An 88,242-nucleotide genomic window follows, 5' to 3' on the forward strand; every position below is an offset into this window, starting at 1 on the left:
GATCAACCTCTTCGGGATCATCGCCGTGGTCGGCGCGCTCGCCGTCAGTGCGGGCGTGTGGGCCTGGGGCCACCACTCCGGCGGCCATCAGGCCGAGGCCAACGGCAAGAAGGGCGTGCTGGTCAGCTCTGGCGCGGCCCTCCTGCTGGGTGCCGCGAACGGTGTGGTGGCGTTCTTCAGCACGCTGGGGACGCAGGTCCACTGATGTCTTCCCGCTCCACGAACCCCGGCGGCGCTTCTCGCGTGCGCCGCCGGGCGCTGCTCGGCACCGCTGTTCTGGTGGTGCTCGTCGCCCTCGCCGGCCTGGCCGCCTACCTCACCCGTGACGGCAGGACTTCCCCCAAGGCTCCTGGACCGCAGGTGAGTTCGGTTTCCCCCTCCTCCCCGACCGCTTCTGCCTCGTCACCACCGCACGGGAGCCGCAGCGCCCTGCCCGTTCCCCCATCCACGCACGATCCGATCAAGTTCGGTAAGGCGGCAGCCGCAGCGCTGTGGTCCTACGACACCCGCGCGTACTCCCAGCATGAGCTGCTGGCTGCCCTGCACGGGTGGCTGACCATCGAGAGGAAGTACGCCGACACCGCCTCGGTCGACGCGCTCGTCCCCTCGCGCGTGCTGTGGAAGGAGATGGCCGCCAACGGCCAGTTCGCCACCGCCACCGTGAACGAGGCGCACTTCCCTGACTCGTTCACCCAGGCCCTGCAGGCGGACCCCGGGGCGATCACCACCGCGTACGTCTACGCCGTGACGGTTTCCGGCAAGCAGTCGATCGCCTGGAACGGCTCGCCGCACGGGGGCGCGGAGAACCGCGTCACCACGCTCGCGGTCCAGTGCCGCCCCTCCCAGCCCTGCGCCCTGGCCGGTGTCCTGTCGGCCGTCGCGCCCTGACCCCCACCCCAGAAAGGAGATATCGCCATGGGAGTCTGCGACTTTCCGCTGATGGACAAGGTTTGCGGCGCCGTCGACTTCGTCACCAACCCGGGCGGGACCGTCACCGACGGCCTCGGGGCGTGGATCGCGAAGTCAGCGGGTGAGCTGGCCGCCAGCGCGGCTGACCTCGCCGCCAGGGCCGTCAACGCAACCACCGCCATCGATCTCAACGCCGGTTGGTTCCGGGACAACTACGAGCTGCTGTTGCCCATCGGTCTCGCCTTGACCGTCGGCACGTTCTGCATCCAGTTGATGTTCGCGGCCTGGCGACGGGACGAACGCGCCCTCGCTCAAGCCGCGATCGGCACGATGACCGGCGTTCTCTTCTCCTTCTGCGCCGTCGCCTTCACCTCCGTGGCCATCACGGTGGTCGACGCCCTGTCCGACGGCCTGTTCCAAGCAGCCAACAGCTCAGTCGACGACGCGATCCGCCGCGTCATCAAGGTCAACCAGTTGGGGCCGATGTACGGCCTCGGCTGGACAGTCCCAGCCCTGGTCGCCCTCGGCTGCGCGATCGGCGCGTTCATGTACTGGGGCGTGATGGTCGCCCGCAAGGTCGGCGTCCTGATCATGGTCGCTCTCGCGGTCTTCGCCGGAGCCGGTGGCGGCTGGGAGGTTGCCAAACGGTGGCGCCGCGGGTGGATCGAGGCCACCGCCACCCTGGTCGTCTCGAAACTGCTGATGACGGTGGTCTTCCTGATCGGCGTCTCGGCGATGGGCAAGTCCGACGCCACGGACGGCATGGCCGCCCTGTCCGACGCGATGGCCGGCATCGTCGTGATGGTCCTGGTCCTGCTCTGCCCGTACGCCACCTACAAGTTCGTCCACTGGGCGAGTGACGGCGGCGGACGCGACGACCTGCACCGTACCGGCGTCGCCGGCATGGCGGTCGCTGCTGGGGCCGCGAAGACCGCGGGCAGCCTCGCGATGCAGGCCAGCACGGGCATGCGTGCTCCGCAGGGGCCGAGCCGGGTCCCCGGCGCGGGCAGCGACGGTGTCGCCTCCGGCATCGACCCCGCCGGCGGCAACCTGAGCAAGGAGGGCATCGACGCCGGACCCCCGAAGCCGCAGACCCGCTTCCGGTACGGCGAGGACCCGAACGCCTCCGGCGACAAGGGCCGCGCCCTGATTCAGCGCCCCGGCATCCCTGCGCTGATCACACGCCCTGCTGACACCGAAGCAGGAGGCTCCGAGGGCGCTCCCTCCGCCGCCCAGCCCGCTGGCGCGTCGATTCCGGGCAGCAGCTTGACCCGCGCAGGTGCCGCGCCGCCCAGCGGTCCCGCCGCACCGCCGCCGCTCTCCACCGGTCCGTCGGCGACCGGCTCCCCGACTCCGACGAGCTGGGTCTACCCCAACCAGCCGCCGTCCGGGTCCTGACCCACCACCACCCAGGGGGCGGGCTGCGTCCCTCCAGCCCGCCCTCTTCCCCCGCCTACCCGAGGCGGAGTCCTGAGATGACCTCCAGAAGAGCGCCGCGACTTCCGCCCCTTCCTGTTCGCTCCCACTGTCTGGAACCGCCATGTCTGACAACCCCCAGGCCGAAGCCACCACGGCCACCGTGAAATTCCCGCACCGCAGCAGGCGCGGCATCCTGCTCGGCCTGACCGCCCCACAACTGATCGTCGTGAGCCTCACCGGCCTCCTCCTGCTCGCCGTGATCCTCGCCCGTGGCGTGGTCGGCGCTCTCGAACTCATCCCGCTGTGGGCCGCCATCGCCCTCCTCGTCTTCGTCCGCCACCGAGGCCGGGCCCTGGCCGACTGGGCTCCGATCGTTACCCGGTACGTGCTCCGCCGGATGCGGGGCCAGTTGATCTGGCTGTGCCGGCCCTCGCGCCGCCCGGTCCGCGAAGGACTCCTCCACCTGCCCGGTACCGCCGCCAGCCTGCGCGTGGTCACCGCACCCGACCGCCGGTACGGCGCGGTCCACAACCCCCACACCGGCACGTTGACCGCCGTCGTCAAGGTGTCCTCCCGCGCCTACGCGCTGCTCGACCCGGGCACCCAGAACGCCAACGTCAACGGCTGGGGACGCACGCTCGCCGCACTGGCTCGCACCGGTCAGGTCGCCCGGATCCAGGTGATCGAGCGCACCGTGCCGGACTCCGGCGACGCCCTTCGCCGGTACTGGGAGGAGCACGGCCAGCCCGACGCCCCGGTGGCCGGCGCGATCTACAGCGAGCTGATCCAGAGCGCGGGCCCGGCTGCGGCTCCGCACGAGGCGTACGTCGCGGTCTCGCTGGACGCCAAGGCCGCGCGACGCCTGATCAACCAGGCCGGTGGCGGTCTGACCGGGTCCTTCAGCGTCCTGGCGCAGTTGACCTCGACCTTCGACCAGGCCGCGCGCACCGCCGGGCTCAATCCCGCCAGCTGGCTCACCGCCCACGAGATCGCGGCCGTCGTGCGAACGGCATACGACCCCAAGGCCCTTGCTGCACTGGACCGTTGGTCCTCCTCCGGGCGTCCCGAGGCTGACCCCGCCGCTGCCGGACCGGTCGTGGTCGTCGAGAAGTCGGACCACATCGCGACCGACTCCGCCGTCCACTGCACGTACTGGGTGGAGAACTGGCCCCGCACCGAGACGTCGGCGGGCTTCCTGCACCAGCTGCTGTTCACCGCCGGGGTGCGGCGGACCCTGTCGCTGTCGTACGAGCCGAAGGGGCTGGACGCCGCACTGCGCGATGTCCAGCGCAAGAAGGCCACTGTGATCGCGGACGCCGCCGAGCGAGCGCGGCGCGGCCAGGTCGACTCCGAAGCGGACTCCATCGAGTACCAGGACATCAAGTCCCGTGAGCGCCAGCTCATCGCGGGCCACGCGGATGTCGCCCTGACCGGCCTGCTGACCGTCTCGGCCGACTCCGAGGAGGAGCTTCGTTCCGCCTGCGCGGTCGTGGAGACCGCGGCGGTCGGCGCCCAGCTCGACCTTAGGCCGCTCACCTGGCAGCAGGCCGAAGCATTCACCGCCGCCGCCATGCCGCTCGCCCTCGCCGCCTGATGCCGGCCCTCCTCCCTTCCGAAAGAGCACCCCCATGTCCCGCACCGCCAGCCCGACCGCGCAGGACTTCGTGCCCTTCGCCACCGCCGCGCTCGACTTCCACCGCGCGCTCAACGTGCCAGGCGGTCCTCTCGTCACCACCCGCGCCGAGCTGGACGCCCTGCACGCCCACCTCGTCTCGCTGTACGGCCTGCTCGACGCCCACGCCGCCCGCACAGGCCAGCTCGTGCCGATCGAGGGCGACCAGCTCAGCGCCGCCCGCACCCGGATCTGGCAGGCCGCCGACCACGTCCACGCCGCCTACCACGCGGCCCCTCGGCCGGACTCCGGCGAGGTCCCCGACCGCGAGGCGTGCCAGGCCGGCCTGCCAGAAGGCGCACCGGAGCTGACCATCTGCCAGCGCCACCAACTCACTGCGCACCTGGTCCGCCGCCGCACTACCCCGGCCGACCTCCACGCACCGTTCACCGGCCTCGTCCGCCACTGACACTGCCCCCGTCTGGAGAAACGTTCATGCCCCGCACCCGCGCCAGCGCCTCCCACCTGTTTGTCCCCCGCAAGGCATCGCGCACCGAGCAGCGCGCCGCCCGCGCCGGTTTCGCTGAGGCACGCCGCCAGGCCCGCCTCGCCGGAGCCCCGCCCAAGCGCCGCGACGAGGAGACCTTCGACCCGGAGCTGCGGCCGACCTATCCGCCGTCCGGACGCCCCGGCTCCTCCTCGGCACGCGGCGGCAAGCTCAGCCTGCCCGCCCACCGGATGACCACCGCCACCGTGTCCGGGGCCTACCCGTTCCTCGCCGAGGGCGGCCTGGGCGCGGAGGGCATCTTCATCGGCCGCGATGTCCACGCGGAGGCGGCGTTCTGCTACGACCCGTTCTCGCTGTACAGCAGCGGCCGGATCGAGGGCTTCACCAACCCCAACGCGGTCCTGGCCGGGATCATCGGCATGGGCAAGTCCGCGCTGGCCAAGTCCATCGCGACCCGGGCCATTGCCCACGGCTACCGGGTCTACGTGCCCTGCGACCCCAAGGGCGAGTGGACGGCCGTCGCGCAGGCTCTCGGCGGCTACAGCATCGCGCTGGGCCCGGGGCTTCCGGGCAGGTTGAACCCCCTGGATGCTCCGGCCCGGCCCGCCGCGGTGAGCGAGGACGACTGGTCGACCGAGGTCCGCAAGCGCCGTCTCCTGCTCCTGGCCGGCCTCGCGCGCACCGTGCTGAAGCGCGACCTCCAGCCGATGGAGCACACGGCCCTGGATCTCGCGCTGGACCTGGTCGTCACCGAGGCCGAGGCCGGGGGCACCGTGCCTCTGCTGGGCGAGATCGCGCACACCCTCGGCTCACCCGAGCGCCTCGACCGGGCCCTCGGCAACCAGGCCGGTCACATGGGGCCCGCCGCACAAGACCTCGCGCATGCCCTGCGCCGTCTGGTGCACGGCGACTTGAGCGGCATGTTCGACGCGCCCTCGACCGTGGCCTTCGACCCGACCACCCCGATGCTGTCCATCGACCTCTCCCGCCTGGGCGGCTCGGGCGACGACACCGCGCTGGTCCTCGCGATGACCTGCGCGAGCGCCTGGATGGAGTCCGCGCTCGCCGACCCGGACGGCGGCCGACGCTGGGTGATCTACGACGAGGCATGGCGCGTGATGAGGCACGTCGGCCTGCTGGAGCGCATGCAGAGCCAGTGGAAGCTCAGCCGAGGGCTCGGCATCGCCAACCTGATGGTCATCCACCGCCTCAGCGATCTACTGAGCGCGGGCGACGCCGGCTCGCGCGGCCGGGTGCTGGCCGAGGGCCTCCTCGCCGACTGCAGCACCCGCATCATCTACCGCCAGGAGCCCGACCAGCTCGCCGCCGCCGCGTCGCTGCTCGGCCTGACCGGTGTCGAAACCCAGGCCGTGTCCGCCCTGACCAAAGGCCGGGGCCTGTGGAAAGTCGCAGGTCGGAGCTTCATCACCCAGCACATCCTGCATCCGGCCGAGCGCGAGCTGTTCAACACAGACGCCCGGATGCATGCAAAAAGCGCCGAGTTCACCGCAACTGACGCTTCATCAGTTCCTACGCTGCGCAAGGAGGCGCGGCCGTGAGCACGCGTGGGGTCGTGGGTTCCCGGTCTGGGCTCGTTCCCGGTCTCCGGTTCGGCGTGGGTGAGAGCGCCTCCCCACCCCAGCGCCACCCAACGACCGGCCCGGCCGCGAGTCCGGACAGCGTCGCACCGGCCACTGACTGGAACGACCGCCTCGCCACAGCCCGAACCGAGGAGTTCACCGACCGGTTCCACGAGGCCGTTACGGAGGACTTCGGCGCGGTGGCCCGCCTGCATCAGATGCTCGAAACCGCCTCCGAGTGGTGTCGCACCCACGGTGCCCGAAACAGCGCGTCCGAGTTGGACGCCATCGCCTCCCGGCTGACCGACCTCGGCGAGGAGCTGCATCTCGTCGCGGAGAACGTCGACCACGAGATCCGCTCCCGGTCGCACCGAGCCGCAGCAGCGGCCCGCCTCTCGCCGGCGGCGTCGGCCCGGGGAACTTCCCCCGGCCAGCAGAGCGACGCTCCGGCTCCGGTCCCACCATCCGTCACACGCTCGCAGCCCCGTTCGCGGTGAGGCACCCCGTACAGAAACGAGTAACGACCATGCCTGCCTCTCCCGACTCCTCCGCCACCCCTGACTGCCAGCCGCAAGATGCCGACGAGCCGGCGGCATGGCGGGCGCGCGTCCAGGCCCTGGCCTCCGCCGCCGACGGCATCAGGCAGGCTTCGGCCCAGTGGGACGCGGTCTCCGACTCGTACTGCGACAAGGACGGCTGGCCCGTCGACGAAACCGGCTACGCCGACGGCAAGGTGACCCGGGACGCCGCCGCCTGGGAACACATCGAGACCTTCCTGACCCACGGCCCCGAAGTCCTCGCCAGTGTCCGGGCCGCCGCGCAACCGGCCGACTACCTTGACGGCCCGATCAGCGCCGACCTGCTGCGCCTGCGGGGAATCGACTCCGTACTGGCGCGAGCAGGCGAGATCCGCCGCGAGTGGGATCAGGTCATCGCGCTCATGGAGGGGTCCATGCCCGGGTCGCGTGAGCTCTACGAGGAACGAGCCCGCGAGATCCGCAACTCCGAAGGCTGGCACTACGCCGACGAACTCAGCTACAGCGGAGCGGCATTGGCCAGGGCTGCCGATCACCTGACCGACCGGATCGGCGTCGACCAGTCTGCGCACACCGGGCGTGTCCAGGTGGCCCTGGCCCGATCCGCCTCCGGCCAGCGCGGTGCCTCGCCCACTTCGCCGCCCGCCTCGGCGGCGTCCGACCCCCCTGCCGCGCGCCGTTCGCGCTGACGCCTCTAGCACCGACTTCCGGCGAGGCCAAACCGTCCGATCGCCGGATCCTCAACGAACGCCACTACCCCTACCGGCCCCGCCCGGCTGCGGCTTCCCGCCGCCGTCGACCGCTGGGGACGGCTGGCACGGAGAAGCCCACATGCGCCCCGATCAGACCCTGGTCACCCTCCAACGCGAGGGCACACGCATCACGGCGCGCACCAGCGAACCCTTCATCCAGGAAGCCGCCGCTGGCACGTCGGAGCATGACCACCCGTACAGCCACCTGACCAGGCCGCTTCGGCGGCGCGGCCTGGCCTGCACCGTCGAGTACGGCCTCAGTGACTACATCGTCCACGCCGAACTTCCCGACGGCAGCTCGCTGATCATCTCTCCGCCCCAGGAGCCGCCCACCGACCACCCGCCGGGGTATCCGGAGAGCTGGTTGGCGACCCGCGGGCATCCTGACGACTCCACACTCCACGAAGTGATCTACGACTCGGAGGCCGACGGTCCCCACGCCCGGTACGGCGGCAGCGTCCCGCGCCTGCTCGCCGCCATCGACACGCGCCTGGATCAGCTCGGCCTGCCGCCCCGACCGGAACCGCGGCGACCTGCCCAGGAGAGCGCTGCCGACGCGGTTCTCCACCGTGCGGGCTTCGTCCCCGTCGTGCTGTTCCGCGAGCGCTTCCACCGACTGCCCTCCGCCATGACCGAACTGGTCGAGCAGCGACAGATGGTGACCCGAGCCTTCGACATGCTGCAGGCCGATGGCTTCGGCGTCTCGTGCGATCCCGACCTGCTCGACCCCAGCCTGCCACCCCCTGGCGATCACAGGCTCAGCCTCGGCGACCGGCTCGGCCACCTGACCCAATCCATCCAGTCGGCGGCACATACGAGCGAGGCCGTCGCCGCGCTGAGCGAGCTGACCGCTCCTGGTGACGGCGTGCTCCAGCGCGTCGTCGAGTCCCTCAACACAACGGCCGACTGGTGGGAGGGCCTGGGCGCACCCACCGATCCCCACTACGCGAACCGGCTTCGCTACATCACCAAGAAGCTCGACTCCTACGCGGTGGAGATTCGGTCCATGCGCGGTGACTTGGCCGACCGGCACACCAACCACCCCGACAGGGTCCAGGCCCGAGCGGACCAAGTCGCCCCGGAGGAACCGGCGGCGCCCCGAGTCGCCGCCGCTCTCGCGGTCTCGCCGACCGCACGGCGCACGACCCCAGCCGCGCTGCCGTCAGCTTCAGCCGTACGTCCCTCCCTGCCTCCCGCCCGCCCTTCGTCCGCACCCGGTCGCTGACCGCTGCCCAGCTTGGAGCCGCCATGTCCCGCACCAGCAGATCCAGTCCCCGCCCTCTACCGCCCCTCTACCGCCCCTCTCCCCCTGCCCGCACCGGATGGATCCGCCATGCCCACCCCAGAGCACGACCCGCTTCCCGACGTCGCAGTCGGCCGCCACCCCGACTTCGGCATCGTCGCCTCCAACCCCAAGCAACTGGCCGCAAGCACCTGGATGTTGAAGGGATTCGACTTCCACCCCGTCCCCGACCACCCCAACCTGTACGCGCTGGCCAACCAGGAGCGTGATGGGCAGGGCCGCGCCACCCGGGCCGTCGCGCTGCTGCGCAGGGCCGGCTACCGGGTCGACGTGGACGCCGCGTTCGACCCCTCGCCGGCCTCCGGACCAGCGCCCACCCGCGACCGGCCCCCGCGCGTTGATCCGGACGTCGCGTTCGCCGAGCATCCGCAGCTCGGCGTGATCGCCGCCACCGCCGACGGTTCCTCCGCTCTCGGCGGCCCGCTCATCCTGGAAGAGCACGGTTGGCGGCACAACCCGAACCTGGACATCTACACGCTGCCCATCACCACCGACCGCAGCGAGGCACTCGGCAAGGTCGCCACCGCCACGCTGGCGATGCACCGGTCCGACCTCCAAGTGGCCGTGCAGCCCCTCCTCGCCCAGGACATAGCCGCACGCCGCTCACCCGCGCCCACGACGGCAGCGCGCCACCAGCTCAGCCAGGGCTTCACCACTCACAAGTTCCCCATCAGCGCCGCCGCGCTCGCCGCCAGTCCCGCCCGCACCGGCCTGCCGGGTAAGGCGCCGGTTGCCGCGCCCGCCGCCTCCGGCCCGGCGGCCCGCCCGGTGGACCCGCGCATCGCGTTCTCCCGCAACCGCTGACCCAACTCCCGTAAGGAGCAGTTCCCATGGCCGTTATTGGTAACTGCGGCTAACAGGACCTGCGGAATGCCCTTGGGTGAGCAGACTCATCGGCCTCTGTAGACGTCTTCGTCCACCGGCGGTTCGTCGCTGAGGTAGTCGTAGGGGTCCTCGTCCAAGAGGTGCATGTCGTAGTCCAGGTCACCGAAGTGTCTGAGCAGCTTGGTCCCGACTTCGAGGTCACATGCCGCGCAGTGGAACGCGTAAGGGACCAGGTAGACACTGGCGTGGTCGCCGATGCCCTGAACGTTCACTTCGCCAGCTACCCACCCCTGAGAACCGCAGGCGGGGCACTCCGTTGGCACTTCCTTACTCATGGTGATCATCGGCTGGCTGGTGATTGCGGCCAGAACCACCTCACGCTCTTTGCGTGACATGTGTCCGAAGCGCTGTTCGAACACTGAGCGGGCCTTGACCAGTAGGGCTTCCGCCGCGACGCGTTCCTGTCGGACCTGCTCATCGACCAGCTTGCCGTGCAGAACCAGATAGGGGCCCCAGTAGCTCTTCGGATCAACTTTCAGCTCTTCGAGCACCGGGTCGGCCAAGCGCAGACAGACCGTGAACACTGCTTCGGCTTGCGAGGAGTCGTGTATCGCGCTGTGGGCAACTCCATTGCGGGCGTCCGCCAGGGGTTCAAGAGCCTTCCTGTCGATCGGGATCTTCCTGGGAAGGAGTTTGACCACTCGCTCATGGGCCTCAACGAGGCCGATGGTCTTGATCTTGGCCAGCGGGCCTGCGTGGGAGCCCAGGCCCGTGGCATGGAGCAACGAGTCGAAGTGCCGACCGTCGACAATCAGAGCTGGATGAATCCCGGCGAGGTATGCCTTGAGTAGGTGCTCCGTAGCGACACCGGCATGGTGAACGGCGAAGTCGTAGCTCTCGGGGCCCTCGACAAAGGCTGCCAGTGCGGCGTTCATCCATCTTTGGGACGAGCTTTTCAACTGCGCTGAATCCATGGCGAAACGATAGGACCGTTGGACCGTCAAGCGCTCGGGGTTTAGCCAGCGCCCGTTGTGCAGCTCAGCGAATCTTGCGGGTGGGTCCGGTCGTGAAGTTCTGTATTCGCGCGCTCGGCCTGAGCGGACTCGCCTACTACCAGGGCCTCGACGAGCCGCGGTGACCTCAGGCATCTATCACCCATCTCCGGCCGGGCCAAATCGCGGATTCCGCGGATCCTCTCTCCCCGACGGCCCGGCCACCCGGGCTCCCGTTCACCACTCCCCTTCGAGGTAGACGCCGTGATCGCCCACCTGCAGCGCGCCAGCCACACCGCCAGCCTGCTTGAGTACCTGTACGGGCCAGGCGAGCGCGGCAACCACACCAACCCCCCCTGATCGCAGGGGACGGCCACGGCGCCCCGATCGAGATGCTCGCCCAGCCCGACGCGCTGGCGTACCTGGCCCACGCCCTCGACGCACCCGTCGAGCGCCTCGGGGCCCGAGCTCCCGAGCGGCCGGTGTGGGTCTGCTCGGTCCGCTCCGATCCCCGGCACCCCGACCTGACCGACTCGCAGTGGCCGAGGTGGCCGGCCGGGTGGTGGCGGCCACCGGCATCGCCCCGGAGGGCGATCCGGACGCCTGCCGGTGGATCGCCGTGCGTAACCAGGCCCTCCTGGTGCACGTCGTGGCCACCCTCGCCCGCGAGGACGGCGGCATCCACCACACCTACCGCGACGCCTTCCACCTCCAGACCGAGTGCCACCGCATCGCCACCGAACTCGGCCACCTGCCCCGGCCCCACGCCCAACACCCCGCACCCAGGAGTCCCACGTGCCTGCCCCCTACATCACCATCAATACCGAGCCCAGCGGCAGCGTCTCGGCGAAGGGCGCCAGCGACGACCTGTCCGCCACGCTCCTCAAGCACGCCGGTTTCCAGCAGATCGAGGACTGGTACGGCCGCCGCCACCGCCTGCCGACCACCACCCCGCAGGCCAACCGCGCCGCCACCGCCACCCACGCAGCCGAGATGCTCCGCGCCGCCCGCTACAGCGTCGACCTGGACCCCGACCTCGACACCAGCCGGTCGTCCACCCCGGCCAACCCTCTCGGGCTCTACACCGCCGGAGCCGAAGTCCTGCGGCTGACCGACCAGATCAGGGCCGCCGAGAACGGTGCCGGCCTTGCGCAGGCCGTCGATCACCTCCTTCATCCCGAGCACGGCGTCCTGGAACGCGTCCGGGAAGCGCTGGAGACGGCAAGCGAGCAGATAACCGACCTCGACGACGAAGCGTATGCGCTCGCCGACCGGTTCGGCTTCGCTGCGGAGTTCGTCAGCGCAGCGCAATCAGAACTCATCGGAGCCGGAAGCGAATTGCACCGTGCCGGCGACTCTCAGCAGGACCACGCCGAGGCGCAGACGCAGTCCCCCTCTCCGCCAGATGCCCGAAGCGCGGCTCTCGCCACGTCGCCCGCAGTGGACAGGGCCAAGGCGTCTTCGGCGCTCGGAACTCCGTCTCCGGGGGTCGGTACAGCCGTACGTCCGCCGCAGGTTTCCAGCCCACGGACCCGGTGATCCCGATGCCTTCCTCCCCTGCTCCCTCCGTCGGCCTGACCAGTCGTTGTCTCCATCCGCCATCAGATCGGCCAAGGTCCGAGGGTCATCCACCCGGGTGGGGAGCACGCACAGCACGCGCTCCCCACCTACCCGGCACCGATCCAACACCACGTCCGAGGAGGAACAGTGCCCGAGTTCTACCCGAGCATCGGCGAGGCCATCGGCGCCGCGATTCAGCACAACATCCGGCTTGCCCACGGCGGCGAGGCGTCCGGCTCCGACACTCCCCTGCAGGTCCGACACCTACCCCACCCGTCGGCCGACCCGTACTCCGTCCCCGGGATGATCGCCCGGCTCACCGAGACAGCAACTCCCCATGAGGTCGCCGGAATCATCGAGGAAGTCAACCGAGCCCTGGTCGGGGCCCTCCCGCAGCTGACCGAGCTTGTGGCCGCAGCAGCCGACTGGACCCGAGCCCGCCTGACCTTCGAGACCCGCACCACAACCCGACCTTCGAGACGTGGACACGGCTGGCCGCCGCCACCCGCATGCTGCGGGACGTCCAAGAGGAGCTGGCGGTCGCCGAGGACATGATCGCCGCGTGCCCTGCGGAACTCAGCGACCCCAAGTGCCGCGACGAGGTGCCTGCCTTGCGGACCAGGGAACTGCTCAGCGACGTCCTCGGCGACGACGCGGTCGCGGACACCGAACCGTCCGCCGCCCAAAACCCGGAAACGGACCGGCAGCGAGCCGCCCGCGCCTCCTCCCCGCACGCCGCCACCCAGCGGACCGCGCCCTCCGCCGTCGCGACGCCCGAACCACCTGCCAGCGCCCCACCGCCCCGGTCGCCGCGCACCCGATGACCTCGGCCTGACCTCAACCGCCGCCCCCTTCCCGGAACAGGAGCTGCCCCGATGACCAGCAGAAGAGCGTCGCGCGCCCCGCCTCGCCTTGTCCGCTCTCCCTCCTTGGATCCGCCATGCCCGCCCCGCGTACCAGCGCGCCCTCGACCACCACCGGCTCCGACGCGCTCCTCTACCTCCTGTTCGGCGTCCTCGGCGCCGCCATCACCTTCGGCTCCCTCGCCTGGCTGACCGGCAACCTCACCAACGCTCTCGTCGGCACCGGCCCCTGGGCGCCGTTCAAGGCCACCGACGCGCTGCTGCACCCCGACGTGCTGTGGCCGCACCTGAGCCCCACCGCCCTGCTGGTCGGCGCGCGACTCGTCCCCGGGCTGCTCTCCGTCTGCCTCACCGTCACCGGCCTGGTGTTGTGGCTGCGGCTGCGCGGCGGCGCGAAGAACGGCCTCGCCCGTAAGCAGGATCTCGCCCCGCTGCTGGACAAGGAGATCACCGCGAAGGCGAGGAGCCTGCGGCCGAGCCTGTCCGATCTCAAACAGAAAGAGGTCACTCCCGCCGACCGCGGGATCCTCCTCGGCACGCACGCCCCGGGCCGGGCCGAGGTCCGCGCCTCCTGGGAGGATGTGATCGTCGCGATCATGGCCCCGCGCTCCGGCAAGACGTCCGGGCTGGCGATCCCCGCGATCCTCGCTGCTCCCGGCCCGGTATTGCTGACCTCGAACAAGGCGGCGAACGACGCCTTCACCGCGACGGTGGACGCCCGCGCCAAGGTCGGCACGATCTGGACGCTCGACCCGCAGCAGATCGCCCACCACCCGCGCGAGATGTGGTGGGACATCCTGGCCGACGCCCGCGACCTGGCCGGGGCGAAACGTTTGGCGGGGCACTTCGTCGCCGCCAGCGTCGACGAATCCAACGGCGCCGACTTCTGGTCCACCGCCGCGAGCAACACGCTGGGCGCGCTCTTCCTGGCCGCCGCCAGCCACCGGCGCCCGATCACCGATGTCCTGGCCTGGCTCGCCTCCCCTGCTGACCGCACTCCGGTGGACCTGCTCACCGATGCCGGCCACGACGCGGTCGCCGCCCAGCTCCAGGGCACCGTCAGCGGGGCCACGGAGACGCGGGACGGCATCTATGAGACCGCGCGGCAGTACGCGAGCTGCCTGCTCGACCCGGACGTCGCCGCCTGGGTCACCCCTAACAAGCACCTTCCCGAGTTCAAGCCCTCCGCGTTCGCCACCAGCCGCGACACGTTGTACCTGCTCAGCAAGGACGGCGGCGGCTCGGCATCGGCGATCATCGCGGCAGCGGCCGATGCGGTGATGCGCGCGGCCGTGGTCGTCGCCGAGCGCTCCGGCGGGCGGCTCGACCCGCCTGCCCTGTGCGTCCTCGACGAGGCCGCCAACGTGTGCAAAATCTCCGATCTCCCTGACCTGTACAGCCACTTGGGCTCACGGGGCGTGATCCCGATGACGATCCTGCAGTCCTACCGGCAAGGCCAGCGGTGCTGGGGCGAGGCAGGCATGGACGCACTCTGGTCCGCCGCCACGATCAAGATCATCGGAAGTGGCATCGACGACGCCGACTTCGCCGACCGTCTGAGCCGTCAGGTCGGTGACCACGACGTGCAGACCACGTCGGTGTCGACCAGCGACAGCGGCAAGTCCACCTCGGTGAGCATGCGCACCGAGCGGATCCTGCCCCCCGACTCGATCCGCGCGCTCCCCAAGGGGAAGGCGCTGCTGCTCGCCACCGGCATCCGGGTGGCGATGCTCGACCTGCGGCCCTGGTACAAGGAGCCCGCCGCCAAGGTGGTCGGTCCGGCCTCGGCCCGCGCGACGAAGGCCATCACCGAGCGGGCCATCGCCAAGTCCCTGGGCCGCGACGACTTCGGGCTGTCGGCATGAGCACGTCCACACCGCGATCCGAGCGTCTCGTCCGCTCACCGGTCGTTCGGCGCGACGGTCAGTGGTGGCTGGTCAGTGGTGCCGGCTCGATTCTCGCCACCGACCCCACGTTCACCGGCAAACTGGACGGCTTCGCCGCCGCGATGGCCGCCGCCGACCGGGCGGTCGCCGACCTCCGCTCCCGGCAGGACGAGCCCCTGGCTCCCGGCTGCGGGGGCCAGCGATGAACCCGCTCCTGAGTGCCGAGCAGGCGGTGCTCGGCTCGGTGCTGCTCGACCCCGGCCAGCTCGCCCACCTCGACTGGCTCGCGCCGGATCACTTCTACCGGCCGATCCACCAAGCGCTGTTCGCCGCCCTGCGCAAGCTCCGGACCGAGGGGCACCCCGCCCTGGCGGCCAAGGAACCAGTGCCGCTGTCCTGGGTGACCGACGCGGTCGACGAGGCCAGCCACCACGTCCGGGGGCTGACCGCCGTATATCCCCACACCCTGATCTCGGCCTGCCCGCGCCCCGAGCACGCCCCGGTGTACGGCCGGATGGTGCTGGAGGGAGCGATCCACCGCACCGTGACCGAGCACGCGATCCGCCTCCACCAGGCAGCCCGCGCTGACGCCCTCCAGGGCGAAGTGGAGGGAGCGCTGCACCATGCGGACGTCTTTGCCGGGGTACTCGGCGACCTCGCACGCCGCTGGGGGTCCGAACCGAGCCCAGTCGCCCCGGCCACGCCGCCCTCCGCAGGACCCCCCGCGCCGCCGCCGGTACGGGCGGACCATGTCGCCGAGGACGAGCAGTTCCTGCTGGCGGTCCTGGTCGAGCGACCGAAGGCGATGGACGAGGTCGTCGGCTGGCTGCGACCAGGCGACTTCGCCGACCCCTCCCACGGCCAGCTCTACCGCTGCCTGGGCGCACTGCACCACCGCGGCGAGCCCATCGACCGGATCACCGTGCTGTGGGAAGCCCAGCGGCGCGGTCTGCTGGCCGACGGCACGCTGACCGCCGAACAGCTCACCGCCATCTGCGACGGCGTCGGCTCCGGCAGCGCCGAGTGGCTCGGCGAGCAGATCATGCGCTCCTCCGTCGCCCGTACGGCAGCCACCTCGGCCCGCGCTATCCGCGCCCTGGCTGAGAACGAGACCCTGGCCCCCGGGAGGCTCATCAGCCACGCCCTGCACGCGCTCGGGCCGCTCGACGAGGTGCGCGCCCGCTGGCAGACCGCGAACGGGCACCCCGTTCCGGCGCCGTCGCCTCCCGCGCCGCCGACCGAGGGGCCCCCGACGGCGCGGGTCCACGCCGCCCTCGCCCGCAGCACACCGCGACCGGCCGCACGGCCCTCGGAATGCCCAGGCACTGCCTCCACGCCATCAGCCTCGCGACCGCCCTCGCGCACCCACGGCTGAACCGTCCTCGCCCACCAACCCAGCCCATCCGACTGTCCCTACCTCTGGAACGCACCGTGGACAACACCCCCATGTCCGACGCCTTGGCCCTGCGCGCCATGGCCTCCGCCTTCGACGCCCAGCGCGGCAAACTGCCGGTGCCGGGAGACCCCCACCGCTCACCCGATGTCGTCGCCGTCGCACGTCAGATCTCCGAACTCGGAAAGCTGATCACCGACTTGGGCGATGAGGTCCTCTTCCGTGCCGCCGGCCAGGACCAGGCGCCCCACACCGCTCGGGTGATGACCAGCTTCGCCGCCGCCGTCGAGCCCGCAGGTGAAGCGGCTTCCGCCTTGGGAGCGGTGGCCCACCAGCTCGCCTTCCTGAAGCAGACCGAGAGTCTGCGCGACCAGCCCGACGCCAGGGATGCCCGGGAGGCAGCCGTACGGGTGATGGAGGACGCACTCGCCTCCGCCGACGCGGCCCTGCACGACGGGGCCAACTCCCTGCACTCTGCATCGGCAACGGTCTCTCCCTCGTCAGTTCGGCTCCAGGCTGCCCGCAGCCGGTCCACGACCGCCATGCCCGCTCCGGGGCAGCTGCCTTCCGGCGTCACCACGGCGGTGGCGGCCCCCTCGGGCCAACTCGCAAGGGGCCGGTGACATGGAGACCACCATCGCGCGAGGGCCGTTGATCGGCTCGCTCTGCTCGGGGTACGGCGGTCTGGACCTCGGGGTCCAGGCCGCCCTCGGCGGCACCCTGGCCTGGCACGCCGAGATCAACCCCGACGCCGCGCGCATCCTGGCCCGGCACTGGCCCGGCGTGCCCAATCTGCGGGACATCACCGCCGTCAACTGGGCCGATGTGCCTCGGGTGTGCGTCCTGACGGCCGGTTTCCCTTGTCAAAGACGTCTCCGTCGCCGGCCGGCGGGCCGGACTCAACCCCCACACCCGCTCGGGGCTGTGGCTGCACGTCGCCCGTGCGGTCGAAGCCCTCCGCCCCTGCTTGGTGGTGATCGAGAATGTACGCGGACTCCTCACCTCGCCCGCCGGTTCCCCTGGCGACGTGGAATTCTGCCCGTGGTGTCTGGGAGACGACCCAACCCAGCCTCCTGTGCGGGCACTTGGTGCCGTACTCGGCTCCCTGGCCGATCTCCGGTACGACGCGAGGTGGCTCGTGCTTCGTGCCTCCGACGTCGGAGCCCCCCATCGTCGCGAGCGGACCTTCCTCACCGCCTGGCCCGCCGAGCACCCTGCTCAAGACCCCGACGAGCAACATCGGCAAGAACGGCGGCTCCCAGCACCCGTCGAAGAGGAAGAGCGGCGGCCACGGCCCGAACCTGGCCGACGAGGTGGAGTGGCTGCTGCCCACGCCGAAGGCGTCGGACGGAATCAAGGGCTCGCCGAACCAGCGGCACGGCAACGGGGACATGACGCTGCCGAGCGCGGCAGCATCGCTGCTGCCCACCCCGAGGGCGAGCGACACCGGCACCCCGGGCCGCCGTCCGGGCAAGGGCTGGCGCCCACCCCTGCCGGCAGTGGTCCTGCCGCTGTGGGCGGAGGCGGCCGAGGAACCGACGGGCGATGGGGAGCGTACGCCTCCGCCATCGCCCGATGGGAGAACCTCACCCGCCCCGCCCCGTCGCCCACCGACGCTGCCGGACGCCTGCGCGCCGACTTCGTGGAGTGGATGCAGGGCCTGGCCCCTGGCTGGGTGACCGCCACTCCGGGACTCGGCCGACCGGCTCAGCTCACCGCGCTCGGCAACGGCGTGGTCCCCCAACAGGCCGCCCGCGCCGTGCAGTTGCTGGCACCGCCGTTCCCACGCCGCCCCCGCTGCACCGCGCCGTAGCGGCCCCACTATCCGGTTTCCCCGGCCGCACCAAATCGCGGAATCTCCGCATCCTCTTGCCCATGCCGACCTGCGAACGGAGCACCGCCGTGACCTCCAGAAGAGCGCGCCGCACTTCGCCCCCGCCCTGCTCGCTCACTCCCTTGGATCCGCCATGTCCGACCCCAGCAAGGCCACCCCCGAGCCCGAGCCGTTCCGCGTTCCCGACGGCGATCTCGACGATCTCGCCAGCACCCTCGCCAAGACCATGGCGGAGGTACGCCAGCACGGCGTCATCCTCGACCGCCTCGGCTCCGAGCTCGTCTCCACCCCTCAGCCCACCGACGACACCCCCACCGCAGACACGGCCGACGCCGACAAGGCCGATGCCCCGGCCTCGGTGTTCATCCTCGCCTTGGGCGGCGAGGCGTACGCCGTCGAACTGGCCGCACTCAGCGACTGGGTGAACTACCTGTTCCTGCCCGTCTACGGACGGGAGATCAGCACCACCCGGCCGTGGTGCGACCAGTGGCACGAGCACCCCGAGGCCGTTGCCCGGCTGCACGCGCTCTGGCTCGCATGGCAGCAGCTCACCGACGCCGAGGCCGGCCTCTCCGGTCCCTCAACGTGGCACCGCGACCACCTTGACCAGGCCCTGGTCCATCTCCGAGCCCCCGACGGCCCCTTCGCCGCATGCACGACGAGTCCGACCCGGCCCAACCACCGCGTACTGGCCACCCCGGCTCCCGAGCTGACGGGAGCCACCCGGTGACCACCGAACTCGACTTCCGCCTCGACGACTTCGAGCCTGCCGACGCCGCCTCCGAACTCGCCGAGAGCAGTCTCTGGGCCGGAGACCTGACCGTGCTGGCCGAGCACCACACCGCCCCGGAGGGGTCGCACAGCTACCTCCTCGCCCACGACAGGTCGATGACCTGGGGCGTCCCCGGTGAACCACAGCTCGTTGCCATCAAGATCACGCGGGACCTACGCGAGCGCACGTTCACCTTCGAGACCGCGAACCACGCCGGTCTGGCCTTCGCCCAGAACTGGCTGATCGAGCGTGGCTGCCCGCCCGAGCGGATCGCCCAGGCCGACGGGGACTCCATGAAGCCCGCCGACGATCTCACCCTCTGGATCGAGCAGCAGATCCGGGAGTCAGGCTCTCGCTACAAGGTCCTCGACAGCTGGACCTCGGACTTCGCCCCGTGCGAGACGTGGACGTTGACCCGTGACTCCAGCGCCGCTCAGGCACCGATTCGTGTCTTCCTCGAAGAGGGGAACCACGACGCCCACACGTACACGATGCGCGAGGGCGCCTTCGCCGACGAGACCGCCGCCCGGCACTGGCTGGAAGACCACAGCAGTCCGCTGCCGCAGCCGCCGGACTACCGCGGTGAGGCCGCCGCCCGACTGACCCGCGCCGCCCTCACCCGGTCATCGGGTGCCTCCGCGATCCCGAAAGCCGACCTCGACACGGGCAACGCGCCGTCGGCAGGAACGGCCAAGCGCCCGAGCCCTGGGAGGCCGATGTGAGCCGCGCCCGCTTCGCCTTCGCCGCCCACCCGGACGCCATCGCGGACCTGCGCGAACTCCCCGACGAAGTCCGCGACTTGGCGCTACTGGAGCTGCAGAACCTGGTCCACGGCAGCGACGACTGCCTGCCGCTGACCGGCCGCCTCGCGGGCTTCCACAAGGTCTACGTCGACCCGGCCGTCTCCTACCGGATGGTCATCCAGTTCCGCCCGGCCCCGCCCACCTCGACCCACAAGCGCGAGATCTACCTCGTCGCGGCCGGTGCCCGGGAGGACTACGCGGTCTACCGCACGGCCCAGCTCCGCACCAACCGCACCGCCCTCAACTGGCACGAGGGCACCGACCCGGCGGCCGAGGCCCGAGTCCAGGCGGCCCGGTCCCGATCCCCCCACGCGATCGACCCGACCGCGTCCCTCCCGGCCACCGCACCGGCGCCAGCCAGCCCTGCCGCCCCGGCCGCCTCCCGAAAGGCCTCCATGCGATGACCGCCGACCGTGCGTCCCTCGACCGCACCGAACTGGCCGGGCTGCTCACCGACGCCGCGCGGAGCGTCTCGGAGGTCCTCACGACCGAGTACCCCACCTCCGCCGGCCGCTCCTACCTGCATCCCGTCCTCGGCGCGCTCTCCGCCGGCCCCCGGGTGGTCCGCGAACTGAACGACCGGCTCGAAGAGTTCGTCGTCGAGGAGCCCCTGCCTTCCACCCCCGCCGGTCTGTTCACCCTGGCGTCCTACGCTTCCGCGCTCGGCTGGCTCACCGAGTCCCTCGCCGAGCTGACCGCCTCCGTGGACCAGATCTGCACGCGCGTCGGCCTCCCTGCCGAGCCGCCGGACCCGGCCTTCGTCGCTCCCTCGCCGACGGACCAGGACGACGCGTTCGACTTCGCCTTCAGCGCGCTGGAGTTGGCCGCCATCCGCACAGCCGCCGAGGCTGCCGACCTCAGCCCCGGCGACTACGTCGAGGTGCTCTCCCGGTCCCTGCTCGCCGCCTCCCGGATCACCGACGCCTGCATGGAGATCTCCAGCGGCCTGCTCGAAGACGCCGCGTACGTCCTCGGCGAGGCAACCGATCACGTCTTCATCGGCGAGGGCCCCGACAGCCTGCCCACCCTGGTGCGCTCCCTGCTTGCCCGGATGGAGGCCGCCGAATGAACCCCCATGACATGGAGAAACGGCCCGGCGTGCACCTGGTCGCCGAGGAGTTCGGCGTCGAGGACCCCTTGGCGCTGAGCGACGACTATCCACCCCGCGACCCGCGTTCCCCCGCCGGCACGACCACCAAGCCCTCCCGCTCCCGCTGAAAATCCCCGGAAGGAAGACCTCCATGTCCACCGTGATCTACACCCGCCACCTGGTCGAACACCGGTACGGCCGCCCGCTGGAGGACCTCCAGCGCCACAGCGCGCATGGCGGTTCGGGAGATCCCCTTCTGCCCATCGTGCTGCGGCGGCTCGACGGCCTGGCCTCGACGAACGCCCATGCCCGTGCCGCCCGCCGCAATCTCGACGCAGCCTGGCAGCGCTGCCGCTCCGGCGAACACGCCCTCGATGACCTCGTGCTGCGGTACGCGGCCGAGGTCGTGGACCTCGAACGCCGGGAGCAGTCGGAAGCCGAGGCAGTATGGGACCTGCTGGACGTCCGCCTCCTCCTGGACCAGCCTGCCGCCCGCCGACCTTCGGCCACCCGGCGAACCGGCCCCGCGCCGGGCGACGAGGACCTCATAGCCGTAGCCCGCCAGGTCGCCGCCCGTCTGCCCCGGCTCAACCGCGAAGCCCTGCGGCAGGGTCTGCGCGCCCGCGGCATCCACGTCAGCAACCACCGCCTCGGCACGGTGCTCCAGCGTCTCCGCGCCGAGCGCGACCTTCACTGATCCGCACCCCGCCGTTCGATTCACCTTCGTCATAACGGGAGTTACCGCCATGTCAGCCCCCGCACAACCCGCAACCTCCCAGATCGGCTTCGTCGACGCCCAGCGCGTCGAGGAGGCACTGTCCCTGATAGCGCCGAAGTGGACCACCTGGTCGGCACAGACCTTGGCTCAGCAGGACGGCCCCATGCGTGTGCGTGATGTCGCCGCCCGCCTCCCCTTCGTCAGCGAGCAGTTCGTCGGCAAGCGGCTGGCCCAGATGCACGATGACGGGCTGGTGATCCGAGCCGGTGATCGCCACGGTGCCCCGTACCAGCTCAGTGGGTTCGGCAGCGCACTGTCCTCGGTACACCGGGCGCTGTCCGACTGGCCCCACGCGCACCTGCCGCTCGGCAAGGTGGCCGGTGCCGAGCGCGTCGAGGACGCCGTGCGTCGGCTGCACCTTCGCCACTCGACCGCCGTGATCCAGGTCCTCGACGCGGGCGGGCCCATGCGGTTCGTCCACATCGCCCAACAGGCAGGACTGGACAACAGCTTCACCCGGCAGCGCCTGATCCGGCTTCAGCTCGACGGCCTGGTCACCCGCACCGGACCGCGCCACGGCGATCCGTACGTCCTGACCGCCGCCGGACGGGCGCTTGGCCCGGTCTACGCAGCCGTCGAGCACTGGAGCAACCCCGTCGCCGCACCGCGTCCCGCCCCTGTCCGGGTCGCGGCGGCCACGCGCACCCACACGGGTATCCCGCCAAGGTCGGACGGAATCCGGACCGCAGCCGCCCTGCGTCGCAGCACCGCCGCGCCGAACTCCCTGTTCAGCCATGCCCCGCAGCCACAACCGGCCGGAGTCACTCCGCCCGTTGCCTCGGCCGCCGCTGGCGTGCCCGCTCCTGGCTCCTCCCGCCGCCGCTGACCAGGCCCTTGGAGGAGCCGTGCCGCACAACCCGAAAGACGAGCAGTGGCGCGAATACCACGTCACCCCCCGATACCTGGCGGGATCGACCTTCACCGGCGATCCCGCCCTCCGGCCCCTCCTCGACGTGGGCTGGAACCTGACTCACGACGAGATGGGCAACGCGTACGTCAACGCACCTGACCAGACGGTCCGCCTGGGCTACCTGCCCGAAGGCGACGACGACGCGCTGTGGAAGATCACGGCGTACTCCGACCCCTTCGCGATGCCCCGCTGGCTGGTCACGTACCAGGACAGCACCCCCACTGAGATAGTCGAGGGCTTCACCACCGCGCTCGCCGCCGCCTTCGTTGAGGGCCCCGACTCCTACCTCTACTACGGCAACAGTGAGCTGGCGGCCTTGGACGTCGGCACACCTCTTGCGGCAGCAGGCTGGAGCCACCGCTACGGTGCGACCGACATCTCCTTCGAATCCCCAGACGGCCTGGCCAAGGTCCACCTACGCCGCAACCGCCTCGACCACACCGCCGAAATGACAGGCCATCAAGAGCGCTGGCTCATGCTGGCCGGACCGCCCGGCAACCAGTGGTACGCCACCGCCTCGTCCTTCACCCCGGAGGGCCTCGTGGCCGCGATGAACACCGCCCTCACTGATCCGGCACCGGTCATCCGTTACGGCGACGACCTGCGCCGCCTTCCCCCGCAGGCCACGGCAACCCCAGTGAGGCCGCCGGTGCCGACGCCGCTGGACGTACACCGCGCCCAGGCTGCCAACGCCCGCTCAACCGTGGCGCCCTCGCCTGCCGGCGCGCGGCCGTTCATCCCGGCACCGCGCCCGCCGTCGGCTCCGCAGGTCCCGCGCCCGGGGCAGGGCCGCTGACCACCGTTCCCTTTCTCACCCTCCGGAGCCACCCTTGTCCGACGCCACTGCCCTCGACCATGCCGACGCGATGATCGAGAAAGCCTGGGGCCGCCCCATCGACGTGCTGGAAACCCTCGCGGTCCGCCGCCCCGTCGAGGACCCGCTCCTCCGCTCAGCAATGCATATCCGATCGAGCCTCGTCGTCTCGAACAACGCGGTCGCCGTCCACCAGGACCGCTTGCACGCCCTCACCCGGCCCGGTCATGTGCCGGCCTTCTACGACCTGGAGCGGATCACCAGCTCGGCGGTGGACCTGCGCGTCGCGCAGGCCGAGAGCCGCATAGCCCTGCAGGCGATCAGTCACGTGATCGAGGCCCGCGAAGCCGCCGTGACCGCGGACCGGACACCGTCGCTCAGCCTGGCCCAGGCCGCTGTCGCCCGCTCCGCGCACGCGCCGCGTGCCCTGGGCCAACCGCCGGACCAGCCCGCCCCGTCGGCCGCTGTCCGCCCCACGGTGGCCACGACCGGGCCCGGACGGTAACCAGTCAGCGGGAGCCTTCGTCGCGATGGGCCGCGCCGAACCGGGAGTCCATCGCGCGGGCCAGCTCCACCAACGTCAGCTCGACGCGCCGCCCGTCCGCGATCCGACGCTCCACCACGGCTTCCCCGCCACGCTGCCTCCGGGCCTGGATGCCCACGGCCCACTGCCCGTCGGCCACCATCGCTATGTCGCCCACCGTCCACGGCCGCCCGGCGCCGCGGATCTTGCTCTCCAGCCCGGCACCGTCCCAGTGTCTGCTCGACTCCGCCACGGCCTGCCCCTTCTGCTCTGTACGGCCCTGTGCCGCAACCGGGTTACGACAACCGGTCGCGCCGATCCATTCCCCGGCCCGCTGGCCTCCGCCCTCCTCGACGGCCAGTTCGCCCACGGCAGACCTCACCTTCCCGGAAACGACTTCGTACTTCGGCACACCGCATGTCAACGTACAGACGTCGGGAAAACCCGCAGGTCAACGAAGGGACGCCCACTCGTGAACGCCTCCAGCACCCTCCTGCCAGCCGTCGTCCGCCCCGCCGTGGAGGAACACGCCTGGCTCTCTAGCGACCACTGCGCGAGCCCGGTCCTCGAACTGCTCGGCGGGCTCGGCTGGGCGATCGTCGACACCCCGGAGGCCAACGCGCACTGCACCAGCCCGGACGGCCGCGTCTACGTCGGCTGGCTCCCCGAGGACACCACCGCCTGAAAGCGCGGCATCGTCTGGCAGGTCCGGGTCCACCCCTCCGACTCCAAGCCCTGGATCCAGGAGTTCGGCGTCGACACCCCCTCCGAGGCCGTGGTCGGGTTCCTCGCCGCGCTCATCGCAAGCCGCTGAACCACCCAGCAGCCGGTCTTGCGCGACCAACTCTGCTTCGACACCCCTGACGCTCTATCACCACACCGATTCACCCTCGATCCCGGAGGCTCCCCGTTGCCCCAGCACCTGACCGTCGGCCACCTGCTCCGCCAACTTCAGAACCTCGACCCCGACCTGCCGATCCGCCTGGCCGTCAACCCCGACTGGCCCTTCGCCCACTACCTCGGCACCGACGTCGTCGTGGGCGACGGCATGGCGTTCATTGCCGAGAACGGCCAAGAGGGCTACCTCCCGGCATCGGTCCGCAACTCCCTCGCCTGGGCCTGACCCGCCGTACGGACCTGTCCAGGAGGCCCCGATCTCACCGCGACCCCACCCTTCCACCGCCTACCCGCTGCACACCCTCGCCGTGCGGCCCATGCCGCCGGGAGTGCGCGGCGCACTGGTCCAGCGCGTCTCCGCCCTCCCGGAGGGACCGCTCGACGTCTCCTGGCTCCCGGCGGGCACCCCTGAACTCCCGCTCGGCCGTATCCGCCTGCACTGGGAGCCCTCCTCCCGCGCGGGCTGGGACGTCACCGCCCACCTCGGCCTGGCCACCACCGAGGTTCTCCTCGCCTCCTGGCCCGCCGCCCCCGACGACTGGCCGCGCCTGGTCCGCCCCACCATCCACGAGGTGACCGGCCTGTGCGCCGCCCTCGCCGTCGCCGCCAGCGCCCTGGACCTCTCCAACCGCCTCGCCGAGGTCTGACCACAACCGCAGGAGGCCGCCCCCGCCGACCGGAGGGGGCGCCCTCCGCCGTACACACCCGTCCGGATGGTGCGTACGCTCATTCACCGGCGAGCGAGTAGACAGGACGACCAACGACCTGGGGGTATCCGGAGGTCGCCGCCCACCTGGGCATCCGCGTCCGGGCCGCCCGCAGCCGCATGGGCCGGTGCAGTCTGCCGAAGCCCGGGCACCAGCCTGCCGGACCAGCCGCGCTGGAGGCACGCCACCTTCCAGTTCCAGGGCTGGCAGCCGGTCAACCGGGGGTTCCGCAGCGACCTGCACGGCACCGCCCGACCCGACGGCACCGCATCCGGCTGACTGGCAGTCGGTCCCACCCATAGGCTGCGGCCATGACGACGACTCGCCGATGCCGTCCCCGCCGTTCCCCTCGCCCGACAGCACCGTGCTCCGGCTGATTGTCGGCAACGCCATCGCGTCGGTCCGCAGCGCCGAAGCCTCGGTGGAGGAGGCGATCCTCCACGCAGCCGTCCACGGCTGGTACGAGGGCCATGTCCAGGGCGAAGACGAGTGCCCTGGCTGCGACTTCCGAGGCCGGCTTCCCAAGCACAGCAACCGCAGCTGAGGGCAGCCAACTAGTGTGGGTGGAAGCTGGGATTGATGTGGCTGCATCCCCGTCCACCATTTCCACTTCGTGGAGCGAGAGGATTGACTGGTGACCGACTATCAATGCGGGTCTTGCTCCTACGGGAGCAACGACCTCGATCAGCTTCAACAGCACTCGCACCAGACGGGCCACGTCGGCATCCGCGAGAAGAACGGCATTCTCGGGGAGGACGGCATCGAAACTGCTGAGGTCGCTGACGCTGTAGAAGATGCCGAGCCAACCGAAGGCAAGTCCGGCAAAGGCAGGGTCGCTGCTGAGGTCTGCCTCGGCTTCCTAGCTGCCGCCGCTATTGGGGTACTCACCTGGAAGAACAAGGAACTGAAGTCTATGGCTGGCGGACTGCTGGTTGAGCTGGCGGAGTCGGTGGCGGAGAACGAGTACCTGAAGTCGGCCAGCGGCGCAGGGACTACGCTCAATAGCTTTCGCGGGCGCTGAGGGTGGACGCTGAATCAAGCTGCCTGATCCGGCACCGGATTCCGGGGCCCGCAGCTCGCCAAGCGTTCGCGCCACTCATCGCACCAGCATGGTCGGTTTCAGGTTCTGTTCCGCTCTGAGCGCGTAGCTGATTGGAGACCACCAAGCCGGAAATCGCGTGCCTCCGCCGTGGTTTGGCGCAGGGTTCGCGGCGGCGACCGCAAGGCTTCCTGCAGCGATCGACACGTTGCCCGCCGGACGGTGTGAGGTTGCGGTGAGCGCAGTCGCCGACTGACACGGCAACGGGCGGGGAAGCCTCTCGTCCGTCGGCCTCTCACCCCGTCAGCCCGCCGAGCGCTGCCGTCACGGCCGTGGCCAACATCAGCGTCGCGGCGAACGCGGCGGCTGCCCTGCCTACAGCCGCCGGATACGATGCCCCGTCCCGGCGGGCCAGATACCCGGCGCCTATTCCGGCCAGCGCTCCGAACAGCACCGCCAGCGCACAGCCGACCAGCACCATGAACACCTGCACAGACATAACCCGTCGCTCCTTCACAATTTGTGGTTGACGAGTCGAATCTGGTGCACCAGATGTCCGTCATGGGCCGCGCGAACAATGACGGACAACGACCGACACCCAGCACAGCGCATCGCGAGGGGGAGCGAATGACCGACGACCAGCCGGAGACGCAGGAGTTCGGTGGCCGGGAATCGGCGCTTGCCGAACTACGTGACCGTCTCGATGCGGCCCGGGCCAAGGCCCAATGCGACCAGACGCAACTGGCCAAGCGAGCACGGCTTGCGCGCTCGACTGTCAACCAGGCCCTCAGCCACACCGCGCCCGCCCCCAGCGTGAACACCATCACCGCTCTGGCACAGGCATTACGACTCGATCCAGACCCACTGCTCGCACTGTTGCGGACAGCCCGGAGCACGCCGTCTCCTGAGGTCCTCGGGGACTGTGAAGCTGACGGTGTCCCAGGACGCCCGATTACGGAATGCGACCCGCTGGAACTCGAAGTCCATCCGGCAGCCGCCCCAGCTACGCCACGGGCCTCACATCCGAAGCGCGCAGGTCTACCGACGTACGTGCCCAGGCCGCACGACGATCGCCTTGCTGAGATCGTCCGCGAGGCGAAGGCCGGCCAGAGCCGCATGGCCGTCCTTGTCGGCACCTCCTCCACGGGGAAGACGAGAGCGTGCTGGGAGGCCATTCAGCCCCTTGCAGAGGAAGGCTGGCTGCTCTGGCACCCCTTCGACCCCACCCGAGCCGAAGCCGCCCTCGCCGGACTGAAGCGCGTCGGTCCCCGAACCGTGATCTGGCTCAACGAGGCCCAGCATTACCTCGGAGCCCGTCAAGGCTCAGGGGAACGTCTCGCCGCTGCACTCACCACGCTCCTCCAAGACCCTACCCGCGGCCCCATCTTGATCCTGGGCACGCTGTGGCCTGACTACGCCGACGCCTACACCGCCCTCCCGAGGCCCGACGCGGAGGACTCACATCCTCAAGTTAGGGCGCTTTTGAACCACCGCCGGCTCGATGTCCCGGACCGGTTTGACGCTGCCACGCTGGACAAGGCCCGGACGGCCGCCGTGAACGACGACCTGCTGCTTCAGGCGCTGGAGCGCGCGCCCGAGGGGTGCGTGACGCAGGACCTCGCCGGGGGCCCCGAGCTTGTCCACCGGTACAACTCGCTGGACCCGGCGGCCCGCGCCGTCGTGACCGCCGCGATGGACGCGCGCCGCCTCGGCATCGGCCTGCACATCCCCCACGACTTCCTTGCCGACGCGGTGGAGGGCTACCTCACAGACGCCCAGTACGACCTGCTCCCCGACAACTGGTTCGAACAAGCCTTGGCCGACGCAAGCCAGCTGGTACGCGGCAACCTCGCCGCGCTGCGTCGAGTCCGCCCCCGACCATCACGTCGGCTCGGTCTCGCCGAGGCGCCCACCCCAGACAGCGCGTGCCCTGTGTATCGGCTCGCTGACTACTTGGAGCAGCACGGCCGCACCACACGACGCATGCAGTGCCCACCTGAGTCGTTCTGGCACGCGGCGTGGGTGCACATGGACAATCACGAAGACCTCGGCCGGTTGGCCGAGGCAGCTCTGGCTCGCTACCGGCTGCGCTGGGCCTTTCTTCTGCACCAACGCTCTGCCTGCTTCCGCGACCTGAGCGAGGACTGCGTGAGTAAGTTCGTCGTAGCTCAACTGACGGGCGCGGCTGCCGAGGCCGTCGTAACGTGGGCTGCTGACGAAGGGGAGACGTGGGCCATGCTCCATCTGGCGCAGGTGAGCTGGCGTGACAACGACCTGGAAACAGCCGAGGTCTATGCCCGACGCGTGGCCGATGCCGACGACCCCGAGGGCCTGTACTACCTGGGGCACATCCGGGAAGACGCAGGCGACCGTGAGGGGGCCAACGAGCTTATCTGCCAGGCAGCCGATCACGGACACGAACAGGCGCTCCTACTCCTTGCTGACGCCTTCCGCGCGGAGGGAGACACGGCCAACGAGATGGACGCTGTCCGTGAAGCGGCCGAGCAAGGCAGCCTCACGGGCCTCGGGCGATTCCTCACACTGCTGCAAGAGGAAAGCGATGAGGAACAGTTGGCGCAGGTCGGATGGCAGGTCGCTGTCGCGTGCGGCCTCCCCGGGATGCTCTGCTACGCGGGCGTACAGCGGGATGCCGACCACACCATTGCGCCTGAGGACCTGGTCCACCGCACCACCGGTGGACCCAGTGCCGTCACGCTCACCCGGATCGCTGAGGAGATGTACCACCGAGGGGACAAGACCGCAGCCGACCGCTTTGCTCTTGAGGCTGCTGCGGCGGGGGAGGCAGAGGCGTGGAGCGAACTCGTCGATCTCCGCCTCAAGGCAGGAGATTTGGCGGGAGCAGAGATATTCGCAAGGAAAGCGGCTGCAGCAGGCGACACGCTTGGCCTGCTCTTGGTGGCCGAGGCCCACGAGGAAGCCAGCAATCCCGCAGAAGCCGAGGCCGTGGCGCAGGAGGCAGCTGCCGCAGGAGACACCGAAGCTCTGCTGACCCTGGCAGACTTCCGGATGAACGCCGGAGACGCGGCAGGTGCCGAGGCACTGGCCCTGCAAGCAGGCCGTTTCGGCAATACCGGGGCGCTGCTGTGGATCGCCGAGCAACGCGAGAAATCGGGAGACATCAACGGCGCCGAGAAGTATGCGCGTCAAGCCGCTGACGGCGGAGTCTTCATCAACCCAAGTTACTCACACGTGACATATGGCGAATGGCTGCCTACCCAGGTAGCCGCACAATGGCCTTACGGCCTTGACCCGGACGGCACTCCCTCCACTGCCTGGCACCTGTACAGGTGACACCGACTCTCTCAATTCCAATCATCCTTTGCCGGGCTGCCTGCGCTTTACCCACTCCAGGGATCTTCGCGGGCGAGGGGCTGGTCTCTGTTGTATGGGAGGCAATTCCGCTCATTACCCCAGGTAGGTGCCGGCGAAGGCGCCGTCGAAGCCGAGTGCGATCAGGCCCTGTTCGACGCTGGGGTAGGTCGTCCCGTCCGGGATGGCGATCATGGCGTCGAAGTCGGGGCGGCTGATCTCGGGCTCGAGCCACTGATTGCCGCAGCGGCAGCGGACCCAGACGTTGCGGCCGTGGTTGATGAGCAGCCAGTCACGCCGGGCCCGGCAGGCCGAGCACAGCACGGGGATGCCGCGCAGGGACAGCTCCGGCGGGTGGCTGAGGCATCGCGTCGCTCCGGGTCCGCTGGGCGACTGTGTCTCGTACTGGAGTTGCAGCAGCGGATCACTTCCGGCGGGGGCAGCGGGCAGGACGGGGGTCGGCTCTACGTGGTTGTCGGTCGTTCTGAGCACGAGCGTCATCTCCCGGTCGAGGTCCTTCTCTTCATCCGTAACAGCCGGTGGAGCGGGTTGTCCAGGTGTTTCGCGCAGTCCGGCAGGACGGTGGCGGGCTTGCCGGACTGCTGGTCAGCGGCGCGGCGGGCGGCTGTGCGGGTCCGGTGCGGCGGGCCTCGGCGAGGCCGGGGGCGCGGTCCGGACGCTGGCCGGGTTGGCGGGAGGCGTGGCGCGGCCGGTGCCGGCCTGTGGGCGTCGAGTGGCTTCGCCCGGGTGGGCGGGGAGTTGGGCGAGGCGGCGCAGTCGCCAGACCAGGACATCGTTCACGTCCTCGGCCGTGTCGAGTTCGCGCATGGCGATGGCCTCCTGTATGAGGGCCTTCGGGTCGTGGCCTGCCTGCTCGGCCTGGGCCAGGGTGGCGGCCAGGGCGTCGTTCTTCGTGTTCGTGCCGGGTCGGGTGCGGTTCTCGGGCAGGGCTGCGCGGATGGTGGTCTCGTAGGTGCGGCGCTGTGCTTCGGGCAAGGCTCGGCCCTGGTCGCGCAGGGCCTGCATGGGCGCGGCGGCGGCCTGGCGGTAGGCGGCGCGAAGGTGCTCGGCGGTCTGACGGGAGGCTTCGGCCTGCTGGGCGTGACCGCGTGCGGAGTGCCAGCGTGCTGCGGCCAGCGCCACCAGGACCAGCGTGGAGACGAGCATGGCGGTGGTGCCGCCGTCCTCTCCTCGGCCGAGCGCGCTGCCGGCCTGGATGATGCCCCGGGCCGCCGAGCGGATCGCGCGGGTGTCGGCGCGTTCGGCCCTGACGTGGCTGCGGGTGGCGCGTTCGAAGGAGCGAGCGGCTGCGCCGAGTTCGGCGCGGGTGGCGGCCTGAGAGGTCTGGGCGACCGCGTCCAGGAGTTCGCCGACTCCGACGAGTTGGGCTGCGGCATCGTCGTCGTCGCTGTCCAGGAGGATCGCGGCGCGCTCGGCGATCCCGGTGGCGGTGCGTCGCCCCCGTGCGGGCGGCGACCAGTCCGACCCTTCGCTGTCTGCTTCCGGCAGCGAGGCCGCGTCGGCGGTTCCGTCGGCAAGGCGGCGCTGGATCTTCGGATAGGAAAGGTCGGGGGCCAGGGTCGAGCCCGCGAACGAGACCGGCTCGCGGTCGCGGTTGCGGTCGCCGGGCAATGCGACCGTGTAGCCGAGGATGTCCCCGGAGGGGGCGTGCCGGAGCTTGACGCGCAGGCCCGCTTCGCGAAGGCGGGTGAAGAACTCGGCTTCGCTGGCGGCTCCGGCGACGGCCTGGCGGACGGCTTCGCGCAGCGTCTCGCGCGGTGTCTCGGGTCGGCCGCTCCGCTCGGCTTTGAAGCGCTCGGCGCTGGTGGGCGTCTTGGCTCCGGTGCCGTCGCCAGGCTTAAGTCGGCGCAGGCCCATCTCCTGTTCGATGCGGCGGCATTCGGCCTGGGCCTTCTTGAAGTCGTAGTTCATCCTGGGGCGGCGCAGGTCGCCTCGGACCATGGTGGCCAGAATGTGGATGTGGTCGTCGGCGTGGCGCACCGCGACCCAGCGGCAGCCGTCAGGATCGCCTTCGGGGGCGAGGTTGACGGCGTGGACCAGGCGGCGGGCGACGGTGTTCCACTCGTCATCGGTCAAGGTCCGGTCGCCGGGGTCGGTACGGACTGAGCAGTGCCAGACGTGCTCGGCCGGGGCCTTCGGGCCTGCCTGCTTGACCCGCAGGTCCAGGGCGGCAGCGAGCCGGGCGAGGGTGACCTTGGGGTCGGGGTCGGGGCTGGTGTCACGGCCAGGGTCGGGGGCGAAGCCGTCCCAACTGCCGACGAGGTGGGGGTCGGTGTGCTCGTCGCGCTTGCCGGGTCCGTACAGGTAGACGAGCAGGCCATGGGTGCGCGAGCCGCATCGGATCTTGGGGACCATCAGAGGCGCTTCTTCACCAGGGTGTCGGCCGCGTCGTCTACGCGGGCCAGGACGTGAGTCAAGGTCGTGAGGGCGTGGTCGAGTTCGCCAGGGCGGGGCTGTCCTCCGGCGTTGTAGACGAAGGCGATCTGGTTGATGTTGTTGCCGACACGGGAGATGGCCGTGCGCAGGGCGGCCATCTCGTCGATGGCGGCGTCGAGCTGTTCGTTGGTGTGCACGGTGGTCGAACCGCGGGCGACGGCGAGGCCGGCAGCAGCGAGGAAACGGGCGACGGTGACGGCGCGCTGCTTGGCGGCGGCGGTGATCTCGGTCTTCTCGGTGTCGGACAGGCGGGTGGTCGTCTTGTGCGTGCGCTGACTCGGGTTGCGGGTGCGTCGGCGCGGCTTGCGGTCGGGGAACGCAGGTTGGCTCGGGCTCTGCTGCTCTCGCGGGGCGCGGTCGTCTGCTTCTCCTCCCACGACGGGCGCCCCCTGGTGCCGGGAGTCCGGTTGGTCACCGTGCGCCCTCGCTCGGGGCCCAGCCGGACTTCCCCCGCCCCCCTGGGCGGGGGCAAGTGCATACGACGGGCCATAGGACCGTCGTATGCGACAACTTGCTCCGCCAGGAGCCGAGTTGGGGTCACGCTGCGGTCCGGACGTGGTGGCCGCCGGGTCGTTGGCGGTCACCGGCCCGTCTCCGCGTCCTGCTGGTGGATGTCGCGGACGATGTCCTCGATCCAGTCCATGGCCAGGACCGGATGGTGCAGGGTCCAGGGGCGGCTGTGTCGGCGTCGTTGCACGGTCCAGGTGTTGTCAGGACGGGATTCGGCGCGGTGGAGGTGACCGCGCTGGTGCAGGACGGTCAGCCAGGTGTCCACCTCGGCGGGTGTGGCGGGGTTCGTGCGCATGGCGGTGCTCTCCGGTTCACGGGAGGAGGTCGTGGGGTGGGGTGACCGGCCGGGGTGTCCGGCTCGGTCACCCTCCTCATGGGGTGTGCGGTCAGTTCCGGGAGGTGGTGACCGACTGTCCGTGCTGCTGGCGGAGCTGGACCATCAGGGCGGTCAGCGTGTCGCTGGAGAGCGGGATCTGCTGACCGCGGATCGCCTGGGCGACCACCTTGCGGGTCAGTTTGTCCTCGGCCCTGACCGCTGACCGGGCGATCTCCAGCAGTTCCTCGGTGTCCGGGTCAGGTCGCCGGTCACCGGTTGTCCGGGTGTCCGAGTCAGTGACCGGTGGCGGAGTGACCGGCCAGCCAGTGACCTGCGGGAGGTTGTCCGGGAGACCAGTGACCGGCTCGGTGACGGCCTGTCGGTCACTAACCGCCGGGGCGGTGTCCGGCTGTCCGCCCAGGTCAGCGGCCTTGCGCTCCCGGCCATGGTGACTGGTGTCCGGGCTGCTGCTGTCCGCTGGGGCGCTGCCCCCGGTCAGCGTCCGGGCATCCGGGGTCTGCTTGCCCAGGGACAGGCGGGGCCGGTCGGTCAGGGCTGTGGCCGGCTGTCCGGCGCTGACCTGACCGGGCTGCGGTTGCTGCTGACCGGCCCGGTCAGTCCGAGTGACCGCGATGCGCTCGGGCTGACCGGGGTGACCGGCCTGACCGAGGTCATCACGGTCACTTCGGTCACTGTCCTTGACCGACCCTCGGGCGATGAGGATGTACAGGTGCACCGCTCCGGCCAGGGCCAGCGGGGCGATGGTGGACAGCACCGCGACCACCGTGTCTCCGAGCCGCAGCCCGGTGGCCGAGGTGTTCTCTTCGTTGAGCCTGACCGCGTGCAGCGCGTTGGCCCAGATGCTGGCAGCGGTGGCCGTGCCGAAGAGTGTCCAGACGTAGAGCCGGGCGCGCAGCGGTGCGTCGCGCAGGACCAGCAGGGCCCGGATGCCGTACGCGATGAACCCGTCGATCACCAAGGGGAAGAGGTAGGTCAGCAGCCCCCGGACGTGGATGGCGACGGCCATCTGCTGCAGCGCGTCGTAGCTGAGGGCGCATCCCGCACCGCCGAGGGCGATGACGACCGCGCGGTCCCACCCGGTGACGTGCGCCGTGCTCGGCGCGCTCGCGATGCTCACGCCGCCGTCCCGAAGTCGTCGCGGCCCAGGCGCTTGCCGTCGGTCTCGGGGGGCGGGGTGGTCTTCGTGGTCTGCCCCAGGTCTCGGTTGCGCAGGGCTCGGCGGGTCTCGCGGTACAGCTTCTGGGCGTGCTCCTCGGTGATCTTCAGGAGCCAGGCGAGGCGCTGTTCGGTGAGGCCGTGGCGGTAGGCGGCGTAGACGACCGCGCGGCGCTCGGCCTTGGTGAGGTGGACGTCGCGCCCGGCTACGGTGGCGTTGACCCTGCTGTAGTCGAGGCGGTTGGCGAGCTTCTCGTGCAGTGGCTCGCGCTCCTCCTCGGTCATCCCGCCCCGGATGCCGTGGGTGTCGCCGCCTTCCAGTGCGGCGTCCAGGCAGGTGCGGCGGACCGGGCACTGGCCGCACAGCGACTTGGCGGTGGTGATCTTGGCTGTCTCGTCGGGCTCGGGGAAGAAGATTTCGGGGTCCACCGGGTTGTACTCGGTGCTCTGGCAGACGGCCTGGTCCTGCCAGGTGTGGTCACCGAGCGAGCGGTGGCGGGCAGGGCTGATCGTCGTGTTGGTCATGCGGGTTGCTCCGATCGCTCTCCGCGCGCAGGGGTGTCGGCGGAGGGGGTGCGCTGGGTCGGGAGGTGCATGGGGCGGCGCGCTGGAGGCGCGGCCCGGCGGGGCGGCCGGCGGTGAGTCAGGCGGCGGGGCGGTGGCGTCTGCGGTCGACCGGCTCGAACTCGACCCGGGTGGTCATCTGCGCGAGCCGGGAGGTGACTCGGTCGCCGAGGTAGGCCCGGAGGTCCTTGATCGCCAGGTTGGTGGTGATCAGCGTCGGGAGCATGTGGTTGTAGCGGCGGTTGATCAGCCGGTACGTCACTTCCTCGACCCACTCGGACGCCTTGGCCGCGCCGAGGTCGTCGATGATCAGCAGCGGGCACCTGCTGACGTCCGCCAGCTCCCGCTCGCTGTCGGCTCCCGGCCGGGGGCGCAGGTCCGCGTACAGGTCGGCGGCGGTGGTCGCGCGCCAGCGCACGCCCACTCCGGTCTGCACCAGCTGTCGGACCGCGCCGTACGCCTGGTGGGTCTTGCCCGCGCCGACCACCCCGGCCATCAGCAGGCTCGGGCCGGTGGTGACCTGCCGCCGGGCTCCGATGCTCGGGGCGACGGCCTGCTGGGCGACGTCCCGGACCCAAGCCAGGACCTGCGGGTGGTCGGCGACCGCGCCCTGGTAGCGCGGGGGCATCGTGGCCAACAGGGCGTCCAGCGGGGAGAAGGGCTCGGGCTCGTCGGCCAGGGCGGCGACGGCAGCCGGGTCGATGTTGCGGGCGGCCAGGATCCGGGCCATCCGGTCCAGGGTGCCTGCGGCTCCGAGGGTCTGCGGGTCGCGGGTACGGGTGCGCATCACAGCTCCTCGGCGTAGGCGGCGGCAGCGTCGACCGGATTGGTCCACGCGGTGTGAGCGGGCACGGTAGGCCGGATTCCCGGCCGCGCCAAACCGGCCGATCGTGCGTTCATGGCGTCGTTGACCAGGCTCGGCAGGCGGCTGGGGTGGCCCTGGATCTCCGCGAAGCGCCGCAGTCCGGCGCGGACGTGCTCCGTGGCGATCCCCTCGCCGAGGAGCTTCTTGGCGATGCGACCGAGGTGTCCGATCACGTCGCTGGGCGGTCGCTCGTCGCACGCGGCGACGTACTCGCCGATCAGGTCGTTGGCCGAGACGGTGGCGGCGGGCGCTGTGCGCTCCGTAGGGAATGAAGATCCAGGATCCAAGATCCTAGATCCAGGCGCCGAGCCCTCTCCGAGGCTTCGGGGAGACTTCGGGGACCCCTCGGAGAATGCCGTCTGACCTGCTGCTTTCTTACGGGTGGGGTCAGGGGTGCCGACGGGGCCGACGAGAGCGTCTTGCTGGACGGTCGGGGCCTCGCTTCGGGAGGCGGGAGGCGTCGGAGCGGGCTGCGTGGGCAGATCGAGGGCTCGGGGAGTGTTCGGCGAAGTCTCGGCGAGACCTCGGGGAGGGATGGGCGACGCCTCGGGGCGCTTGGTGCAGGTCCCCTTGCAGGTGCCGCACCGGTCCGCCGCGTGGTGCTGCGGGCAGGAGGGCAGGCGGGACTGGCTGGGCTTGTCGATCTTCTGATGCTCGGACCAGGTCACGACGTGGAGGTAACGGCGGCCGTCGCAGCCGGTGTACCGGCAGATCAGGCCCGCGTTGGTGAGCTGCTGGAGGTCGTCCTCGACGTGGACGGAGGTGTGCTCGGCCCGCAGGGGCCAGAGCAGCCCCGCGATGATCGCGGCGTTGTCGCGGTGGCGGCCGTGGTCGTCGGCCTGGGTGAGGAGGCCGAAGAAGGTCCGCTCGGCCTCGACGCTCACCTCGGCGAGCGACTCGGAGAAGAATGCCTCCGGTTTGATGGTTCGGATCCGCGCCATGTCAGCGGCCCCGACGGGCAGCGGCGAGGTCGCTGCGGGTGAGGGCCGCGGCGAGGAGGTCGAAGGTGTGAGGCCGGGTCCAGTCCGCGTCCGGCCAGACCCGCAGGACCCACCGGGCTGCGACCCTGGCGGTCGTCCGGCTCAGCTCGATCGGCTCCCCGGCCGCGTCCTTGGCGATGGCGTGGGGGTGGGGCCACGCCTGCTTCGGGTCGGTGAGGCTGACGCGGATGGCGATCGCCCCGGGGATCATGTCGGCGAGCTGGGCCGCGAGGCGGTGCTGGCGGGCCGTGTCCGGGCATGCCGGGGTTCCGCTCGGCGTGGCGAGCATGCGATACTCCGTTGTTCGTAGGAGTGCGGTGCGGCGGTTCTCGTGCAAAAGCCCCGCCGCCCGCGAGATGTGAATCGGTGCCCTTCGGGGTGCCGGCCCGGCGTCTGGGAGTTGGTAGCTCCCGGGCGCCGGCTTCCTTCGCCCCCGGTGGGCTCTATGGCCCCAGTGCGCGCATCACCCCTCCCTTCCTGACCGCCTGGCGGCCGGTGATCCGCTTGTGCGGGACCAGAACCATATGGCGACCCCTGACACAAGTCCATCCTCTTCGCACCCACTCCCACCAGGAGCGGAACACTGAACTGGATGAGACTCGGTGACAACGTACATCGCAGTTGCGCCAATCCGTCAACTGCGATGTCGCCACCTGAGACGCGCAGGCACATGATCGCCACTGGAGTGGATAGGATCGTGGCCATGAGGAAGGGTTGGAGATGACCGAGAAGCACGAGCGCACCTTCGCGGAGTTGCTCGACTACCTGTTCAGGGAGGTGCACCCGAAGGGGCGCGGCTCCTACACGTACGCGGAGGTATCACAGGGCATCCGGGACACCTCCGGCGTAGCCATCTCGGCAAGCGCCATCCAGCAGCTCCGCACCGGGACCAACACGAACCCGAAGATGCAGACCATCCGGGCACTGGCCGGCTTCTTCGGCGTGCCTCCCGGCTACTTCTTCGACGAGGAGGTAGCTGAGCGGATCACCGCCGAGCTGTCGCTACTCACATCCATGCGGGACAACCAAGTGCGAGATGTCGCCCTCAGAGCCTCCGGCCTTTCGACAGAGACCCTTGAGACGATCAAGGGCTTCATCGAGCGGGCTCGCACACTGGAAGGGCTTGCCGACGACGAGGCATCCAGCCGGTAAACGGATAGCGACCGTCAGGTGTCGAGCCACCGCTTGGCGCAAGTGTGGCGCACACCACCCCGCGAGCCCTGCCTGCGTGGTCATGACACTGCCGACACGTGTTGCCGCTCTATTCAGCCTTGATCAAGTGATGCCGAATCAGGCAATTCCTTGATCAATACGCATTGACGCATGACGCTGGCATATTTCCTTGAACGCTGACGTATCGTTTTCCGTGCTGGAATGTTGGATTCCGGTGCCGCCTCTACCGCGGTCAACGTACAGCGCCACCTGCGGAGCCGAGTTGTCCTTGCGTAGTCGACGAGAGCAGCCGGGCGACGGACGTCAAGACCGCCCGGACTTCGAGGACGTGCTCGCCTCAATCGACATTCCGGACCCTTTCGACGTCCAGGTCCTCTGTGACCGGATCGCGGCGCAGCGCGGTCGCGCGCTCCACCTGCACAGCGTCCCGGGCATCTCCGGCACCGACGCCCCGTGCGGTGTCTGGATCGCTACAGAGAAGGCCGACCACATCTTCCACGAGGCAGCGACCAGCCCGCTTCACCAAAACCACATCATCCTGCATGAGATCGGACACATGCTCCTGGGGCACACGTCGATCCTCGACGGCGTCCAGTCGGCAGGCGGCGGCCTGTTCGCGGACATCGACCCCGCCACGGTGGTCAGTCTCCTCACCAGGGCCAGCTACGGAACCGAGGACGAACGGGACGCCGAGCGATTCGCAGGACTTATCGCCGGCAAGGCCGCCGCCTCCCGCACCGGCAGGACCGCACGCAGTAGCGTCCTCCGCCGTTTGGGCGACGCGCTCAGCGACTCGTAAGAGCGCCCCGGAATGATCGACACAATTCCTGCGGCCCTGCTGTGGCTGGTCACCGCGTGGCGCACCCCGGCCGCATGGCGCGATCCGAGCAAGCGAGCCCTATGGAGCGCCTTCCTCGCGCTGGCGGTTGCCATGACCCTCAGGCCGTCCTTCGTCGCCGCGCCCCTGGACGCCAGTCTGCGTGTCCACAACCTGAGCTCCTTGGGCAAGCACCTCAGCGGTATCGTCGCGGCGCACTCGGTGCTGACCTTCGTGCACAACATGGCCGAGGAGAAGGCATCCGGGCTCAAGTCCTCCCGCCTCCACCTCCTGGTCCCGGTCGCTGCGGCAGCCATCATCACGGTGCTGTTCTTCGCCGCTCCTCAGCCGTACGAGGCGGTGGACCTGCTCACCGAGTACGCCGCCGACTGGCGCATCGCCGCCTACGGAGTGGTGTGGACGGGGTACCTCGCGGCTGCGTTGTTCAGCGCCTCCCGGCTGTGCTGGCGCTGGGGCCGGCAGCCTGATATCGGCCTCCTCGGCCGTGGCCTGCGTCTCACCGGCATGGGAACCACCATCGGCATCGTCTACGCCGTACACCGCGCGGCCTTCGTGATCCTGGGATTTCTGGGACACAGCCCCGTTCCGGCCAGCACGAGGGAGGCGATCAGCGGTCTTCTGCTCTTCAGTGCGTTGATCTTCATCATGACCGGCAGCACGCTGCCCGCCGCCGGGCGACTGCACCGCTGGAGTCGCGAGTACCGCGAGTTGCTGCAGCTGTACCCGCTCTGGCTCAGCCTCACCGAGGTCGTGCCCGACGTCCGTCTCGACCCGCCCCGGCGCAAAATGTTCGAAATCGTCCAGCTCCGCCGCGCACACGACCGGCTGTATCGCCGCACCATCGAGATCCGAGACGCCGTCCTGGTCCTCAGCGACCACGCCCCCAGCAGCCTGCGCGACCAGGCTCGCGCCCACGTCGCGGCTTTTGGCCTCATCGGTGCCCAGGCGGACATCGCGGCGGAAGCCTGCTGGATCATCGGCGCCAAACAAGCCCGGCAGGCCAGCGAACCCTCGTCCGGCGAGCCCCTCCCGCCCGCCAGCGGCGGCCGGGATCTGCCCAGCGAGATCGATGCGCTGAAACAACTCGCCAGGGCCTACAACTCCGACCTCACCCGCACCTTCGCCGCCAAGCTCGACCACGCCCGAACGCAGGAGACGACACAGTGACCGAGTCCCGCACGGCCCGCCTCATCACCGACACCCTCGCGCCGGCCAACCTCGTCATCGCGATACTTCTGATCATCGGCTGGCACAGCACGAGCAGCATCACGGGGCTCGGATGGGGTGTGTTGGCCGCCCTGTTCTGCGGCGGCATCCCGTTCGCCGTCATCATGCTCGGCGTGAAGCGCGGCCACTGGACCGACAAGCACGTACGCGTCCGTGAGCAGCGCGCCGTCCCTCTCCTCGCCACGATGGCGTCGGTACTGATCGGCATCTCACTGCTCGTCGTTTTTCAGGCGCCCCGCGAGGTGTTCGCCCTGGTTGTCGCCATGCTTGTCGGGCTCATCACCACCATGATCGTGACCATCTGGTGGAAAGTCTCGGTCCACACCGCCGTCGCCGGCGGAGTGGTCGTGATCCTGCTCCTCGCCTACGGCGTGCACATGGCACCGCTGGTGCTCGGTATCGCGGCCATCGGTTGGTCCCGCGTCTCGCTCCGCGACCACACCCCGGCTCAGACGGTCGCCGGCGCCCTGCTCGGAGGGCTAGCGGGCGCTGTTGTATTCAGCGCATTGCGCTGAGGCAGCGTTCCTGGGAAGTTACGTGGCATTCCGTTCGACACCTACGCCGCTCACTCATCGGTCCGGCTCAACAGCTCGCTTCGCGTCGCGCAACGGCGCAGGTCCGCTCGGTGCTCCTACTGGACCGGCTGGAACGCGATCACCCTGGACACCGATTGTTGGCGTATCGGGTGGGACCCAGAGTGAAGTTCCACCCTCATCGCGGACAGACGCTTCCCGTGCCTCCAGCAACTCCAGCATCGACGCCATCGCGCACCCCTCGACGAACAAGCGGAAGCAGAACGCCGGATGCCTCCCTCACCCCGACCGAGACCATGCCTGACCAGCAGGAATCAAGCGATCACGTTCGGTTGAGATACGGCTGGTGGGATCTTGCTGGGTGGTTCCGGACGATTGTTGGGTGTCCGGAACCACCTGGTCAAGGCACGTGCGGCGTGATACGTGGTCTCGTCTGTCGCAGACGGTGCCGCACTGTCCGCTCACGCATCGCTCACGCAGGAAGGCCGGTTGAACAGCTCTTTCAACGTCGTCGAAGCCCCTACCTCTGTCTGCGCCAGATACGTCCGTGTCTGCCGGACAACGCTCGATGGGTCGTCCGGAACCGGGCCATCCGCGGCAGTGTGGACCCCGTAATGGTGAGCAGTGGTACGGCGCTGGCGGCGGACGCCGTAGTCCCTAGGCTTCAGCCGCGCCTCGCTCATCCGTCGTTTGGTACTCGCTTTCCTTCCACCGCAGTGGCATGGCGGATCACACAGCGAGCGGGACCAGTGGGGACCACCAGGACCGGCGCCCCGAATCATCGAGCACAAGGGGGCGATCAGGAACCGCTCGGCGCCCAGCCACCGGTAGCGGCGGACCCGTACAGCGCCCTGAACATGTCGGCCTCCTGGGGCGGGCCGAACACCTCGCGCAACTGGCCGTCCTCGAACACACCGATGCGGGGCAACGGGAAGGCCCACAGCTCGGCGTAAACGCTCGTATAGGCACCGCAGTTTAGGACGGCCAGCCCGTCCAGAGCTGCGGTGGACGGCAGTTCAGCCGACCGGCAGAGGTGGGAGGGCGCGCAGGTGGCGTCGCCGACGTGCACCCGCTCCCAATCCGTGTCAGGGGCCAGCCGCAGCGGTACAGGGTGGTAGGCGAGGTCGGGCAACGGTATGAGGACGTTGGAGGACAGGTCGGAGATCAGCCATGTCTCGCTCGAGTTGACCTTCCGGCCAACGACGTTGGTGAGGCCGACGGCGGCGTCCCCGACGACGTAGCGGCCCGGCTCCAGGATCACCGACGGCGTGACCGGCAGCATACCGAGCGCGTCGCGCGCAGCCTCGGCAAAGTCATCCGCCTTAGCCCCGGAGCGTTCCAGCAGAAAACGGGACTCCAGGCCGCCACCAAGGTTGACGGTGGGGAAAGGGCGGTCCGCCGGGGCGGTCTGGACGGCCAGTTCCGCCAGGCCACGAACCATGCGGTGGAAGAGATGGGCGTCGGTGCAGTGGCGCAGCTGATGCGCATGCAGGGCGGCTACATCGCACCAGCGGGACGCCAGCGCCCGCTCGACCAGGTCGGCGGCACCATCGAGGTCGGCGCCGAGCTTCGAACCAGCGGTGAAGAACGCACCCGTTTCGTTCAGCGGGTTGACTCGTACGGCGATGCGGGCAATCCGGCTCTGGGATCGGGCCTCGTCCTCAATGCGCTCCAGCTCGGCCACGCTGTCTACGCCGATTAGCCCGGTCTCTGCGGCGATCAACTCCCGGCGGTGCTTTGAGGTGCGGGCCGGGCTGTTGGCCACTACCTGCTCGGGCGTGAACCCGAACCGACGGGCGAGCTGCCACTCAAGGTCGCTCATTACCTCGACGCCATGTCCGTCCGCGCGCAAGGCCGTGGCAATGGCCGGGAGGTAGCAGCTCTTGAGCGGAAAGTGCAGGGAGACATCGAAGTACTGGGCGAAGGCAGCCTTCAGTGAGCGCGCGTTGTCGCGGGCCCGGTCGGGCAGGTAGATCAGCGACGGTTCCGCTGAGCCCCAGAGGCCGTCATATGGAGTCCTGTACAGGGTCAGGAGCCCGTCCTCGCGGTCGAGGTACGGCAGGATCGCGGCAATATCGTCATGTTCGTCGCGCCGCAGTCCGTGCAGCTTGTCGTTGGTCGGGGTCGGAGCTGTGGCCACGGGTGGTCTTTCTCGTCGGGAGGGGCGCGCGGGATCAGCCGAGGGCGCGCGGGTCGAGGTGGGTGCCGGCCCAGGCGCCGGGAAGACCAGCGAGGACGGTGCCGGGTTCCGCCTTTGCGACCAGTTCCGGCGCGGGGCCGGCTGGGGCCCCGTCGGTACGGGCGCAGGCAAGATGGACGGTCATCAGATCGTTCTGGGCGGCGCGCAGGCGGCGGTCGGCGAGGGCTACCACATCCGTCAGCGGCCGGTCCCGGGGGTGCTCGATCCGATAGTCCTCCAGCAGCAGCCGGTACCGGTCGCGGGTTGGGTTGTACAGGACGGGCGCCAGCCCGGCGATGGTCGAGGGCCGGGTGGCGTCGGCACCTGAGATGAGCCGGTGAGTGCGCAGCCCGGCTGTGCGCTCTCGCAGTAGCGCCTCGTCCGCTCCGGGTGTACGGAGGTCGACAGTCACTTGGGTGGGCGTGACGGCACTGCCGAAGACGGCCGCTCGTGTGCCCTGCAGATGCGCGGCGAACGCCAGCACCCGACTGCTGATGCCGATCTCGAAGACGCCCATGCCTGGGCAGCCCAGGTAGCTCTCGAAGGCGGGGCCTAGTTCGTACGCCAGCATCCATGGCTCCATGCCGCCTTGCGGGGACGGCAGTACGGCAGCCACGGAGCGGCGCGCGTAGTGGGCGGGCGCCTCACGCTCGACCAGGAGGCCGGGCACGCCTACCGCGTGCGCTACCTCGCACACGAGATCCAGCACACCGCGCCAGATCTCATGGCGTCCAGTGGCCGGCGCGGCGATGTGGATGCCGGGGGACGGGGCAATGAACTCGTCTCGGACCAGGGCACATACGTCGGCCACCGGCCGGTAAAGGCCGTCGTTCGTGGCGACGGCACGCGGGAGAGTTGGGTCGGTGATGCGCTCCCGCAGCCAATCGAGGTGGGCCAGGTTGTAGTCGAAACAGAGGTATTCATCCGCCGCCAGCTCGTAGCAGTCGAAGTGAGGCGACATCTCCTTGGCAAACCGCCAGGTCGCGCCGGACCGGGACACCGGAGGATGGGCCACCAGCTCCAGATTCCAGCGGCGTTCCGCGCCAGACAGCATGGTGTAGCTGACCCGGTCGGCCAGGTCGAGGCCCGCGCCGGTGAGGTTGGCGACCCCGCGCGCCAGCCGGAACCGGCTCATGAGCCCGGCCGTAACCAGGCGGCGCTGGTATGGCTGGAATTTCTTCCCTACGTCAATCAGCATGGTGGGGCTCCCAGGCGGCGAGCCGAAACCGGACGAGCGCGGGGTCGACCTGCTCGACGCGGTAGTCGACGTAGCGGAAGCACTCCTTGAGTACGTCCGTGACGGGGTCCGGGGCGAAGTCGCGGGCGCGCTCCCATGCCTCGCCCAGGAATACGTTGGGCACCAGGTCGTCGCCGCTCAGGGCATGGGTCAGGGAGTACAGACGTTGGTTCACTCCGGCCCGGCGCAACCGGGTGCGGCCCACGAGCTCGAAGTCCAGGTCCAGGGTGCGCAGCGTGAACGTCCGCGATCCCATGGCCGACGTCGCCCGCCGTTCGGTGCTGAAGGCCACACCCGGTGTCACGGGGACGCCCCGGTAGTCGGCACTGGCCCCACTCACTGGGAATGCGAATGCCTCCGCCATCCGCTCCCAACCGCACGCGGCAAGACGATCGAACAGGGCCCTACGCCATGCCAGTTCTCTCGGCGTGACGAGCTGGGGCGAGGTGCCCGGAGTCACGGAATCATCTCCTTGCTTTCTCTCCTCTGCGGAACGACCCGCCGGTGGCTGCCCTGCCGACGCCCGTGGCCCCGGTGAGGCTCGACGCACAGGCGTAGCGGGTCGGTGTCGATCTGTACCGTCACGCCCAGGGGCAGGGACAGGCGCGGTTCGGTGTGGCCGAAGTCGACGTCGGCAACGACAGGGATGTCCACGCCGTCGAGCATGTGCAGCAAGGCGTCGTCGAAGTCGTCGTAGCCGCCGGGCGCGATGGCCGGGCGGCTGCGACGCCCGAGTACGAGGCCGGCCAGCCTGTGCAGCCGACCGGAATTGCGCCACTGCGCGAACAGTGACAGGAACTGGTCCGGGGCCATGCCGGAGTCCTCCAGGAAGAGAACCCGGTCGTCGGTGTCCGGCAGGTACGGCGTGCCGAACAGCCCGGTCACCGTGGGCAGACACCCAGCCAGCAGCGGCCCGTGGGCCCTGCCGTGGCGCAGCACACGCCACGATTGCGCGGGCTCGGTCTCCAGCTCACGCTCGTCGTCCCGGTCCCACCAGGGGTTGTCCTCGGTCCAGCGCGTCGGCGGCCTCAGGATTCCCTCAGTGCCGGCGAGCGCGTTGTGCAACCCGTCGGACGTGTAGGGGAACGGCCCTTCGAAGTGCCCGAACTCCGAGACCAGCATGGGACCGTGAACAGCGGGAACGCCGTGCGCGGCGAATGCCCACAGCAGCACCGACACGTCGCTGTACCCGATGAGCGGCACCTGCGCCTCTCGCAGCAGCTCGAAGTCCAGGTAAGGCAGGACCAGAGCCGCAGTCCAGCCCCCCGAAGAGGCGAGCACGGCGTCGACACCCTGCTCGATCAACACATGTAGGTCCATGGCGAGTTGGCGGGGCTCGGCGGCACTGGCCCTGCTGAGCCCCGCGAAGGTGGCCGAGACCCGCACACCGAAACCCGCCTGCTGGACGGCGGCCACGGCGCGTGCGGTGCGGCGGGGGAACATCGCCGGGGCGGGCGAGGACGGGGTCCACAGGCCGAGTGTCGTTTCAGGTCGCGCTATTGGGGTCATGCCGTCCCTCCCGGTGGCGCGTACGACTCCCCGCTCCCCCAGGCCGCGTCGTGACACCCTGCACTCGCGGGCCGACCAGCCGGTCCCCGGCGGCAGGCGATGACACAGAGCCCCTTCGTGTCCATAAGCTGGCCGTCGCCGCTCGCGGTTCTCTCGTCATCGGTGCAGCGCCGTGCCCGCAACCGGTGCGGACGCGTGCAGGATCGGGAACTCGGTCGGCCGGCTCTTGCGGTACAGCAGAATCGCGTAGCGGCAGTAACCGAGGTTCTCGTTGAACAGCGAATAGAAGTAGTGCAGTCGCTTGCCGGCCGCCTCCTTCAGGTCCTCCGGCATGCCCTCGTTGCACGGCTGGGCAAGCACAGCGGCAACGTAGGCGTCGATCTGCTCCGGGCTCAGGTCCAGGTACTCGTACTCCTCGGAGAAGAACAGCTCGGAGTCCTTCCGTCCGAACATCTGCTCCCAGTCGACGCGGCTGAAGCGCGGCAGCGGAGCACCGATCGCGCGCTCGACCTCTTCCAGGAGCCGAGCCGGCGGACGGCGGTGGTAGAAAATCGGAACCGCGGCGAGAACTCCGAAACGCTTGAGCACCCGGTAGTACTCGTCGATGGCGCGCTGCCGGTCCGGGATGAAGGACGTCACGTTGCTGGCGAACAGCATGTCGAAGTGCTCGTCGGGGAACGCGATGCGAGTGCCGTCACCGACGGCGAAGTAGGCGTTGTCCAGTCCGAGTGCGGCCGCCTTGGTCCGGGAGAACTGGACGGACGCCTCCTCGATGTCGATGCCGTGCACCTCGCAGTTGATGGAGGCTGCCATCTCCAGCACGGAGAAGCCTGTGTTGCTGCCAACCTCGAGAATCCGGTCGCCGGCGCCCAGCCCGGGGATCTCTCGTAGTACGGCCCGGATGGTGGCAGCCCCGCCAGAGCACATGTTGGGCTCGTTCACCAAGCCCACAGTCTGGGAGAAGTTCAGCTTCTGGACGCCCTCCGGGGAGAGGGTGCGGAGGTCCGCGGCCGTGGTCATGAAAGCTCCTGTGAAGTGAAGGGGTCGGGATACGTCAGGCCGGGGCCGCAGGATCAGGGAACGATGTTGTGGCCGTTGCGGCGTGGCAGCACTTGCAGGTCGCGGATGTCGTCGTGGTCGAGCACCCACATCAGGAACCGCTCGATGCCAAGTCCGAAGCCCGACGTGCGCACCGGCTGGAAGTCACGCATCCCCAGGTACCAGGCATACGCCTCGTGACCGACCTCGTGCAGGTCGAGCGCACGGCGCACGTCCTCGGTGGTGACGTGGCGCTCGCCCGCCCCGACAACCTCCCCCATGCCGAAGAGCAGGTCGGCGTTGAGCGCCGTACGCCCCTCGGTGTCGCCGAACGCCTGGTAGAAGGGAACGGCGAGGTGGTCCCAGTGGGTCACCCAGACAAACTCGCCGAGCTTGTCCATGAGCAGCCGCTCGCCCTCTCGGGTGAGCGTGCGCCAGCCGCCCTCGTGCTCGATGCCGGTCCCCCCGAGCACCTCGGTGGCCTGATCGAAGGTGACGCGCTTGAACGGGCGGCCCGAGGCGACCTGTTCGAGCTTCACCACGTCGCCGCCGCACTCGTGGATGACGTCGGCATCTCTCTGGAGGAGCCCGGCGGTCAGGTGGGCCAGGTAAGCCTCGACCGTCGTCATCACTTCGTCGAGGCTACCGACGATCTCGGCCTCGCTGTGGAAGAACTGGCAGAGATGGCTGGCGTCGGTGTCCTCGCCGCGGAAGGACGGCATGACGTAGTAGGTATCCGTGCCGGTGAGGCGGCAGCCGAACTCGAGCATGAACTGCATCGAGTCCGCCAGGTAAGTGGGGGCACCCATGAGATCGATGTGCACCGGGAGCGAGTCGCTACCGAGGCCCATCGGGCTGGATATCGACCCGGTGGTGACGGGCAGGTGCAGCGTCTGGCCGCCACGCGCGCGCCAGAAGTCGAGGGTCAGCTCGCTGACGCTGTTCTGCAGCCGGGCCACTGTGCGGTACCAGGGGTTGCGCAGCACCTCGAGGTAGTAGCCGTCGGTGTTTTTCCACACTTGGGAAGGGATGGTGGCCATATAGGGAACTCCAGATCGATGTCTAAGGTGGGGAAGGCTGGCGATGCGGGGCGGACAGCTAGCGGTGATCTGCCACACCGCAGCATCGACAGACTCCGCGTGGTAGCCGTCGATGACGCGGGCGCCGAGCACGGCGATCGGCTTCTAGCGCCGATGTGGACGCTCCACGCAACCCACGGCGTGGGCCTCCATCGGGACCCTGCTGATCAGGACGCGGGGCGCGGCAGATGGGTCCGGGCGCCGCTGCCGGGCCGGGAGCCGGGCTCAACCAGCTCAGCGGTGCTGTCCGGGTGCGCAAGCCCCTCGGAGTGCGAATGGCGGATGCGGGTCAGGGATACCGGCACAGCCGTTCCAGGGAATTCCGCCGCGCGCTGCACGCCAGCCGCGTCACACATGCGTCCCGGCGGGAGAGGATCAGGGCCTCTCGCTCCATCCCGATGTCCTGCTCAGCCGTGCCCGTCGCCCGTATCGGCGGTGTCTTCAGCCGCGACTTCGACGCGAAAGCGCTCGACCAGGTCGCGCCGTACCTCGTCGTACTGCTCGGCACTGTCCGCTCCGAACACGAGCATCAGACACCATTCCGAGGGGTTGGTGAGAGTAACCCGGTCGCCGGGCCGGAGGACCATCTCGTAGTCCAGCACGCCCGGGTGCGCGGCCAGTTCGGCCTCGTCGGGCATGGCGACGATGACACCCGGCAGGGAAGCGCTCAGGTTGAGGACACCGATGAACGGGCGTTTGGGCGCCGCTGGCGGGCAGGTACCAGTGACGACGACCCGGGCGAAGTCGGACCAGACGTCGCGTCCGAAGTATGCGCTGAGCATGGGCGGGATCGTGCCGCCACCGACGCGCGTGGCTATCTCGGAGAAGACGATCTCGCCGTCGGGGCGCAGGAATACCTCGAGGTGGGTGGCCCCGTGCTCGATGCCCAGGCCCCGGTTGATGCCGTCGTGCAGCTCACGCATCCTGTGGTACAGCTCCGGCTCGTCCGCCTCTCGGATGATGCGGATACCGTCGACGCCGTTGTCCTCGCGCCGGGCTGCGGCGGTGACGGAGAGGCGTGGTGAGCGGTAGGCGTGCACGACAAAGCTGACGTCCCGGCCGTCGGCCCAGAAGGCGTCGACGCAGATCTCCTTGCCGGGCACGAACTCCTCGACCATCAGCTGCTTCGCGCGCAGCAGCGGTTCGAAGCTGAATTCTGCCAGTGTCTTCGCCAGGTCCTCAGCACGGTCCACCCGGACCGTGCTCATGGTGCCGAATCCGGACACTGGCTTGATCACGACCGGGAATTGCAGTTCGGCCATGGCACGCTCGGCGCCGACACGGTCGTCGGGGCCTACGAGCGAACGGTAGCGGGTGGTGGGCACTCCGGCCGCGCGGACCCGCTCCTTCATCAGCCGCTTGTCCCGATAGGCCGCATGCTTCAGCGGATCAGTGCTGCCCTGGAGTAGCAGTTCCAGATATCCAGCACCGAAGACGCTGAACTCGGTGTGGCTGACGATCCGGCCGACCTGCACCTGACGGTGCGCGAGATCGACAGCGACGGCCGCGAGTTCCTCAACCGAGTCGAAACTGCTTACCTGGTAGACCTGGCGGGCCCGATCGAGCAAGAGGGGGTCTGGGTTCATGCACTCGACGTCATAGTCGTCCAGAACGACGTACACATCCGGCGTGAGGGCCAGCAGCTCTGCCAGGACCTTCGGATGCCACTTGCAGAGCACGGTCGCCGTGGCGGTCTCAGTAGTCATGGATCCTCGTTTCACGGTCGGCCAGTGTGGTCTTGTCGGCCTGTTTCCTCAGTCCCAGCCCCAGCTGGAGAGCGCTTCGACCGCCACTGTCTGCGAGTCAGTGCCGTCGATCCCACCCTGATCGGTCGCCGTTCCGAGGACAGCCCCGAACAGAGCGATACACGTAATAACGAGAATGAAAAGCGGCCGGCCCATACACCCTCCCCCTTCATTCGCCCGCACCATCGGGGCAAATGAACCTGAGCAAATTCTGATTTACTTTCAACTAGCAGACATCGAATATGCCATTCGTTGATCGTTTATGCAACCGTGCCCCGTGGCACGAAGGTGCCCTGGCCGGAAGTGGCCAGTCAGCAGCGCACGGAACGGCAAGGGGCCAACAGGGCTCCTGCATCGAAATGCGGCAGGTGTGATCACCGGCACAGCGACCAGAACCCTATCGCGTCTGGCTCGTCCAGCTCGGGGCATCAGGAGTTCGTGAACGCGTACGAACTGCCGCACTCGAATACTTCACCCAACCGCAGGTGATCGGTTTCCCCTCGCAGGTAGCGGGCAGTGGCTTCGAGCTTGGCGTCCCACTCTTCCGGCTCAAGTGGCTTGGCGCGATCAGTGAGTTCGGGATTGTTCCGGTGGAACTCCGCCATCGACGGCACTAGGTAGGACTTCGGGATCTGCGTGGTCTCGGAGCACAGGAACAATGTGATCGCCGGGCGGTGACAGGCGGTCGCCCGATCCACCTCCACATCATGGATCAGGTCGGTGGACATGAAGTAGCTCTGCCCCTGCTCCAGGAGGATTCGCTCCTCGGAGGTCCGGAGGTGGCTGCGCTCGTACTCCCGGTGCGGCGGCCAGACTCCGTCCACACGCTCGAGATCGACATCCTGGTAGCGGTCGGCGGTCCCGGTAGCCGTGGATGCGGAGGCTTCCTCATAAATGGACTGCCGCATCTCTCCGACAGAAACATAGGATACGAACGAGAACGGGTGCGAATGGGCCGGTTCAGCGATGACATCCGGTTCGTATCGCTTGGTCGACTCGAAACCCTGCGCCTCGGGGTTCGGCTGCCAGATGTGGATGCTGGCGTGCCATTCCGCGACTGGGTACCCCATGAAGTCCTCGACCCCATCGCCGGCACGCGTCGTACTGGGGATGTTGTGCTTCTGGGAAGCCAGCATCAACGTCTGCCCCGCCCAGCCGTAGATGCAGTGCCCGCGATCGGCGCGGGACTCCTCGGCGATGTCGTGCGCCGACTGCCGGTCGGACTTCAACGATGCCCGCATCAGTTCGAGGAACGCGGCAAGGTTTTCCGCTCGGCCCAGAGTGCGAACGAAGGCGTTCATCCGCGAGATTCGGTCGACGCCCTCCGGCGTGTGCCGGATCTTCTCGAGCAGTCCCTGCATTTCCTCAAGAGCCGCGGTCGCGTCCGTCCTGCCCTGCGCCGGTCCCGCAAGGATGCTCGTGATCGCCTCTGCGGTCTCGTTGTCACAGTACCCCGATGACAAAGCGTCTCGTGAGCTGACCAGAGTCAGCTGCTCGGGGTTCTCGGATTCGAGCCAGCCAGCCGTCATCAACCGTAGCCTTTCCCGTCTGTTATCCACTCAAGTTCCGCCGGGGCAGAACAGATCGCAGGCAAATTAGCAGTGCGCCGCGACCGGCAATCGTGCATCAATGGAGGCCATACGACTGCCGCTCACCAACCTGACATTCAGCAGTGAAAGTGCGCAACGCAGTCCCGCTGGCACGAAGGTGCGCTGGCCAGAAGTTGCCATCTACGTGGAACGATGGCCGTGCCGCGTCCTCGGGCATTCTCACTCGACACGGGCCCGACGGCACTGTTCAAGGCAACGGATCAACCACCCAGGACGGCAACCCTGGGCCGACTCGGTAGACTCCACGATCATGTTTGCCTCTCTCTTCCCTTCGGCGCGCTTGACCCGGCGACTGAGTCTGCAAGCGGCCCTATTCGCGCTCGGGCAGGGAAGTTTCCTGACCGGGAGCGCAGTATTCTTCACCCGAATAGCCGGGTTGACCCCCGCGGAAGTGGGCCTCGGTCTGACCGTCGCCGGCGCAGTGAGCTTCTTCGCAGCGGTGCCTCTGGGGCGGGTCGCGGACCGTATCGGCCCGAAGAGAATGTGGGCGATCGGGGCGTTCCTGCACGGTGGGCTCTACATGCTGTATCCGTGGGTGCATGGTTTCGCGGCTTTCTTGGCCGTCATCGTGGCCATCGAACTCGCCGACGCCGCCGGCATATCCGGAAGGGGTGCGTACACGCTCAACGCCTTCTCGGGTGAAGAGCGCATCAGTTCGCTGGCATACATGCGCAGCGCCCTCAACATCGGCTTCACGGCCGGAGCGCTGGTGGGAGGAATGTCCCTGGCCCTGGACAGCGCCCAGGCCATCCGCGCTGTACCGCTCGCCACCGGCGCCCTGCTGCTGGTCAACGCGGCTCTGATAGCTCGTCTGCCACGCCCCGCACACGCTCCAGAGAGTACGGATCAGCGCGACTTGGGACCCGGCGCGTTGCGCAATCGCGGCTTCCTGCTGCTGAACGTCTGTCTCGGCGTACTCAGCACCAGCCAGGTGCTGATCAATGTGGTCGTCCCGTTGTGGCTGGTACAGGAAACAGATGCGCCACGTTGGCTTCTGGCCTGGCTGTTCGCCACCAACACCATACTCGTCGTCACTCTGCAGGTGCGGGCATCCCGCGGCGCCCATACGGTTTCCGGGGCTCTGAGGACGGCCTGGCGAAGCGCCATCTGTCTCGCCGTGTCCTGCGTAGTGATGATGGTGACCGACAGCACGACAGGATGGGTGACGATCGCTCTCATCTGGTTCGGACACGTCGTGTTGACCGTTTCGGAACTGTTCGTTGCCGCGGCAGATTGGGGGCTCTCCGCCGAGCTGTCCGACCCCGCACGCCGCGGGGAGTACCAGGGTGTCGCGCACGTGGGAAATACCTTGGGGACGGTGTGGGCTCCCGCCGTTTACACGTTTCTCGCCATGCACTGGTCGGCGATCGGTTGGCTGATCATCGTGGCACTGATCCTGGTCGCCGCCGGCACGGCACGGCCGGCGGCCCGGGCAGCCGAACGTCGTTTGCAGATGAAGACCTCACTCGTCCATGAGTGAAGCGCCCGTGCCGGTTCGGGGTGAGGATGGCTGCCGCAACGGCCCATGGTCCGGTGAGCCGGCACAGCGGGTTGGCCCAGCGCCAGGTGCAGTCCATCGCGGGACGTCCTCGCTGGTGTGCACGCCACGCGGCTCCGTACGCTCCAGCGCCAATGTCCCCGCCCACCGCACTGGCCCGGACGCCGGCCGGCGCCGTCTCCCGAGGCCGCCGCACCTCACCCGGCACGTACGGAAACCACGCCGTGGCAGAGACCGTGCTGCCCGCCAACCGCCGGAGCCCGCAATTCCGGACGGGCTCGGCTGCCGCTGTCCTTGAGCAGGTACCGCACCGCCTGCAACACCGCAGCGCCAGCGGCCACGATGGAATCGGCTGATACGAAGACCACGCCCATATGCCGGGAATGGGGAAGCTCCGCTGCACACATATGTTCGACACGGCAGCCCGATACCCGCGGGATCACATGGGCTAGTTCACCGAAATTGATCTGCGAACGATCAAGTTGACATGAGTCGGCCTCAAGGTGGATGGCGTACATGGCTCCGAGAATCCCATTCATCAACGGCGTCTCTGCCGTTGCGGATCGGCAGCTCTGGGCCATGGCAGCAAAGTGACACGGAGGGCGGGATAGGATCCACGTTCAGGTTCACATGTCGGAAGCCTGGCGCGAGCCCCTGGAGCCTGGGGGCTGGCCACGGTCGACGTTCTTGACGCGAGGACAGTACGAGATGAGTGAGAACACGGCGGACTTCGCCGCGTCTATCCAGAACAAGTGGCGTTCCGTGTGGGAGCAGTCGGAGGTCTTCACGGCCGACGGCCGTGGCGACCGCGAACGAGCCTACGTCCTCGACATGTTCGCCTACCCCTCAGGTGACCTGCACATGGGCCACGCCGAGGCGTTTGCATTCGGCGACGCGGTTGCCCGGTACCAGATGCAGCGCGGCAACGACGTCCTGCACCCTGTCGGCTGGGACTCCTTCGGTCTACCGGCCGAGAACGCGGCCATCAAGCGCGATCTGCACCCCGCGGACTGGACCTACAGCAACATCGACACCCAGGCGGAGTCCTTCCGCCGCTACGGCGTCTCCTTCGACTGGTCGACCAGGCTGCACACCTCCGACCCGGAGTACTACCGCTGGACCCAGTGGCTGTTCCTGCGCTTCCGCGACAAGGGCCTCGCCTACCGGCAGAATTCCTCCGTCAACTGGTGCCCCAAGGACCAGACGGTCCTTGCCAACGAGCAGGTGGTCCAAGGCGCTTGCGAGCGCTGCGGCACCCCGGTCACCAAGCGCGACCTCACGCAATGGTTCTTCCGCATCACCGCCTACGCCGACCGGCTGCTCGACGACATGGAGCTACTGCGCGACGGCTGGCCCGAGCGTGTGCTGACCATGCAGCGCAACTGGATCGGCCGCTCGACGGGCGCACACATCGAGTTCCCGGTGGAGGGCCGCGACGAGCCCATCACCGTCTTCACCACCCGCCCCGACACCGTCCACGGCGCCACGTTCCTCGTCGTCGCCGCCGACTCGCCGCTGGCCGCCGAGCTGTGCGCGCCCGAGCAGCGCGCCGACTTCGGCGCCTACCTGGAGCGCACCCGCCGGCTGTCCGACATCGACCGCATGGCGGCCGGCCGCGACAAGACCGGCGTACCGCTCGGTCGTACAGCGATCCACCCGCTCACCGGCGAGCAGGTGCCGGTCTGGGCCTCCGACTACGTCCTCGCCGGCTACGGCAGCGGCGCCGTGATGGCCGTACCCGCGCACGACCAGCGCGACCTCGACTTCGCGCGCGCATTCGGGCTGCCTGTCCGTGCCGTCGTCGCGACCGACGAGGATCCGGCGACGACCGGCACTGCGATCGACGCGGATGGCCCCTATGTCGGCTCCGGCGTGCTCAACGGCCTGCTCCGCGACCAGGCCACGTCGAAGATCCTGGCCGAGCTGGAGCGCGTGGGCCGGGGGTCCGGCGGGGTGCAGTACCGGCTGCGGGACTGGCTGGTCTCCCGGCAACGGTTCTGGGGCTGTCCGATCCCGGTCATCCACTGTGACGCGTGCGGTGAGGTTCCCGTCCCCGACGACCAGCTGCCGGTACAGCTGCCCGATCTGCGCGGCGCCGATCTCGCCCCGGCGGGAGTCTCTCCGCTGGCCGCTGCCAAGGACTGGGTCAACGTCCCCTGCCCGAGCTGCGGCGAGCCGGCCCAGCGGGACACCGACACTATGGACACGTTCGTCGATTCGTCGTGGTACTTCCTGCGGTACTGCTCCCCTGACTACACGGACGGCCCGTTCGACCCCGAGGCCGTGCGCCGCTGGATGCCAGTTGCCCAGTACGTGGGCGGTGTCGAACACGCCATCCTCCACCTCCTTTACGCCCGCTTCTTCACCAAGGTCCTGCAGGACCTCGGGCTGGTCGACTTCCCCGAGCCGTTCCTTGCCCTCCTCAACCAGGGGCAGGTCCTGCTCAACGGCTCCGCGATGTCGAAGTCCAAGGGCAACATGGTCGATCTGGGTAGCCAGATCGCCGAGTTCGGCGTGGACGCGGTCCGGCTGACGATGGTCTTCGCCGGTCCGCCCGAGGACGACATCGACTGGGCCGACGTCTCGCCAGCTGGCTCGGCCCGCTTCCTCGCCCGCGCCCTGCGGCTGGCTGACGACGTCGAGTCCGCGCCGGACACAGCCCTCGACGGCAGCGATACCGGCCTGCGGCGCCTGGTCCACCGCACCATCGATCAGGCGACTCAGCTCGTGGAGGCCCACCGCTTCAACGTGGTGGTGGCCCGGATCATGGAGCTGGTCAACGTTCTCCGCAAGCACATCGACGCGGGCCACGCAGCGGACCCCGTGGCCCGCGAAGGTGCAGAGGCTGTCGCCGTCATGCTCTCCCTCTTCGCCCCCTACACCGCCGAGGAGATGTGGGAACGACTGGGCCACCGCCCGAGCGTCGCCCGCGCTGGCTGGCCCACAGTCGACTCCCAGCTGGCCAAGGAGCAGGAAGTCACCTGCATCGTCCAGATCAACGGCAAGGTGCATGCTCGTATCGAGGTCAGCGCGGACATCACGGAGGATGCGCTGACCCGCCTGGCCGAGGACCAAGCGGCTCCGGCCCTGGCGAACCAGGAGGTCGTAAGGGTGGTAACCCGAGCGCCTCGACTGGTGAACTTCGTTACAGCAAGGAACCGGGCGAAAAAGTAGCGGACTGAGGTGCGGGGGCCTGGGGATCACGTCCTGGGCTTTCGCTCCATCTGGTCACACCCACCCGGCCCGCGCCGCGAGAATGCCCACTTCAAGCCGACTCCGTGCACCCAGTTTGGTGGTGATGGCCGCCATCAGACGTCGCGTGGTGCGCAGCGACAAGCCCAACTTCCGAGAGGCCACCTCGTCGGTATGTCCCTGCGACACAAGCTGCAGCAGGGCGAGCTCCTGCGGAGTGGGGGCATCGGACTCATTCGGACGCTGCGTCCCGAATGGCGTTGCCCGCTCCCAGAGAAGCTCGAACAATGCCAGTAGCCCGGCCAGTACGCCTGGCGCCTCTACGACGACGGCGCCAGCTCGGGTGTCCTCCGGGTCGATCGGCAACAGGGCGACCGATCGGTCCGTGATGAGCATGCGCAGTGGCAGCGACGGCGCGGTCCGTATCTCACCACCGAGTTCGGAGAGCCACTGCGCATACTCGGTCGTTGCCCGGTCGTTGCGTACGCTGTCGAGGTACAGCGTACGCAGGGACACACCTGCCTTGAGACTCTCCTCGTCGAGGGGACGGCTTGCCTCCAGAGCCTCCTGACTCTGGGCACCACCGGGCATGAGGGCCAGCAACTCGCTGGTAGCCTGCCGGGCCAACCCAGAAAGCCGGGCGCGTACCTCGTTGACGCCCTCAAGGCGCTCCAAGCCCATGTTGCCGAGCTGGGCTCGCTGCACCGCGTAGGTTCCCGCAAGCTCCGCAGCGGCCGCGCGAACTGACGCCAGCTCCATCTGCTGGGCATGGATCTCCATCTCACGCCGGTGGATGTAACTGGCCAGACCAACATCCGGATGAACCGCAACGACGTTCTTCGTTCCCTCGGACTGGTACAACATCGACAGCTCGGCCAGTTTGTTCAGCGCCGCGCGAATCTTAAGCTCACCAACCCGCAGCTCCTGAGCAATCTCGGCCATCCCCCAGCGAGGCTGGGTGATCACGAGTCGGTACACCTCGATGCAGAGTTCGTCCTGCCCAATGAGGGTCGCCAGGGAGGAGGTATCCGCACTTGGCTGCGCTTCCTGCGCGTCGACCGAACCGCTCATTCTCCCCATCCTCTGCGAATCTACTAACCGCAACACTATTGCCGTCACCAAGTAAACGTATAATTGTTCTCTATGACGTCTGGCACGAGCGAGCGCAGCCAAGCCCATGCTGGTCGGGCCGGGTCCGTCAAACGAGCGGTGTAACTGGGTTGGGTGTAGCTCGTCTTGAGGGAGGACTGGTTCTCCCCGGTGGGGTCAGTCCTGCCAGTCCAGTTGTGGTTCGGGGATGCCGATGGAGCGGCCGTGGGCTTGTGCCGCGTGTCGGCCTTCGGCCTGTCCGCGGGGGTAGCGGAAGACCTTTCCCGGGAAGATCACGAATGCCTCGGTGGTCGTGTTGTAGTTGACGTACCAGCCTCCCGTGGGGGCGAGGGCACCGGCCATCTGCTCCGCCAGCGGTTCGGCATGGTCTTCCTCGGCAGCGAAGTCGAGCAGCGTCCACCGCTGGGGCTGATCCGGTGCCGTGGTCGTCACGTCAATCCGCGTGATCTTGGTGATGTGCAGCGGGATGCCGGTCACCTCGGCTCCGCCCCGCAGGCTCTCCGTGATGAGAACGCCTTCAAGCACCTGAATCCTCGTCGGTCTGCAGGAGATTGAGGTTAGTGAGGTTGGTGGTGCTCCGGTATCCGTGGTCCTGCCAGGCGTGGACTTGGACCGGCTGACGGGCCTGTGGCTGCTGGGCTTCGTGGCTCCTATCGTTTCTGCAAGGGACAGGTAGGTGACGGCGATGGGCTCGTTGATCGAGGAGCTGCGAGCACGGGAGGCCGCGGCCCGGGAGCGGATGGAGGCGCTGGAGTCGCAGATCGCGGAGCTGACGGTGCGGCTGGAGGCCGAGCGGGAGACGTGGTCGCGGCTGCGGGTGACGCGGGAGACAGTGGCGGAGGTGGTCGCGGGGATGTCCGCCGCGGACACAGGGCCGACAGCCCCGGAGCCGGTCGAGCCCGCGGCGGCGGGTGGGCCGCCGGTCTGGGTGGTCGGGGCGATCATGGTGCCGCACTGGCGGGAGGGGTTGCCGGTGGATGCGTTGCCGGATGTGTATCGGGACATCCTGGAGGTGGTCGCGGACGCAGGCGAAGTCGATGCAGGCCAAGCAGATCGTGCCCAGGATCGGGCTGCCGGCGCAGACGGCGAAGATCGAGGGAACGCGGGGGAAGCTGAAGCGGCTGGTGGAGCGGGGCTGGCTGACCGAGGACCAGCCCGGCCAGTTCGTGCTGGCCCACCCTGCGGGCCGGAAGGCGTGAACCGGGCGGGACGATGACGGCTCTTCTTTCTACCTTCGAAGGTGCCAACCAAACGAAGTGCAGAAAGAAGAGCGCGATGAAACCGTACGACGCCATCGATGAGTTCGCTGCCGCAGTCAGCGCCTTCGAGTGCCTGCAAGGCGACTTGGCCGACCCCGCGACCGGCGCCCTGGCGCATCACGCGGTAGAGGAGCTGATCGAGGAGCAGGGCCGTGAACTGCTGCGGCTGTTATTCCAGGGCCACCTCGACCTGCGCGCCCGCCGGGAACGCGAACAAGCCGCCCGCCCGCCGGCCGTCGTGGTGACCGGGCCGGACGGGATCATCCGGCCGCACCGGGAGACGGGCCACTGCCGCACGCTGGCCTGTCTCTTCGGCGCCGTCACCGTCGAGCGGTGCGCCTGGCGGCAGAAGAAGCTGAGCAACGTCCACCCCGCCGACCGGGCCCTGTCCCTGCCCACCGGTCGGCACTCGACCGGCCTGCGCCGACTTGCCGCCACCGAGGCCGTCCGCGGTTCATACGACCAGGCCAAGGCGGCCATCGACCGCCGGTGCGGGAAGGTCCTGGGCAAACGGCAGGCCGAGGACCTGGTGATCGCGGCGGCCCGGGACATCGACGCGTTCTACCACCAGGTGGTGATGCTGGCGACCGCCGATATGCTCCTGGTCCTCTAGGTCGACGGCAAGGGCATCGTCATACGGCCCGAGGCCCTGCGCCCGGCCACCCTCAAAGCCCACCAGACCGCCCGCCGCCAGATGCGCACCCGCCTCGCCCCGGGCGAGAAACCGCACCGCATACGCATCGCGACCCTGGCCTGCGTCTTCGACGCCGCCCCGGCAACGCGCCGACCGCACGACATCATCGCCCCACCCCCCCGGCCGCAGCAGCGAACGCACCCCGAGACCCAGGCCGAAGGCACCGCGAAATGGCTCACCGGCTCCGTCGTCCACCCGCCCGAGCACAGCATCGCCGCCGCCTTCGACCAGGCCGAAGCCCGCGACCCCGGTCATGTCCGCACCTGGGTGGTGTTCGTCGACGGCGCCCGCCACCAACTCGACCTGATCCAAGCCGAGGCCGCCCGGCGCCGCGTCACCGTGCACATCGTGCACGTCAGCGAATATCTGTGGGCCGCCGCGCACGCCTTCCATCCGCCCGGCACAGCCGACGCCGAAGCCTGGGTCGCCGGACACCTCATCACGATCCTGCACGGCCAGGCCGCCCGCGCCTCCACCGAGATCACCGCACAGGCCGGCCGGGACCGCCTACGCGGTGCGAAACGCGAGGCCGCCGACGCCTGCATCGGCTACCTGACCGGCCACCTCGACCAGCTCCGCTACGACACCGCACTGGCCTCCGGCTGGCCGATCGCGACCGGCGCGATCGAGGGCGCCTGCCGCCACCTGATCGGCGACCGGCTCGACATCACCGGCGCCCGCTGGGGCCTGGCCGGCGCCGAAGCCATCCTCAAACTCCGCGCCCTCAGCGACAACGGCGACTTCCCCCAGTACTGGACCTACCACCTCGCCCGCGAACACGAACGCCTCTACCCCACCCCCGACCAGCACCGATACCAACTCACGGCCTGAACCGCAGTCTTCCCTCAGCGCGAGCTACACCCATTGCTGAATCGGCTCGCGAAGATTGCTGGGGCGACCTTTCCGCACTTGTTGCTGCCCGCCACGTGACAGTCGCCCGCAGACACGGCGCGTGCGCGGACGAACTGCCTGGGCGCCGCGGCACGGTGAGATACGTGTGCACGGAGCAACTCTAGAAGCCGAGCGGACAGCGGCGGGGCGGGTCAGGCGCTGACTCTCGACTGGATGAGGGCTCGCAGTTCCGCGGCCTGCGGGCTTTCTGCCTGCTCAAGGATGCTCAGCGCGTCGTACCAGCACGCCTGAGCCCGGACGAGCTGGCCAAGGGCATTCAACGCATTGCCGAGAGTCGTGAGCACCTGGGCCCGGACCACCTCGCCACCGGTGCAGCCCAACGCCAGTGCCTGCTCCGCGTGCTGCGCCGCGAGGGCCGGTTGGCTGGCGGAGAGATGCGCTTCGGCGATGCGGAAGTGTGTGGTGCCCTGCCACAGTTGCTGGCGGTTGTCCCGGAACACCGCCAGTGCCCGCTGGAGTTCTGCGTCGGCCTCGTGGAGCCGGCCCGCCGCGCGGAGAGCGAGGCCGAGGACGTAGCGGCCGTTTGCAGCGTGCGCGACATCCCCCAACTGCTCGTAGATGGCGACCCCTTGCTGGGCGAGGGTGACCGCGCGTTCCATGCGGCCTGTCGCGACGTAGACCCGGGACAGACTGCACAGCGCGCTTGCCTCTCCCGGTAGGCTCCCGATCGCGCGGGACCCTTCGGCAGCTTGCATCAGGTGGATCTCGCTGTCCGTGAAGCGCTGCTGCTGAACGGCGATCAGGCCGCGGGTGTTGGCGGCCCAGCACCTCGCCAACCGGTCCTGGACGGCATCGGCCAGCACCATCGCGTGTTCCGCGTCGCGGTCAGCTTCGTCCAACCGTCCGGCGAAATGATGGGCGGTGCTCAGTGTGACCAGGACGCGCGCGTCTGCGTGTGCGTCGTCGTGTTCCCGGGCGGCGTCACCGAGGACCCTGGCCGCCGACTCGTACTCCCAGAATGCGGTGCCTGACTTGTACTCCTCGAAGCCGGTGCCCGGCTCGTCCAGGGCGAGGGTGCACCAGAGTAGGTCGGTGGCACGGCGCAGTGCGAGTGTGCTGGTCGACTGTCTGGCGCAGGCCAGCAGGTTGCCTCTTTCCGTATCGAACCAGTTCAGAGCCGTGGCCGGGGCAATGAAGTCCAGCCCTGGAACGGACCTCGGCGCCAGACGGTCGACGAGGATGTCACCCGGCCGGTTGATCGCGTACGCCCTTGCCACGGTGGCCAGGTAGAAGTCCAACAGCCGAGAGAGGGCCGACTCCCTTTCGGAGGAGGGCTGTTCGTCCCGCTCCGCGCACGCCCGCGCGTAGAGCCGCACCAACTGGTGATACCGGTAGCGCCCAGGCCCCGCAGACTCCAGCAGGGAAACGTTGACCAGAGACTCCAGCAGACCCTCCGTGGCACCCACCGGGAGATCCAGCAGAGCCGCGGCCGCGGGCAGGGAGATGTCCGGCCCGTCCGGCAAGCCCAGGAGACGGCACGCGCGGGCCTGGGCCGGCTCCAGTTGGCCGTAACCGAGCTCGAAGGTCGCCCCGACCGCCCAGTCGCCGGCCTGTAGTTCGTCCAGACGCCGCCGTTCGTCCGCCAGCTTGGCCGCGAGTACCGAAACAGTCCACGTGCGCCGGGCGACGAGTCGGCTCGCGGCGATACGGATCGCGAGCGGCAGGAAGCCGCACGCCGCCACCACGTCCAGTGTGGCCTCGCGCTCGCTCGCCACCCGGTCCGCACCTACGATCTTCGTGAACAGCTGAAGGGCCTCCGCGGGGGACATCACATCCAGGTCGACCAGATGCGCGCCGGCCAGGTCCACCATCCGCACCCGTGACGTCACCAGCGCCGCGCAGCCCTCCGTACCAGGCAGGAGAGGACGCACTTGGGCCGCGTCCTTCGCGTTGTCCAGCAGCACGAAGACGCGACGGCCGTCCAAGACGGAGCGGTACAGGGCCGCCCGCTCCTCCAGCGAGTCCGGTATGGCGGAATCGGGCGTGCCCAAAGCCCGCAGGAACGAGCCCAGTACCGTCTCCGGCCCGGCCGGCCGCGAACCAGCGCCCTGGAGGTCGACGTACAGCTGTCCGTCGGGGAAGGCTCCGCGAGCCTGATGGGCCACTTGTACGGCCAGTGTTGTCTTGCCTGCACCGCCGATGCCCGCCAGCGTCGAAACAGCCATCACCCCGTTCGCTGCGGAGGCCAGCGCCTCGCTCAATTCCGAGATGAAGGAGGCCCGGCCCGTGAAGTCGCGGACAGTTGCCGGGAGTTGAGTGGGCCGCGGCGTGGCGGCGGGATCAGGTACTCCTGCCGATGGTTCCGCCAAGTCGGCGTCCGCCCGGAGGATGCGCTGTTGCAGGTCGCGCAGGCTGGGGCGGGGGTCGACGCCCAGTTCCTCCGACAGCAACCGCCTCGAGTCGGCGTACACGGCGAGGGCCTCCGCCCGGCGGCCGCTGCGGTACAGCGCCAGCATCAGCAGCTCGCGCAACCGCTCCCGCAGGGGGTAAGCCGCCGTCAAGGCCGTCAGTTCCGAGATCGCCTCGGCGTGGTAGCCCTGTTCCAGGTCCATGTCCAGGCGGGATTCGAGGAGTTCGAGGTGCCATTCCTCCAACCACGCCCGTTGCATCTCCGCGTACGGGCCCGGTATTCCCGCCAGCGTCTCGCCGTCCCACAGGGACAGCGCCCGGTGGAGGAGAGCGCGCGCATGTTCCAGGTCGCGAGTGCCCTTCGCTCTTTCGGCGTCCGCGGCCAATTCCTGCGCCACCGCAAGATCCAGGGCGCCTTCCGCCAGCCCCCGGATCGCATAGCCACCCGACTCACTCACCAGGATCCCGGGGCTCAGTACCTTCCGCAGCCGGGAGGCATACGTCCGTACCGCCGCCAGTGCCTGCGTGGGAGGGTCCTCGCCCCACAGGGCGTCGATCAGCTCGCCCGCCGTCGCCGTCCGCCCTGCACGGAGCAACAGCGTTGCCAGCAAGGCCCGTTGCTGCGGGGATCCGGTAGGGAGGGGCTCGTCGCCGCGCCAGGCGCGCACCGGCCCAAGCACGCTGAAGCGCAGCGTCGCGGGCTCCTCAGAGCCGGGCCGCTGCTGCTCGGGTACGCGGGGCACGTGTCCGTACGGGGTCGCGCTTCGCCGCTCGGCCGATCGGTTGGCTTCCGGAAGCCGGGCCGGGGCCGGCGACAACGGTGCTGGCGCCGCGGCGGTCCGCTGTTCCCCCTCGTCATGCGTGGCCGCAGCCACGAGCATGAGCCGCGCCCGCTCCTGGCGGCGCCCGTCATCGAGCGCCTGCGCCGCCTCGAACTCCGCGGTGGCAAGGTTGACGAGGGCGGAGCGAGACAGGGGATGGCGTGGGCCGAGCGCCGCGGATGCCTTCTGGGCCGCCACCGCGAGCACGTCGGCGGCCCGCTCCCACCGTTCGCGGTCGGCGGCGGCCATCGCCGACCCGAACTCGGCCCGGGCCACGGTGATCAGCGCGGAGAGCGACTTCGGATGGTCACTGCCGAGCAGCCTTACCAGCCTGCGTGCTGTACGGGCAACAGCGTGAACCCGTCCGTCAGCCTCAGCATGGCGCTCCTGCTGGCGTGCGCTCTCCGCCAGCACGGATTCCGCAAGAAGTCGTATCTCCAGCCACTCCAGTTCCTGATTCCCCTCCTGCCCCTGGTTCGGTTCCCGTGCCTGGAGCGAGCCGTCGCGGAAGCCGGCGCTCAGCGCCTCCTCGGCCGCACTCGTGGCCCCGGTGAGGTCTCCCACCCGCAGCTTCATCGCCGCGAGGTTGGCCAGGCTCCGGGCGGCGGCTGCCCTGCTCGTGTCGCCGTCAGTCCCCAGGACGACGGCTGTCGACAGGACCCCGACTGAGGCTGGAACGAGCCCCCGGTCTGCGAGAAGGACAGCCACTTCATTGCGGACGTCGGCGGGCAGCGAAAGCGACTTCGGATCCCACAGCAGCTGCGAGACCACACTCTGTAGGAAGGTGCGCGACTCCTCGACCAGACCGAGCGCCTCAAGCAGCGCCACCAGATAGGCGAGATCCCGGCCGGGATGCGGCCGGCGGAAGGGATCGGGGGCCTTGCCCAACGCCACCACGGCCGCAGCAGCGGCACGGCGCGCGCCTGTGCCCCCACGAAGGGCGAGTTTGGCCCGGTCGATGGCTTCCTGCCAGAGGTCGGTCATTCGCCGTCACCCCGCAGCTGACGTTCCATGGCCGCTTTCGCGGCGGTGAACCTGAGTTCGGCGACCTGCGATGGATCGAGCAGCCTGCGCTGTGCCCACTCGTCGATCCGGTCGAACCAGGACTCCGCACTGGCTGCCGCAGCATCAACGGTCAACTCGTCACCGCGCTGAACTGGTTGGACCAGGTCGTCGGCCAGTGAGCTCGCCGGATGGACTACATCCATCAGATGCTCCACGTCGAACTGGTCGAAGCGGCGCATGGCTTCCCCGATGGTGGCGGCGAAGAGTACGTTGGCGGCCCGGTCGGCGGCGGCCCGGTCCGGGGCCTGTTCCAGGAGGATGCCGACGATCACGGGCTCGTGATCCTCCGGGCGTCCTTTGACGACCGGGCCGCCGGAGTAGCCCGAGTAGTCGCCGAGAAACTGGTGCGTGGTCAATTGCAGCGCCTGGATGACCCCGCCTCCCTCGCACAGGTACTGCGCCGTGCCGCTGTCCACCTGCCCCCTCAGGTGCACTTCGGACGCCGCGGGGCGGTACGGCCCATGCCAGTCGTCCCCACCGTGAGCGACACCGGCCCGGGGTATCGGCAGCAGTACCTCGTATGCAGCGGAGATCATGATCAGGGCCAGGTCGGCGTCCTTGTCACGGCGGCAGACCTGGCCCGCGAGCCGACTGCCGTCCGTCAGGACGACGTCGACCTGCTCGTCGAGCGAGTTGAGGCCCCGCAAACAGTGCAGGGCCGTCAGCACATAACGGCGGGTCAGCAGGAACCCGCCGCCAAGCCGCTGCTGCGACTGGAAAAGCTCGACCCAGTAACTCGCGTCGGTCACGACGACTCCGGGACCCGCTCCACGGTGAGGGTGACCTCGAACGACGCCTCGGCCGACGCCTTGGAAAGGATTACCCCGGCCTCCGCCGCCACAGTCAGCCCGAACGCCACCTCCATGCTCGCCACCTGCCAGCCGTCCCTGCGCTGAACCTGCGAGAGGGATCGCTGGGCGATGGCCGACGCCTGGACGATGGCCTCCTCCAACTCCGCTGCCCGGTCGCTGAGAGCGGAGCTGGACCGCGTACGGCTGGAGATCTGCCGACTGCCCGTCGCATCCACGTCCACGGTCTCGACCCGAACATCGGCCATATGTCCCCCTGTTGGCGAGGCGGGGCTCGCACCGGCTTTCGGTCCCCGCCGGAAGCGTAGCCAGTGCCACGCAGCATCGGCGACCGATTCAACGACAAGATCCAGGGAGAGAAGGCCGTCGTCCGGACAACACCAACGGTAGCGGCCCCTCAATCGCCTCGATCCTCATGAACAAGTACCACCCGTCTTTGGACGCGTGCTGCGTAACGGGATCCGCCTGATGTGGCCGCCGCTTAGTTCAGTGGCACGTTCTCCGCGGAATCCGCCGGGGCAGGTACGCGCCCGGTGCGCTCGTTCTGCAGATCCCACAGTTCACGGAACAAGCCATCCTGCTGGGCCAGCAGTTCCTCCGGGGTGCCGTGCTGGATGACCCGCCCTTTGTCCAAAACGACGATGCGATCCGCGATGGTCACGTTGGTGAGCCTGTGTGTGACGAGGACGACCGCTCGGTCAGCGGCAAGGCGGCGCAGTCCGGTGAAGATGCGGTGCTCGGCCCTTGGATCGAGGGCAGCGGTCGGTTCGTCCAGGACGAGCAGTCCGGCTGGCCGATGGAATGCGCGGGCGAGGGCGACCCTCTGCCACTGTCCGCCGGACAGTTCCTGGCCACCCCACCATTCCTTGGCCAGCAGGGTGTTCAGCCCACTGCGCAACCCGTCGATGACCTCGTCGGCGCCTGCGGCATGCGCTGCGGCGAGTACGGCGGCGTCTCCCTCCTCGGTTGCCTGGCCGAGGGTGATGTTCTCCCTCGCCGACAGAGGCCAGTTCGCATAGGACTGCGGTACGACGGCGACACGCGCCCAGGTGGCATGCGCGTCCAAGTGCCTGGTGTCGGTGCCGTCCCAAGAGACGGCTCCTTGGTCGGGTAGGTATAGAGCCGAGAGGATCTTGCTGAGGGTGGTCTTGCCCGAGCCGTTCTCACCCACCAGAGCGACGACTTCGCCGCGGCGGACCTCCAAGGAGACGCTGTCGAGGGCGGGACGGTCGGCACTCGGGTATTGGAAGGTGATGTTCTCGGCGCGTACGACCGTAGGCTCGGCCGGCGCCCGAGGACCGCGGTCGATGCGGTGTCCGCCGGCCTCGTCGATGAAGTCCGCCCAGTCGTCCAAGTACATGCCTGTACGGAAGAGTCGGGCTCCGTAGCCGACGATCCCGTCCAGTCCTACACTGACGCGGCCGAGAGCGAGGAACGCGGTGCCGAGGGCGGCGACCGAGATCTGCCCGGCGGACACCAGCAGCGCAAGGGCCACCCACACCACCGCGTGGGCGAGACCTCCCGCGGTCCCACCGACCAGGGAGATCCTGGCGGAGCGCCATGTGGCCTGGTCCGTGGTCTTGTCGATCCGCGCCCCCGCCGTGCGGTACTTGTCGAGGAGGAACGGCGCCATGGTGCCAGAGCGGACCTGGTCTGCGGTCTGCTTGTCGACCATGTACCAGCGCAGCATGCCCAGCAGCCGCCGGTCCTTCGACGTGGCGAGCGAGGCGATGTAGCTGATGCGCGCCGCACGCACGCTGGCCAGGCCCTTCGGCAGGGCCGCCAAGGCAAGCAGCGGCAGAAGAATCGGATGGACGGCGGTCAGGACACACGCCGAGGCGATCAGCGATGCCGATGCGGCAAGGATGTACTGGGCTTCCGTGAGAAGGTCCCTGGAGACCTCCACCCCCCGGTCAGCCGCGTCCCAGCGGTCGTTGTATCCGGGGTTGTCGTACGCGGCCAGTTCCGCCTTGGTCGCCGCGTCGAGGAGCTCGAGTTCGGCCTCCCGAGCAATACGCGGGGCCAACCGGGCCGACAGCGCGGTGGAGGCGATTCCCAGCAGTGCGCGCAGACCGATAGCCCCCGACAGGACGACAAGGGAAGGTACGGCAGACCGGAGCTGGTCACTGCTGATGTGCTGCGAGGCGATCAGCGGCTTGATCACCCCGGTAGTGGCCATCAGCCCGAACGCTTCCAGCACCCCCGAGAGGAGCTGGACGCCGAGCAGGGCGATGACCGCAGCGCGGTCGACCTGCCAGCCCAACGCAAGGGAGCGGCGGATCAGTTGGGGCAGACGCCGGGCCATCGCACGGGTTGTGATCGCGTTGGCGGCCTCGATGCGGCGGTCGCCTGGGATGACGAACTTCAGTTCCTCGTCCGGTACCTCCGCCTTGTCGGTCGGCGCGGCAGCCGCAGTGGGCTTCGGGATGGTTGCCATCAGCTCCAGCCCTCCGCCGAAACGCGATACCGGCCGATGACGGTTTGATACGTCAAGACGTCCCCCTGTATGCCGTACGTGGTTGAGGCTGTCGCTCGTCAGTCGTTTCGTTCAATGCAATTGGAAGCTGCTGGGTGATCAGGACGCGCCTCCGCTCGCTCCGAGGCCGGTGAGTTCGTCTTCAAGGCCCTCAAGGTCACTGAGCAGATGGCGGATGGCGATCTGGCGCTCGTGCCAGTGCCGCTGCAGATCCACCTCCGCCTCCTGCGGCAGGTCGTATTCAGCGGTGGTGGAACCGTAGAAGCTGAACAGCATGTACAGCAGCGCGATCCGGGCGCAGGCCCGCACCTCCCGCATCGGAATGCTCGGGTGCTCCGAGCGGTAAGCCTTGGCCATGGCCAAGGCGCAGGCTGCCCACTCCGTGGTGGTAGCGACGGTGCGCGGGTCGAACGCTGCTCGCCCAAGCTCCCAGGCCGGCATCGCGCTGGCGCAGCGGAAGTCGATGACGCCGGTGACCGCGTCGGCGAGCGTGATCAGATTGGTGCGGGAGAGGTCCGCATGCAGCGCCTGCTCCCCCAGCGTCGCGGGTAGACGTTCCCTCAGCCCGGCGGCATACGTGCGCAAGTTCGTCCGCCGCTGGTAGAGGTCGTCACGCAGTTGGTCGAGACGGTCGTGGCCTTGTCGCGTGGCTCTGACCAGCACGGTGTCGCACCTCGCCACAGCGTCCTCGACGGGCTCGCTCCGCCAGCGGGTCTGCTGCACACGCTTGGGCAACGGATACGCACCGAGCACACGATGCATGCGCCCCATAACGACGCCGATGTGCTCGGCGAGTGGGACTGTCATCGCAGACGTGGTCACCCGGCCGGGAGCCTCGTCGACCACGGCCCATGCACTGCCTTCGGCGATGGTGACCAGATTGTCGTTGGCATCAGGCCACACGCGTGGAACGGGGAGCTTCGCGGCCCGGCAGTACTCCGACATGTCCCACGCGTTGCGCGCCGCATCCAGGTCGTCCATCGAGCGGTACTGCTTGACGAACAGGCGCAGCCCGTCGTCCGTCAGGACTCGCCGGTTGATGGTGTCCGTGCCCATGTGCACTGGTTCGACGACCGTCGCAACGAGCCCGTACCGGTCTTCCAGCACGTCAGCGGTCAACGTCTCACCCCTGCCTGCTTCTTCCATACAGGTCACCGACCCTCGTGTGCGGAGGGACGGCGGGCCGTGAGGACGGTGAAGGCGTTGTCCTCCGTGAGCACTCCCCTGTCGGCGAAGGGGGTGAGGGCATTGGTGACGGCCAGTTCGAAGGCATCGCGACGACCGCCGAACAGGTGCGGGGCCGCGAACGACGTCGAGTACAGGTACCCCAGGACCTGAGGGATCTTCCACTGGCGACGAACGGAAATGACCGTGGAGGTGACGTGCGAGAAGGCGGAAGCACAGAGCACCTCTTCGTACGACGGCCCTGGGGCGCTGAAAGCGCTGTCGCCCGCTCTCCGTTGCTCGCCGAGGAAGTCCTGGACGATTTCTCGGGCCGCCTGCTGCCACAGACTTTCGGCAGTCCACAGACTCCGGTCGCTGAAGACGGCCACCGCCCCCTCGGGAGCCATGTATTCGCTGAGCCGGTCGAGGAAGCGGGGCTGGTTCAGCCAGTGAAAGACTCTGCCGCAGGTGACGAGATGAGGCTGCCATCCCTCCGGCGGCAGGAAGTCCTCCGCCAGTGCATGACGAAGCTGCAGCCGGTGGGCGGTGTCGAGCGCGGGACGGAGCATGGCTTCGGCTTCCGTGAGCATCCCCGGCTCGGCATCGACCGCGAACAGATCGTCGAAGTACGGCAAGAGCGCGTGGACAACGAGTCCCGGGCCGGTGCCGATGTCCAAAAGGCGCCGCGGACTGTCAGTGGGCGCCGCCTCTTCGAGAAGGGCTGCGAGTTCGGCGGGGATGCCCGGACGGAAGCGCCGGTAGTAGGTAGAGGTTCCAGCAAAGGCGTTCACGCGCGCCACCCGCCCCACATCCTCTTGCCGGTCTCCCGGCGCAGGTTCTCCAGCATGGTGTGCGCCTCGTCAACAAGGTCGATGTCGCGATGCTTGATCCCCCAGTCCAGTGAGTCCAAGGCATCCAGCGCCGCGTACACCCGGCACGCGATCTGTTCCTCCTCGGTGAGGGGGCGGCCGTATCCACTGTGGAACGCGGCGTGGAGGTCGGGGCGGCGGCGCAGGATCCGGTATCGCAGGCGGCTCAGGTCCCGGTAGGCGGCGGGCCGAAGCTCGGCCCGTTCGTAGTCGATGACCCGGAGCCGCTGCTCGGTCTCGTCCCACATCCAGTTCCTGGGCATGTAGTCGCCATGCTGGGATACCGGAGGCAGGCTCGGAGGAGCTTCCCCAGCGAGCATGCGCACCATCGCGAGGTCGTGTTCCGACACGTTCGTCGCTGTACGCTCCAGCAACTGGGCGACTGTCTCGTCCCACACCTCCTCTGTCGCTTCCAGCGTGGGCTCGTCGGCTGCCGCGGTGTGGTGCCGGGCGAGCAGTTCGCCAGCCTGCTCGTAGGCCGCACGCTCCTGCTCGGCCGGCAGGCGCAGTGTGTCGAGGCTGCGTCCAGGCACGGCGGTGATCAAGATGGTGCGCGTCTGCGTGTCCGCGGCGACGAGCTCGGGTGCACGGTCGGCGCCCAGGGCGGCGGTCCACTTCTGGTACGCAGTCACTTCGCGGCGGTGGAGTTTCGGGCCCGCGTGGAGCTTGCCGAACCACTGGTCACCACCAGGTCCTTTGACCTCCCAGACGGAAGGTCTGGTGTCGCCGGGCCTGGGATGTTCGGCAACCACCATGTACGTGTCGGTTACCGACTCCACCAGTTGGTGGAGCGCACTGGGCATGTCGGTCACGCGGCGCCCTTCCGCTCGCTTTGCCGTCCGACTGCGCCACGATGGGTGACGGATCGGACGCGTTCAGTGTCCTGTCGTGGGTGGGTAGCTTGCCAAGGGCCACTGACAATGCGGTCTGAGCTGGTCATCTGCGGACGCTCACGGCTATAAGTCCCTCCTGGGAAGCGGGCTGGTCAGGCACGGGCCAGCCACCGCTGACGCTCGGCATCGGTGACGAGGCGCTCATCGTGGGCGAGTTCGAGCCGGGCGAGGCGGGCATAGTGCTCGACCACCTCGGTGCCGAAGGCCTGCTGCGCGAGGGCGCTGTCCTGGAAGGCGGTCAGGGCCAAGCCGAGGGTGGATGGCACGGGGGCTTCTGTCCCACTCGCGCGGTAGGCGTTGCCGGTCGCTTCGGGACCAAGGGCGAGCTTCCGTTCCAGACCGTGGTCCATTGCGGCCAGTACCGCCGACAGCGCCAGGTACGGGTTGGCGTCCGCACCCGGCACACGGATCTCCAGGTGCAGCCCTTCGCCGCGGCCGACGACGCGGACCGCGCAGGTGCGGTTGTCGCGGCCCCAGGTGAACGTGGTTGGCGCGAAGGAGCCGGGCGTGAACCGCTTGTAGGAATTGACGTTGGGTGCGTAAAACGGGCCCAGCTCAGGCAGGCCAGCGAGCAGACCCGCGATGGCGTACTCACCGATCTGGGACAGTCCGTGCTCGCTGCCGGTCTCCTGGAGTTGGCCGATGCCCTTCGACCACAGCGACACGTGCAGGTGCAGGCCGTTGGCTCGGCCGGTTTCCGGTGCTGCCATGAACGTGGGTGCCAGACCGGCGCGCAAGCCCAGGGTGCGCACGGCGTGTTTGAAGATCGGGTGCCGGTCGCAGGCTGTGAGCGCGCCGCCGTACGGAAAGGTCACCTCGACCTGGCCGGGGCCGGCCTCAGTCTTGATCGCTTCCACGGGCATCCCAGCCCCGGCGAGCGCCCGCTGAAGACGCCGCAAGTACCGGTCAGATACGGGGTCGTGGTCGAGGGCGTAGTCCAGGTTCTCCGTCGTCAAGGGCCGCAGGCCTTGATATCCAGCCTGTTCCGCGTCCGCGTACGTGCCCCTGTAGAGGACGAACTCGGTCTCGATCCCCACCTTGGGATGCAGACCGTGCCGCGACAGTCGGGTCAACTGCTGGTGGAGGATCTGGCGGGGCGCGATGTCGATCAGCGTCCCGTCGTGGTGGACCGCATCGCCGAGCACGACAACGGTGCGCGGCATCCACGGCACCACGCGCAGGGTCGACAGAGCCGGTTGCACGGACAGGTCCTGGTAGCCGGTCTCCCACGAGGTCAGGGCGAAGCCGTCCGCCGGGCTCATGTCGATGTCGGTGGCCAGGACGTAGGCGCACACCTCGGCACCTTCATGCGCGACGCGCTTGAGGAAGTGGTTGGCGTCGTAACGCTTCCCCTTCAGCCTCCCCTGAAGATCGGGGACGGCGAGCAGCACCGTGTCGATCGCACCCGCCTTGACGAGGTTCCGCAGATCAGACAGGGAGAAGGCCTTCTCGGAGCGCCCGCCCAGCTCGGGTACAGGCGCGGCAGCCAGGCGTGCCACGGTGCCGTTTCCGCTCGTGGTTCTCGTCATCAGACGACCTCGTCTTCGTACGTAGTCGCCGAGCGGTCGAAGTGCTGGGCCGGCACTTCATAGGAGCTGCCCTGCTTCCGCCACCAGCCCCAGGCGAGGGCCAGGACGACGAACAGAGCGATCGGCGCGTAGTTGAAGGTCTCCACGGACACCAGGCCGCCGTCGGCGGGTCGCGTCTGCGGCAGACAGAACAGCACCGTCACGAACACCACCCAGACAACGGCGATCGTGCCGACGGCCACGCCCCAGTTGCCGAGGTTCCAAGGGCCGGGCCGGAAGCGATCGCGGTTCTTGATGCGCAGGTAGATCGGGATCGCGTACGCCGGGGTGATGCCGACCACGTTGATACTGGTGATCGCCGCGTACGCGACCGCGCTGTACAGGCTCGGCAGGGCCAGCACGGCGGCGCACACGACCGCCAGCAGCACGGCCATGCGCGGGGTGCCTGTGCGTCGGTCAACCTGACGCCACAGGTGCGAGCCCGGCAGCGCCCCGTCGCGCGAGAACGCGAACACCATCCGGCTGGCCGCCGCAGTCTCGGCATTGCCACAGCACAACTGTGCGACGATCACCACCAGAAGCAGTGCCTTCGCCCCCGCCACGCCCAGAGCATCCAGGAAGATCTGCGCCGGCGGCACCCCCGTCGCCGTGCCCACGGTGCCGGCGTAGTCCTGGATCGCGAACGTGAGTCCGGCCAGCAGGACGAACCCGGCCAGCCACGACCACCCGATCGCGTGGATGATCCCGCGGGATGCGGACACCTGGGCGTCGGTGGTCTCCTCCGAGAGGTGCGCGGAGGCGTCGTAACCGCAGAACGTGTACTGGGCCAGCAGCAGACCGAGCACAGCCACGTACAGGGTGCTGGACCAGCCGGTGTTGTTGACGAACTCACCGAACACGAAGTCGGTGGACTGGTGGTGGGAGGGCACGATCGCCAGTGCGCCAACGATCACCGTGACGCCGCCGAGGTGCCACCAGACGCTGATGCTGTTGAGGATGCTGACCAGCCGGACCCCGAACAGGTTCAGGGCGAGGTGCAGCGCGAGGATGCACAGGAAGATCACCATGATCCTGCCCGGCGTTGGCTCGAAGCCCCACTGCAGGTTTAACAGGGCACCCGTGAACAGCGCGGCCCCGTAGTCGATGCCGGCGATCGCGCCGAGCAGGCCCAGCAGGTTCAACCAGCCTGTATACCAGCCCCATTTCCGCCCGCCAAGTTGCTCTGCCTGGTAGTACAGGGCACCGGAGGTCGGATAGGCCGAGGTCACCTCGGCGAGTGCGGCACCGATGAACATCACCATGGCGCCGACGATCAGCCAACCCCACAGCATCACTGACGGGCCGCCGGTGTTCAGGCCGAAGCCGTACAAGGTCATGCAGCCGGACAAGACGCTGATGACGCTGAAGGAGATCGCGAAGTTCCCGAACGGCCCCATGCGCCGGGTCAGCACGGGCTCGTAGCCCAGCTCCCGCAGGTATGCGTCATCGGACTTCCGGGACGTCGCACGGTGGTTTGGACTCAAGCGAGACACAGGTCAGCCTCCGAAATTCAAGATGTCTGGACAGGTTCATGCCAATACGGGCTTAGCTGGCATCGGATGCCGATCACAGGTGCGGCCCGGCGCGCGGCCTATGGTTGCGGGCGTACGAGAGGGACTCGGCGCGCGCTCGAAGGAGCAGCGCCTCGCCGGGGTCCGGCCCCGCGGCCCCGTCGTGCACCGACGCCCACGGCTCGCGGGCGGCGTACGGGCCCATCGCCTCGAACACCTCGGCGGCCTCCAGGTACTGGTGCCCTGCCCACAACGCGTAGGCCAGGAGGTTCAGATCGGCCACCGAGTGCTGCCCGGCGGGCACCTTGTGGAACCAGTCGTGAAAGGCGGCCAGTGTGTAATCGAGTGTCGACTCCTGCGCCCACTGCCGCCGCCACAGCGGATCGGCGCGCGATTGCCGACGCTGCTCGATCTGTGCGTACGCCGGCAGAAGCAGCAGCGGCGATCCGACGGACCGCTGTGAGGCCACGGATCGGCCGAAGTCGAAGACCGCGGCCAAGGAAGCGCCCCACGGCCCCTCAAGGGCGAGCATGAACTGCAGCACGCGATGGTAGGCCTCGCGGTTGTACGGATCACGCTGGTTGACCTCGTACAACAACCCCCACGGACCGCTGGGCAGCATCGGCTCGTTGGGCCTCATTCGGTGTTCCTGACGCAGCTGCCGCGTGTCGATCTGGGCCAGCGCCACGAGGCACACCCACGGCACGGGATCATGCGGCGCACGGCGCGCTGCCAGGAGCGCCGCACGTCGCGCCCTCGTTTCGAACTCCAAGGTTCGAGGGTGTTGATGGCGGTGAGCACGCAGCGCCCTCTCGACGGAGACACGAACAGCCATCAGCTGTGCGTCGTAGCTCTCCGGCTCCTCGGCGAGCCAGACGTCGACCACGTCCGATCGGGCGGCTGCCACGGCCAGCAGCTGAGTGCGTGACGTTCGCAGTGGCCAGTGCGTGCCCGTCTTCCACAGCAGCTCCCGCGCCGGCTTCCAACGCCCCGCCTGCAGTTCGACCAGGGCCGTACGTAGGTCGTCGTCATGACCGGCCGGGTGGTAGATGAGACGCATCAGAGTCCCTCGGCGCGGACCAGGCGCCGCTGGCGAACGGGATCGGGGCCGTTCTTCCGATGCGCGCGCGCTGTGCGGGGGGACGTGCTCTCCGAGCTGAACGTGGATGTCATCGAGGGCCTCAGGCAGGTTGGGGGAAGGGGCCGCGAAGTGGTTGGGGCGGACCGCCGGCCGAGCAGGGAAAAGGAACTCCGAAGGCATGTCCGGTTCCCTAGAAGCGAATCTGGCCGACCATGTCGGCGACGCCGGTCATGAACCGGTTGATGCTCGGGGCCATGGAAGTGCTCGACAGGAAGAACCCGAAGAGCACGCAGACAATCGCGGGGCCGGGTTTCATGGCCTTGCTGCGGATCAGAAGGACCACAACGATGCCGAGCAACAGCACGAAGGAGATACTCAGAGCCATCAGGAGGCTGCTTCCTCCGCGGGCCCTCGCCGCTCCCGGCGAGCCTGGGTCAGCGCGCGGCGCAGAGCATCGGGCCGCGTCAGCGATCGCGGGCCTTGGGGGAAGACGTGCCAGTGCATCCCCGGAGGCGTCGTGCTCTCCGCGGATGGCACGACGACGTGGCACTTCTGCCCCAGCGCAACCGTCCCCGGCTCCTCCCAGCGAGCCGCGGTACCCACGGGAACCAGGAAGTACAGCCGGGGCTCCGGACCCTGGTGGTCCAGGATCACCGGGCCGACCAGTTCGCCACCCTCACGGAGGATCTCGATCGCGCGCTGGCCCACGGCCTCCACAGCGCGTACGGCATCCCACCACTCGCCCGCCGAGCACAGCTCCGGCTCCTCGCCGATGGGCATCCAGCGCGGCGGGATCGCGCGAGCTGCGGGATTGTCGTCGGACATGGAAAAGGCCTCCTCACCACTACGTGTGAGGAGACCATTCCATTCGGCAAGCTATTGTGCGCGGACAGACTGTCCGTGGGGTTCGCTCACCAAGGCCCTTGACACAACCTCAGGTTGTGCTAATGCCTGTCCAACTGCCGAACGCGGACAGCTCGTTGGACGGGTGGGCGTCCATCCTGAGCAGCGCCGAGGTGGTCTCGCGAACGGACGGGTGGAACCGCGTGTGGTTGGGAGCGACCTTCCTCGCGCGCTTCAGATCTGCGAAGGCCCCAGCCCGGTCGCCCACAGCGAGCTTCGCGGAGGCCACGTCGATGAAGTGGTGGCTCGACCGCTCGCCGACGGTCGTACTAGGCGGCGCCCACTCGCCGCCAGAAGCCGGAGACCATTCGGTGAGCCGGGCGAGAGCTTGCTCGGTGTCACCCATGTCGATCATCGCGTGCACCTCATGGATGCGGATGTTCGTCGGGCCGAACGACATCTCATACGCCAGCGAATCGCGGTTACCTGCCATGCCCGCGACCTGCTCCGCCTCCCGCAGGTACGCGTCAGCGCGATCAGAGTTGTTCTCACGGGCTTCGAGAACGGCCAGTTTCAGGAGCAGCGCGCCGTCGACGGCGAGCGCATCCTCCGTGAAGGAGCGTTCCGGCTGGAACCGCTCCAGTTCTGTCCGCAGTGCAAGGAGCTTGCGGCGTGCCGGCGAGTACGCGCCCTGGCGGAGCATCGCTCCTGCGACGAGGTAGCCTGCCGTGAACTGCATCAGGGGGTCACCAGAACGGTCCGCCGCCCAACGCACGCGCTCCAGCGCTGTGTTCGACAGGTCGTGGTGGCCCATCTTGTGGGCCAGGGAGTTTACGGCGCGGTAGGCGCGCGCCAGGTGCCAGAACGCCTTGCCCCGGTCGCCGTTGCCGCCGCCGAGGGCCACGTGCGTCAGTTCAGTGATGATCGGCGGCAACAGGGGGCCCATCGGGGCGTACCGGGCGTCGCGGCGCAGGGCCGCCACCTGGTCAACCTCCGAGGCGAGCACAGGAAGCGCCCGGGGAGCGATCTCCAGGTCGTCGGGGCTGTCGTAGCAGAGCAGGAGGCGCCGGAGCTCAGGAATGACAGCGTGGACGCCGTCCTCGGCCTCCGGCTCGCCGTAGTACGGCTGGCCGGTCAGAACCTCGGGGCCGAAGCGCAGCGCCTTGGCGAGCGCCAGCACCAGCGACGGTGAAGCCTTCCGCGCGCCGGACTCCAGCTTCTGCACGTAGCTCGGGGAGACAGCGACCTTCTGTGCCAGTTGGGCGGCAGACAGCTTCCGCGTCCTACGCGCGGTACGGAGACGGTCTCCCAGCGTCAGGTTTTCACTCATCGGTGGATCTGTCCCTTCGCGATGGAGCACTCGGATCAGAGTACGGAAAATGTCATTACCCGCGCCCCTGGTCGCCAAGTGTTAACAGAGCTGGCAGCGCCGCGACCAGGAAGTGAAGCCCCTTGGTGCCGCCCCGAGGCCGCCAACGCACTCTTTCGAATCAAAGCAAATGAGGGCAAGAGGTTGCGAACGGGGCAGAATCCGAGAGTCGTTGCCGCTCGGCCGTCAAGAGCTGACAGAGAAGTACCTATGGACAAATTGTCCGCGCTTCTCTTCCGTTACCTCGGTCGACGAGCCGCACTCCGCCACGGAGAGTGGCCGGCGCGGCGCGACCACATGAGCGGGCTGCTCCATACTCTCGTGAAGTGCGGCGCCGGTGCCGCCTCAGGCGAAAAGGAGGCAAGAGTGGCTGGTACCAGACGCCCGCACGTCGATCCTCTTCGCACCATCCGACGCCGACTTGATCGCGACCTCAGCGAGTGCGTAGGCGTACTCATCGCCGTCCACGAGCAGGACGGTTACCCGATGAACTGGCCTCAGCACCCAAGCAGTTGGTTGGCTCGACCGTCTCTGCTAGCAGCCTGGGTAGCCGATCTGGACGGTCAACTCGTCGGCCACGTCGGTCTGTCCCGTGGCACGACAGGCGACATGGCAGCTGCCCTTTGGAGCGCTCGCGAGGGCGTGAAGCCTGACGTAACCGCCGTGGTCAGCAGGTTGTTTGTCGATCCAGCGGCGCGAGGCCACGGGCTGGGCGCCGCGCTGCTGGAGCACGCGGTGGGAGAAGCACGCGCTCGCGGTCTGTACCTGGTGCTCGACGTTGTTGCCTCGGACGTCTCGGCGATAGCCCTGTATGAGCGGCTGGGGTGGCAGCTGCTGGCCACCGTCGAGCAACAGTGGGGCCCGCAGCAGGTCGTGACGCTTCGCTGCTACGCGGCCGGAACTTGATCGCCAGGCCCAGCAGCACTTCCATGACGACCCATCGAGGGCAGCGGTCACCAACCGGACGATCTCGCCGGCGCATCCCCACGACAGCGCTATGTCGGCAGCACCGTCATGTCCGTACTTGTGAACACAGGAAGTGCCCTTCCATGGTCTTCCGCTTTAACGCAGACAAGAAGCAGGTCGCCGAAATCCTGGGACGTAACGCCTCCGTCTCGCAGTTCTTCACCCAGGGCAAGGGCGCCTCGCTCGTGAAACCGCTGCACGCCATCGTCCAGGAAGTGCAGGCCCGCGGGCCGCCCGACATGGACAGCCTCAAGAGGCTGGCTCGCGGGTATGTCCGGCCCCGACTGACGAAGTCCGGTGAGGTGGCCCGGGTACAGCGCCGCAACACGGTGCGCTCCACCCGCACGGCCACCGACGACGGGGGGGCGACGGCAGAAGAAGTGGACGTCGTCAGGCCCGGGCAGGCAGGCAGGCAGCACATCGCGTCCGGCGCATCCGCCCCTACGTCGCGATCACGGAAGCTGCCGAGAACCAGGGCAAGATCGGTGTCACGATGCGGGCGCAATGGACCATGTTCACTCACGATGCTGGGCGCCTAGCCGACTCCCCTGGCGTGCGCCGCTACGTCGCCCAGCGCCGCGACGGGACCGAGGAACGAGCCTACGGCGCGAACGTCGGGACCGGCCCCGGCTCAGGTGATTTCGACGCCGTCGATTTCAAGCGCATGATGGACGCCGCCGGTGGTGATGTGACACCCGGAGTGAAGGGGTGGCTCGTCGGCACCGGCCGCGTGATCCCGAAGCCGAGATCGTCTATCTGGAGATCCGCGCCTGGAAAGGGAGCTTGCGAGGACGCCCGACGCGGAGAAGGCGCGGGGCGCGGATCGGTGCGCGGGAAGCGTCAGCCCAGCAAGGGCAGGATCAGCGCGAGGATGACGAAGGTGCCGGTAAAAGTGCTGGCGGCGGAAGCGAGTCGCTTTGCCTTGCTGGATCCGGGGGCGGGGGTACCGCCGGGCAGTGCGACCCTAGGGCCGGTGAGGTCATACGCGGTATACGCGAGGACGAGTCCGACGAAGATCGTGACGGCGGTAAGGGCGACGCGCGGCCCGCTGGTAGTGCCGTCGGCGAGCTCGAGGGCCGCGGCGACGATGCATACGTCAGTGAAGGTGGCAACGACAGCGGCACCGGCCGCACCCCAGGCCAGGGCGTGGGTGGCGCCGTCACCGACGGCAAGGCGGAATGCGACACGGGCTGTGACCAAGGCGGCCAGAACGGTGCACGCTAGAAGCACGATGACGACGATGGACACGGCGACCCCCTTGGGGCGAAGTGCTTTGCGAGCACGACGAATGTGCGGGGTCAGCTGTGGTCTTCCCCACTCACACTGTCCCAGAACTTCTGAGACAATCAAAACAATGCACGTCAGAGGAGGTGAGCAGTCATGAGCGAGAAGCGCGCGGGGCGCCCTCGGAAGCCCCTTCCCGCCAGCCTCCCGCCGGCCTTCAAGCGATTCGCCCTTCAACTACGCCGCCATGCCGACGAATCCGCCGTCACGACACGCCAATTGGCCGCGCGCGCACACATCAGCCTGACTGCCGCCTCGCGCGCCCTGAACGGCGAACGCCGCATCGATGCGCGCGAGCTGGACAGCTTCATCAAGGCGCTCGGACTGAACGAGACGCAGCGCGCATCCCTCGTCTTCCTCCACCAGCAGGCAACGGCTGAAGCGGATGGGTCGCAACCACACGGGCGTGAGGGCGCCGGCACGGGCCTGCCTGACATCCTGGCCGAGCTCCGTCAGGAGGCGGCACTCAGCCTCCGGGAGATCTCGCACCGCCTCACCGTGGCGGGCTCCCCCATGGCGAAGTCAACCGTTGAACGCATCCTCGAGGACCCTGACCGATCCCCGCTACAGGCTCTCCAGGTGGGAACCATCCTCATCGAGGCTCTGCCGGATCATGTACGCGGCCCAGCAGCCGAGAAGCTGCACCGGTCCTACCTTGGCCCTGCTCACAACACCGCCATCTACGTGATGGGCCAACCCGGCGCGGGAAAGTCGGAGTTGCTGGCGTCACTTCGACCCAGCGTGCCGGTGGCGTCCGAGGAGACGGTGGCCGCCCTTGCACGCAGGCTGGACTTGCCTGTCGCTGAGCTATTGGCTTTCCGCGAGACCGCCCAGGCCGATCAGATTCCGGGTCGGCCGATCAGCGAATGGAGCCCTCTCGAGCTTGGGGTCCATCGCGCGGCGACGCCGATCGGGACCAGTGAGACCAAGAAGTCCGAGCTCCCTCCCTACATTCTGCGATCACACGACGAACTGCTCGCTGACGCGGTACGCGACGCCGCGGCAGGCCGGAGCCAAATGCTCGTGGTAACCGGAAATTCCACCACCGGCAAGACTCGGGCGTGCTGGGAAGCCGTCCAGCCCCTGTCGCAACAAGGGTGGCGGCTGTGGCATCCCTTCAATCCCACTCCGGCCGAGGCCGTCATGGACGGTATCGCCCGAGTCGAGCCGCGCACAGTGGTGTGGCTCGATGATGTTGAGCGCTACCTGCTGGCACCCGAACTCGGCGAGCGGGTCGCATACGCCATCGGGCGCCTGCTACGCCAGCTCGACCGGGGACCGATCCTGGTCCTGGGCACCATCTGGCCCAGGGACCTGGACCACCTAACGGCACCGCCTGCCCCCAATGCGCCCGACTTGTACGAACAGGCAAGACGGCTACTGTCCGGTCGGATCATCTTCGTCCCGGACCGCTTCGACCCGGTCGCGTTGAGCTCCGCCAAGGCCCGAAGCGCTATCAGGGATCCGCGCCTGGCCGAAGCCGTCGAGCAATCCGGTAGCGACGGCCGCCTCACCCAATACCTTGCCGGCGGCCCCCAGCTCATGAACTTCTTGAGCACGGCGATGTCAGCCAGCAAGGCCGTACTGGAGGCGGCGATGGACGCCTGCCGTCTCGGCATCAGTAGCCCACTGCCTCAGTCTTTCCTCACGGAAGCGGCGGTCGGCTACCTCAGTGACTCCGCGTTCGACATGCTTACCGAGGACTGGGCGGAGCAAGTTTTCGCCGAACTCACCCGCCCTGTCACTGGTGGATCGAGTCCGCTCCGGCGGATTCGGCCGCGCCCGACATCGCGTACTCCCGGACCCCCGTCTGCCCACGGTACGCCCGTCCGGTCTGTCGGCCCGACCTACCGGCTTGCGGACCACCTTGACGTGGCAGGCCGTAGAACCCGCCAGTTCCTGTGCCCGCCCAATTCCTTCTGGCTCGCCGCATACAACCACCTCACAGCCCCCGAGGACCTCGAAGGCTTGGCTGAAGCAGCCGACGACCGCTATCGCCTGCAGTGGGCTCACCACCTGCGCCGCCGGGCTGCTGAAGTCGGCGACGACCAGGGCCTGCTGCGTCTTACCCGACTGCGCGAGGAGGCCGGGGACCACGAGCAAGCCGAATACCTCGCCCGTGCAGCCGCCGAGGCCGGCTATACATCCGGCCTGCGGGAACTGGTCCGGATGCGGGAGAAGGCAGGAGACTTCGAGAGCGCACAGGTCCTCGCGCGGCAGGCCGCTGAATCCGGCGACGGACTTGCCCTTGCCGAACTCGCCTGGACGTATGAGGAGCAAGGTGATTCCGCCAACGCCGAACAGCTTGCCCAGCAGGCGGCTGCCGTCGGCGACACCTTCGCCTTGCGGGAACTAGCCCGAATGAGAGAAGCCTCCGGAGACATCACGAGCGCAGAAACCCTCTACCGCCAGGCGGCCATGGACTTCCATGACGCCCCATCCCTTCTCCGCCTCGCCGAGATGCGACAAGAAGCCGGGGACCGGAACGAAGCACAGCGCTTCGCGCGCGCCGCGGACAACAATGATGTCCTCTCCCTAATTGATTCAGCTCGGGCGCGGCAGGAGGACGGAGACCGGGAAGGAGCCGAGACGCTCTACCGCCAGGCGGCGGATGCAGGCAACGCCTTCGCCCTAGCCGCCCTCGCCCGGATGCGGGAAGAAGCGGGGGACCGAAGCAGCGCCGAAGCTCTCTACCGCCAGACTGCCGATGCCGGCTTGGCCTGGCTCGTCAATCCTGCACGCCGGTGGCCATACGGGCTGAATCCCGACGGCGCCCCTACACCTCCGTGGGGGGAACGAGTATGACCACCGATTGTCGACGTGCTGCCACACTCAGGGCCCATGAGCGACAGCATCGACGACGACTTCGCTAGCATGTCTCGACGCCTCCGTCGGCACCCGCGTCGTGGCCATCAGCTATGACGTGATGGACGCGGCTACGGCGGTACTCGCGGAGCACCTGCCCCTCGAGACCTTGCACACCATGAAGCTGGCCTCAGGGGAACACCTTGCAGCGATGCTGGCGACCACGTACCTCAGAGCGGTTGGCCAGTAACGATCCTGAGCACGGCGCGTGATCATACCGCCGACCAGAACATCCCCGTGACAGAAAGCGCCTCGCAGCCGTAGTCACCAGCGTGTCCAGCACCACACCTCCCTGACGCCCCAACGATGCTTAAAGTCCGCAAGATAAACCAGTGCAGGAACGAAAGACGTAGTGGACTATTGAGGCAAGATCTCGTCTAGATACCGCTGGACCGGCTCATAGAGCCCGTAGGGGACGTACTCCGGGATCTCGGAGTGCGAGCACCACTCCAGCTCCGCCAGCTCGTCGGAATCGGCGACGCGTGCTGTCCCTGAGAGGACCTCACAAGCCGTGTAGGACATACGCCTCTGCGTCTTCGGGTGGACCCTGCTCCCAAGTGACCGGAGCGCTTTCACCTCCAGGCCCGTCTCCTCGCGCGTCTCGCGGACAGCGGCATCCTCCTCTGCTTCCCCAGGCTCGACTTCACCCGCAGGGAACTGCCAGGAGAGTTGCCCTTCCTTCACTCGTCGCCGCACCAGAAGGACGCGTCCTTCACTCACAATGACCGCTGCTGCAATTCCCGGCCGGTCATCGGTGGTCTGCTGCGTCATGTGGCTCCTCCAGAGCTGCCAGGATGGGCGGGAAGATGTTACTGGCGGGAATGAAGCGCGTGACCGATGTTTTCGGCACCCACATCACGTCTACGTTTTCGACGACGTCGCTGTTCGTAGCCTCGCCGACGAGGAACTCGCACAGGAAGTACTCGCATTCGACGGCCGTCACGGGGTGAAGTCGGGCGCCGAGGTTGCGGATGACAGCACAGCGCACGCCGGTCTCGTTCAGCGTCTCTCGGACCGCAGCACTGTCAGGGTGCACACCCGGTTTGATCACTCCGGCGGGAAACTGCCACGTGATCCCGGAGGCTCCGTCGTCGCGGCGGCAGACCAGCAGGACCTGGTCTTCGCGCACGACCACAGCGATAGCAACCCTCAGTGGCTGAACCGAAGAGGGACCCCGGCCAGCGGCAGGCTGGTCAGAGGTGAGCATCAGCGTGAACCGCTTTCGCACGGTTGGGGACGCGGTTTCGTAGACCTCATCGAGCAGCTGCTGCGTTTCACTGCGCAGTACTACGTTGGGGTTCGTGTGCCACGCCGCAACAGTCCGTGGAGCGAGGCCAAGACGTTCCGCGAAGGCCTCGTTGGTCTTCCTCAGGGCCGCCTGAAGAGCGCACGCCTGATGGCCGTTCCAGACCTCCACCACGTCCATGCCGGCCTCCTGGCACACCGTGGTCAGCGGCGTGCGTGATCACTGCACTGCGACTGCACTTTCATTGCGTCGCTGATACCTGGCGAGCTTGCCCGGGAGTCGATTCACTCAGTGCATGGACTCCCGCGCAGTACCCGCAGGTCCTCCGCACGACGGCAAAGCCTCATGCAACAACGCGTGTTGGGCGAATGGGGCGCTCTCACCGAAGGCTAGTGGACGAGGTCCGGCGGTTCACGCGGTCGCACATCTCCAGGGCTCCGGGTGGCGGCTTTCTGGGCCAGGGCACAGCAGTCTCCTGGGCACAGCCCGTTCCTCGGGAGCAAGCAGGCATGTTGCAGAGACCGGATCCCGGCTTCGTTTCCTCCAACCCTCCCATGCCTGACGGGAGTTCGCGCAGTACCACAACTACCGTGCCTCGCACCGCATTTTGCAGCACGAGGCTGCGGACAGGCTGTCTGCTCATGGGCGGCGCAGACTGAGAGGCTCTTCGGGCGGCGGTCCTCTGGCCGTCCTGCCGACCGCCCAGACGTCACTGATGGCGCGGACACAAAGCCTCCCCTGCGTCAAGGCACAACCGGAGGCAGTACCGGACCGGCGAAGGCGAGATTCACGAAAGGAGGAAGTAAGGGATGTCGTAGACGAACGGAGAACTGCTGACGTTCGAGGCGAAGCGATCAAGATACTCGCCGGGATTGTCGATCTCAGGTGATCCCGAGGGACCCTAGAAGCGCAGGTAACCTCAGGCTTATGGCGCACTGAGTGTGCGTCATATATCGCCTGCCTGAACGCTGAAAGGGAACCGATGGCCCAGGATCAGGAGCAGCCGGTGGAGCGCACTCTCGTACTGCTGAAGCCCGACGCCGTTGTGCGCGGCTTCGCAGGGAAGATCATTTCCCGATTCGAGGATGCAGCACTCAAGATCATCGGCATCAAGATGAAGCAGATGGACGCGGAGTTCACGCGGCGCCACTACTTCGACCTCGAAGAACGCTTCGGCCCCGAGGTCTACAACATCACCGCCACGTTCATGCAGCAGGGCCCCGTCATCGCACTCGTTCTGGAAGGAGCTGACTCCGTCGCCACCGTCCGGAAGATCGTCGGCAGCACCTTCCCGAACGAGGCGCCCGCCGGCACGATCCGCGGGGACTTCTCGCACTACAGCAAGGCCGCCAGCGTCGCCTCCGGCAAGGCCGCCGCGAACCTCGTGCATGCCTCTGGCAACAAGGAGGAAGCGGATCAGGAAGTGGATCTCTGGTTCAACAAGGACGAACTCCACGACTACCGCACCCTCGCTGAAATCTTCACTTACTAGGCGACCGCCACGTCACCAGCAAGGCGTCGCCGCGTTGAACACCATCGGGGATTCACCGGATGAGAGAGGACAACATGACCAGCGAAACCCGCGTCGCCTCCGTCGAGGAACTGGAGACCGGATTCCAGCGGGAACTGGGCACCAACCGATGGGCAGCGGCTGAGACCGCCTTCGCGCTGGCCGTGCGGCACCGCGACGACGCCAACTGGGACCAGTCCCGAGAATGGGTACAGCAGTGCCTGCGCCTGCTGGAAGGGTTCCCGAGCGACACCGAGGAGCAAGTGGCCACCAAGCGCCTCTCGGTGGGAGGCGTCCAGCTCCCGACCTACCTGCATGACGGCGTCGTGAGAGACCGCTTCGGCGACATCGCCTGACGATCTCCGCCTGACAGGCGGCGCGGACGCCAAACAGTGCCCGCGCCGCCCGCACCAGTGCAACAGCCGAATATCGCGACCGATCCGGACCAGCCGGGCTGCACCCCACTTGGTTCGGCTGGATTACCCATGCCCGAACAAGGAGGACACCGTGCCTGTCGAGATCGAAATGCGTGCCCGCTTCAGCCACGAAGCCCACGATCAGCTCATCTCGCGCCTCGAGCAGGACGGCGAAGATCTCGGCCGCGACGACAAGCACATCTACTTCTACGTGCTGCCCGACCAGCTGCTGAAGGTAACCGACAACATCGCCACCAGCACGGCGAAGATCACCCTCAAGACCAGCAAGATCGGGCACGGCACGGCATTCCCGGAGACCGAGATCCCCATCGCTCGTGAAGACGTGGAAGCCGCGGTCCGTATCTTCAACGCACTCGGCCTCAAGGAAACGATGCACGAGGCGTACAACGAGCGCCGCAACTTCCGCTTCGGCGGAGTCGAGATCGCGGTCAAGTGGAGCGAAGCGTGGGGCCACCACGCCGAGTTCGAAGTGCTCCTGGGCGACGACCCGAGCCCGGCGGCAGTCCAAGTGGCCGAGGACCGCATCAACTCGGTAGCCCGCCAGCTTGGTGTCCCCCTCATGAGTGAGGAGGAGCTTGCCGAGTTCACCGCGGCCTTCGAAGCAGCGCAGCAGGCCCCCGAATCCTCCTCCCAGGCGGCGCCCGCCACCTGAGCCAACTCGTCGCGATAGACCACCGAGAGGGGTGGACTAGATGAGCACGACCCCGCCGGCCACCAGCCTGGTGGACCTCGCCGCACGCAAGCAGCTCCCGCACCACCAGTTCGTCGACCACGCGACGGTGCGCTGGATCGAGGAAAACCGGCCGCACCTGGTCGACGGCGCACCGACGAAGATCCGTGAGGCGTCGCGCGACCTCCTCACTCGCGCGGCGATACCGACGGCCTGGCTCGCAGAACCTCGCCTGCGCGATTCTCTGCACGGAGTTCGGCACGCGATGCGCACCGCCGCACTCGCGGCCCTCCTCGCCGAGGCCACCGGTCTCGACGAACCGGATACAGCCACACTGATCGTTGCTGCCGCCGTCCACGACTGCCGGCGACTCCACGACAAGGACGACCGAGGCCATGGGGCCCGCGCCGCGCAATGGCTCACCAGCTGCCCGGACCTCATCTGGGAGCACTTCCACGTGCCGGTGGCAGCACCAGCCGTCGCTCAAGCCGCCACCTCCGTTCGTCTCCACGACGTGCCGTACGCGGCCTTCACTGCGGAAGACGAAACCGACTATTCACGCTCCCGGAAGATCAGCGATCTCGTGAAGGCCGCCGACGCACTGGACCGCTACCGGCTGCCGAAGCTCAGCTGGTGGCCAGATCCACAACACGTACGCGTCGAAGCATTCGACCGGCTCCGCGCAGCCGCCTTCGACCTCGTCCTCTGGTCCGAAGCTGGCCACCTGGCGGGACTCGACAGCGCGGACGCTGTCTTCAAAGCCCTTGAACGTCGGGAGCTGATCGGCTGATGGACTTCCTCGACGCGTACCACCTGTGGGCCGACGCCCACGAGTTCTACGAGGCTTCGATCATCCCCAACCCCGCCGAAGCTACCGACCCGCTGGCTGAGCAGACCGCTGCCTGGGAAGCCCGCCTGGCCGAGGAGACCCCGCACGGCGCTCTCCTGCGCAGCAACGCCCTCTTCGACGCCCTCAACAGCAGCACCAAGCTGCACCTGCTGCACGTGACCCATGCTCTGGAGGAGATCAACGAACACGGCGTGCTGTACCCCTCAGGGGGCTGCCTCGTCGGCAGCATCTACTGCGCCCCGCTCACCGCGGCCGACCAGGGCTTCCGCATGCATAACCTCGCCTCGTACGTCCTCAACCGGGAGGCCCCGGCCTTCCTGAAGAGGATCGGCAAGCCCGAGGCGACGCCCACTCCGCTGTTCTTCGAGATCGACGTGCCACGCCAGGCATACCGCGGCCTCGCCGGCGTCGACTACCTACGGCTCGGCGCCATCCACCTGAGCATCTACAGCCACCTCGAATATCTGCTGTCCAAGGCCGAACGGCACCAGTTACGCGAGACGATTACCAGCAGGACGAAGAACTCCGCCAGTTTCCTCGCCCTCGCCTCGACGATCGCCCACACAGGCGCCACCGTCGCAGCCGAGTCGTTCCTCCAGTTACTCGACGAGACCATCCCTCGCCTGCCGATCCTCGGCTACGTCTATTTCGAAGCGTTCGCCGAGTACCTGATGCTCCACTCCACCAGCGACGAGACCCGGCGCCTGGCCGAACTCGGCGAGTTCAACAACTGGCTCTACAAGGAGCTGATCTTCTCCTCCGAACTGGCCATGGCCGGCAAGTTCGACCTCGCCAAGTTCCGCCCCTCCCCCGACAAGCTCGACAGCCTCCTCGCGCAGGTGGACCGCACGATCGATCCGCAGCACGCCCGGAACTACCTGATGGAGCGCATCAGCTACCTCGTCGCCGCCCGCCTCTTCACGCCCGGCCAGGTCCCGGAGGAGTGGCGACACACACGGTGGGAGTTCGACAGCCTGGCCACCCACCTCGGCCCGCTGCTGGGCCACCTCATCCACCGCGAGCTGCGGACCTTCGGCCGATACCCCGACTTCTACTTCTACTTCGACCAGCACAAGGCGCTCCAGGCCTGGAACTACTGGAACCACATGGACATCATCACGCCCTTCAACGGCACGATCCCGAAGGGCGAGATCGGCATCAACCCCGCCTACCCCGATCTCGAGTACCGGGTCTGGCACGCCGAACAAGACGACGCCGGGCGGCTCCACCCGACGGAGCAACTGAACGTGACCATCGCCCCGCGGCTCGTCGACATCAAGTACACCCTGATGCGCAACAACCGGTCAGCGAGTCCGTCACCGACGGCCGCCTGAAGGAAACGCGCCTGAACGCCCTCGCCCGAACGCGACGACCCCGAGGAGATCACCGTGACGCCTCAGCAGAACATCGAGACAGCCAGCCCGGACCAGGTCATGGAGCAGATAACGGAGCTGCTGCGACAGTCGACCACGACACACGGCCTTGCCCGGGCTCTGCGCGCCACCGTCAAGGAGCTCGAACTCCACCGCACGCACCGCGCCAGTCAGAAGGCATGGCCCGACGGCCGTATCGACGACACGCCCCGCAAGGTGCAGATCGGCGGAGGAGCCCACCGGATCGCCGGCTTCTTCAACATCGACGCCGTACCACCCGCAGACCTGCTGTGGGACGTACGAGAAGGCATACCGCTCCGCGACGCGTCCGTCGACGAACTGTTCTCCGAACACTTCCTGGAGCACATCGACTACCCCCGCTCAGCCAAGCACTACGCCCGTGAAGCCCACCGCGTACTCGCCCCCGGCGGCCGACTCATCACCGGCGTACCCGACGCCGCGTTCGTGCTGGCCCAGTACCCGGAGGGCACCTCCGACAGCGATGAAATGATCAAGAAATGGTACGGGAAACGGAACTGCCTCGACCACATCAACACACACCTTGACCTGATCAACTACGTCTTCCGAGACCAGGACGACGACCCCACCTACAACCCGCACTACTGGGCCTACGACCACAACAAGCTCGTCCAGCTCTTCACCGAGGCGGGGTTCACCACGGTTGAGCCCTGGAACTTCGACCCTCAGATCGCCAACCCAAAGCGTCATTGGGGCAGTGTCTACGTCATCGCGACCAAGTAGCTGCTGAGCTGTCGGGCAGCGGGAGCTGACAGCGCCGCCCCGTCGGCCGGTAGGGCGTACGTCGGACAAGTCACGGAGCGTCGGGCACCGTCAGAGCGGTCACCGATTCCCAGACAGCCAGGCGC

Annotated in this window: 90 protein-coding genes and 3 pseudogenes (1 of these 93 cut by a window edge); 54 read left to right on the forward strand and 39 right to left on the reverse strand. The window is 68.6% G+C overall.

Going from position 1 to position 88,242, the window contains the following annotated elements; all coding sequences use genetic code 11:
* From ACFU95_RS14540 to ACFU95_RS14585, 10 genes are all read left to right on the forward strand, one after another.
* Nucleotides 1–205, forward strand: partial view of a DUF6112 family protein gene (locus tag ACFU95_RS14540; protein ID WP_383826839.1) — the 3' portion only. 104 nt of this gene lie to the left of the window's left edge; 205 of the gene's 309 nt are visible here — the last part of the coding sequence; the start codon falls outside the window, past its left edge; it ends in the stop codon at nt 203–205.
* A complete protein-coding gene (locus ACFU95_RS14545; protein WP_383826841.1) occupies nt 205–888 on the forward strand; it encodes a hypothetical protein in 684 nt (227 codons plus the stop codon). The genes ACFU95_RS14540 and ACFU95_RS14545 overlap by 1 nt, the downstream gene beginning before the upstream one ends.
* Before the next feature lie 27 nt (nt 889–915).
* Nucleotides 916–2,307, forward strand: coding sequence for an ATP-binding protein (locus ACFU95_RS14550; protein WP_383826844.1), 1,392 nt, complete (start codon nt 916–918; stop codon nt 2,305–2,307).
* A 142-nt stretch (nt 2,308–2,449) separates the two neighbouring features.
* A complete protein-coding gene (locus tag ACFU95_RS14555) occupies nt 2,450–3,922 on the forward strand; it encodes an SCO6880 family protein (RefSeq protein WP_383826847.1) in 1,473 nt (490 codons plus the stop codon).
* Nucleotides 3,923–3,956: 34 nt separating this feature from the next.
* The gene (locus tag ACFU95_RS14560; protein WP_383826850.1) at nt 3,957–4,409 is read left to right on the forward strand and encodes a DUF6238 family protein; all 453 of its coding nucleotides are present in this window, start codon (nt 3,957–3,959) and stop codon (nt 4,407–4,409) included.
* A gap of 26 nt (nt 4,410–4,435) precedes the next feature.
* On the forward strand, nt 4,436–6,007 hold the full coding sequence (locus tag ACFU95_RS14565; RefSeq protein ID WP_383826853.1) for an ATP-binding protein: 1,572 nt from the start codon (nt 4,436–4,438) through the stop codon (nt 6,005–6,007).
* Nucleotides 6,004–6,525, forward strand: coding sequence for a hypothetical protein (locus tag ACFU95_RS14570; protein ID WP_383826855.1), 522 nt, complete (start codon nt 6,004–6,006; stop codon nt 6,523–6,525). The genes ACFU95_RS14565 and ACFU95_RS14570 overlap by 4 nt, the downstream gene beginning before the upstream one ends.
* A 29-nt stretch (nt 6,526–6,554) precedes the next feature.
* Complete coding sequence (locus ACFU95_RS14575) at nt 6,555–7,253, forward strand: hypothetical protein (protein WP_383826857.1); 699 nt, start codon at nt 6,555–6,557, stop codon at nt 7,251–7,253.
* Between the two features lie 142 nt (nt 7,254–7,395).
* Nucleotides 7,396–8,541 (forward strand): hypothetical protein, encoded by a 1,146-nt coding sequence (locus ACFU95_RS14580; protein ID WP_383826860.1) that lies wholly within the window; start codon nt 7,396–7,398, stop codon nt 8,539–8,541.
* A gap of 108 nt (nt 8,542–8,649) precedes the next feature.
* Nucleotides 8,650–9,423 carry a hypothetical protein gene (locus ACFU95_RS14585; protein WP_383826862.1) on the forward strand — a complete coding sequence of 258 codons (774 nt, stop codon included), beginning with the start codon at nt 8,650–8,652 and terminating at the stop codon, nt 9,421–9,423.
* Between the two features lie 86 nt (nt 9,424–9,509).
* On the opposite strand, the gene ACFU95_RS14590 is transcribed toward ACFU95_RS14585, so the two are convergent.
* Nucleotides 9,510–10,379, reverse strand: coding sequence for a hypothetical protein (locus ACFU95_RS14590; protein ID WP_383826865.1), 870 nt, complete (start codon nt 10,377–10,379; stop codon nt 9,510–9,512).
* A gap of 852 nt (nt 10,380–11,231) precedes the next feature.
* Here ACFU95_RS14590 and ACFU95_RS14595 point away from each other — a divergent pair.
* From ACFU95_RS14595 to ACFU95_RS14690, 20 genes and pseudogenes are all read left to right on the forward strand, one after another.
* Nucleotides 11,232–11,975, forward strand: a complete 744-nt coding sequence (locus tag ACFU95_RS14595; RefSeq protein ID WP_383826867.1) for a hypothetical protein — start codon at nt 11,232–11,234, stop codon at nt 11,973–11,975.
* A 168-nt stretch (nt 11,976–12,143) separates the two neighbouring features.
* Nucleotides 12,144–12,551, forward strand: a complete 408-nt coding sequence (locus tag ACFU95_RS14600) for a hypothetical protein (RefSeq protein ID WP_383826870.1) — start codon at nt 12,144–12,146, stop codon at nt 12,549–12,551.
* Complete coding sequence (locus ACFU95_RS14605; RefSeq protein WP_383826873.1) at nt 12,506–12,820, forward strand: hypothetical protein; 315 nt, start codon at nt 12,506–12,508, stop codon at nt 12,818–12,820. Before ACFU95_RS14600 ends, ACFU95_RS14605 begins: the two co-directional genes overlap by 46 nt.
* 116 nt (nt 12,821–12,936) lie before the next feature.
* Complete coding sequence (locus ACFU95_RS14610; protein WP_383826876.1) at nt 12,937–14,724, forward strand: type IV secretory system conjugative DNA transfer family protein; 1,788 nt, start codon at nt 12,937–12,939, stop codon at nt 14,722–14,724.
* Complete coding sequence (locus ACFU95_RS14615) at nt 14,721–14,951, forward strand: hypothetical protein (RefSeq protein WP_383826878.1); 231 nt, start codon at nt 14,721–14,723, stop codon at nt 14,949–14,951. The genes ACFU95_RS14610 and ACFU95_RS14615 overlap by 4 nt, the downstream gene beginning before the upstream one ends.
* A complete protein-coding gene (locus ACFU95_RS14620) occupies nt 14,948–16,120 on the forward strand; it encodes a DnaB-like helicase N-terminal domain-containing protein (protein WP_383826881.1) in 1,173 nt (390 codons plus the stop codon). The genes ACFU95_RS14615 and ACFU95_RS14620 overlap by 4 nt, the downstream gene beginning before the upstream one ends.
* A gap of 71 nt (nt 16,121–16,191) precedes the next feature.
* On the forward strand, nt 16,192–16,761 hold the full coding sequence (locus tag ACFU95_RS14625; protein WP_383826884.1) for a hypothetical protein: 570 nt from the start codon (nt 16,192–16,194) through the stop codon (nt 16,759–16,761).
* Nucleotide 16,762: 1 nt separating this feature from the next.
* Nucleotides 16,763–16,945, forward strand: a pseudogene (locus ACFU95_RS14630) (DNA cytosine methyltransferase); the annotation flags it as partial.
* Nucleotides 16,946–17,066: 121 nt separating this feature from the next.
* A pseudogene (locus tag ACFU95_RS14635) lies at nt 17,067–17,339 on the forward strand (DNA cytosine methyltransferase); the annotation flags it as partial.
* Nucleotides 17,284–17,817, forward strand: coding sequence for a hypothetical protein (locus ACFU95_RS14640; RefSeq protein WP_383827074.1), 534 nt, complete (start codon nt 17,284–17,286; stop codon nt 17,815–17,817). The pseudogene ACFU95_RS14635 and the gene ACFU95_RS14640, both read left to right, overlap by 56 nt.
* Complete coding sequence (locus tag ACFU95_RS14645; RefSeq protein ID WP_383827077.1) at nt 17,814–17,951, forward strand: hypothetical protein; 138 nt, start codon at nt 17,814–17,816, stop codon at nt 17,949–17,951. The genes ACFU95_RS14640 and ACFU95_RS14645 overlap by 4 nt, the downstream gene beginning before the upstream one ends.
* 154 nt (nt 17,952–18,105) lie before the next feature.
* Nucleotides 18,106–18,702 carry a DUF4913 domain-containing protein gene (locus ACFU95_RS14650; RefSeq protein WP_383826886.1) on the forward strand — a complete coding sequence of 199 codons (597 nt, stop codon included), beginning with the start codon at nt 18,106–18,108 and terminating at the stop codon, nt 18,700–18,702.
* The gene (locus tag ACFU95_RS14655; protein ID WP_383826889.1) at nt 18,699–19,466 is read left to right on the forward strand and encodes a glycosyl hydrolase; all 768 of its coding nucleotides are present in this window, start codon (nt 18,699–18,701) and stop codon (nt 19,464–19,466) included. Before ACFU95_RS14650 ends, ACFU95_RS14655 begins: the two co-directional genes overlap by 4 nt.
* Nucleotides 19,463–19,951, forward strand: a complete 489-nt coding sequence (locus tag ACFU95_RS14660) for a hypothetical protein (RefSeq protein WP_383826892.1) — start codon at nt 19,463–19,465, stop codon at nt 19,949–19,951. Before ACFU95_RS14655 ends, ACFU95_RS14660 begins: the two co-directional genes overlap by 4 nt.
* Nucleotides 19,948–20,616 carry a hypothetical protein gene (locus ACFU95_RS14665; RefSeq protein WP_383826894.1) on the forward strand — a complete coding sequence of 223 codons (669 nt, stop codon included), beginning with the start codon at nt 19,948–19,950 and terminating at the stop codon, nt 20,614–20,616. Before ACFU95_RS14660 ends, ACFU95_RS14665 begins: the two co-directional genes overlap by 4 nt.
* Complete coding sequence (locus tag ACFU95_RS14670) at nt 20,613–20,765, forward strand: hypothetical protein (protein ID WP_383826896.1); 153 nt, start codon at nt 20,613–20,615, stop codon at nt 20,763–20,765. The genes ACFU95_RS14665 and ACFU95_RS14670 overlap by 4 nt, the downstream gene beginning before the upstream one ends.
* A gap of 23 nt (nt 20,766–20,788) precedes the next feature.
* Nucleotides 20,789–21,334, forward strand: a complete 546-nt coding sequence (locus ACFU95_RS14675) for a hypothetical protein (protein WP_383826897.1) — start codon at nt 20,789–20,791, stop codon at nt 21,332–21,334.
* Nucleotides 21,335–21,383: 49 nt separating this feature from the next.
* Nucleotides 21,384–22,241, forward strand: coding sequence for a winged helix-turn-helix transcriptional regulator (locus tag ACFU95_RS14680; RefSeq protein ID WP_383826899.1), 858 nt, complete (start codon nt 21,384–21,386; stop codon nt 22,239–22,241).
* Between the two features lie 19 nt (nt 22,242–22,260).
* A complete protein-coding gene (locus ACFU95_RS14685) occupies nt 22,261–23,121 on the forward strand; it encodes a DUF317 domain-containing protein (protein ID WP_383826900.1) in 861 nt (286 codons plus the stop codon).
* 34 nt (nt 23,122–23,155) lie between these two features.
* Complete coding sequence (locus ACFU95_RS14690) at nt 23,156–23,644, forward strand: hypothetical protein (RefSeq protein ID WP_383826901.1); 489 nt, start codon at nt 23,156–23,158, stop codon at nt 23,642–23,644.
* A 4-nt stretch (nt 23,645–23,648) separates the two neighbouring features.
* Here ACFU95_RS14690 and ACFU95_RS14695 read toward each other — a convergent pair whose 3' ends face one another.
* Nucleotides 23,649–24,032, reverse strand: coding sequence for a hypothetical protein (locus tag ACFU95_RS14695; protein WP_383826904.1), 384 nt, complete (start codon nt 24,030–24,032; stop codon nt 23,649–23,651).
* 102 nt (nt 24,033–24,134) lie between these two features.
* Between ACFU95_RS14695 and ACFU95_RS14700 the strand changes: the two genes are divergently transcribed.
* The 6 genes from ACFU95_RS14700 (at nt 24,135) to ACFU95_RS14725 (ending at nt 26,287) form a co-directional block, all read left to right on the forward strand.
* Nucleotides 24,135–24,347, forward strand: coding sequence for a hypothetical protein (locus ACFU95_RS14700; RefSeq protein WP_383826906.1), 213 nt, complete (start codon nt 24,135–24,137; stop codon nt 24,345–24,347).
* 9 nt (nt 24,348–24,356) lie between these two features.
* Nucleotides 24,357–24,476 (forward strand): DUF317 domain-containing protein, encoded by a 120-nt coding sequence (locus ACFU95_RS14705; RefSeq protein ID WP_383827056.1) that lies wholly within the window; start codon nt 24,357–24,359, stop codon nt 24,474–24,476.
* Nucleotides 24,477–24,572: 96 nt separating this feature from the next.
* Nucleotides 24,573–24,785, forward strand: a complete 213-nt coding sequence (locus ACFU95_RS14710) for a hypothetical protein (protein ID WP_383826908.1) — start codon at nt 24,573–24,575, stop codon at nt 24,783–24,785.
* A 91-nt stretch (nt 24,786–24,876) separates the two neighbouring features.
* Nucleotides 24,877–25,206, forward strand: coding sequence for an esterase (locus ACFU95_RS14715; protein WP_383827059.1), 330 nt, complete (start codon nt 24,877–24,879; stop codon nt 25,204–25,206).
* Nucleotides 25,207–25,594: 388 nt separating this feature from the next.
* Entirely contained in the window at nt 25,595–25,810 is a 216-nt protein-coding gene (locus tag ACFU95_RS14720) for a hypothetical protein (protein WP_383826911.1), read from the forward strand.
* Between the two features lie 90 nt (nt 25,811–25,900).
* Nucleotides 25,901–26,287: a hypothetical protein gene (locus tag ACFU95_RS14725; RefSeq protein ID WP_383826914.1), complete on the forward strand. Its 387-nt coding sequence runs from the start codon at nt 25,901–25,903 to the stop codon at nt 26,285–26,287.
* Nucleotides 26,288–26,600: 313 nt separating this feature from the next.
* On the opposite strand, the gene ACFU95_RS14730 is transcribed toward ACFU95_RS14725, so the two are convergent.
* Nucleotides 26,601–26,804 carry a hypothetical protein gene (locus ACFU95_RS14730; protein WP_261690739.1) on the reverse strand — a complete coding sequence of 68 codons (204 nt, stop codon included), beginning with the start codon at nt 26,802–26,804 and terminating at the stop codon, nt 26,601–26,603.
* Nucleotides 26,805–26,932: 128 nt separating this feature from the next.
* Here ACFU95_RS14730 and ACFU95_RS14735 point away from each other — a divergent pair, with 128 nt between their 5' ends.
* The gene (locus tag ACFU95_RS14735; protein WP_383826918.1) at nt 26,933–29,617 is read left to right on the forward strand and encodes a hypothetical protein; all 2,685 of its coding nucleotides are present in this window, start codon (nt 26,933–26,935) and stop codon (nt 29,615–29,617) included.
* A gap of 114 nt (nt 29,618–29,731) precedes the next feature.
* Here the strand turns inward: ACFU95_RS14735 and ACFU95_RS14740 are convergent, their stop codons facing one another.
* From ACFU95_RS14740 to ACFU95_RS14780, 9 genes are all read right to left on the reverse strand, one after another.
* Nucleotides 29,732–30,136, reverse strand: a complete 405-nt coding sequence (locus ACFU95_RS14740) for a hypothetical protein (protein ID WP_383826921.1) — start codon at nt 30,134–30,136, stop codon at nt 29,732–29,734.
* A 105-nt stretch (nt 30,137–30,241) separates the two neighbouring features.
* Nucleotides 30,242–32,011 carry a relaxase/mobilization nuclease domain-containing protein gene (locus ACFU95_RS14745; RefSeq protein ID WP_383826924.1) on the reverse strand — a complete coding sequence of 590 codons (1,770 nt, stop codon included), beginning with the start codon at nt 32,009–32,011 and terminating at the stop codon, nt 30,242–30,244.
* Nucleotides 32,011–32,469 (reverse strand): plasmid mobilization protein, encoded by a 459-nt coding sequence (locus ACFU95_RS14750; protein WP_383826927.1) that lies wholly within the window; start codon nt 32,467–32,469, stop codon nt 32,011–32,013. Before ACFU95_RS14750 ends, ACFU95_RS14745 begins: the two co-directional genes overlap by 1 nt.
* Before the next feature lie 203 nt (nt 32,470–32,672).
* The gene (locus ACFU95_RS14755; RefSeq protein WP_383826930.1) at nt 32,673–32,897 is read right to left on the reverse strand and encodes a hypothetical protein; all 225 of its coding nucleotides are present in this window, start codon (nt 32,895–32,897) and stop codon (nt 32,673–32,675) included.
* 91 nt (nt 32,898–32,988) lie between these two features.
* Complete coding sequence (locus tag ACFU95_RS14760; RefSeq protein ID WP_383826932.1) at nt 32,989–34,056, reverse strand: DUF2637 domain-containing protein; 1,068 nt, start codon at nt 34,054–34,056, stop codon at nt 32,989–32,991.
* Nucleotides 34,053–34,619 carry a WhiB family transcriptional regulator gene (locus ACFU95_RS14765; RefSeq protein ID WP_383826935.1) on the reverse strand — a complete coding sequence of 189 codons (567 nt, stop codon included), beginning with the start codon at nt 34,617–34,619 and terminating at the stop codon, nt 34,053–34,055. The genes ACFU95_RS14760 and ACFU95_RS14765 overlap by 4 nt, the downstream gene beginning before the upstream one ends.
* Nucleotides 34,620–34,737: 118 nt before the next feature.
* Complete coding sequence (locus tag ACFU95_RS14770) at nt 34,738–35,445, reverse strand: ATP-binding protein (protein ID WP_383826939.1); 708 nt, start codon at nt 35,443–35,445, stop codon at nt 34,738–34,740.
* Nucleotides 35,445–36,464 (reverse strand): hypothetical protein, encoded by a 1,020-nt coding sequence (locus ACFU95_RS14775; RefSeq protein WP_383826941.1) that lies wholly within the window; start codon nt 36,462–36,464, stop codon nt 35,445–35,447. Before ACFU95_RS14775 ends, ACFU95_RS14770 begins: the two co-directional genes overlap by 1 nt.
* 1 nt (nt 36,465) lies before the next feature.
* Nucleotides 36,466–36,792 carry a transcriptional regulator gene (locus tag ACFU95_RS14780; protein WP_383826944.1) on the reverse strand — a complete coding sequence of 109 codons (327 nt, stop codon included), beginning with the start codon at nt 36,790–36,792 and terminating at the stop codon, nt 36,466–36,468.
* A 431-nt stretch (nt 36,793–37,223) separates the two neighbouring features.
* Between ACFU95_RS14780 and ACFU95_RS14785 the strand changes: the two genes are divergently transcribed.
* The 4 genes from ACFU95_RS14785 (at nt 37,224) to ACFU95_RS14800 (ending at nt 40,256) form a co-directional block, all read left to right on the forward strand.
* Complete coding sequence (locus ACFU95_RS14785; RefSeq protein ID WP_383826946.1) at nt 37,224–37,655, forward strand: Secondary metabolite protein; 432 nt, start codon at nt 37,224–37,226, stop codon at nt 37,653–37,655.
* Nucleotides 37,656–37,944: 289 nt separating this feature from the next.
* On the forward strand, nt 37,945–38,475 hold the full coding sequence (locus tag ACFU95_RS14790) for a hypothetical protein (protein WP_383826948.1): 531 nt from the start codon (nt 37,945–37,947) through the stop codon (nt 38,473–38,475).
* Between the two features lie 12 nt (nt 38,476–38,487).
* The gene (locus tag ACFU95_RS14795) at nt 38,488–39,681 is read left to right on the forward strand and encodes an MAB_1171c family putative transporter (protein ID WP_383826951.1); all 1,194 of its coding nucleotides are present in this window, start codon (nt 38,488–38,490) and stop codon (nt 39,679–39,681) included.
* Nucleotides 39,678–40,256, forward strand: coding sequence for a phosphatase PAP2 family protein (locus ACFU95_RS14800; RefSeq protein WP_383826954.1), 579 nt, complete (start codon nt 39,678–39,680; stop codon nt 40,254–40,256). The genes ACFU95_RS14795 and ACFU95_RS14800 overlap by 4 nt, the downstream gene beginning before the upstream one ends.
* Nucleotides 40,257–41,073: 817 nt before the next feature.
* Here the strand turns inward: ACFU95_RS14800 and ACFU95_RS14805 are convergent.
* The 8 genes from ACFU95_RS14805 to ACFU95_RS14840 all read right to left on the reverse strand — a co-directional run bounded on the left by ACFU95_RS14805 (nt 41,074) and on the right by ACFU95_RS14840 (nt 50,590).
* Entirely contained in the window at nt 41,074–42,414 is a 1,341-nt protein-coding gene (locus ACFU95_RS14805; RefSeq protein ID WP_383826957.1) for a diaminopimelate decarboxylase family protein, read from the reverse strand.
* A gap of 34 nt (nt 42,415–42,448) precedes the next feature.
* On the reverse strand, nt 42,449–43,651 hold the full coding sequence (locus ACFU95_RS14810; RefSeq protein WP_383826960.1) for a hypothetical protein: 1,203 nt from the start codon (nt 43,649–43,651) through the stop codon (nt 42,449–42,451).
* Nucleotides 43,641–44,030 (reverse strand): hypothetical protein, encoded by a 390-nt coding sequence (locus ACFU95_RS14815; protein WP_383826963.1) that lies wholly within the window; start codon nt 44,028–44,030, stop codon nt 43,641–43,643. The genes ACFU95_RS14810 and ACFU95_RS14815 overlap by 11 nt, the downstream gene beginning before the upstream one ends.
* A gap of 116 nt (nt 44,031–44,146) precedes the next feature.
* A complete protein-coding gene (locus tag ACFU95_RS14820) occupies nt 44,147–45,199 on the reverse strand; it encodes an LD-carboxypeptidase (protein WP_383826965.1) in 1,053 nt (350 codons plus the stop codon).
* A gap of 156 nt (nt 45,200–45,355) precedes the next feature.
* Nucleotides 45,356–46,219 (reverse strand): class I SAM-dependent methyltransferase, encoded by an 864-nt coding sequence (locus ACFU95_RS14825; RefSeq protein ID WP_383826968.1) that lies wholly within the window; start codon nt 46,217–46,219, stop codon nt 45,356–45,358.
* A 53-nt stretch (nt 46,220–46,272) separates the two neighbouring features.
* Nucleotides 46,273–47,277, reverse strand: coding sequence for an amino acid--tRNA ligase-related protein (locus ACFU95_RS14830; protein ID WP_383826971.1), 1,005 nt, complete (start codon nt 47,275–47,277; stop codon nt 46,273–46,275).
* Nucleotides 47,278–47,723: 446 nt separating this feature from the next.
* Nucleotides 47,724–49,022: an ATP-grasp domain-containing protein gene (locus ACFU95_RS14835; protein ID WP_383826974.1), complete on the reverse strand. Its 1,299-nt coding sequence runs from the start codon at nt 49,020–49,022 to the stop codon at nt 47,724–47,726.
* A 467-nt stretch (nt 49,023–49,489) separates the two neighbouring features.
* Nucleotides 49,490–50,590 (reverse strand): hypothetical protein, encoded by a 1,101-nt coding sequence (locus tag ACFU95_RS14840; protein ID WP_383826977.1) that lies wholly within the window; start codon nt 50,588–50,590, stop codon nt 49,490–49,492.
* 331 nt (nt 50,591–50,921) lie between these two features.
* Between ACFU95_RS14840 and ACFU95_RS14845 the strand changes: the two genes are divergently transcribed.
* On the forward strand, nt 50,922–52,151 hold the full coding sequence (locus tag ACFU95_RS14845; RefSeq protein ID WP_383826980.1) for an MFS transporter: 1,230 nt from the start codon (nt 50,922–50,924) through the stop codon (nt 52,149–52,151).
* Between the two features lie 215 nt (nt 52,152–52,366).
* Here the strand turns inward: ACFU95_RS14845 and ACFU95_RS14850 are convergent, their stop codons facing one another.
* Complete coding sequence (locus ACFU95_RS14850) at nt 52,367–52,687, reverse strand: hypothetical protein (RefSeq protein ID WP_383826983.1); 321 nt, start codon at nt 52,685–52,687, stop codon at nt 52,367–52,369.
* A gap of 190 nt (nt 52,688–52,877) precedes the next feature.
* Between ACFU95_RS14850 and leuS the strand changes: the two genes are divergently transcribed.
* Entirely contained in the window at nt 52,878–55,343 is a 2,466-nt protein-coding gene (leuS, locus tag ACFU95_RS14855; protein WP_383826986.1) for a leucine--tRNA ligase, read from the forward strand.
* 54 nt (nt 55,344–55,397) lie between these two features.
* Here the strand turns inward: leuS and ACFU95_RS14860 are convergent, their stop codons facing one another.
* Nucleotides 55,398–56,432 (reverse strand): helix-turn-helix transcriptional regulator, encoded by a 1,035-nt coding sequence (locus ACFU95_RS14860; RefSeq protein WP_383826989.1) that lies wholly within the window; start codon nt 56,430–56,432, stop codon nt 55,398–55,400.
* Between the two features lie 195 nt (nt 56,433–56,627).
* Nucleotides 56,628–56,996 (reverse strand): hypothetical protein, encoded by a 369-nt coding sequence (locus ACFU95_RS14865; RefSeq protein WP_383826991.1) that lies wholly within the window; start codon nt 56,994–56,996, stop codon nt 56,628–56,630.
* 512 nt (nt 56,997–57,508) lie between these two features.
* Between ACFU95_RS14865 and ACFU95_RS14870 the strand changes: the two genes are divergently transcribed.
* Together ACFU95_RS14870 and ACFU95_RS14875 are read left to right on the forward strand one after the other, a co-directional pair.
* Entirely contained in the window at nt 57,509–57,670 is a 162-nt protein-coding gene (locus ACFU95_RS14870) for a hypothetical protein (protein WP_383826994.1), read from the forward strand.
* Nucleotides 57,671–57,746: 76 nt separating this feature from the next.
* Nucleotides 57,747–59,255 (forward strand): annotated as a pseudogene (locus ACFU95_RS14875) (ISKra4 family transposase).
* A gap of 212 nt (nt 59,256–59,467) precedes the next feature.
* Here ACFU95_RS14875 and ACFU95_RS14880 read toward each other — a convergent pair.
* The 13 genes from ACFU95_RS14880 to ACFU95_RS14940 all read right to left on the reverse strand — a co-directional run bounded on the left by ACFU95_RS14880 (nt 59,468) and on the right by ACFU95_RS14940 (nt 76,115).
* Entirely contained in the window at nt 59,468–62,566 is a 3,099-nt protein-coding gene (locus ACFU95_RS14880; protein ID WP_383827062.1) for a BTAD domain-containing putative transcriptional regulator, read from the reverse strand.
* Nucleotides 62,567–63,486: 920 nt separating this feature from the next.
* The gene (locus ACFU95_RS14885) at nt 63,487–64,320 is read right to left on the reverse strand and encodes a serine protease (RefSeq protein ID WP_383826997.1); all 834 of its coding nucleotides are present in this window, start codon (nt 64,318–64,320) and stop codon (nt 63,487–63,489) included.
* A complete protein-coding gene (locus tag ACFU95_RS14890; protein ID WP_383827000.1) occupies nt 64,317–64,628 on the reverse strand; it encodes a CU044_2847 family protein in 312 nt (103 codons plus the stop codon). Before ACFU95_RS14890 ends, ACFU95_RS14885 begins: the two co-directional genes overlap by 4 nt.
* 233 nt (nt 64,629–64,861) lie before the next feature.
* Entirely contained in the window at nt 64,862–66,817 is a 1,956-nt protein-coding gene (locus ACFU95_RS14895; protein WP_383827003.1) for an ABC transporter ATP-binding protein, read from the reverse strand.
* 138 nt (nt 66,818–66,955) lie between these two features.
* Nucleotides 66,956–67,975, reverse strand: coding sequence for a phosphotransferase enzyme family protein (locus tag ACFU95_RS14900; protein WP_383827005.1), 1,020 nt, complete (start codon nt 67,973–67,975; stop codon nt 66,956–66,958).
* Between the two features lie 32 nt (nt 67,976–68,007).
* Nucleotides 68,008–68,811, reverse strand: a complete 804-nt coding sequence (locus tag ACFU95_RS14905) for a class I SAM-dependent methyltransferase (protein ID WP_383827008.1) — start codon at nt 68,809–68,811, stop codon at nt 68,008–68,010.
* The gene (locus ACFU95_RS14910; protein WP_383827065.1) at nt 68,808–69,692 is read right to left on the reverse strand and encodes an aminoglycoside phosphotransferase family protein; all 885 of its coding nucleotides are present in this window, start codon (nt 69,690–69,692) and stop codon (nt 68,808–68,810) included. The genes ACFU95_RS14905 and ACFU95_RS14910 overlap by 4 nt, the downstream gene beginning before the upstream one ends.
* 182 nt (nt 69,693–69,874) lie before the next feature.
* A complete protein-coding gene (locus ACFU95_RS14915) occupies nt 69,875–71,311 on the reverse strand; it encodes a glutamine synthetase family protein (RefSeq protein WP_383827011.1) in 1,437 nt (478 codons plus the stop codon).
* A complete protein-coding gene (locus ACFU95_RS14920) occupies nt 71,311–72,843 on the reverse strand; it encodes an amino acid permease (RefSeq protein WP_383827014.1) in 1,533 nt (510 codons plus the stop codon). The genes ACFU95_RS14915 and ACFU95_RS14920 overlap by 1 nt, the downstream gene beginning before the upstream one ends.
* Nucleotides 72,844–72,916: 73 nt before the next feature.
* The gene (locus tag ACFU95_RS14925; protein ID WP_383827017.1) at nt 72,917–73,921 is read right to left on the reverse strand and encodes a hypothetical protein; all 1,005 of its coding nucleotides are present in this window, start codon (nt 73,919–73,921) and stop codon (nt 72,917–72,919) included.
* Nucleotides 73,922–74,132: 211 nt separating this feature from the next.
* Nucleotides 74,133–74,327, reverse strand: coding sequence for a hypothetical protein (locus ACFU95_RS14930; RefSeq protein WP_383827019.1), 195 nt, complete (start codon nt 74,325–74,327; stop codon nt 74,133–74,135).
* Nucleotides 74,327–74,767: a hypothetical protein gene (locus tag ACFU95_RS14935; protein ID WP_383827021.1), complete on the reverse strand. Its 441-nt coding sequence runs from the start codon at nt 74,765–74,767 to the stop codon at nt 74,327–74,329. Before ACFU95_RS14935 ends, ACFU95_RS14930 begins: the two co-directional genes overlap by 1 nt.
* Before the next feature lie 109 nt (nt 74,768–74,876).
* The gene (locus ACFU95_RS14940) at nt 74,877–76,115 is read right to left on the reverse strand and encodes a helix-turn-helix domain-containing protein (RefSeq protein ID WP_383827023.1); all 1,239 of its coding nucleotides are present in this window, start codon (nt 76,113–76,115) and stop codon (nt 74,877–74,879) included.
* 525 nt (nt 76,116–76,640) lie between these two features.
* On the opposite strand from ACFU95_RS14940, the gene ACFU95_RS14945 reads away from it, so the two are divergent.
* Both ACFU95_RS14945 and ACFU95_RS14950 read left to right on the forward strand, forming a co-directional pair.
* On the forward strand, nt 76,641–77,060 hold the full coding sequence (locus ACFU95_RS14945; protein ID WP_383827068.1) for a GNAT family N-acetyltransferase: 420 nt from the start codon (nt 76,641–76,643) through the stop codon (nt 77,058–77,060).
* A gap of 143 nt (nt 77,061–77,203) precedes the next feature.
* Nucleotides 77,204–77,659, forward strand: coding sequence for a hypothetical protein (locus ACFU95_RS14950; RefSeq protein WP_383827026.1), 456 nt, complete (start codon nt 77,204–77,206; stop codon nt 77,657–77,659).
* 301 nt (nt 77,660–77,960) lie between these two features.
* Here the strand turns inward: ACFU95_RS14950 and ACFU95_RS14955 are convergent, their stop codons facing one another.
* A complete protein-coding gene (locus tag ACFU95_RS14955; RefSeq protein ID WP_383827028.1) occupies nt 77,961–78,368 on the reverse strand; it encodes a hypothetical protein in 408 nt (135 codons plus the stop codon).
* A 132-nt stretch (nt 78,369–78,500) separates the two neighbouring features.
* Here ACFU95_RS14955 and ACFU95_RS14960 point away from each other — a divergent pair, with 132 nt between their 5' ends.
* Nucleotides 78,501–81,209 (forward strand): helix-turn-helix domain-containing protein, encoded by a 2,709-nt coding sequence (locus tag ACFU95_RS14960; protein ID WP_383827031.1) that lies wholly within the window; start codon nt 78,501–78,503, stop codon nt 81,207–81,209.
* A 417-nt stretch (nt 81,210–81,626) separates the two neighbouring features.
* Here the strand turns inward: ACFU95_RS14960 and ACFU95_RS14965 are convergent, their stop codons facing one another.
* Nucleotides 81,627–82,040 (reverse strand): NUDIX hydrolase, encoded by a 414-nt coding sequence (locus tag ACFU95_RS14965; protein ID WP_383827034.1) that lies wholly within the window; start codon nt 82,038–82,040, stop codon nt 81,627–81,629.
* A complete protein-coding gene (locus tag ACFU95_RS14970) occupies nt 82,018–82,695 on the reverse strand; it encodes an NUDIX hydrolase (protein WP_383827037.1) in 678 nt (225 codons plus the stop codon). Before ACFU95_RS14970 ends, ACFU95_RS14965 begins: the two co-directional genes overlap by 23 nt.
* Before the next feature lie 802 nt (nt 82,696–83,497).
* Here ACFU95_RS14970 and ACFU95_RS14975 point away from each other — a divergent pair.
* The 6 genes from ACFU95_RS14975 to ACFU95_RS15000 all read left to right on the forward strand — a co-directional run bounded on the left by ACFU95_RS14975 (nt 83,498) and on the right by ACFU95_RS15000 (nt 88,117).
* Nucleotides 83,498–84,007, forward strand: a complete 510-nt coding sequence (locus ACFU95_RS14975; protein ID WP_383827039.1) for a nucleoside-diphosphate kinase — start codon at nt 83,498–83,500, stop codon at nt 84,005–84,007.
* A gap of 74 nt (nt 84,008–84,081) precedes the next feature.
* Nucleotides 84,082–84,381 (forward strand): hypothetical protein, encoded by a 300-nt coding sequence (locus ACFU95_RS14980; RefSeq protein ID WP_383827042.1) that lies wholly within the window; start codon nt 84,082–84,084, stop codon nt 84,379–84,381.
* Nucleotides 84,382–84,532: 151 nt separating this feature from the next.
* Entirely contained in the window at nt 84,533–85,114 is a 582-nt protein-coding gene (locus ACFU95_RS14985) for a CYTH domain-containing protein (RefSeq protein ID WP_383827044.1), read from the forward strand.
* A 40-nt stretch (nt 85,115–85,154) separates the two neighbouring features.
* Complete coding sequence (locus ACFU95_RS14990) at nt 85,155–85,922, forward strand: hypothetical protein (protein WP_383827047.1); 768 nt, start codon at nt 85,155–85,157, stop codon at nt 85,920–85,922.
* Nucleotides 85,922–87,316, forward strand: a complete 1,395-nt coding sequence (locus ACFU95_RS14995; protein WP_383827050.1) for a hypothetical protein — start codon at nt 85,922–85,924, stop codon at nt 87,314–87,316. The genes ACFU95_RS14990 and ACFU95_RS14995 overlap by 1 nt, the downstream gene beginning before the upstream one ends.
* 99 nt (nt 87,317–87,415) lie before the next feature.
* The gene (locus tag ACFU95_RS15000; protein WP_383827071.1) at nt 87,416–88,117 is read left to right on the forward strand and encodes a class I SAM-dependent methyltransferase; all 702 of its coding nucleotides are present in this window, start codon (nt 87,416–87,418) and stop codon (nt 88,115–88,117) included.
* The last annotated feature ends 125 nt before the right edge of the window (nt 88,118–88,242 follow it).

Origin of the sequence: Streptomyces sp. NPDC057623, assembly GCF_042800355.1 — a bacterium.
In the GTDB taxonomy this organism is placed as follows: domain Bacteria; phylum Actinomycetota; class Actinomycetes; order Streptomycetales; family Streptomycetaceae; genus Streptomyces.

Excerpts from the sequence above, each read along its gene's own strand:
- ACFU95_RS14620 (WP_383826881.1), top strand. The coding sequence starts at position 14,948 with ATGAACCCGCTCCTGAGTGCCGAGCAGGCGGTGCTCGGCTCGGTGCTG.
- ACFU95_RS14545 (WP_383826841.1), top strand. The coding sequence starts at position 205 with ATGTCTTCCCGCTCCACGAACCCCGGCGGCGCTTCTCGCGTGCGCCGC.
- ACFU95_RS14715 (WP_383827059.1), top strand. The coding sequence starts at position 24,877 with ATGCCGCCGGGAGTGCGCGGCGCACTGGTCCAGCGCGTCTCCGCCCTC.
- ACFU95_RS14605 (WP_383826873.1), top strand. The coding sequence starts at position 12,506 with ATGCTGCGGGACGTCCAAGAGGAGCTGGCGGTCGCCGAGGACATGATC.
- ACFU95_RS14840 (WP_383826977.1), bottom strand. The coding sequence starts at position 50,590 with ATGACGGCTGGCTGGCTCGAATCCGAGAACCCCGAGCAGCTGACTCTG.
- ACFU95_RS14765 (WP_383826935.1), bottom strand. The coding sequence starts at position 34,619 with ATGACCAACACGACGATCAGCCCTGCCCGCCACCGCTCGCTCGGTGAC.
- ACFU95_RS14970 (WP_383827037.1), bottom strand. The coding sequence starts at position 82,695 with ATGGACGTGGTGGAGGTCTGGAACGGCCATCAGGCGTGCGCTCTTCAG.
- ACFU95_RS14990 (WP_383827047.1), top strand. The coding sequence starts at position 85,155 with ATGAGCACGACCCCGCCGGCCACCAGCCTGGTGGACCTCGCCGCACGC.
- ACFU95_RS14980 (WP_383827042.1), top strand. The coding sequence starts at position 84,082 with ATGACCAGCGAAACCCGCGTCGCCTCCGTCGAGGAACTGGAGACCGGA.
- ACFU95_RS14780 (WP_383826944.1), bottom strand. The coding sequence starts at position 36,792 with ATGCTCGCCACGCCGAGCGGAACCCCGGCATGCCCGGACACGGCCCGC.
- ACFU95_RS14935 (WP_383827021.1), bottom strand. The coding sequence starts at position 74,767 with ATGTCCGACGACAATCCCGCAGCTCGCGCGATCCCGCCGCGCTGGATG.
- ACFU95_RS15000 (WP_383827071.1), top strand. The coding sequence starts at position 87,416 with ATGGAGCAGATAACGGAGCTGCTGCGACAGTCGACCACGACACACGGC.
- ACFU95_RS14820 (WP_383826965.1), bottom strand. The coding sequence starts at position 45,199 with ATGACCCCAATAGCGCGACCTGAAACGACACTCGGCCTGTGGACCCCG.
- ACFU95_RS14925 (WP_383827017.1), bottom strand. The coding sequence starts at position 73,921 with ATGCGTCTCATCTACCACCCGGCCGGTCATGACGACGACCTACGTACG.
- leuS (WP_383826986.1), top strand. The coding sequence starts at position 52,878 with ATGAGTGAGAACACGGCGGACTTCGCCGCGTCTATCCAGAACAAGTGG.
- ACFU95_RS14835 (WP_383826974.1), bottom strand. The coding sequence starts at position 49,022 with ATGACTACTGAGACCGCCACGGCGACCGTGCTCTGCAAGTGGCATCCG.
- ACFU95_RS14680 (WP_383826899.1), top strand. The coding sequence starts at position 21,384 with ATGTCAGCCCCCGCACAACCCGCAACCTCCCAGATCGGCTTCGTCGAC.
- ACFU95_RS14830 (WP_383826971.1), bottom strand. The coding sequence starts at position 47,277 with ATGGCCACCATCCCTTCCCAAGTGTGGAAAAACACCGACGGCTACTAC.
- ACFU95_RS14745 (WP_383826924.1), bottom strand. The coding sequence starts at position 32,011 with ATGGTCCCCAAGATCCGATGCGGCTCGCGCACCCATGGCCTGCTCGTC.
- ACFU95_RS14945 (WP_383827068.1), top strand. The coding sequence starts at position 76,641 with ATGAACTGGCCTCAGCACCCAAGCAGTTGGTTGGCTCGACCGTCTCTG.
- ACFU95_RS14650 (WP_383826886.1), top strand. The coding sequence starts at position 18,106 with ATGTCCGACCCCAGCAAGGCCACCCCCGAGCCCGAGCCGTTCCGCGTT.
- ACFU95_RS14670 (WP_383826896.1), top strand. The coding sequence starts at position 20,613 with ATGAACCCCCATGACATGGAGAAACGGCCCGGCGTGCACCTGGTCGCC.
- ACFU95_RS14825 (WP_383826968.1), bottom strand. The coding sequence starts at position 46,219 with ATGACCACGGCCGCGGACCTCCGCACCCTCTCCCCGGAGGGCGTCCAG.
- ACFU95_RS14590 (WP_383826865.1), bottom strand. The coding sequence starts at position 10,379 with ATGAACGCCGCACTGGCAGCCTTTGTCGAGGGCCCCGAGAGCTACGAC.
- ACFU95_RS14890 (WP_383827000.1), bottom strand. The coding sequence starts at position 64,628 with ATGGCCGATGTTCGGGTCGAGACCGTGGACGTGGATGCGACGGGCAGT.
- ACFU95_RS14615 (WP_383826878.1), top strand. The coding sequence starts at position 14,721 with ATGAGCACGTCCACACCGCGATCCGAGCGTCTCGTCCGCTCACCGGTC.
- ACFU95_RS14580 (WP_383826860.1), top strand. The coding sequence starts at position 7,396 with ATGCGCCCCGATCAGACCCTGGTCACCCTCCAACGCGAGGGCACACGC.
- ACFU95_RS14960 (WP_383827031.1), top strand. The coding sequence starts at position 78,501 with ATGAGCGAGAAGCGCGCGGGGCGCCCTCGGAAGCCCCTTCCCGCCAGC.
- ACFU95_RS14735 (WP_383826918.1), top strand. The coding sequence starts at position 26,933 with ATGACCGACGACCAGCCGGAGACGCAGGAGTTCGGTGGCCGGGAATCG.
- ACFU95_RS14560 (WP_383826850.1), top strand. The coding sequence starts at position 3,957 with ATGTCCCGCACCGCCAGCCCGACCGCGCAGGACTTCGTGCCCTTCGCC.
- ACFU95_RS14720 (WP_383826911.1), top strand. The coding sequence starts at position 25,595 with ATGCCGTCCCCGCCGTTCCCCTCGCCCGACAGCACCGTGCTCCGGCTG.
- ACFU95_RS14870 (WP_383826994.1), top strand. The coding sequence starts at position 57,509 with ATGCAGGCCAAGCAGATCGTGCCCAGGATCGGGCTGCCGGCGCAGACG.
- ACFU95_RS14740 (WP_383826921.1), bottom strand. The coding sequence starts at position 30,136 with ATGACGCTCGTGCTCAGAACGACCGACAACCACGTAGAGCCGACCCCC.
- ACFU95_RS14965 (WP_383827034.1), bottom strand. The coding sequence starts at position 82,040 with ATGACGCAGCAGACCACCGATGACCGGCCGGGAATTGCAGCAGCGGTC.
- ACFU95_RS14565 (WP_383826853.1), top strand. The coding sequence starts at position 4,436 with ATGCCCCGCACCCGCGCCAGCGCCTCCCACCTGTTTGTCCCCCGCAAG.
- ACFU95_RS14895 (WP_383827003.1), bottom strand. The coding sequence starts at position 66,817 with ATGGCAACCATCCCGAAGCCCACTGCGGCTGCCGCGCCGACCGACAAG.
- ACFU95_RS14930 (WP_383827019.1), bottom strand. The coding sequence starts at position 74,327 with ATGGCTCTGAGTATCTCCTTCGTGCTGTTGCTCGGCATCGTTGTGGTC.
- ACFU95_RS14860 (WP_383826989.1), bottom strand. The coding sequence starts at position 56,432 with ATGAGCGGTTCGGTCGACGCGCAGGAAGCGCAGCCAAGTGCGGATACC.
- ACFU95_RS14550 (WP_383826844.1), top strand. The coding sequence starts at position 916 with ATGGGAGTCTGCGACTTTCCGCTGATGGACAAGGTTTGCGGCGCCGTC.
- ACFU95_RS14755 (WP_383826930.1), bottom strand. The coding sequence starts at position 32,897 with ATGCGCACGAACCCCGCCACACCCGCCGAGGTGGACACCTGGCTGACC.
- ACFU95_RS14555 (WP_383826847.1), top strand. The coding sequence starts at position 2,450 with ATGTCTGACAACCCCCAGGCCGAAGCCACCACGGCCACCGTGAAATTC.
- ACFU95_RS14575 (WP_383826857.1), top strand. The coding sequence starts at position 6,555 with ATGCCTGCCTCTCCCGACTCCTCCGCCACCCCTGACTGCCAGCCGCAA.
- ACFU95_RS14880 (WP_383827062.1), bottom strand. The coding sequence starts at position 62,566 with ATGCTCGTGGCTGCGGCCACGCATGACGAGGGGGAACAGCGGACCGCC.
- ACFU95_RS14995 (WP_383827050.1), top strand. The coding sequence starts at position 85,922 with ATGGACTTCCTCGACGCGTACCACCTGTGGGCCGACGCCCACGAGTTC.
- ACFU95_RS14730 (WP_261690739.1), bottom strand. The coding sequence starts at position 26,804 with ATGTCTGTGCAGGTGTTCATGGTGCTGGTCGGCTGTGCGCTGGCGGTG.
- ACFU95_RS14785 (WP_383826946.1), top strand. The coding sequence starts at position 37,224 with ATGACCGAGAAGCACGAGCGCACCTTCGCGGAGTTGCTCGACTACCTG.
- ACFU95_RS14850 (WP_383826983.1), bottom strand. The coding sequence starts at position 52,687 with ATGTACGCCATCCACCTTGAGGCCGACTCATGTCAACTTGATCGTTCG.
- ACFU95_RS14810 (WP_383826960.1), bottom strand. The coding sequence starts at position 43,651 with ATGCTGATTGACGTAGGGAAGAAATTCCAGCCATACCAGCGCCGCCTG.
- ACFU95_RS14610 (WP_383826876.1), top strand. The coding sequence starts at position 12,937 with ATGCCCGCCCCGCGTACCAGCGCGCCCTCGACCACCACCGGCTCCGAC.
- ACFU95_RS14770 (WP_383826939.1), bottom strand. The coding sequence starts at position 35,445 with ATGCGCACCCGTACCCGCGACCCGCAGACCCTCGGAGCCGCAGGCACC.
- ACFU95_RS14940 (WP_383827023.1), bottom strand. The coding sequence starts at position 76,115 with ATGAGTGAAAACCTGACGCTGGGAGACCGTCTCCGTACCGCGCGTAGG.
- ACFU95_RS14665 (WP_383826894.1), top strand. The coding sequence starts at position 19,948 with ATGACCGCCGACCGTGCGTCCCTCGACCGCACCGAACTGGCCGGGCTG.
- ACFU95_RS14625 (WP_383826884.1), top strand. The coding sequence starts at position 16,192 with ATGTCCGACGCCTTGGCCCTGCGCGCCATGGCCTCCGCCTTCGACGCC.
- ACFU95_RS14775 (WP_383826941.1), bottom strand. The coding sequence starts at position 36,464 with ATGGCGCGGATCCGAACCATCAAACCGGAGGCATTCTTCTCCGAGTCG.
- ACFU95_RS14910 (WP_383827065.1), bottom strand. The coding sequence starts at position 69,692 with ATGCCCAGTGCGCTCCACCAACTGGTGGAGTCGGTAACCGACACGTAC.
- ACFU95_RS14675 (WP_383826897.1), top strand. The coding sequence starts at position 20,789 with ATGTCCACCGTGATCTACACCCGCCACCTGGTCGAACACCGGTACGGC.
- ACFU95_RS14795 (WP_383826951.1), top strand. The coding sequence starts at position 38,488 with ATGATCGACACAATTCCTGCGGCCCTGCTGTGGCTGGTCACCGCGTGG.
- ACFU95_RS14950 (WP_383827026.1), top strand. The coding sequence starts at position 77,204 with ATGGTCTTCCGCTTTAACGCAGACAAGAAGCAGGTCGCCGAAATCCTG.
- ACFU95_RS14915 (WP_383827011.1), bottom strand. The coding sequence starts at position 71,311 with ATGACGAGAACCACGAGCGGAAACGGCACCGTGGCACGCCTGGCTGCC.
- ACFU95_RS14845 (WP_383826980.1), top strand. The coding sequence starts at position 50,922 with ATGTTTGCCTCTCTCTTCCCTTCGGCGCGCTTGACCCGGCGACTGAGT.
- ACFU95_RS14975 (WP_383827039.1), top strand. The coding sequence starts at position 83,498 with ATGGCCCAGGATCAGGAGCAGCCGGTGGAGCGCACTCTCGTACTGCTG.
- ACFU95_RS14585 (WP_383826862.1), top strand. The coding sequence starts at position 8,650 with ATGCCCACCCCAGAGCACGACCCGCTTCCCGACGTCGCAGTCGGCCGC.